107 protein-coding genes, 2 tRNA genes, 1 other RNA gene and 1 pseudogene (2 of these 111 cut by a window edge) are annotated in these 112,823 nt (G+C 70.3%); 75 read left to right on the top strand and 36 right to left on the bottom strand.

Going from position 1 to position 112,823, the window contains the following annotated elements; translation table 11 throughout:
- Both OG709_RS13130 and OG709_RS13125 read left to right on the top strand, forming a co-directional pair.
- Positions 1–92, top strand: partial view of a TetR/AcrR family transcriptional regulator gene (locus OG709_RS13130; RefSeq protein WP_266642870.1) — the 3' end only. 517 nt of this gene lie to the left of the window's left edge; the window shows 92 of its 609 coding nt (coding positions 518–609); its start codon lies off the left edge, out of view; its stop codon occupies positions 90–92.
- 205 nt (positions 93–297) lie between these two features.
- The gene (locus tag OG709_RS13125) at positions 298–2,298 is read left to right on the top strand and encodes a glycosyltransferase family 2 protein (protein WP_329166176.1); all 2,001 of its coding nucleotides are present in this window, start codon (positions 298–300) and stop codon (positions 2,296–2,298) included.
- 120 nt (positions 2,299–2,418) lie between these two features.
- On the opposite strand, the gene OG709_RS13120 is transcribed toward OG709_RS13125, so the two are convergent.
- The 5 genes from OG709_RS13120 to OG709_RS13100 form a co-directional block, all read right to left on the bottom strand.
- The gene (locus tag OG709_RS13120) at positions 2,419–3,216 is read right to left on the bottom strand and encodes a class I SAM-dependent methyltransferase (RefSeq protein ID WP_250298798.1); all 798 of its coding nucleotides are present in this window, start codon (positions 3,214–3,216) and stop codon (positions 2,419–2,421) included.
- A gap of 311 nt (positions 3,217–3,527) precedes the next feature.
- On the bottom strand, positions 3,528–4,454 hold the full coding sequence (locus tag OG709_RS13115; protein ID WP_250298797.1) for a carbohydrate ABC transporter permease: 927 nt from the start codon (positions 4,452–4,454) through the stop codon (positions 3,528–3,530).
- On the bottom strand, positions 4,451–5,800 hold the full coding sequence (locus OG709_RS13110) for a carbohydrate ABC transporter permease (RefSeq protein ID WP_329166174.1): 1,350 nt from the start codon (positions 5,798–5,800) through the stop codon (positions 4,451–4,453). The genes OG709_RS13115 and OG709_RS13110 overlap by 4 nt, the downstream gene beginning before the upstream one ends.
- A 7-nt stretch (positions 5,801–5,807) precedes the next feature.
- The gene (locus tag OG709_RS13105) at positions 5,808–7,184 is read right to left on the bottom strand and encodes an ABC transporter substrate-binding protein (RefSeq protein WP_266642874.1); all 1,377 of its coding nucleotides are present in this window, start codon (positions 7,182–7,184) and stop codon (positions 5,808–5,810) included.
- A gap of 155 nt (positions 7,185–7,339) precedes the next feature.
- Positions 7,340–10,687, bottom strand: a complete 3,348-nt coding sequence (locus OG709_RS13100) for an FtsK/SpoIIIE domain-containing protein (protein WP_266642875.1) — start codon at positions 10,685–10,687, stop codon at positions 7,340–7,342.
- A 469-nt stretch (positions 10,688–11,156) separates the two neighbouring features.
- On the opposite strand from OG709_RS13100, the gene OG709_RS13095 reads away from it, so the two are divergent.
- The 4 genes from OG709_RS13095 to OG709_RS13080 all read left to right on the top strand — a co-directional run bounded on the left by OG709_RS13095 (position 11,157) and on the right by OG709_RS13080 (position 16,723).
- Positions 11,157–12,800 carry a serine/threonine-protein kinase gene (locus OG709_RS13095; RefSeq protein ID WP_266642876.1) on the top strand — a complete coding sequence of 548 codons (1,644 nt, stop codon included), beginning with the start codon at positions 11,157–11,159 and terminating at the stop codon, positions 12,798–12,800.
- Between the two features lie 211 nt (positions 12,801–13,011).
- Positions 13,012–14,298, top strand: a complete 1,287-nt coding sequence (locus OG709_RS13090; RefSeq protein ID WP_250298780.1) for a serine/threonine-protein kinase — start codon at positions 13,012–13,014, stop codon at positions 14,296–14,298.
- A 161-nt stretch (positions 14,299–14,459) separates the two neighbouring features.
- Positions 14,460–15,566 (top strand): peptide chain release factor 2, encoded by a 1,107-nt coding sequence (prfB, locus tag OG709_RS13085; RefSeq protein ID WP_250298779.1) that lies wholly within the window; start codon positions 14,460–14,462, stop codon positions 15,564–15,566.
- A 323-nt stretch (positions 15,567–15,889) separates the two neighbouring features.
- Positions 15,890–16,723: a hypothetical protein gene (locus tag OG709_RS13080; RefSeq protein ID WP_329166168.1), complete on the top strand. Its 834-nt coding sequence runs from the start codon at positions 15,890–15,892 to the stop codon at positions 16,721–16,723.
- A 122-nt stretch (positions 16,724–16,845) separates the two neighbouring features.
- Here the strand turns inward: OG709_RS13080 and OG709_RS13075 are convergent, their stop codons facing one another.
- Positions 16,846–17,040 carry a hypothetical protein gene (locus OG709_RS13075; protein ID WP_250298771.1) on the bottom strand — a complete coding sequence of 65 codons (195 nt, stop codon included), beginning with the start codon at positions 17,038–17,040 and terminating at the stop codon, positions 16,846–16,848.
- Between the two features lie 249 nt (positions 17,041–17,289).
- On the opposite strand from OG709_RS13075, the gene ftsE reads away from it, so the two are divergent.
- From ftsE to OG709_RS13040, 7 genes are all read left to right on the top strand, one after another.
- Complete coding sequence (gene ftsE / locus OG709_RS13070) at positions 17,290–17,979, top strand: cell division ATP-binding protein FtsE (RefSeq protein WP_250298770.1); 690 nt, start codon at positions 17,290–17,292, stop codon at positions 17,977–17,979.
- A 9-nt stretch (positions 17,980–17,988) separates the two neighbouring features.
- A complete protein-coding gene (gene ftsX / locus OG709_RS13065) occupies positions 17,989–18,909 on the top strand; it encodes a permease-like cell division protein FtsX (protein ID WP_250298769.1) in 921 nt (306 codons plus the stop codon).
- Between the two features lie 68 nt (positions 18,910–18,977).
- The gene (locus tag OG709_RS13060; RefSeq protein WP_266642877.1) at positions 18,978–20,147 is read left to right on the top strand and encodes a S41 family peptidase; all 1,170 of its coding nucleotides are present in this window, start codon (positions 18,978–18,980) and stop codon (positions 20,145–20,147) included.
- A gap of 18 nt (positions 20,148–20,165) precedes the next feature.
- Positions 20,166–20,645: an SsrA-binding protein SmpB gene (gene smpB / locus OG709_RS13055; RefSeq protein ID WP_250298767.1), complete on the top strand. Its 480-nt coding sequence runs from the start codon at positions 20,166–20,168 to the stop codon at positions 20,643–20,645.
- Positions 20,646–20,736: 91 nt separating this feature from the next.
- Positions 20,737–21,124: a transfer-messenger RNA gene (ssrA, locus tag OG709_RS13050) on the top strand.
- Positions 21,125–21,287: 163 nt separating this feature from the next.
- Positions 21,288–21,941: a hypothetical protein gene (locus OG709_RS13045; RefSeq protein WP_329166162.1), complete on the top strand. Its 654-nt coding sequence runs from the start codon at positions 21,288–21,290 to the stop codon at positions 21,939–21,941.
- Positions 21,941–23,023, top strand: a complete 1,083-nt coding sequence (locus OG709_RS13040; protein WP_329169110.1) for a hypothetical protein — start codon at positions 21,941–21,943, stop codon at positions 23,021–23,023. The genes OG709_RS13045 and OG709_RS13040 overlap by 1 nt, the downstream gene beginning before the upstream one ends.
- Before the next feature lie 30 nt (positions 23,024–23,053).
- Here the strand turns inward: OG709_RS13040 and OG709_RS13035 are convergent, their stop codons facing one another.
- Entirely contained in the window at positions 23,054–23,485 is a 432-nt protein-coding gene (locus tag OG709_RS13035) for a hypothetical protein (protein WP_250298765.1), read from the bottom strand.
- 113 nt (positions 23,486–23,598) lie between these two features.
- Positions 23,599–24,900 (bottom strand): MFS transporter, encoded by a 1,302-nt coding sequence (locus OG709_RS13030; protein WP_443068574.1) that lies wholly within the window; start codon positions 24,898–24,900, stop codon positions 23,599–23,601.
- 287 nt (positions 24,901–25,187) lie between these two features.
- Between OG709_RS13030 and OG709_RS13025 the strand changes: the two genes are divergently transcribed.
- From OG709_RS13025 to OG709_RS12980, 10 genes are all read left to right on the top strand, one after another.
- Positions 25,188–26,276, top strand: a complete 1,089-nt coding sequence (locus OG709_RS13025; RefSeq protein ID WP_443068535.1) for a LysR family transcriptional regulator — start codon at positions 25,188–25,190, stop codon at positions 26,274–26,276.
- Positions 26,277–26,501: 225 nt separating this feature from the next.
- On the top strand, positions 26,502–27,248 hold the full coding sequence (locus tag OG709_RS13020; RefSeq protein WP_329166160.1) for a hypothetical protein: 747 nt from the start codon (positions 26,502–26,504) through the stop codon (positions 27,246–27,248).
- Positions 27,249–27,278: 30 nt separating this feature from the next.
- Positions 27,279–29,480: a glycosyltransferase gene (locus OG709_RS13015; protein ID WP_326695624.1), complete on the top strand. Its 2,202-nt coding sequence runs from the start codon at positions 27,279–27,281 to the stop codon at positions 29,478–29,480.
- A complete protein-coding gene (locus tag OG709_RS13010) occupies positions 29,477–30,775 on the top strand; it encodes an acyltransferase family protein (protein WP_329166158.1) in 1,299 nt (432 codons plus the stop codon). The genes OG709_RS13015 and OG709_RS13010 overlap by 4 nt, the downstream gene beginning before the upstream one ends.
- Positions 30,776–30,944: 169 nt before the next feature.
- Positions 30,945–32,081 carry a uroporphyrinogen-III synthase gene (locus OG709_RS13005; protein WP_329166156.1) on the top strand — a complete coding sequence of 379 codons (1,137 nt, stop codon included), beginning with the start codon at positions 30,945–30,947 and terminating at the stop codon, positions 32,079–32,081.
- A gap of 107 nt (positions 32,082–32,188) precedes the next feature.
- A complete protein-coding gene (locus tag OG709_RS13000; protein WP_329166154.1) occupies positions 32,189–32,728 on the top strand; it encodes a GNAT family N-acetyltransferase in 540 nt (179 codons plus the stop codon).
- 53 nt (positions 32,729–32,781) lie between these two features.
- Positions 32,782–33,363 carry a CGNR zinc finger domain-containing protein gene (locus OG709_RS12995; RefSeq protein WP_326694787.1) on the top strand — a complete coding sequence of 194 codons (582 nt, stop codon included), beginning with the start codon at positions 32,782–32,784 and terminating at the stop codon, positions 33,361–33,363.
- Between the two features lie 233 nt (positions 33,364–33,596).
- A complete protein-coding gene (locus tag OG709_RS12990; protein ID WP_329166152.1) occupies positions 33,597–36,023 on the top strand; it encodes a HelD family protein in 2,427 nt (808 codons plus the stop codon).
- Positions 36,024–36,437: 414 nt separating this feature from the next.
- Positions 36,438–37,871: an NAD-dependent malic enzyme gene (locus OG709_RS12985; RefSeq protein WP_250298758.1), complete on the top strand. Its 1,434-nt coding sequence runs from the start codon at positions 36,438–36,440 to the stop codon at positions 37,869–37,871.
- A 296-nt stretch (positions 37,872–38,167) separates the two neighbouring features.
- Positions 38,168–38,449, top strand: a complete 282-nt coding sequence (locus OG709_RS12980) for an HU family DNA-binding protein (RefSeq protein ID WP_003968811.1) — start codon at positions 38,168–38,170, stop codon at positions 38,447–38,449.
- A 204-nt stretch (positions 38,450–38,653) separates the two neighbouring features.
- On the opposite strand, the gene OG709_RS12975 is transcribed toward OG709_RS12980, so the two are convergent.
- Positions 38,654–39,292, bottom strand: a complete 639-nt coding sequence (locus OG709_RS12975; protein ID WP_250298757.1) for an HAD family hydrolase — start codon at positions 39,290–39,292, stop codon at positions 38,654–38,656.
- Complete coding sequence (locus OG709_RS12970) at positions 39,289–40,107, bottom strand: GntR family transcriptional regulator (protein WP_329166149.1); 819 nt, start codon at positions 40,105–40,107, stop codon at positions 39,289–39,291. Before OG709_RS12970 ends, OG709_RS12975 begins: the two co-directional genes overlap by 4 nt.
- Positions 40,108–40,370: 263 nt before the next feature.
- On the opposite strand from OG709_RS12970, the gene OG709_RS12965 reads away from it, so the two are divergent.
- Genes OG709_RS12965 through OG709_RS12950 form a run of 4 tightly spaced genes read left to right on the top strand, consistent with a single transcriptional unit; the run spans position 40,371 to position 44,273 of the window.
- The gene (locus tag OG709_RS12965; RefSeq protein WP_374211215.1) at positions 40,371–41,516 is read left to right on the top strand and encodes an ABC transporter substrate-binding protein; all 1,146 of its coding nucleotides are present in this window, start codon (positions 40,371–40,373) and stop codon (positions 41,514–41,516) included.
- 2 nt (positions 41,517–41,518) lie between these two features.
- The gene (locus OG709_RS12960; RefSeq protein WP_266642892.1) at positions 41,519–42,415 is read left to right on the top strand and encodes an ABC transporter permease; all 897 of its coding nucleotides are present in this window, start codon (positions 41,519–41,521) and stop codon (positions 42,413–42,415) included.
- Positions 42,403–43,230, top strand: a complete 828-nt coding sequence (locus tag OG709_RS12955) for an ABC transporter permease (RefSeq protein ID WP_250298754.1) — start codon at positions 42,403–42,405, stop codon at positions 43,228–43,230. Before OG709_RS12960 ends, OG709_RS12955 begins: the two co-directional genes overlap by 13 nt.
- Positions 43,227–44,273, top strand: coding sequence for an ABC transporter ATP-binding protein (locus OG709_RS12950; protein ID WP_266642894.1), 1,047 nt, complete (start codon positions 43,227–43,229; stop codon positions 44,271–44,273). Before OG709_RS12955 ends, OG709_RS12950 begins: the two co-directional genes overlap by 4 nt.
- 161 nt (positions 44,274–44,434) lie before the next feature.
- On the opposite strand, the gene murA is transcribed toward OG709_RS12950, so the two are convergent.
- Positions 44,435–45,781, bottom strand: coding sequence for a UDP-N-acetylglucosamine 1-carboxyvinyltransferase (gene murA / locus OG709_RS12945; RefSeq protein WP_250298752.1), 1,347 nt, complete (start codon positions 45,779–45,781; stop codon positions 44,435–44,437).
- 269 nt (positions 45,782–46,050) lie between these two features.
- On the opposite strand from murA, the gene OG709_RS12940 reads away from it, so the two are divergent.
- The 8 genes from OG709_RS12940 to OG709_RS12905 all read left to right on the top strand — a co-directional run bounded on the left by OG709_RS12940 (position 46,051) and on the right by OG709_RS12905 (position 57,591).
- A complete protein-coding gene (locus OG709_RS12940; RefSeq protein WP_250298751.1) occupies positions 46,051–46,713 on the top strand; it encodes a YqgE/AlgH family protein in 663 nt (220 codons plus the stop codon).
- Positions 46,714–46,775: 62 nt separating this feature from the next.
- Positions 46,776–47,069 carry a DUF3039 domain-containing protein gene (locus OG709_RS12935; RefSeq protein WP_164266014.1) on the top strand — a complete coding sequence of 98 codons (294 nt, stop codon included), beginning with the start codon at positions 46,776–46,778 and terminating at the stop codon, positions 47,067–47,069.
- A 187-nt stretch (positions 47,070–47,256) separates the two neighbouring features.
- Positions 47,257–48,918 carry a beta-N-acetylhexosaminidase gene (locus OG709_RS12930; RefSeq protein WP_329166143.1) on the top strand — a complete coding sequence of 554 codons (1,662 nt, stop codon included), beginning with the start codon at positions 47,257–47,259 and terminating at the stop codon, positions 48,916–48,918.
- Between the two features lie 287 nt (positions 48,919–49,205).
- Positions 49,206–50,126 (top strand): FAD binding domain-containing protein, encoded by a 921-nt coding sequence (locus tag OG709_RS12925; protein WP_250298749.1) that lies wholly within the window; start codon positions 49,206–49,208, stop codon positions 50,124–50,126.
- On the top strand, positions 50,123–52,099 hold the full coding sequence (locus tag OG709_RS12920) for a 2Fe-2S iron-sulfur cluster-binding protein (RefSeq protein ID WP_329166141.1): 1,977 nt from the start codon (positions 50,123–50,125) through the stop codon (positions 52,097–52,099). The genes OG709_RS12925 and OG709_RS12920 overlap by 4 nt, the downstream gene beginning before the upstream one ends.
- Complete coding sequence (locus OG709_RS12915) at positions 52,096–54,417, top strand: xanthine dehydrogenase family protein molybdopterin-binding subunit (RefSeq protein ID WP_250298747.1); 2,322 nt, start codon at positions 52,096–52,098, stop codon at positions 54,415–54,417. Before OG709_RS12920 ends, OG709_RS12915 begins: the two co-directional genes overlap by 4 nt.
- A gap of 243 nt (positions 54,418–54,660) precedes the next feature.
- A complete protein-coding gene (locus tag OG709_RS12910) occupies positions 54,661–56,865 on the top strand; it encodes a terpene synthase family protein (protein WP_329166139.1) in 2,205 nt (734 codons plus the stop codon).
- A 195-nt stretch (positions 56,866–57,060) separates the two neighbouring features.
- Complete coding sequence (locus tag OG709_RS12905; protein ID WP_250298745.1) at positions 57,061–57,591, top strand: DUF1269 domain-containing protein; 531 nt, start codon at positions 57,061–57,063, stop codon at positions 57,589–57,591.
- Positions 57,592–57,733: 142 nt separating this feature from the next.
- Here OG709_RS12905 and OG709_RS12900 read toward each other — a convergent pair.
- A tRNA-Cys gene (locus OG709_RS12900) sits at positions 57,734–57,805 on the bottom strand.
- Positions 57,806–57,975: 170 nt separating this feature from the next.
- Here OG709_RS12900 and OG709_RS12895 point away from each other — a divergent pair.
- From OG709_RS12895 to OG709_RS12870, 6 genes are all read left to right on the top strand, one after another.
- On the top strand, positions 57,976–59,445 hold the full coding sequence (locus OG709_RS12895) for an MFS transporter (protein ID WP_266642905.1): 1,470 nt from the start codon (positions 57,976–57,978) through the stop codon (positions 59,443–59,445).
- Positions 59,446–59,487: 42 nt separating this feature from the next.
- A complete protein-coding gene (locus OG709_RS12890) occupies positions 59,488–59,727 on the top strand; it encodes a hypothetical protein (protein WP_329166137.1) in 240 nt (79 codons plus the stop codon).
- Positions 59,724–60,158, top strand: coding sequence for a type II toxin-antitoxin system VapC family toxin (locus tag OG709_RS12885; protein WP_250298742.1), 435 nt, complete (start codon positions 59,724–59,726; stop codon positions 60,156–60,158). The genes OG709_RS12890 and OG709_RS12885 overlap by 4 nt, the downstream gene beginning before the upstream one ends.
- A gap of 417 nt (positions 60,159–60,575) precedes the next feature.
- A complete protein-coding gene (locus tag OG709_RS12880) occupies positions 60,576–62,357 on the top strand; it encodes a DEAD/DEAH box helicase (protein WP_250298741.1) in 1,782 nt (593 codons plus the stop codon).
- Between the two features lie 436 nt (positions 62,358–62,793).
- Positions 62,794–63,435: an IclR family transcriptional regulator gene (locus OG709_RS12875; RefSeq protein ID WP_250298740.1), complete on the top strand. Its 642-nt coding sequence runs from the start codon at positions 62,794–62,796 to the stop codon at positions 63,433–63,435.
- Between the two features lie 185 nt (positions 63,436–63,620).
- On the top strand, positions 63,621–64,409 hold the full coding sequence (locus tag OG709_RS12870) for a S16 family serine protease (protein WP_250298739.1): 789 nt from the start codon (positions 63,621–63,623) through the stop codon (positions 64,407–64,409).
- Between the two features lie 93 nt (positions 64,410–64,502).
- Here the strand turns inward: OG709_RS12870 and OG709_RS12865 are convergent, their stop codons facing one another.
- The 5 genes from OG709_RS12865 to OG709_RS12845 form a co-directional block, all read right to left on the bottom strand.
- Positions 64,503–65,486 carry a glycine betaine ABC transporter substrate-binding protein gene (locus OG709_RS12865; protein ID WP_250298738.1) on the bottom strand — a complete coding sequence of 328 codons (984 nt, stop codon included), beginning with the start codon at positions 65,484–65,486 and terminating at the stop codon, positions 64,503–64,505.
- Positions 65,486–66,358 (bottom strand): ABC transporter permease, encoded by an 873-nt coding sequence (locus OG709_RS12860; protein ID WP_250298737.1) that lies wholly within the window; start codon positions 66,356–66,358, stop codon positions 65,486–65,488. Before OG709_RS12860 ends, OG709_RS12865 begins: the two co-directional genes overlap by 1 nt.
- Positions 66,355–67,614: a betaine/proline/choline family ABC transporter ATP-binding protein gene (locus OG709_RS12855; RefSeq protein WP_326695625.1), complete on the bottom strand. Its 1,260-nt coding sequence runs from the start codon at positions 67,612–67,614 to the stop codon at positions 66,355–66,357. The genes OG709_RS12860 and OG709_RS12855 overlap by 4 nt, the downstream gene beginning before the upstream one ends.
- Positions 67,615–67,754: 140 nt before the next feature.
- Positions 67,755–68,402, bottom strand: a complete 648-nt coding sequence (locus OG709_RS12850) for an ABC transporter permease (protein ID WP_250298736.1) — start codon at positions 68,400–68,402, stop codon at positions 67,755–67,757.
- A complete protein-coding gene (locus tag OG709_RS12845; RefSeq protein WP_250298735.1) occupies positions 68,399–68,881 on the bottom strand; it encodes an Lrp/AsnC family transcriptional regulator in 483 nt (160 codons plus the stop codon). Before OG709_RS12845 ends, OG709_RS12850 begins: the two co-directional genes overlap by 4 nt.
- 167 nt (positions 68,882–69,048) lie before the next feature.
- On the opposite strand from OG709_RS12845, the gene hppD reads away from it, so the two are divergent.
- Complete coding sequence (gene hppD, locus OG709_RS12840; protein ID WP_250298734.1) at positions 69,049–70,194, top strand: 4-hydroxyphenylpyruvate dioxygenase; 1,146 nt, start codon at positions 69,049–69,051, stop codon at positions 70,192–70,194.
- A gap of 66 nt (positions 70,195–70,260) precedes the next feature.
- On the opposite strand, the gene OG709_RS12835 is transcribed toward hppD, so the two are convergent.
- Together OG709_RS12835 and OG709_RS12830 are read right to left on the bottom strand one after the other, a co-directional pair.
- On the bottom strand, positions 70,261–70,536 hold the full coding sequence (locus tag OG709_RS12835; protein ID WP_329166131.1) for a hypothetical protein: 276 nt from the start codon (positions 70,534–70,536) through the stop codon (positions 70,261–70,263).
- A gap of 48 nt (positions 70,537–70,584) precedes the next feature.
- The gene (locus tag OG709_RS12830; protein ID WP_329166130.1) at positions 70,585–73,272 is read right to left on the bottom strand and encodes an ATP-binding protein; all 2,688 of its coding nucleotides are present in this window, start codon (positions 73,270–73,272) and stop codon (positions 70,585–70,587) included.
- Positions 73,273–73,966: 694 nt separating this feature from the next.
- Here OG709_RS12830 and OG709_RS12825 point away from each other — a divergent pair.
- Entirely contained in the window at positions 73,967–75,118 is a 1,152-nt protein-coding gene (locus tag OG709_RS12825) for an MFS transporter (protein WP_250298731.1), read from the top strand.
- A gap of 220 nt (positions 75,119–75,338) precedes the next feature.
- The gene (locus OG709_RS12820) at positions 75,339–76,262 is read left to right on the top strand and encodes a CDP-diacylglycerol diphosphatase (protein ID WP_326694796.1); all 924 of its coding nucleotides are present in this window, start codon (positions 75,339–75,341) and stop codon (positions 76,260–76,262) included.
- Positions 76,263–76,376: 114 nt separating this feature from the next.
- Here the strand turns inward: OG709_RS12820 and OG709_RS12815 are convergent, their stop codons facing one another.
- Positions 76,377–77,162: a Crp/Fnr family transcriptional regulator gene (locus OG709_RS12815; protein ID WP_329166128.1), complete on the bottom strand. Its 786-nt coding sequence runs from the start codon at positions 77,160–77,162 to the stop codon at positions 76,377–76,379.
- Positions 77,163–77,446: 284 nt separating this feature from the next.
- Between OG709_RS12815 and OG709_RS12810 the strand changes: the two genes are divergently transcribed.
- A complete protein-coding gene (locus tag OG709_RS12810) occupies positions 77,447–77,764 on the top strand; it encodes a hypothetical protein (protein WP_329166126.1) in 318 nt (105 codons plus the stop codon).
- Positions 77,765–77,770: 6 nt separating this feature from the next.
- Here OG709_RS12810 and OG709_RS12805 read toward each other — a convergent pair.
- A protein-coding gene (locus OG709_RS12805) for an IS3 family transposase (protein ID WP_266624355.1) occupies positions 77,771–78,981 on the bottom strand; the annotation gives its coding sequence in 2 pieces (ribosomal slippage) (positions 77,771–78,690 and positions 78,690–78,981; 1,212 coding nt in all).
- A gap of 43 nt (positions 78,982–79,024) precedes the next feature.
- Between OG709_RS12805 and OG709_RS12800 the strand changes: the two genes are divergently transcribed.
- Both OG709_RS12800 and OG709_RS12795 read left to right on the top strand, forming a co-directional pair.
- Entirely contained in the window at positions 79,025–79,567 is a 543-nt protein-coding gene (locus tag OG709_RS12800; RefSeq protein WP_329166125.1) for a hypothetical protein, read from the top strand.
- 16 nt (positions 79,568–79,583) lie between these two features.
- A complete protein-coding gene (locus tag OG709_RS12795; RefSeq protein ID WP_329166124.1) occupies positions 79,584–80,060 on the top strand; it encodes a hypothetical protein in 477 nt (158 codons plus the stop codon).
- Positions 80,061–80,112: 52 nt separating this feature from the next.
- Here OG709_RS12795 and OG709_RS12790 read toward each other — a convergent pair whose 3' ends face one another.
- Positions 80,113–80,574 carry an Asp23/Gls24 family envelope stress response protein gene (locus OG709_RS12790; RefSeq protein WP_250298726.1) on the bottom strand — a complete coding sequence of 154 codons (462 nt, stop codon included), beginning with the start codon at positions 80,572–80,574 and terminating at the stop codon, positions 80,113–80,115.
- A gap of 243 nt (positions 80,575–80,817) precedes the next feature.
- Between OG709_RS12790 and OG709_RS12785 the strand changes: the two genes are divergently transcribed.
- Positions 80,818–82,035, top strand: coding sequence for a UDP-N-acetylglucosamine--N-acetylmuramyl-(pentapeptide) pyrophosphoryl-undecaprenol N-acetylglucosamine transferase (locus OG709_RS12785; RefSeq protein WP_443068534.1), 1,218 nt, complete (start codon positions 80,818–80,820; stop codon positions 82,033–82,035).
- A 384-nt stretch (positions 82,036–82,419) separates the two neighbouring features.
- Here OG709_RS12785 and OG709_RS12780 read toward each other — a convergent pair whose 3' ends face one another.
- The 3 genes from OG709_RS12780 to OG709_RS12770 all read right to left on the bottom strand — a co-directional run bounded on the left by OG709_RS12780 (position 82,420) and on the right by OG709_RS12770 (position 84,910).
- Positions 82,420–83,391 (bottom strand): SRPBCC family protein, encoded by a 972-nt coding sequence (locus OG709_RS12780; RefSeq protein WP_329166121.1) that lies wholly within the window; start codon positions 83,389–83,391, stop codon positions 82,420–82,422.
- A gap of 5 nt (positions 83,392–83,396) precedes the next feature.
- Entirely contained in the window at positions 83,397–84,056 is a 660-nt protein-coding gene (locus tag OG709_RS12775) for a histone protein (RefSeq protein ID WP_329166119.1), read from the bottom strand.
- A gap of 395 nt (positions 84,057–84,451) precedes the next feature.
- Positions 84,452–84,910: an Asp23/Gls24 family envelope stress response protein gene (locus OG709_RS12770; protein ID WP_329166117.1), complete on the bottom strand. Its 459-nt coding sequence runs from the start codon at positions 84,908–84,910 to the stop codon at positions 84,452–84,454.
- 221 nt (positions 84,911–85,131) lie between these two features.
- Here OG709_RS12770 and OG709_RS12765 point away from each other — a divergent pair, with 221 nt between their 5' ends.
- From OG709_RS12765 to OG709_RS12730, 8 genes are read left to right on the top strand one after another with little or no spacing between them, the layout of a single operon-like run.
- Positions 85,132–85,446, top strand: coding sequence for a gas vesicle protein GvpO (locus OG709_RS12765; RefSeq protein ID WP_250298721.1), 315 nt, complete (start codon positions 85,132–85,134; stop codon positions 85,444–85,446).
- Entirely contained in the window at positions 85,443–85,940 is a 498-nt protein-coding gene (gene gvpJ, locus OG709_RS12760; RefSeq protein ID WP_250298720.1) for a gas vesicle protein GvpJ, read from the top strand. Before OG709_RS12765 ends, gvpJ begins: the two co-directional genes overlap by 4 nt.
- A 3-nt stretch (positions 85,941–85,943) precedes the next feature.
- Complete coding sequence (locus OG709_RS12755; RefSeq protein ID WP_250298719.1) at positions 85,944–86,684, top strand: GvpL/GvpF family gas vesicle protein; 741 nt, start codon at positions 85,944–85,946, stop codon at positions 86,682–86,684.
- A 1-nt stretch (position 86,685) separates the two neighbouring features.
- Positions 86,686–86,958, top strand: coding sequence for a gas vesicle protein GvpG (locus OG709_RS12750; RefSeq protein WP_250298718.1), 273 nt, complete (start codon positions 86,686–86,688; stop codon positions 86,956–86,958).
- Between the two features lie 58 nt (positions 86,959–87,016).
- Positions 87,017–87,358, top strand: a complete 342-nt coding sequence (locus tag OG709_RS12745; protein ID WP_266645026.1) for a gas vesicle protein — start codon at positions 87,017–87,019, stop codon at positions 87,356–87,358.
- Positions 87,355–88,209 carry a GvpL/GvpF family gas vesicle protein gene (locus OG709_RS12740; RefSeq protein ID WP_329166113.1) on the top strand — a complete coding sequence of 285 codons (855 nt, stop codon included), beginning with the start codon at positions 87,355–87,357 and terminating at the stop codon, positions 88,207–88,209. The genes OG709_RS12745 and OG709_RS12740 overlap by 4 nt, the downstream gene beginning before the upstream one ends.
- Positions 88,210–88,237: 28 nt before the next feature.
- Complete coding sequence (locus OG709_RS12735) at positions 88,238–88,423, top strand: gas vesicle protein (RefSeq protein WP_250298845.1); 186 nt, start codon at positions 88,238–88,240, stop codon at positions 88,421–88,423.
- On the top strand, positions 88,420–88,704 hold the full coding sequence (locus tag OG709_RS12730) for a gas vesicle protein K (protein ID WP_250298716.1): 285 nt from the start codon (positions 88,420–88,422) through the stop codon (positions 88,702–88,704). Before OG709_RS12735 ends, OG709_RS12730 begins: the two co-directional genes overlap by 4 nt.
- Positions 88,705–88,755: 51 nt before the next feature.
- Here the strand turns inward: OG709_RS12730 and OG709_RS12725 are convergent, their stop codons facing one another.
- Entirely contained in the window at positions 88,756–88,923 is a 168-nt protein-coding gene (locus OG709_RS12725) for a DUF397 domain-containing protein (protein ID WP_250298843.1), read from the bottom strand.
- Positions 88,924–88,984: 61 nt separating this feature from the next.
- Positions 88,985–89,098 (bottom strand): annotated as a pseudogene (locus tag OG709_RS36060) (Scr1 family TA system antitoxin-like transcriptional regulator); the annotation flags it as partial.
- A 336-nt stretch (positions 89,099–89,434) separates the two neighbouring features.
- On the opposite strand from OG709_RS36060, the gene OG709_RS12720 reads away from it, so the two are divergent.
- From OG709_RS12720 to OG709_RS12705, 4 genes are all read left to right on the top strand, one after another.
- Positions 89,435–89,641: an ATP-binding protein gene (locus OG709_RS12720; RefSeq protein WP_323136631.1), complete on the top strand. Its 207-nt coding sequence runs from the start codon at positions 89,435–89,437 to the stop codon at positions 89,639–89,641.
- Positions 89,638–89,793: a hypothetical protein gene (locus OG709_RS12715; RefSeq protein ID WP_308409471.1), complete on the top strand. Its 156-nt coding sequence runs from the start codon at positions 89,638–89,640 to the stop codon at positions 89,791–89,793. Before OG709_RS12720 ends, OG709_RS12715 begins: the two co-directional genes overlap by 4 nt.
- Complete coding sequence (locus OG709_RS12710; RefSeq protein WP_266642930.1) at positions 89,780–89,980, top strand: hypothetical protein; 201 nt, start codon at positions 89,780–89,782, stop codon at positions 89,978–89,980. The genes OG709_RS12715 and OG709_RS12710 overlap by 14 nt, the downstream gene beginning before the upstream one ends.
- A 118-nt stretch (positions 89,981–90,098) precedes the next feature.
- Positions 90,099–91,466 carry an FAD-binding oxidoreductase gene (locus OG709_RS12705; RefSeq protein WP_250298713.1) on the top strand — a complete coding sequence of 456 codons (1,368 nt, stop codon included), beginning with the start codon at positions 90,099–90,101 and terminating at the stop codon, positions 91,464–91,466.
- A gap of 34 nt (positions 91,467–91,500) precedes the next feature.
- Here the strand turns inward: OG709_RS12705 and OG709_RS12700 are convergent, their stop codons facing one another.
- The gene (locus OG709_RS12700; protein WP_250298712.1) at positions 91,501–91,977 is read right to left on the bottom strand and encodes an SsgA family sporulation/cell division regulator; all 477 of its coding nucleotides are present in this window, start codon (positions 91,975–91,977) and stop codon (positions 91,501–91,503) included.
- A 242-nt stretch (positions 91,978–92,219) separates the two neighbouring features.
- On the opposite strand from OG709_RS12700, the gene OG709_RS12695 reads away from it, so the two are divergent.
- On the top strand, positions 92,220–93,686 hold the full coding sequence (locus OG709_RS12695) for an RDD family protein (protein WP_329166110.1): 1,467 nt from the start codon (positions 92,220–92,222) through the stop codon (positions 93,684–93,686).
- Positions 93,687–93,821: 135 nt separating this feature from the next.
- Complete coding sequence (locus tag OG709_RS12690; protein ID WP_250298710.1) at positions 93,822–94,592, top strand: RDD family protein; 771 nt, start codon at positions 93,822–93,824, stop codon at positions 94,590–94,592.
- Here the strand turns inward: OG709_RS12690 and OG709_RS12685 are convergent.
- Positions 94,578–94,958, bottom strand: a complete 381-nt coding sequence (locus OG709_RS12685; protein ID WP_250298709.1) for a hypothetical protein — start codon at positions 94,956–94,958, stop codon at positions 94,578–94,580. The two genes, OG709_RS12690 and OG709_RS12685, sit on opposite strands and share 15 nt — an antisense overlap.
- Before the next feature lie 390 nt (positions 94,959–95,348).
- Between OG709_RS12685 and OG709_RS12680 the strand changes: the two genes are divergently transcribed.
- Complete coding sequence (locus OG709_RS12680) at positions 95,349–97,763, top strand: immune inhibitor A domain-containing protein (RefSeq protein ID WP_250298708.1); 2,415 nt, start codon at positions 95,349–95,351, stop codon at positions 97,761–97,763.
- Positions 97,764–97,886: 123 nt separating this feature from the next.
- Positions 97,887–98,186 (top strand): hypothetical protein, encoded by a 300-nt coding sequence (locus tag OG709_RS12675; RefSeq protein ID WP_250298707.1) that lies wholly within the window; start codon positions 97,887–97,889, stop codon positions 98,184–98,186.
- Between the two features lie 114 nt (positions 98,187–98,300).
- Here OG709_RS12675 and OG709_RS12670 read toward each other — a convergent pair whose 3' ends face one another.
- Positions 98,301–98,900: an isochorismatase family protein gene (locus tag OG709_RS12670; protein ID WP_266642935.1), complete on the bottom strand. Its 600-nt coding sequence runs from the start codon at positions 98,898–98,900 to the stop codon at positions 98,301–98,303.
- Between the two features lie 247 nt (positions 98,901–99,147).
- Positions 99,148–100,476, bottom strand: coding sequence for a nicotinate phosphoribosyltransferase (locus tag OG709_RS12665; RefSeq protein ID WP_250298705.1), 1,329 nt, complete (start codon positions 100,474–100,476; stop codon positions 99,148–99,150).
- Between the two features lie 165 nt (positions 100,477–100,641).
- On the opposite strand from OG709_RS12665, the gene clpS reads away from it, so the two are divergent.
- The 7 genes from clpS to OG709_RS12630 all read left to right on the top strand — a co-directional run bounded on the left by clpS (position 100,642) and on the right by OG709_RS12630 (position 105,425).
- Complete coding sequence (gene clpS / locus OG709_RS12660) at positions 100,642–100,956, top strand: ATP-dependent Clp protease adapter ClpS (protein ID WP_266642938.1); 315 nt, start codon at positions 100,642–100,644, stop codon at positions 100,954–100,956.
- Positions 100,956–101,549: a DUF2017 domain-containing protein gene (locus tag OG709_RS12655; RefSeq protein ID WP_250298703.1), complete on the top strand. Its 594-nt coding sequence runs from the start codon at positions 100,956–100,958 to the stop codon at positions 101,547–101,549. The genes clpS and OG709_RS12655 overlap by 1 nt, the downstream gene beginning before the upstream one ends.
- Positions 101,550–101,899: 350 nt before the next feature.
- On the top strand, positions 101,900–103,327 hold the full coding sequence (locus OG709_RS12650) for an amino acid permease (RefSeq protein WP_266642940.1): 1,428 nt from the start codon (positions 101,900–101,902) through the stop codon (positions 103,325–103,327).
- Positions 103,328–103,461: 134 nt separating this feature from the next.
- On the top strand, positions 103,462–103,878 hold the full coding sequence (locus tag OG709_RS12645) for a Mov34/MPN/PAD-1 family protein (RefSeq protein ID WP_250298701.1): 417 nt from the start codon (positions 103,462–103,464) through the stop codon (positions 103,876–103,878).
- A gap of 103 nt (positions 103,879–103,981) precedes the next feature.
- Positions 103,982–104,098 (top strand): putative leader peptide, encoded by a 117-nt coding sequence (locus tag OG709_RS12640; protein ID WP_323136632.1) that lies wholly within the window; start codon positions 103,982–103,984, stop codon positions 104,096–104,098.
- A 92-nt stretch (positions 104,099–104,190) separates the two neighbouring features.
- A complete protein-coding gene (locus OG709_RS12635) occupies positions 104,191–104,469 on the top strand; it encodes a MoaD/ThiS family protein (protein ID WP_250298700.1) in 279 nt (92 codons plus the stop codon).
- A 5-nt stretch (positions 104,470–104,474) separates the two neighbouring features.
- Positions 104,475–105,425 carry a PLP-dependent cysteine synthase family protein gene (locus tag OG709_RS12630; protein ID WP_250298699.1) on the top strand — a complete coding sequence of 317 codons (951 nt, stop codon included), beginning with the start codon at positions 104,475–104,477 and terminating at the stop codon, positions 105,423–105,425.
- A 137-nt stretch (positions 105,426–105,562) separates the two neighbouring features.
- Here OG709_RS12630 and OG709_RS12625 read toward each other — a convergent pair whose 3' ends face one another.
- Entirely contained in the window at positions 105,563–106,063 is a 501-nt protein-coding gene (locus OG709_RS12625) for a type II toxin-antitoxin system PemK/MazF family toxin (RefSeq protein ID WP_329166104.1), read from the bottom strand.
- 187 nt (positions 106,064–106,250) lie between these two features.
- Here OG709_RS12625 and OG709_RS12620 point away from each other — a divergent pair, with 187 nt between their 5' ends.
- The gene (locus tag OG709_RS12620) at positions 106,251–107,003 is read left to right on the top strand and encodes an MBL fold metallo-hydrolase (RefSeq protein ID WP_250298697.1); all 753 of its coding nucleotides are present in this window, start codon (positions 106,251–106,253) and stop codon (positions 107,001–107,003) included.
- Between the two features lie 23 nt (positions 107,004–107,026).
- Here the strand turns inward: OG709_RS12620 and OG709_RS12615 are convergent, their stop codons facing one another.
- A complete protein-coding gene (locus tag OG709_RS12615) occupies positions 107,027–108,289 on the bottom strand; it encodes a PTS transporter subunit EIIC (protein WP_250298696.1) in 1,263 nt (420 codons plus the stop codon).
- Positions 108,290–108,590: 301 nt separating this feature from the next.
- Between OG709_RS12615 and OG709_RS12610 the strand changes: the two genes are divergently transcribed.
- The 3 genes from OG709_RS12610 to rdgB all read left to right on the top strand — a co-directional run bounded on the left by OG709_RS12610 (position 108,591) and on the right by rdgB (position 110,583).
- Positions 108,591–108,839 (top strand): PTS glucose/sucrose transporter subunit IIB, encoded by a 249-nt coding sequence (locus tag OG709_RS12610; RefSeq protein WP_266645029.1) that lies wholly within the window; start codon positions 108,591–108,593, stop codon positions 108,837–108,839.
- A 162-nt stretch (positions 108,840–109,001) separates the two neighbouring features.
- On the top strand, positions 109,002–109,727 hold the full coding sequence (gene rph / locus OG709_RS12605; RefSeq protein WP_250298694.1) for a ribonuclease PH: 726 nt from the start codon (positions 109,002–109,004) through the stop codon (positions 109,725–109,727).
- 253 nt (positions 109,728–109,980) lie between these two features.
- Positions 109,981–110,583 carry an RdgB/HAM1 family non-canonical purine NTP pyrophosphatase gene (gene rdgB / locus OG709_RS12600; protein ID WP_250298693.1) on the top strand — a complete coding sequence of 201 codons (603 nt, stop codon included), beginning with the start codon at positions 109,981–109,983 and terminating at the stop codon, positions 110,581–110,583.
- Between the two features lie 51 nt (positions 110,584–110,634).
- On the opposite strand, the gene OG709_RS12595 is transcribed toward rdgB, so the two are convergent.
- The 3 genes from OG709_RS12595 to proP form a co-directional block, all read right to left on the bottom strand.
- Positions 110,635–110,720: transfer RNA gene (locus OG709_RS12595), tRNA-Leu, on the bottom strand.
- Positions 110,721–110,792: 72 nt separating this feature from the next.
- A complete protein-coding gene (locus tag OG709_RS12590; protein WP_326694807.1) occupies positions 110,793–111,797 on the bottom strand; it encodes an HNH endonuclease signature motif containing protein in 1,005 nt (334 codons plus the stop codon).
- 166 nt (positions 111,798–111,963) lie between these two features.
- Positions 111,964–112,823: the 3' portion of a glycine betaine/L-proline transporter ProP gene (gene proP, locus OG709_RS12585; protein WP_266642950.1), read on the bottom strand. Its footprint extends 637 nt past the window's final position; 860 of the gene's 1,497 nt are visible here — the last part of the coding sequence; its start codon lies beyond the right edge, outside the window; the stop codon is at positions 111,964–111,966.

Below are 112,823 nucleotides of genomic sequence, written 5' to 3'. Positions count from 1 at the left end.
TGTACTGGCGGCTCGCGGTGGTCAGGGACGGGCTGCCGAAGGGCTATCTGGACGGGCTCGCGACGGCTGCGGTGGCGGCGCTCAAGGCCTGATTCGCGGGGCCGGATGGCCGGATTTCGTATGTTCCGTGAGGACCCTGTGTCCGTCCGGAGAAGCTCTCAGCTGCGCGGGGTCCGACCGGAACCAATTCCGTACATGGCTGGTTAGGCGGATGAGCTAAATGTCCGTATCGCTAGTAGTGTGCCTGCGGCAGCGAGAGATCGGTCGCGCAGGACAGCGGGAAACGAGTGCATCAGCATGTCGATCAAAGTCAGCGTGATCATCCCGGTCTACAACCCGGGCCCCTACATCGAGGACTGCATCGAGTCGCTGCTCCGTCAGAGCCTGCCCGATGACGCGTACGAAGCGATCTTCGTCAACGACGGTTCCACCGACGGCACTCCGGCGAGGCTGGACTCGCTCGCCGCCGAGCACCCGAACATGCACGTGATCCACCAGGAGAACTCCGGCTGGTCGGGCAAGCCCCGCAACGTGGGGATCGCCGCCGCCCAGGGCGAGTTCGTGATGTTCGTCGACAACGACGACTGGCTGGGTGACGAGGCGCTGGAGCGGATGTACACCTACGGTGTCGAGAACGACGCCGATGTCGTCGTGGGCAAGATGGCGGGTCGCGGGCGGCCGGTCCCGAGAGAGCTGTTCCGGGTCAACAGGCCGCGCGCCACCCTGCGTAACTCCCCGCTGATCGACAGCCTCACCCCGCACAAGATGTTCCGCAGGTCCTTCATGGACGAGACGGGCCTGCGCTTCCTCGAAGGGCGCCGCCGTCTGGAGGACCATGTCTTCGTCGCCGAGGCGTTCCTGGCCGCCAAGAGCGTCGCGGTGCTCAGCGACTACGTCTGCTACTACCACGTCAAGCGGGACGACGCCTCCAACGCGGGCTTCCGGCGCATCGAGCCGGTGGGCTACTTCGGCAATCTGCGCGAGGCCCTGGACGTCGTCGAGAAGTACACCGAGCCGGGGCCGTTCCGGGACCAGTTGTACCGCCGCTGGTTCCGCAACGAGATGATCGACCGGATGCGTGGCGCCCGGCTGCTGGCCACGCCGGACGACGGCTACCGGCAGGACATGTTCCGCGAGATGCACAAGGTCGCCGTCGAGCGGTTCGGCCCCGGGGTGACGAAGGGCATGCTGCCCACCCAGCAGATCGTCGGCGCGCTCATCAAGGCGGACCGCTACGCGGACGTCGAGAAGTTCGCCCGCTGGGAAAAGGGCATCCGCGCGCACGCCGAACTCACCGAACTCGGCTGGGACAACGACGAGTTGAAGCTCGCCTTCACCGCCGGGACGCGGTCGGGGGAGGAGCCGGTCCACTTCGTGAAGAAGGGCGGCGAGGAGTTGCTCGCCCTGCCCGAGGGCCTGGACACCCCGGAGGCCCAGGCGCAGCTCGGCGTGGTGGCGCTGGCGGACATCGGCCGGGCGAAGGCGGAGCTGGTGGTGCGGGAGCGCGTCAGCGCGGCCGAGTTCTACCAGCCCGTCGAGTTCACCGCGGAACGCGTGGACGGCCCGGGGCCCGACGAGTTCCGGCTGGTCCTGCGGGGGACGGCGACGATCGCCCCCGGGACGGCCGCGGGCGGCGCACCGCTCGCCGACGGCATCTGGGACGTCTGGGTACGGGTGCAGCAGAGCGGGTGGAAGAACGAGGTCAGGCTCGGATCCGTCCGGTCCGAGCGGGCCACGGCCGGACGCAGGGCGGGCCTGGTGGGCGAGTCCGCCCGGCTGGTGGTGCCGTACTGGACCGTGCCGCACGGCAACCTCGCGCTCGACGCGGGGGGCCGGAAGTCCGACCGGCTCACCAAGGACTTCCGGCGGCTCGACGTGCACGACGTCGTGGTCATGCCGGAACCGCTGCTGATCGAGACGCTGCTGCCGGTGCACTCCGAAGGTGTGAACGGCGCGCCCGCCGTGCTCCACCTCACCGGCAGGACGGGCTCCCGGGAGACCGTACGGACAGCGGCCACGCTCACCACGTCCAAGGGGCGTGCGGGTACGGTCCTGTGCGCGGAGCGGCCCGAGCGCCAACTCCCCGCGGATGCCTGGGACATGGCCGTGACCCTCGGTGCGGAGGACGGCCCGCGTACGCCCCTGCCGCTGATGCTCGTCACGACGGCGGCCGGCGCGATGACGGTGCGCCGCTCGGGCGAGGGGCTGATGCCGAAGCGGGTACGGCTGGTGCGCAGGCTTCGGGCGAGCGTGGTGGGGCGGGCGGTTCGGAAGGTTCGGCGGATGGCCGCGCGTTAGGGACGGGAGCGCTGCGTCTGCCGGGGGTACGGAGGGTTCGCCGCGCCCCCGGCGGACGCGCTCCGGGGCGGCATCCGGGACTCCTGGTATCCGCGCCGGGCGGCATCCGGGCGGGTCCGGTCAGAAGCCGCGCAGCCTCGCGAGTTCCCTGCGTACCGTCCGGAGAGTGGCCGCGCGGTTGCGGTGGCGGGCCAGCGCGGGCCAGATGCCCGAGCCGAGCAGCGCCGCCGGGTCGACCGCCTCGACCCGTTCGAGCAGCGCCTCCGGGACCTTCTGCGGGTCGGGGGTGACCCACTCCTGCACGATCGCGTCGTAGTGGTCCTTCAGTACCGTGCTGCCGGGATCGGCGCCGATGACCACGAAGACGCCGGTCGGCTGGGTGTCGACCTGGACGGTGATGAGATCCGGCCGGTGCCGGGCAATCACCGGGATGAACTTGTAGACGTCCCCGGTCCACGGGCCGGAGGGGGCGACCCGGTCCCGTACGGCCTCCGCGGGGTTGCGCGGCAGCATGTCGTCGAGGACGATCACGCTCGACCAGCCGCTGAACCGCTCGGTGTTGGTGAAGTCGCGCAGCACGTACTCGAAGAGGTGCATGCCGTCGATGAACGCCAGGTCGACCTGGTTGGTGCCGGTGTACGCCCCCAGCAGCGGACGGCCGCGGCGGGCGTTGCGCAGCGGGTTGCGACCGCTCATCAGATGGCCCATGGGCTGTCGGGTGGCGAAGAACGCGTCGCTGGTCGCCTTCACCAGCTGGAGGTCGCAGTGCAGGCGGGTCCGCACCTTGGGGGCGGGGTCGACCGCGATGCTCGGGACGCGGGACAGGGCGAGACTCCGGCCGTCGTTGGTCCCGATCTCCAGGTAGGTGCGCGGCTTCAGGACCGCGTGCAGCTGCTGGAGAAACTCGTGCCTGTGCATGGGGGGCTCTCTCGGGTGGGGGGATGGCGGACCGTGCTCAGAAGGCCATGCCCGGGATAACGAAAGCGGGTATACGCGGTTGCGCCGGAGCGCGCCCGAGTCCCCTGAACCACATTTTCGAGGCAGGAGGTTGACGGCCCGGCCAGCCGGTCCTCCCGGCCGCCCGGTCCTCCCGGCCGCCCGGCCCCACGCCGCCCGGCCCACCCGCCCGGCCCACCCGCCCGGACCGTGCGTACATACAGAAGCGGGACCCGGCCACCGAATCCGGCAGCCGGGCCCCGCTCGACACGAGTCCGTACGGTTCGTACGGGTTACTTGACCGCGCCCGCCATCACACCGCTCACGAACTGCCGCTGGAACGCGAAGAACACGGCCAGCGGGATCACCATCGACACGAAGGCGCCGGGCGCCAGTACGTCGATGTTGTTGCCGAACTGCCTGACCTGCTGCTGGAGCGCCACGGTGATCGGCGGGTGCTTGGAGTCCGCGAAGATCAGCGCGACCAGCATGTCGTTCCACACCCAGAGGAACTGGAAGATCCCCAGCGAGGCGATGGCCGGGCCGCCGAGCGGCATGACGACCCGGGTGAAGAGCCTGATCTCTCCGGCCCCGTCGAGCCGGGCCGCTTCGAGGAGTTCCCTCGGGATCTCCGCGAAGAAGTTCCGCAGCAGGAAGATCGCGAAGGGCAGCCCGAAGGCCACATGGAAGAGCACCACACCGGCCGTGGTCTCGAAGAGGCCGATCTCGCCGAAGAGTTTCGAGACCGGGATCAGCGCCACCTGGACCGGCACGACCAGCAGGCCGACCACGATCAGGAACCACCAGTCGCGGCCGGGGAAGTCCATCCAGGCGAAGGCGTACGCGGCCAGCGAGCCGATCACCACCACCAGGACGGTCGCCGGGACCGTGATCATGACCGTGCTCAGCAGCGAGTCGGTGATGACCTTGTTGTCGAGGATCTTGGCGTAGTTGTCGAAGGTGAGCTGGGAGGGGGCAGTGAAGATCTTCCACCAGCCGGACGCGGCGATGTCGGACGAGCCGCGCAGCGAGGAGAGCAGCAGGCCGATCGTCGGCATCAGCCAGAACAGGCCGACCAGGACGAGGAAGACCCGCATCACACTGCCGCCCGCGCGTGCCGCGATCCGGGCGGCCAGCGGCTCCTTCGGCTTCGCCGCCGCGCGCGGCAGCGCCTCGGGGGCGGGCCTCTCGGGCGCGGGCACCTGGGCTTCGGCGGTCATCGGCGCCCCTCCTTCCGCATCCTGCGGATGTTGACGAGCATGATCGGGACGACCAGCAGCAGCAGAAGTACGGAGATCGCGCTGCCGGTGCCCAGATCCGCGTCCGTGCCGAACGAGGAGCGGTAGAGCTGGAGGGCCAGCACATTCGCATCGGCCTGGGAGGAGCCCGGCGCGATGATGAAGACCAGGTCGAAGATCTTCAGCACATTGATCATCAGGGTGACCATCACCACCGCGAGGACCGGGCCGAGCAGCGGGATGGTGATCCGGCGGAAGACCTGCCACTCGTTGGCGCCGTCCACCCGCGCCTGTTCGAGGAGTTCGCGCGGCAGCCCGGCGAGTCCGGCCGCGATCAGGACCATCGCGAACCCGGCCCACATCCAGACGTAACTGCCGATGATGGACGGGGTGACCAGGGCCGGGCCGAGCCAGTTGACGCCGTTGTACGGCTCACGGAAGTTGGAGTCCGGCAGCCGCAGCAGCGCTCCGTCCGCCTTCGGGGGCAGGGTGAAGGTGCCGTCGGCCGCGGCCTTGGCGCTCGCCACCACCTTGCCGTCCTTCACGGCCTCGATCGTGACGCCCTTGAGCCCCAGCTCCTCGGGGTCGATGACGTCGGGCTTGCCGCCGCCACCCAGGGTGAAGTCCAGCCAGGCGGTGCCGGTCACCGAACCGGCCGCGGCCTTCGGCTGCCGGGCGGGCTTCGCCGACGACGGCATCTTCGTCGGCAGGATGCCGACCAGGGGCAGGTGGACGGGGGTGCCCGCGTGCACCGGCTGCTTGGTGACGTACGAACCGCCGCCGCCCGCCTTCAGCGGCGCCACCGGCAGGGGGTGCGCCCCCGGGTAGCCCGCCGACTCGGCGAAGGTGTCGTGCACCCCGACCCAGACGGCGTTGGCCACGCCGCGCGCCGGGTCCTGCTCGTACACCAGCCGGAAGATGATGCCCGCCGCGAGCATCGAGATGGCCATCGGCATGAAGACGATCAGCTTGAACGCCGTTCCCCAACGCACCCGTTCGGTGAGGACGGCGAAGATCAGGCCCAGCACGGTGGCCACGGTCGGTGCCACCACGACCCAGATCGCGGTGTTCTTGATCGCGGTGCGGATCGAGTCGTCGCTGAAGAGGGTCTTGTAGTTGTCGATGCCGATGAAACTGGAGCCTGCCTGGTCGAAGAAGGACCGGTAGACCGAGTACCCGATCGGGTAGACCACGAGCGCGCCGAGCAGGACCAGCGCGGGCAGCAGGAAGCCGACCGCCAGGACTTTACGTGTGCCTGTCACGCTCTTGCGCGGCTTTCCGGCGGGGGGCGCCCCGTCGAGGGCGCCCCCCGCGACAGCGGAGGTCATCGCGTCGTCAGTTCTTGTAGGCCTTGGCCGCGTCGGACTCCAGCTTCTGCTGCGTCCCCGCGATGTCCTTCGGGTTCTTCAGGAAGTCCTGGAGGTCCTTCCACTCACCCTTGCCCGGCGTGCCGCCGAACGACTGCGGCGCCTGGTCGGACATGTCGAACCGGATGTCGTCGCCCGCGGCGATCAGCGCCTTGGCGATCGTGCGCTGCACGTCGTTCGGGTACGCCGCCGGGTCCAGGCCCTTGTTCGGCGAGACGAAGCCGCCCGCCTGTGCCCAGATCTTCGCCGCGTCGGTGGACGCCAGCCAGGTCATCAGCGCCTGCGCGCCCTTGGAGTCCTTCAGGATGACGGCCGCGTCGCCGCCGGTCACCACCGGGGACTTGGCGCCCACCGCGGGGAACGGGAACACCTTCGCGTCGGTGCCCACCTTCGCCTTGGTCTGCGCGATGTTGGTCTGCGCGAAGTCGCCCTCGAAGACCATCGCCCCCTTGGGCTGGTCACCGCCGGTGAAGGTCTGGGTGACGGACGCCGGGAACTCGGTCTGGAGCGCGCCGGTCGCACCGCCCGCGATGAGCGACGGCTTGCCGAAGAGCTGCGCGAGCGTGGTCAGCGCGGTCTTGACGGACGGGTCCGTCCACTTGATCTTGTGCTGGGCGAGCTGGTCGTACTTCTCCGGGCCCGCCTGCGAGAGGTAGACGTTCTCGAACCAGTCGGTGAGCGTCCAGCCGTCCGCGCCGCCGACCGACACCGGGGTGACTCCCGAGGCCGACACCGTCTCGGCGGTCTTCAGGAAGTCCGCCCAGGTCTTGGGCTCGCTCGCGCCCGCGTTCTGCAGGGCCTTGGCGTTGTACCAGACCAGGGACTTGTTGGCGGCCTTGAAGTACACGCCGTACTGCTTGCCGTCGACCGCGCCGAGGTCCTTCCAGACCTTCGAGTAGTTCTTGTCCAGCTGGGCCTGGGCTTCGGGGCCGACCGGCTTGGCCCACTTCTTCGCCACGGCCTGCGTGATCGCCCCGACCTGCGGCATCATCGCGACGTCCGGCGGCGCGCCACCGGCGATCTTCGTGCCGAGGAAGTTGACGATCGGGTCCTGGGCGGGCACGAAGGTGACCGACGCCCCGGTGCGCTTCTCGAACTCCTTCAGGACCTTGATGAAGTTCGCCTGCTCGGGGCCGGTCCAGACCGCTGCCACTTCGAGCTTCGTACCGTTGAGCTCGGGCAGCGTCACGCTCGACGCCGACGCACTGCTCTTCCCTGAAGCCTTGTCTCCCCCGTCGCTCTTCTTGCTGTCGCTGCCGCATCCCGCGGCAAGGACCAGTGAGCCGGCTGCGACGACCGCCAGAACGGTCCTGCGTGAACGTAGAGCTGTGCCTGTTGTGCGCATCTGTGCCCCGACCTCTCCCATGCGCGTGCATTCGGCGCGCCCATGACATCGGCGACGCCGTTGTCCCGTGCGCACAGTCCTACGCCGGGCACTCCGGCGCCGCAATACCACTCCTGAAGTCAACAGTCCGATCGTGATGGGCCTGTGACGTTACGTCAGACATTCAGGGAGGGTACGGACACCGCGTCCACCGACCTCGCGGCCCGGTCCAGGGCGCTGGCCAGCAACGCCAAGTCCGTTGGCCCGTTTCCGAGTTCACGCACCGGGCGGCGGGCCGGAGGGTCGCCCATCCGCTCCCATTCGAGCGGCACGACGGTGGGCCGGAGCGTCGCCGTACGGGGAATGCGGCCGGTCACCCGGCCGCCCTGGAACGGGGTCACCCCGGAGTCGGGGCGCCCGAGGCGGCCCCTCCCCGGCGACGGCGCGTCCGGGGCGGGGGAGAGCGGCGGGGGATCGAGGACCACCCGCAGCCGGCTGATCCGCGCCAGGTCCGTGTCGGCCGTACGGTCCGGGCGGGCCGACGCGGCGATCAGGTGGACGCCGAGGCGCTCACCGTCCCTGGCCACCGCCTCCAGGGCCCGGACCACCGAGCCCGCGGCGGGGCGCCCCGGGCTGCCCAGCGCCGGTGCCACCAGCGCGTCGAAGTCGTCGACGACCACGACCAGCCGGGGCAGCGGGGTGGGTCCGGGGACCGCGGCGGCGGTACGGGCCCCGGCCGGGCGCAGCCGCAGGGTGCCGCTGGCGGGCGATTCGAGGTCGCCGCGCTGCTCGGCGGGGCTGGGGGGCCGTTGCCCGACCACCCGGGCCGCGCCCTCGTGGCTGCGCTGCCACTCGGTGAAGTCGCCCTGTCCCAACAGCCCGGCGCGGCGCTTCAGTTCGGCGCCGAGGGCCTGGGCGAAGTCCCGCATCCTGACCGGGTCCGACGCCACCAGATAGGTCGAGGTGTGCGGCAGCTCCGTACAGGCCCGGAGGCCGTCACCGCGGTCACCGCCCGCGCCGTCGACCAGGATCAGCCCGAGCCGGTCGGGGCGGGCCGCGGCGGCCAGCGAGGCGGCGGCGGCCCGCAGCAGCTCCGTCCGGCCGCTGCCGGTCGGCCCTTCTATCAGCAGGTGCGGGCCCTCGGTGGCCAGATCGACGGTGACCGGGCCGCGCGGTCCCGCGCCGAGCACCGCGGTCGCCTCCGCGTCCGACGCCCACCGGGCCATCAGCGAAGCCGGGGTGGCGCGGGCCAGGCCCAGCTCGTCCAACAACCGTGCCGTCGGGGGCAGTTCGGCGGCCAGGCGGGCCGGGCTGGCGGAGGCGCTGGCGTCCGCGCGCAGCGGAGCAAGTGCCCGGCCGAACCGCTCGGCCCAGGCCGCCGAGACCGCGTCGACCACGGCGAACGTGCCGTGGTCCGCGGGGCGGCCCTCCCTGCCGTACGCCGGGTGGACGCCGCGCGCCGTACGCAGCAGCCGCAGCGCGGTCGCCACATCGCCGCTCAGCAGGGCCGCCGCCCCGCACTCACGGAACGCGAGCGAGGCCGCGCAGGCCATCTCGTAGGTCGTTTCGAGCGGGGAGGCGGGGGAGGCCGGCGGGGTCTCGGCCAGGCAGAGCACATGGACCCCGCAGGCGGCGCCCGCCGAGGCCAGCCGTGCGGTGGTCTCCCGCAGGGCGGCGGAGCCGGGGTCGCCGTCGACGATCACCACGGTGTGCGGTCCTTCGTACCGGTCGGCGGCGGCCGACACGGCCCCCGCCTCGGCGGACGCCCAGCCGGTGCCCAGCGGGCCGTCGTCCAGCCTGCGCACCAGTTCGGCGGTGCGGGCCGTGGCCTGGTCCCGGTCGTACGCCAGCAGCAGCCGGCAGTCCTGGCCGTGCGTGGGCCGCACGTGCGGCAGCCAGCCGAGCCAGCCCCAGTCGGCCCGGCGCGCTTCGAGCGGGCGCGCCCGGTCCGTGCTGATCAGCACGATCTCCAGGTCGGCGGGGGAGTGCAGCGCGGCGAGCTGGGCCACGGCCGAGCGGGCCAGTCCGGCCAGCCGGGCGCGGGGACCCGCGAGCCCCAGCGAACCCGCCTCGCGCAGCGAGACGGTCACCGGCACGGCGGGCACCACACCCGTGCCGTCGGGCGTGGCCCGGTCGGCGGTGCCGAGCCGGACGACGAGCTCTTCGCGGTGGCCGGGGGCGCGCTCCCAGAGACGGGGCCCGGGGCCGAGCGCGGTCAGCAGCAGCGAGGCCGGGTCGGGCCAGGTGTCCGCACCGGGCACCCCGGCCGAGGAGTCCGCGGCGGCGCGGGACGGCCCGGCCGCCGGGGCCGCCATGCCCTCGTGCGCCGCGTCGGGCCGTCCGCCCGCCAGACGTCTCGCCCAGGCCCCTATCCCGCCGCGCCTGCGCGCGGCCTCGGCGTCGCCGCCTCCCTCACCGGCGGCCTCGTCGGAGGGACGGCCGGTCCGGTCCTGCTCGGGCAGCCGCGTGCCGCGCGGCGGGGTGCCCTGGCGGCCACGGGCGGCGAAGCCCGCGTCCTGGGCGTAGGCCGCCGCCGCTTCGTCGTAGAGATTGCTGTACGGGTCGCGGACCGGTACGGAACCGGCCGCGCTGACCCGCCGGGAGCTGGGCCGTGCGCCGGAGGCGCCGCCCTGCACCGGTATGTACCCCTCGCCGGGTCCGTCGTGCCCGGGGTGACCGCCGGGGCTTCCGAGCCCGTACGCGGTGCCGGTGCCGTGACCGGTGGCCTGGGCGGGTACGGAGCCGTGGGAACCCCGGGCCGCGCTGTCGTGGGCCGGTGCCGGTCCGGGCCGGGCGCCGCCCGGCCCGCTTCCGGTACGCCCGCCGCCCGGACCGCTTCCGGTACTGCGCCCGCCGTCCGCGCCGTCACGGGCCACCCGCAGGTGACCTTCGCCGTCCGGCACCGCCGACAGCGGGCCGCTGCCCGTGCCGCTGCTGTTCCCAGGAGTGATCCGCAGCGCCGATTCGCCGACCCGGAGCAGGGACCCGGGTGTCATACGGACCGGGCGGTCACCCACGCCCGAGCCGTCCAGGGTCGTGCCGTTCGTCGAGCCCAGATCGGCGACCGTCACCCGGCCGTCCTCCGCGACCGTCACCGCGCAGTGCAGCCGCGAGACGTCCGGGTCGTCCAGCGGGACGTCCGCCTCGCCGGAGCGGCCGATCCTGATCTGCCCGCCGTGCAGCAGATGGACACCGCCCGCGTCGGGCCCCGCGACCACATGGAGCTGGGTGGCGGACGGGTCGCCCGCGTCGTCGGCGCCGGGGACCTGGAGCGAGAGCACCGCCCCGTCCACCAGCGGCGGCTCGCCCAGCGGGCAGCGCTGCAGGTCCAGGCGCTGCCCGCCCGCGTACAGCACCACGGCGTTGGAGCCGGGCCCTTCCGGGCCTGCCACGGCCGTGGCCAGGCCGGAGGCGACAGTGGCCAGCGCCGCCCCGGCGGGGGCGGTGACGAGCACGTCGCAGGAGCGCGTCCCGGACGCGGATCGGCCGCTGCGCGGCGCGAGGACGGTCAGCCGGATCTGCATAGCCGTCAGCGGTCCCTTCTGCGGAGGGTGCCTGGCAGGAGCCGCCCTGTGATCTCCCCCACCCGGCAGGTCTGCACGGATCACGGGGCTCCCGCCCCCACAAAGCCGTGCTGGAGGCATCCTCGCACCTGCCACTGACAACACGCCCGGCGGTCGCCGCTAAGTGATCTTGAATGGTCGGCTCTGGACCTAAAAATGCCTGCTTGGGATCGCGCCTGACCTATGAGGCAGCGTCTTGCGGCAACCAACGTCGTTCTCTTCGCGTCTTCCTTTCGAACACCACCGGAACCTGACCGGAGGACCGTCGGCCGGCGCCCCGCCGGGCGGCACCGCGGCCTGCCGGTTCGGTCCCGCCGGATCGGTCCCGGCCCGGCGAAGATCGGCCGGACAGGCTCTAGAGTGGGGCGGACATCCGGGCCGGGGGGCCGGTGGACCAGGCAAGGGACGACGATCACAGGGAGCGCATGACGTGCGGCCCGTAGGCAGCAAGTACCTGCTCGAAGAGCCGCTCGGCCGTGGCGCCACGGGCACCGTCTGGCGGGCCAGCCAGCGGGAGACCGCAGGCGCCGAGGCGGCCGTGCAGGGTCAGCCGGGCGAGACCGTCGCGATCAAGGTCCTCAAGGAGGAGCTGGCGAGCGACCCGGACGTGGTGATGCGCTTCCTGCGCGAGCGTTCGGTCCTGCTGCGCCTCACGCACCCGAACATCGTGCGGACCCGTGACCTGGTCGTCGAGGGTGATCTGCTCGCCCTCGTCATGGACCTGATCGACGGCCCGGACCTGCACCGGTACCTCAGGGACAACGGCCCGTTCAGCCCGGTGGCCGCCGCGCTGCTCACCGCGCAGATCGCCGACGCGCTCGCCGCCAGCCACGCCGACGGCGTCGTGCACCGCGACCTGAAGCCCGCGAACGTCCTGGTGAAGCAGGACGCCGACGGCCAGATGCACCCCATGCTCACCGACTTCGGCATCGCGCGCCTCGCGGACTCCCCGGGCCTCACCCGGACCCACGAGTTCGTCGGCACGCCCGCCTACGTCGCCCCCGAGTCCGCCGAGGGCCGCCCGCAGACCTCCGCGGTCGACATCTACGGTGCGGGCATCCTGCTGTACGAACTGGTCACCGGGCAGCCCCCGTTCGCGGGCGGCACCGCCCTCGAAGTGCTCCAGCAGCACCTCAACGCGGAGCCCCGCAGGCCCACCACCGTGCCCGAGGCGCTCTGGACGGTCATAGAGCGCTGCCTGAGCAAGGACCCGGACCGCCGCCCGAGCGCCGAGAACCTGGCCCGCGGGCTGCGTACGGTCGCCGAGGGCGTCGGCGTCCACGCCACCCCCGCGCAGGTCGCCGCCGCGCTCGGGGTGGGCGCGCTGCTCGCGCCCGACCCGGCACCCGCCGAGGTGCCCGAGACGCCCGGGGCCGCCGACCCGACCCAGGTCCTGCCGAGCAACGCGGGCTCGTACGACCCCGCCGCGCGCACCAGCGTGCTGCCCAGCACCGGCGCGGCCGACCCGACCGCGGTCCTGCCGCCGGTGCCGCCGGGGCAGGCCCCCGGCGATCGGTCGCCGGACCGGCCCGAGCAGCCGCACCCCTGGCAGAGCCAGCTGAGCGCGGCCCGCGACCGCAACGAGCAGACCCAGGTGCAGTACCTGGGTCCGGACCAGGACCCGCTGCGCCACCGCCCGCAGCGCCAGCCGCAGCAGCCGCCCCAGCGCCGCCAGCCGCCGCCGCAGCAGCAGTACGCGCCGCAGCAGCCCCAGGGGTACGCGCAGCCGCCGCAGCAGCAGTACGCGCCCCAGCAGCAGTACGCCCCGCAGCCGCAGCAGCGTCCCCAACAGCGCCCGCAGCAACAGCAGTACGCGCCCCCGCAGCAGCCCCAGGCGCCCGCCCCGCGCGAGCCCCGTGAGCCGCGGCGGCGCAGCGCGAACCCGGTGCGGATCCCTGGCCTCGGCTGCCTCAAGGGCTGCTTCGTGATCGTGCTCGTCCTTTTCGTGGGCTCCTGGCTGGTCTGGGAACTGACGCCGCTGCAGGGCTGGATCGGCTCCTCCAAGAGCTTCTTCTCGGAGATCTCCTCCGGCTTCAACTCGGTCAAGGACTTCGTCAACAAGGTCACCGGCTGAGAAGTCACTGCTGACCCCGCGGTAAGTTCCGTCGGGAGCACCCACTCTGTAAACATGTCGACTTCTGCAGGGCGAAATACCCCCGTAGAAGTGAGGGTTGGTGCCATCCGGGGCACTGAACACCCCGATGCCCGCGTATTTTGAGAGCGGGTAGCCGGGGGGCCGGGGGCTGCCCCGGACAGGCACAGCGCCAGCCGCTGAGGGAGCAGTCTTGGCACGGAAGATCGGCAGCCGGTACACCGCCCACCAGATCCTGGGGCGGGGGAGCGCCGGCACGGTGTGGCTGGGCGAGGGACCCTCGGGGCCCGTCGCCGTCAAGCTGTTGCGCGAGGACCTCGCCGCCGACCAGGAACTCGTCGGCCGCTTCGTCCAGGAGCGCACGGCCCTGCTCGGCCTCGACCACCCGCACGTCGTCGCCGTGCGCGACCTCGTGGTGGACGGCAACGACCTCGCCCTGGTCATGGACCTGGTCCGCGGCACGGACCTGCGCACCCGGCTGGACCGTGAGCGCCGCCTCAGCCCCGAGGCCGCCGTGGCGATCGTCGCGGACATCGCGGACGGCCTCGCCGCCGCGCACTCCGCGGGCGTCGTGCACCGGGACGTCAAACCCGAGAACATCCTGCTGGACATGCAGGGCCCGCTCGGCCCCGGCGGCTCCCACCCGGCGCTGCTCACGGACTTCGGTGTCGCCAAGCTGATCGACGCCCCGCGCCGTGCGCTCCCCGCGGGTCCTTCGGGGCCCGGCCGCCCCCAGGCGTCGAAGATCATCGGCACCCCCGACTACCTCGCCCCGGAGATCATCGAGGGCCTGCCGCCGCGCGCGTCCGTGGACATCTACGCCCTGGCGACCGTGCTGTACGAACTCCTCGCGGGCTTCACCCCCTTCGGCGGCGGCCACCCCGGCGCGATCCTGCGCCGCCATGTCACGGAGACGGTCGTCCCGCTCCCCGGCATCCCGGACGACCTCTGGCAGCTGTTGGTCCAGTGTCTGGCCAAGGCCCCCGCGTCCCGGCTGCGGGCGTCGGAGCTGGGCGAGCGGCTGCGCGAGCAGCTTCCGCACCTCGCGGGGATCCCCCCGCTGGACGTCGACGAGCCGGGCGAACCGGAGCCCGAGGAGCAGCCGTACGAGGAGACGTCGTACGAACCGGCCGCGCCCGCCGAGACCCGCCGCCGCGGCGCCGTCCCGCTGGTCCCCGGCTCCACCCCGGACTCGAACCGCGACACCCACACGAGCATGCGCGTCCCCGCCCCGGACGAGCTGGCGGGCGGCCCCCTGGGCACTGCCCGCGCCCCTCGCTCGGCCGGCGAGCGCAAGCCGGGCTCGGCCCGCCACCGTTCCACCGCGGAGGCGGTCCGCAGGCGCCGTATCAAGCTGGGCGTGACCGCGCTCGTCGTGGCGGCGGCCGTCGGCATAGGCGGCTGGCTGGCGACGTCCTCGGGCGACGACGGCGGAGGCACCCCGCAGGACAACGGGCGGTCGGCGCCCGCGCAGCCTTAGAGCCGGAGCCGGAGCCGGAGCCGGAGCCGGAGCCGGAGCCGGAGCCGGAGCCGGAGCCGGAGCCGGAGCCGGAGCCGGAGCCGGAGCCCCGGGGCCCGCACGAGGGGCCCCGGGGCCGAGGGCAGGGGACTGCTGATGCTCCAAGCCGTTACGCTGGTGAGGTGGCAGTCGTCGATGTATCCGAAGAGCTGAAGTCCCTCTCCTCGACCATGGGGTCGATCGAGGCCGTCCTGGACCTCGACAAGCTGAGGGCCGATATCGCCGTGCTTGAGGAGCAGGCCGCGGCGCCGTCCCTGTGGGACGACCCGGAAGAGGCCCAGAAGATCACCAGCAAGCTCTCCCACTTGCAGGCCGAGGTCCGCAAGGCGGGGACGCTGCGGGGGCGCATCGACGACCTGAGCGTGCTCTTCGAGCTCGCCGAGGCCGAGGACGACGCCGACACCCTCGCCGAGGCCGAGTCGGAGCTCGCGGCGGTCCGCAAGGCGCTGGACGAGATGGAGGTCCGCACCCTCCTCTCCGGTGAGTACGACGCCCGTGAGGCGCTCGTCAACATCCGCGCCGAGGCCGGCGGGGTCGACGCCGCGGACTTCGCCGAGCAGCTCCAGCGCATGTACCTGCGCTGGGCCGAGCGCCACAACTACGGCACCGAGGTCTACGAGACGTCGTACGCGGAAGAGGCCGGCATCAAGTCGACCACCTTCGTCGTCAAGGTGCCGTACGCGTACGGCACGCTCTCCGTCGAGCAGGGCACCCACCGGCTGGTCCGCATCTCACCGTTCGACAACCAGGGCCGCCGCCAGACGTCCTTCGCGGGTGTCGAGGTGCTCCCGGTCGTCGAGAAGACGGACCACATCGAGATCGACGAGACCGAGCTGCGCGTGGACGTCTACCGCGCCTCGGGCCCCGGTGGCCAGGGCGTCAACACGACCGACTCGGCGGTGCGGCTGACGCACATCCCGACCGGCATCGTCGTCTCCTGCCAGAACGAGCGCTCGCAGATCCAGAACAAGGCCAGTGCCATGAACGTCCTCCAGGCGAAGCTCCTCGAACGCCGCCGCCAGGAGGAGAAGGAGCTGATGGACTCCCTCAAGGGCGACGGCGGCAACTCCTGGGGCAACCAGATGCGTTCGTACGTCCTGCACCCGTACCAGATGGTCAAGGACCTCCGTACGGAGTACGAGGTCGGCAACCCGCAGGCGGTGCTCGACGGTGAGATCGACGGTTTCCTGGAGGCCGGAATTCGCTGGCGCAAGCAGCAGGAGAAGTAGCAACGCTTTCCTTTGCTGTTCCCGCACCGTTCAACAGTGATTTATCGACACGGTCAGCAGTGACGCAACCGGAGAACTCCCGTCCCAGAGGCGGTAGTTCCCCGGTTGCGTCACAGTCGTATTCCCGTACGCCGGGCAAGTCATCGCATTTCCGGCATCGCGCCCGCAACGACCTTGACGCGGTTCTTAAAACTGGGAAAAGTGACACGCGGCATGCGTATTTCCCGGGGCGCGTGCGATCGGGGGGACGGACATACACCCCTACGGCCTGCCTGCCCCGTGCGCTGCACCATTGACGATGAGCTACTGGGGGTAGCAGCCAGATGACCAAGAAGACGCGGATTCGCGTAGCGCGCATAGCTGCAGGCGCAGTGATCGCCGCAGGCGCCTCGCTGACCGCCGCGGGCGCCGCACAGGCCGCCGGTATCGACGTGAACATCGCGGGCATCAGCGCCAAGGCCGAGGTCAACGACGACCCGTGCTCGCCGCTCGACCCCACCTGCACGCCGGAGACTTCGGGTGGTGAGTCGACCTCGGGTGGCGACACCACGTCGGGCGGTGACACGACGACCGGTGGCGACACGACGACCGGTGGCGACACCACGTCGGGTGGCGACACCACGACCGGCGGCGACACCACGTCGGGTGGCGACACGACCTCGGGCGGTGACACGACCTCGGGCGGTGACACGACCTCCGGTGGCGACACCACGTCGGGCGGCGACACCACGACCGGTGGCGACACGACCAACGGCGGTACGTCCGGCACGTCGGGCGGCGACACCACGACCGGCGGCGGTACGTCCGGCACAACGGGCGGCAACGCGACGGGTGGTGACACCACGGGTGGCGGCCACGGGAGCAACTCCGGCGGCAGCACGACCGGCGGCGACCACAGCGGCACCTCCGGCTCGACGTCGGGCAACGGCGGTTCCACGAACGGTGGTTCGACGACCGGCGGTTCCCCCGTCACCGGCACCGAGCCCGACGCTGTCGGCTCCCAGCCGGTCGAGCAGGGCAAGCCCAAGCAGGAGCTCGCCGAGACGGGTGCGGGCGAGACCACGTTCCTGATCCTCGGTGCCGCGACGATGATCGCCGGTGGCATCGGCTTCCGCATGCTCCCGCGTCTCGCGGGCCGCGGCGGCAACCTCGCCTGAGGTTCAGCACGTACGCGGTGAGGGCCCCGGGTTCCGATCGGAACCCGGGGCCCTCACTCATGTCCCGGCAGAGCCCACGGGCGGCCTTGGGGCGGCCTTCGTGGGGTCCGCGGACGGTCCGGTCAGACGGTCTGCTGCGCCAGCAGTGCCAGCGCCGCCACCAGCAGTATCAGCAAGGTGATCAACGCCACCGGGCTGAGGCCGCCGAAGGAGCCCGACTCCTGCTGGAGCCGCTCGCGGCTGGCACGGCAGACCCGGCAGCGGCCCTCGCTGACGGGAGACGCGCAGTTCGCGCACACCAGTCGGTCGTAGGTCATGCGCATTCCTCCTCCCGCGCGGCGGAACCGCTTCACGCGCTGTCACCCGGGACAACGCCCGGGGAAACTCAACTGTTCCCTCTTCTACTGTGCCAGTTCACACGCGATTCGGCGCGCCCCGCCGGATTCCGCCCGGTCCGTACCCCTGCATATCGCGGACATACCACGCATCGACGGACGCTGCCTGCGGGCGCACATCCGCTTCGCGTAAGGTCACGCTCACCTATTCCCGGCCGACGTGGTGCACTCGTGATCCGATTCGACAACGTCTCCAAGACCTATCCCAAGCAGAACCGCCCCGCGCTGCGGGATGTCTCCCTTGAGATCGAGAAGGGGGAGTTCGTCTTCCTGGTGGGCTCTTCCGGTTCCGGTAAGTCGACCTTCCTGCGGCTCGTTCTCCGTGAGGAGCGCACCAGCCACGGCATGGTGCACGTCCTGGGCAAGGACCTCGCGCGCCTGTCGAACTGGAAGGTGCCGCAGATGCGCCGCCAGCTCGGCACCGTCTTCCAGGACTTCCGCCTGCTGCCCAACAAGACCGTCGCGCAGAACGTGGCGTTCGCGCAGGAGGTCATCGGCAAGCCCCGCGGTGAGATCCGCAAGGCCGTTCCCCAGGTGCTCGACCTGGTCGGCCTCGGGGGCAAGGAGGACCGGATGCCCGGTGAGCTCTCCGGTGGTGAGCAGCAGCGCGTGGCCATCGCGCGGGCCTTCGTCAACCGCCCCATGCTGCTGATCGCGGACGAGCCGACCGGCAACCTCGACCCGCAGACCTCCGTCGGCATCATGAAGCTGCTGGACCGGATCAACCGCACCGGTACCACCGTGGTGATGGCCACCCACGACCAGCAGATCGTCGACCAGATGCGCAAGCGCGTCATTGAACTAGAGAAGGGCCGTCTCGTGCGCGACCAGTCGCGCGGCGTCTACGGCTACCAGCACTGAAAGGACGCCATGCGCGCCCAGTTCGTCCTGTCGGAGATCGGCGTGGGTCTCCGCCGCAATCTCACGATGACCTTCGCGGTCATCGTCTCCGTCGCCCTGTCCCTGGCCCTGTTCGGCGGTTCGCTGCTCATGCGCGACCAGGTGAACACGATGAAGGGCTACTGGTACGACAAGGTCAACGTCTCGATCTTCCTCTGCTCCAAGGGTGACGCGGAATCCACTCCCAAGTGCGCCAAGGGAGCCGTCACCGAGGAGCAGAAGAATTCGATCGAGGCCGATCTGAAGAAGATGGACAACCTCGTCGAGACCGTGACCTACGAGTCGGCGGACGAGGCGTACAAGCACTACCAGCAGGAGTTCAAGGGCGCCCCGATGACGGGGTCCATCACGCCCGACCAGCTCCAGTCGTCGCTCCGCGTCAAGCTCAAGGACCCGACGAAGTACAAGGTGATCGCGACGGCGTTCGCCGGCCGGGACGGCGTCATGACCGTCCAGGACCAGCGCGGCATCCTGGAGAACCTCTTCGCGCTGCTCAACGGCATGAACGTGGCTGCCCTCTTCGTGATGGCGCTGATGCTGATCATCGCGCTGATGCTGATCGTGAACACCGTCCGCGTCTCGGCGTTCAGCCGCAGACGGGAGACCGGGATCATGCGCCTGGTGGGCGCGTCCAGCTTCTACATCCAGATGCCGTTCATCATGGAGGCCGCGTTCGCGGGGCTGCTGGGCGGACTTGTCGCCTGCGGCATGCTGCTCGTCGGCCGCTACTTCCTGATCGACCACGGTCTCGCGCTGCACGAGAAGCTGAACCTGATCGACTTCATCGGCTGGGACGCCGTCCTGTCCAAGTTGCCGCTGGTGCTCGCAATCGGGCTGCTGATGCCCGCCCTTGCTGCTCTCTTCGCTCTGCGCAAGTACCTGAAGGTGTGAAACTCGCCCTGTGCGCCGTCAGGTGAACGAGCCCTGCGGCGCACGGGGGTTGCCCTACAGTGGGCGCCATGTCAGGCCCGGATTACTGTTCCTCGCCCCGCAGCGTTCGCCGCGGGGCGGTTCTGACTTTGGTCTTCGTGAGCGTGCTCGCCACGGCCTCGGCCACCAACTCCCTGCCGGGCGAGGCGAGGACGCCGAGACCCACCCGTACGCGTGACGCCGCCGACACCGTCGACCGCGGCGAACTCGTCAGGGCCGCGTCGGAGGCCGAGGCCGCCGGCGAGTCCGGCACGAAGGCGGCCGAGGAGGTCGTCAGCCACAGCGGGGACCGCTGGGGCGCGGTGTACGACCGTTCCGAGTACCAGGAGTTCGAGGACTCCCTGGACGGCGAGTACACCGGCGTCGGCCTGTGGGCCCGGCGCAGCCGCGACGGACACATCGAGATCGAACGGGTCCGCCCCGGCGGCCCGGCGGCCCGTGCAGGCCTCAGGGCGGGCGACGTGTTCCGTACGATCGACGGCCGCCAGGTCGGCACCAACCCGGTCACCGACGTCGTCACCCGGCTGCGTGGCGGCGACGGTGCGTCCACGCCGGGTACGCCGGTGGTCGTCGGGGTGCGGCGCGGTCCCACGACCGTGACGCGGACCCTGCGCCGGGCCCGGCTGACCACCGAGGCCGTCACCGTCGGACAGCTGGCCGACCGGGCGACGATGATCAAGGTCACCGCCTTCACCAGGGGCTCGGGCGAGCGGGTGCAGAAGGCCGTCAGCGCCGCGCCCGCCCACGGCGGCATACTCCTGGACCTCCGCGGCAACAGCGGCGGCCTGGTCACCGAGGCCACCGCCGCGGCCTCGGCCCTGCTGGACGGCGGGCTGGTCGCCACGTACGACGTGCACGGCGCCCAGCGGGCGGTGTACGCGCACCGGGGCGGGGACACCGACAGGCCCCTGGTCGTCCTGATCGACGGCGGCACGATGAGCGCGGCCGAGCTGCTCACCGGCGCGCTCCAGGACCGTGGCCGGGCCGTCACCGTCGGCTCACGGACCTTCGGCAAGGGCTCGGTGCAGATGCCGAGCGCGCTGCCGGGCGGCGCCGTGGCGGAGCTGACCGTCGGCCACTACCGCACGCCGGCGGGGCGCAGCGTCGACGGCCGGGGGATCACCCCCGACGTGACAGCGGGCAAACGGGCCGAAGCGACGGCCGAGACAGTATTGAGTGGCCTCGGGGGAGGGGCTTAGTGCGAAAATGGTCGCACTATGGCTAAGGAAACAGGGCGAAAGATGATCGCCCAGCACAAAAAGGCACGGCACGACTACCTCATCCTCGACACCTACGAGTGCGGAATGGTGCTGACGGGGACCGAGGTGAAGTCGCTGCGGATGGGGCGGGCGTCCCTGGTGGACGGCTTCGTGCAGATCGAGGGCCACGAGGCATGGCTGTACAACGTGCACGTGCCCGAGTACACGCAGGGGACGTGGACCAACCACAGCGCCCGCAGGAAGCGGAAGCTGCTCATGCACCGCGCGGAGATCACCAAGCTGGAGTCCAAGACCCAGGAGTCCGGCCTGACGATCGTGCCGCTGGCGCTGTACTTCAAGGACGGCCGGGCGAAGGTCGAGATCGCGCTGGCGAAGGGCAAGAAGGAGTACGACAAGCGGCAGACCCTGCGCGAGAAGCAGGACCGGCGGGAGACGGACCGCGCGGTGTCGGCGGTCCGGCGCAAGCAGCGGGGCTGACCCGCGGGAATACAGTGGCACCGTCGCGGGTTGGTCACGTACGATGGCACTGCACCCTTCGGGGCGCGGTATCACCTTGAAAAATCAACATGGGGATGATCGGTTTCGACAGCGGCTGTCGAAGCAGGTGAAGCGAGCCGAGGAAGCGGCAATGATCTCGTAAACCATATGTCGCAAACAATAATCGCCAACTCTAAGAGCGATTCCCAGTCCTTCGCCCTCGCTGCCTAATAACAGTGACTGAAGGACCCTGAATGGGTGTCAGCCCGGGGAAGTTCCCGACCCGGATCCTGGCATAATCTAGGGAACTAAACCGCCGGTCCCGGTCACGGGGTCCGGTGGGAAATCAAACAGTGACTGAGCCCGTCGGAGACTTGTTCGCGAGATCTCCGGGGCCGAGAAAATCGTAGCGAACTGCGCTCGGAGAAGCCCTGGTTCTGCACCGTTGGACGCGGGTTCGATTCCCGCCATCTCCACCACCCCATGTAACCGTCGGCCCGTCGTTCATACGACGGGCCGACGGTTTTTGTGCGCCTGGACCCGGTCGGGGCTTTCAGGCTGCCCTGGTGTCACCCCGTGATCACGGATAGCGTTGGCCGGTCTGTGCCACCACCCCCACGATCAACATCGGGAGTATCCAGAGTGAACCGCTCCACCTGGCTCGTGACGGCCGCGATCACGGCGTCCACCGCCGTCCTTCTGACCGCCTGCGGCTCCTCCGGCGGAGGCGACAGCTCGGCCTCGGACAAGATCAAGGGGGCGGACGGCAGCAGCGGGAAGGCTTCGGCGAGTGCGTCTGCTTCGGCCGCGCCCGGTGGGGTAAAGCGGCCGCAGGTCGCGTTCCCGAAGGATTTCCAGACCAACTTCGAGGGCTGGACCAACAGTGACCCGAAGCTTCAGGCGATCATGAATGACGGGGCGGAGCAGCTGAAGTCGGAGTACGCGGCGATCATCGACGCACAGCCTGATTCCGGCGGGGTGGCGTTCTACAACTCGGGCGGGTCGCTGGCGTCTGCCAAGAAGTGGATCAAGAGCTATGTCGCGACTGACGACAGCCTGGTCGGCAAGGTCAGGGTCTACGCTCCTCAAGTCCATATCAACAGCACTGGTTCAGGTGTGCTCTTCTACTGTGTGGACGAAGGCAAGGCGTACACGAAGAACCGCAAGACCAATAAGGTCACGGGCACTCCTGACGGTGTCAGCCCGACGCTCCAGTACCGCACCCTGCTGGACAGAACCGCGCAGGGTGTGTGGAAGACGATCTCCTTGGAGACCGTCCGTGGGGCGTGCGGCTGATGCGCCCGGTGATGAAGGCATGCATCTCGCTCGTCGCTTCCGTCCTCTCTCTGCCCGTCGCTTCTTCCACGGCGTATGCAGTCGGCGGCGGGCATGATCAGCAGCCTCAGAAGCCTCCTTCTGCCAACGGCCCTCACGGAGGCACCTCGGGGAACACCCTGATGGCCTCAGCCGGTGCTACCAGCATCAAGGTCACGCAGGTCTCCGGCGGCGCCCCCGGTAAGTCGCCCAAGCCCCTCACCGCGGTGGATCCCAACTGGAAGCCGCCAGCTTGTTGGTACGAACCGGTCGCGACCCCCGAGGAGTTGAAGGCCGGCGTGGACCGGCTCAAGAAGGGCGGGCCTCTGGTGCCCGTTACTCCCACCCTCAGTTGGGGGGAGGAGCTGATGGTCAACAACTATGAGAAGGGCAAGTCCTCAGGCTCCGGCGAGACGAGCTACAAGAACTACAACATAGGCAAGGACGGGAAGTTCTGGCGTGGGGTCATCAATCAGGATGTGGCGCAGGACGCCTGGTCCTACGACTGCGAGCGGACCTTGTTCTGGCAGGACGCCAACACGCTCCCCGACGACCCGCACGCCCCGACCCCTGATGTCCTCGCGGCCTACGCCTACGACAGGATCAACGTCCCTGAAACCAAGGTTCAGTTGAAGCCCCAGGGCAAGTCCACCGTCAATCTGCCCACCTGGGTGTGGCTGGACCGGGCGAAGTTCCAGGACGTCAAGGTGCGCGCCGAGCTGCCGGGTACCGGAGTGTGGGCGGAGACCACAGCGAAGCCGGTCGCTCTGCATCTGGAGCCGGGTACCACGGACGCGGAGACGTACCCCGCGTCGGGCGACTGCGGGATCAACGGTGACGGCAGCATCGGCGCCCCGTACAAGAAGGGTGATTCGGCCAGGACTCCGCCGTGTGGTGTCACCTACCTGCGGGCGACCGACGGCGCGCCGTACCGGCTGAAGGCGTCGGTGACGTGGCGGATCTCCTGGGAGGGGTCCGGCGGCACCAAGGGGGATCTCCCGGACGGGACCTTCGAGGCCACTCAGGACCTGAACGTCCAGGAGATCCAGTCGGTCAACCGCTGACCCGCAAGCCCCTGGGGGCCGCCCTGTGGCCTATGCCAAGGTCGAGGAGGGCTGGTAGCCGGTCAGCATGCCGAGGAGCTGGTCCATTTCCTTGCGCCAGATGCGGTGCACGTTCATCTTGACCGGCTTGGCGCTGTTCGGGAGCTGGAGGCGGAACGAGCTCCACAGGCTGCCGCGCCTGATGTCGCTGACCGCGCGCATGGCCTCGGCCGGCGGCAGGGCGTGCACGATCTCCTGCGGGCGGTTGCTCATGCGGCTGGCCTTGTGGATCAGTACGGCCTGGTCGGTCACCGTCACGAAGTAATACGTGAGGAACGACTGGCCTATGATCCCCAGCATGCTCATCAGCATCGGGTTCGGGCCCGCGATGGCCTGGATGGACACATGTGTGCGGTCGCCCGGATTGGCTTGAGCGATAGCCGCGTTGATCTGCTCTTGGATGGTCGCCTTGCGTACGGCCATGAGGCCCTCCCCTGTAGTGATGAACGATGCAGGGTACCGGGCCCGGCCGTAGCCCTTCCAGGCAGGGGGCTCAAGGCCTTTTCCGGACTTTCGGGCCGGTGGCGTTTCCGGGTTCATCCCCGCCGGGAACGGTGAGTTGCCGCGCACAGCAGCAGGGCGAGGGCGGCGGCCGAGGTGGGCACGGCGTAACCGGAGACGGCGCCCGTATGTTCCACGACCCAGCCCGCGGTGGCCGAGCCCGCGGCGATGCCGCCGAGGATCGCGGTCACGGCGAGTGTCATGCCTTCGTTCAACTGCCCTGCCGGGGTGAGGCGTTGGACCAGCGTCATGCCGGTGACCATGGTCGGTGCGGTGGCCGCGCCCGCGAACAGGAGTGAGCCCGCGAGGACGAGCAGTGAGCCGGTGGCCCAGGCCGCGACGAGGGGGCCCGTCATCAGTACGGTCATGGCGGCCAGGCAGCAGAGCAGGCGCCGTTGCACGTTCCGCGCCGGAGGCACCGCCCCGTACAGCAGTCCCGCAGCACCGGAACCCGCCGCCTGGAGTGCGAGTACGACGCCCGAGGCCGAGCGGTGTCCGTGGGCGTCGGCGAAGGCGATCGTGGTGACCTCCATGGCGCCGAACACCGCACCGGTGGCGAGGAAGACCGCGAGCAGTGCGGGGAAGCCGGGGTGGCGGACCGGTGAGCGGGTCCTGGTGGTCCGGGGCGTGGCGGGCGGTTCGGTGGCGCGCTGGGCGGCGAAGACCAGGACGCCGGTGACGAGCAGGAACGCCCCGACCAGCGTCCCGGCCTCGGGGAAGAGCGCCGAGCAGAGGAAGGCCGCCACCACCGGGCCGAGCATGAAGCAGAGCTCGTCGGCGGCCTGTTCGAAGGAGTTGGCCGTGTGCAGGGCGGCCGGGTCGTCGCGGTGCAGATGAGCCCAGCGGGCCCGGGACATCCCGCCGGTGTTGGGGGTGGTCGCGGTGGCCGCGTAGGCGGCGAAGAGCGTCCAGTCCGGTGCGTCGAAGTGCACGCACAGCAGCAGCGCGAGAGAGCCGAGAGCCGCGGTGAGCGCCGCGGGTACGGCGATCCTGCTCTGGCCGTACCGGTCGATGAGCCGGGCCGTCCAGGGGCCGACGAGCGCCGTGGCGGCCAGCCCGGTGGCGGTGACGGCGCCGGCGAGGGCGTACGAGCCGCGCGCCCCGGCGATCATGATCACGGCGCTGACGCCGAACATCCCGCTGGGCAGCCGGGCGACGAGGTTGCCCGCGGTGAAGGCGCGGGCGCCGGGGGTGGTGAGAAGGCGGCGGTAGGGGGTGAGGACCTGTCCGGTCGGTCTTGTCGGATCAGTCCGGGGCGTCTGGTGCGGTGCATCGCAAGGCGCCGAAGGGTCCGCAGGGTGGTTTCCTGTGGGCGTTTCGGCAACGCGGCGAGGAATGGGGTCTCCCCTGTTCGAGCGGAGCCGAGAACTTGGGGAAGTGCCAGGCGTTCCGGACCCGGCAAGGATCGGCCGGACAGGTCCTGGGGGGTTGGCGGTGGTGCCGGTGCCGGACGTGGTGCCGGTGCTGGGCGGGTCGGTGGTGGGCGGCGGGACGGTGGTGGTGGCGGGCGTGGGTATCCCCGAGCGGGACTCGTGCGGCATGGCCCCAGCCTGGCTGCGCCGCCGTCACGGGGTCCAACACTTGTTCCGGGGCGATTGACGCGGCTGCGTTGTAAGTTCACCGGATGCCCCCGCCCCACGATCCCCCGCCCCACGATCCCCCGCCTCGTGGTCCCCGGCCTCATGACTCCTGGTCCCGTGATTCCCGGTCCCGTGATTCCCGGGCGCACGACCCTCGGCACCTGGACCCCCGTCTGCTGCGGGCCTTCGTGGCTGTCGCCGAGGATCTGCACTTCACCCGTGCCGCCGCCCGTCTCTACGTCGCGCAGCAGTCGTTGAGCCGGGACATCCGACGGGTGGAGCGGGAACTGGGGGCCGAGTTGTTCGTACGGACCACCCGCCAGGTCTCGCTCACGGCCGACGGCGTGCGGCTGCTGCCGTACGCCCGGCGCGTGCTCGCGGCGTACGACGAGCTGGCGGTGGCCTGGGCGCGCGACGACCGCCCGCTCCTCTTCGACGTCGGCGCCCCGGTCAGCACCGCCCACCGCCTGCTTCAGCGGGCCCGGGAGAGCGCGCCCGACGTCGAGTTCGTGGCCCGGTTCCACAGCGGACTCACGGGCGCGGCGGCGGAGATCGCGGCAGGCCGACTCGACGTCTCGGCCGGGCGGGTCGCCGGGCTGCCGCCCGAACTGCTCGACGTACTCGACCACCGGCCGGTCCGGTTCGAGCGCATAGCGGTCCTGCTGCCCGGCGATCACCGGCTCGCGGCCCTGGAGGAGGTACCGCTGGCCGCGCTGGCGGGGGAGAGCCTCTACGCGGCGGCGGGAAACCCGGCCACGGCCGAGTGGACCGATCTGGCGGTACGGCTGTTCGCGGGCCGGGGCATCGAACTGGCCGAACCCTTCCCGGAGATCGACGGACCGGAGGAGTTCGCGCGAGTGATCCGCAAACGGCGCTGGTCGGTCCTGGCGAGCACCGAGTTCATCGGCGTTCCGGGCATGGTGCTGCGGCCGGTGGTGGATCCCGTACCGCTGTCGCCGGTTTCCCTCGTCTGGCGAAAGTCCTTGCGACACCCGGGGCTCAGTGCCCTTCATGCGGCGATCGACGAGGCAGTGGCAGGTCACGGATGGCTGGAGATGCCCCCTGGCTCTTGGCTCCCTGCTGTGGACATGGCGATGTGCGGGCAGATCAGGGGTCGATATGAGCAACTGTGAACATCTGTCCTGAGGTGGCTTGAAATTGCGCTAGATTCGCCCACCGGACGCAGAGGGTAGAGCGCCCTCGGGCCCGCGTGGAGATTTCTCGAACACGCCCTGGGCCCGGCGGAATCCGTCCGGTCAATGACGCGTAGGTGAATCGGCCTCGGGCGGGATGTGTGTGCAACGGTGGATAAATGGCGAGATGGTGCCCGTTTCGGGCAGCTGGATGAGCTGCGTGAGTTGCATGAGCTGCGTGAGCTGCCCGACGTGACGGTTCAACGGGACGGCGCGGGGCGGGAATTGCCCGGTCCGCCGGAACGTGCCTGCGAAGACCGTGCCTGCGAAGGCCGTGCCCGCGAAGACCGTGCCCGCGAAGACCGTGCCCGTGAAGACCGTGCCCGCGAGGGGAGCACGCTCGCCGACGCTGCCGACGGCCCCGTCTTCGTCGACGTGAGCGGGCGCAGAAGCCGGAAGTACCGCCGTATCGGCTGGCTCGTCGCCCTCGGCTGCGCCTGTTACGCGGTGCTGCTGCTCAGCACGGTCGTCGGCGGCAGTTCCACCGCACCCTGGCTGTCGATCCCGGGCCCGGCCGCCGGGAAGAAGGCCGACAGGGTGCGGATCCCGGCCGGGCCCGAGGTGCCCCGGGCGCCGGTCGCCCCGGCACCGGTCGTGGGAGGCGGGCACGTTCCCGTACCCGCGGAGGGCGCGTACGCGGGAGTGCCGAAGGCGAGGGCCGCCGTGTCGCGCGGTGTGGCGGTCGGCGTCGGCGCCGCCAGGTCGAAGCAGCTGCGCGTGGCGGCGGCTCCCGGAAGGCCCGTCCAGCCCCCCTCCCGTGTCCCCGGTGACGGGACCGAGGTCCCGGCCGGGACCCCGGGACCGCCGACCGGTGGCACCGCGGTGCCACCCCCCTCGGCCGGTCCCACCCCCTCCGACAGCGCGACCGCGCCCGCTCCGGCGCAGTCCGACTCCGCAGAAGGCGCCCCGTAGAAGATGAGAACCGTCCGGCGCAGGGTGCCCATGCGCTATCTCCTGCCGCTGCTGCTGCTCGTCGCGCTCTTCGGCATGCTGGTCGTACGCGGCTACGTGCACAGCGAGATCGTCGCCGACCACCGGGTCCGCCCCCCGGCCGCGACCGACCAGGTCCCCGGGCGCATCCTCGGCGGCGGGCCGGTCATCGACGCCCGCGCCCCGGGCGGGCCCACCAGCCTGCGGATCCCGGACCACAAGATCGTCCTGACCTTCGACGACGGACCCGACCCCGAGTGGACCCCGAAGGTCCTCGACGAGCTGAAGAAGTACCACGCCCACGCGGTCTTCTTCGTCACCGGCACCATGGCCTCCCGCTATCCCGGCCTGGTCAGACGCATGGTCGACGAGGGGCACGAGGTGGGCGTGCACACCTTCAACCACCCCGACCTCTCGTACCAGTCCAGGACCCGGATCGACTGGGAGCTCTCCCAGACACAGCTTGCCCTCGCGGGCGCGGCCGGTATCCGCTCCTCGCTCTTCCGGCCGCCCTACTCGTCGTTCGCGGACGCGCTCGACGACAAGAACTGGCCGGTCGTGAAGTACATCGGCAGCCGTGGCTACATCACCGTGCTCGACTCCGTCGACAGCGAGGACTGGCAGCGGCCCGGCGTCCCCACGATCCTGCGCAACGCCACGCCCGTGGGCGGCAGGGGCGCGATCGTGCTCATGCACGACTCGGGCGGGAACCGGGCGCAGACCGTCGCCGCGCTCGGCCGCTACCTGCCCGAACTCCAGCACCGGGGCTACGAGTTCGCCAGCCTCACCGACGCGCTGGGCGCACCGTCCGCGCAGACCCCGGTCAGCGGGCCCGAGCTGTGGCGCGGCAAGGCGTTCGTCTTCGCCGTCGGTCTCTCCGACGACGCCACCGGGGTGCTGATCGTCTGCCTCGCCGTGGTCGGCGTCCTGGTCTTCGCCCGCTTCGGACTGATGCTGGTGCTGTCCTTCGTACACGCCCGCCGGGTGCGCGCCCCGGACTTCCGCTGGGGGCCACCGGTCACCGAACCGGTCTCCGTCCTCGTACCGGCGTACAACGAGCGGGAATGCATCGCCAACACCGTCCGTTCGCTGATGGCGAGCGAGCACCCGGTGGAGGTCATCGTCATCGACGACGGCTCGACGGACGGCACCGCTGACCTGGTCGAGGCGATGCGGCTGCCCGGTGTGCGGGTGGTGCGCCAGCGCAATTCCGGCAAGCCGGCCGCCCTCGACACCGGTATCGCGCACGCCCGGTACGAACTCGTCGTGATGATGGACGGCGACACCGTCTTCGAACCGTCCACCGTCGGCGAACTGGTGCAGCCCTTCGGGGACCCACGGGTCGGCGCGGTCGCGGGCAACGCCAAGGTCGGCAACAAGGACAGCCTCATCGGCGCCTGGCAGCACATCGAGTACGTGATGGGCTTCAACCTCGACCGCCGCATGTACGACGTACTGCGCTGCATGCCCACGATCCCCGGCGCCGTCGGTGCCTTCCGCCGCGAGGCGCTGGCCGCCGTCGGCGGGATGAGCGACGACACCCTCGCCGAGGACACCGACGTCACGATGGCCCTGCACCGCGGTGGCTGGCGCGTGGTCTACGCGGAGAACGCCCGCGCCTGGACCGAGGCGCCCGCGACCGTGCAGCAGCTCTGGTCACAGCGCTACCGCTGGTCGTACGGGACGATGCAGGCGATCTGGAAGCACCGCCGCGCCTTCGTCGAGCGCGGCCCGTCGGGACGGTTCGGCCGGGTCGGGCTGCCGCTGGTGGCCCTCTTCATGGTCCTGGCGCCGCTGCTGGCCCCGCTCATCGATGTCTTCCTGCTGTACGGGCTGATCTTCGGGCCGACCCAGAAGACCGTCCTCGCCTGGTTCGCGGTGCTCGCCCTCCAGGGCGGGTGCGCCGCGTACGCCTTCCGGCTGGACCGGGAACGGCTGCGCCACCTGGTGTCGCTCCCGCTCCAGCAGATCCTCTACCGGCAGCTGATGTACACCGTGCTGCTGCAGTCCTGGATCACGGCGCTCACCGGGGGACGGCTGCGCTGGCAGAAACTTCGCCGTACGGGGGTGGTCGAGGCGCCGGGAGCCGTGCCCGCCCCGCGCCGCCGCGGTGGGCAGCGGGTCGGGGAGGCCTGTGACAGCGGCGACGATGGTGACGGCGGCGACCGAAGTGGCCGCAGCGACAGCAACGACGACCGGAGGCCCGTCCGATGACCGCCACCACCACGCCGGGCATCACGCCGGGCACGACGCCGGGCGCTTCTCCGGACGGCGCCGGGGCCACTACCGCAGCCACCACCCCAGCAGCCACCCCGGCCCCGCCGGGTCCGCCCGCTCCGAACCGCCCTCCGACCCGTCCGCCGGGCCGCGACCGTTATCTCGACCTGCTGCGCACCACGGCCCTGGTCCGGGTGGTCTTCTACCACCTCTTCGGCTGGGCCTGGCTGTCCGTCGTCTTCCCGTCCATGGGCGTGATGTTCGCGCTCGCCGGCTCGCTCATGGCCCGCTCACTGGCCCGCCCCGCGTGGGGCGTCATCCGTGGCCGGGTCCGCCGGCTGCTGCCGCCGATGTGGGCGTTCGGCGCGCTGATGGTCGGGATGATGGTGTACGCCGGGTGGCGGCCCTCCGTCACGAAGGTGCTCCTCTACGTCGTACCGGTCGGCGCCCCGCCGTACCCGGACTCGCTCGGCTCCGCGTCCGGCTGGCTGGAACAGAGCTGGCCGGACCAGGCGGTGGGGCCGCTCTGGTACCTGCGCGCCTACCTCTGGTTCGTACTGCTCTCGCCGCTGCTGCTCAAGGCGTTCCGCAGGCTCCCGTGGCCGACGCTGTTCGCGCCTCTCGCGCTGACCGCGGTGGTGGGTACCGGACTGGTGACGGTCCCCGGCGAATTCGGCCTGGCGCTCACGGACTTCGCGGTCTACGGCTCCTGCTGGATCCTGGGCTTCGCCCACCAGGACGGACTGCTCCGGAAGGTCCCGCGGTACTTCCTGGTGTCCTGTGCGGTCCCGGTGATGGGCTTCGGCCTCTGGTGGGCGTCCGGCCACCTCGGCCCGGACGGCTGGGACCTCAACGACATCCCGCTCGCGCAGGCCACCTGGTCGCTGGGCGCCTGCGCGCTGCTCCTCGCGTACTCGCCCTCCTGGCATCAACTGCCCGCCGGACTGGCGAAGTTCGACCGGGTGATCACGCTGACCAACAACCGCGCGGTGACCGTCTACCTCTGGCACAACGCGCTGATCATGGCCACCGTGCCGCTGATCGACCAGCTGTACAACATCCCGTTCGTCGAGGACCGGTTCGACACCCTGCTGACCACGACGTACAACGTCTGGATGTTCGTGGCGGTCTGGCCGCTGATCGGCCTGACGGTGCTGGCGGTGGGCTGGATCGAGGACCTGGCGGCCGGGCGCCGACCCCGGCTCTGGCCCGACGGCGCGGGGCGCGCGGACCGGCGCACCGGACGGTGGCCGGGCGGGCGGCGGGCGGCGCCGGGGGAGACACGGGCGTAGATCCCGTCGGCACGCAGGGGGTTCCGGGGCGCGGCTCCCGCCACGCAGGGGGTTCGCGGGCGCGGCTCCCCCTGCGGAACCGGGTGACACGCGGGCGTAACACCCAGGAATTACTCAGGAATTACTGTCGGGCCGCACCCGTCACGCGTTCCTGGGAGACTCGCCGACCATGCAGGACACCGCACCACCCCGGCCCGGCCCCCTTGCCGGATTCACCGTCGGCGTGACCGCCGCCCGGCGGGCCGAAGAGCTCGTCGCGCTGCTCCAGCGGCGTGGCGCTACGGTCCGGCACGCGCCCGCGCTGCGCACCGTACCGCTGGCCGACGACAGCGAACTCCGGTCGGCCACCGCCGAGTTGACCGCCGATCCGCCCGATGTCGTCGTCGCGACCACCGCCATCGGGTTCCGCGGGTGGATCGAGGCCGCGGACGGCTGGGGCCCCGCCGGGGCGCTCGTCGACCTGCTGCGCGGGACGGAGATCCTCGCCCGCGGCCCCAAGGTCAAGGGCGCGATCCGGGCCGCCGGACTGACCGAGACCTGGTCGCCCGCGTCCGAGTCGATGGCGGAGGTGCTGGACCGGCTGCTCGCCGAGGGCGTCGACGGCCGGCGGATCGCGATCCAGCTGCACGGCGAACCGGTGCCGGGGTTCGTGGACGCGCTGCGGGCGGCGGGCGCCGAGGTCGTCGGCGTACCGGTGTACCGGTGGGTGGCGCCCGAGGACATCGGCCCGCTCGACCGTCTGCTGGACGACACGCTCGCCCGTTCCGTCGACGCCCTGACCTTCACCAGCGCGCCCGCGGCCGTCTCGCTGCTGGCCCGTGCGGAGGTGCGGGGACTGCGTACGGAACTGCTGGCCGCGCTCGGCCGGGACGTCCTGGCCCTCTGCGTGGGCCCGGTCACCGCGCGGCCCCTTCAGGCCGAGGGGGTCGGCACGCTCCAGCCGGAACGCTTCAGGCTGGCCCCGATGGTCCAGCTCCTCTGCGAGCAACTCCCCGCCGGAGCACCGGTGTTGCCCGTGGCGGGCCATCGGGTCCAGATCCGTGGCCAGGCGGTCCTGGTGGACGACACCCTGCGCCCGGTGTCCCCGGCGGGCATGGCCCTGCTGCGTACGCTCGCCCGCCGGCCGGGCCGGGTGGTGTCCCGCGCGGAGCTGCTGACGGCGCTGCCCGGGGCGGGCCGCGACGAACACGCCGTGGAGACGGCGATGACCCGGCTGCGTACGGCCCTCGGCTCGCCGGAGCTGATCCGGACGGTCGTCAAACGGGGCTACCGGCTGGAGCTGGAGCCGGGGGCGCACGTGGGGTAGGGCGGTCCGCGCATCGTGGGGCCGGGGGCTCCGGGGCGGCCGACAGCACGGTCCGTTTCAGCGGCCGTCGGATCACGGTACGTCCGGCCCCGGGTTACCGTGCAGAAATGATGATCGACGGCATACTCCTGCGCTCGGCCGCGCTGTCCGACGCCGAGCCGCTCGCCGCCGCCTACCGCCGCAACCGCGAACATCTGCGGCCCTGGGAGCCGGACAGGCCAGAGTCCTTCTTCACGGGTGCGGGCCAGCTGGACCGGCTGCGGAGCACGCTGGCCGACCGGGACGCCGGGCGGGTGCTGCCGTGGGTGATGGAGGAGACCACGAGCGGGCGCCTCGTGGGCACCATCACGCTCAACAGCATCGCCCTCGGACCGTTCCGCAGTGCCACCCTCGGCTACTGGGTGGACGCCGGCTGCACGGGCCGCGGTGTCGCGTCCGGCGCCGTGGAGGAGATGTGCCGGGTCGCGCGGGACGAGCTCGGGCTGCACCGCGTCGAGGCCGGAACGCTGCTCGACAACGTGGCCTCGCAGCGGGTCCTCACCAGGTGCGGCTTCGAGCCGTACGGTGTCGCCCCTCGCTATCTGCACATCAACGGCGAGTGGCGCGACCACCGGCTCTTCCAGCGGATCCTGCACGACGGGAACTGAGCGCGGCCGACAGGGGGTTACGGGGCGGCGTGCGGCCGGGCACTGTAAGGGGTATGGGTACGCACGCGTACGAGTTGCGGTTCGATTCAGGGCGCATCTGCCTGGACCTGTTGGCGACGGAGTCGGAAGCCGTCGAACAACTCGACTGCGGGCGGCGACTGGCCGCCTGGCTCACCGGTTCCGGGCTGGTCCCGGCCGGTACGCCGCTGCCGGTGCCGGACGCCGACTGGGTGGCCGCTTTCATCGAACTCCGCTGCCACATCGCGGAGTTGATACGGGCCGAGGTTGGCGGACGCGTGGCGGAGAGAGCCCTGGCCGAGGTCAACGCCCGCGCGGCGGTCGCGCCTCCGGTCCTGCGGGCCGTGCGCGGCGCGGGTGGCAGGCTCGTCGGGGAGCTGGCCGCGGTTCCCGGTCCGGCCGCCCTGCTGGCCGTCGTCGCCCGCGACGCCGTCGACCTGCTCACCGACCCCGCGGCCCGCGCCCTGCTGCGCCAGTGCGAGGGCGACAACTGCCGTCGGCTCTATCTGGACACCTCACGGGGGCACCGCCGCCGCTGGTGCTCCAGCGAGGTCTGCGGCAACCGGGAGCGGGTCGCCAGACACCGGCGCAGGGCGGCCGTCGCGGCCCGCACCTGAGGTTCGCCGGTGGCCCGCCGCGGAGGGGGGCCCGCTGCCGAGGGGGCCCGGGGCCCGCTCGCCGCGGCCACCCCTCCGCGGCGGACTTCCGGGGTGCTCCGGCGGCTCCCTGCCCCGCGGACTTCAGGGGGCTCTCCCCAACCCCCCTGAACACCCGCTGAACGCCGCCTGACATAAGCTCCGCCTTCGCATAGGGTTGACGGTCGCCCAATGCATGCAAGAAGGGGGCCTCAGTGGCCGCGCAGGATGCCGCTGTCGACTCGGTCAGAGACCGCGAGATCGCGATCGAGCAGGAGCACCTGGACCAGGTGTACCGCCGCCTTGAGGAGAAGATCCACGAGGCTGAATTCCTCATGAACGACGCCGCCCAGCGCGGCCAGGTCGGTACGCCCGGTGCGCTCGCCGAGCGGGACGCCCAGGTCTTCCGGGCGGGCATCCACCTCAACCGCCTCAACAACGAGTTCGAGGACTTCCTCTTCGGCCGCGTCGACCTGCTCCTGGGCAAGGACGGCAAGAAGGGCCCGGACGGCGCGTACACCGCCGTGGAGCCCGCCGAGGACGCCGTACGGCCCGACAACACCGCCGACATCGCGGAGACCCTGCACATCGGCCGGATCGGCGTGCTGGACTCCGACTACTCCCCGCTGGTCATCGACTGGCGGGCCCCCGCGGCGGCGCCCTTCTACCGCTCGACGCCCGTCGACCCGGGCCGGGTGGTGCGCCGCAGGGTGATCCGGTCCAAGGGCCGCAAGGTCCTCGGCGTCGAGGACGACCTGATGCGCCCCGAGCTGACCGCGGCCCTGGGCGGCACGGAACTGGCCGTCGTCGGGGACGGCGCGCTGATGGCCGCCCTCGGGCAGGCCCGCAGCCACACCATGCGGGACATCGTCTCGTCCATCCAGGCCGAACAGGACCTGGTGATCCGGGCGCCCGCCGCGTCGGTCACCGAGGTGTCGGGCGGGCCCGGCACCGGCAAGACGGCCGTCGCGCTGCACCGGGCCGCGTACCTGCTCTACCAGGACCGCCGCCGGTACGCGGGCGGCATCCTGATCGTCTCGCCGACGCCGCTGCTCGTGGCGTACACCGAGGGCGTGCTGCCCTCGCTCGGCGAGGAGGGACAGGTCGCGATCCGGGCGGTCGGCTCGCTGGTGGACGGCGCGGAGGCGACGGCGTACGACGAGCCGGCCGTCGCCCGCATCAAGGGCTCCTCCCGGATGCTCCAGGTGCTGCGCAGAGCGGCCCGTGGGGCCCTGGAGGGCAGCTCGGGCCGCCCGGCCCGGGGCAGGAGCCGTGGCGGCGCCCAGGAGGGCGAGCAGCTGGCCTTCGGCGAGTCCCCGTCGGATCAGAAGTCGGATCAGAAGTCGGATCAGGGTTCGGATCAGGAGTCGTCCCAGGACGGGACACGCGGTGGTACTCCGGACCGGCTGCGCGTCGTCGCCTTCGGCGGGCGCCTCGAACTGGACGGCGACGAGCTCCGGCGCATCCGCCACAACGTCCTCGGCGGCACTGCCCCCGTCAACCTGCTGCGCCCGCGCGCCCGGCGGCTGGTGCTCGACGCGCTGTGGGCGAAGTCCAACGGCCGCGGGCGCTACACGGACCCCGAACTGGCCGCCGAGCTGCGCTCCACCTTCGACGACGACGTGTCGAACGAGGACAGCTTCCTGGAGTTCCTGGACGCCTGGTGGCCCGAGCTGACCCCGCGCGGGGTGCTCGCCGCGATGGCCGACGAGCGCAGGCTGGGCCGCTGGGCCCGCCGGGTGCTCAACCAGGGCGAGGTGCGCAAGCTGGCCCGCGCCCTCAAGCGGGAGGCGCTCTCCGTGCACGACGTGGCGCTCCTGGACGAGCTGCAGACCCTGCTCGGCACCCCGCACCGGCCCCGGAAGAAGCGCGAGTACGACCCGCTCGACCAGCTCACCGGCCTGGAGGAGCTGATGCCGCACCGCGAGGAGACCCAGTGGGAGCGGGCCGAGCGGCTGGCGCAGGAGCGCACCGAGTACGCCCATGTCATCGTCGACGAGGCGCAGGACCTCACGCCCATGCAGTGGCGGATGGTCGGCCGCCGCGGCAGGCAGGCGACCTGGACGATCGTCGGGGACGCGGCCCAGTCGTCCTGGTCGACCCCGGACGAGGCGGCCGATGCCCGCGACGAGGCGCTCGGCGCCCGCCCGCGCCGCCACTTCACGCTGACCGTCAACTACCGCAACCCGGCGGAGATCGCCGAGCTCGCGGCGAAGGTGCTGGCGCTGGCCATGCCGGGGATGGAGTCGCCGTCGGCGGTCCGTTCCACGGGGGTCGAGCCGCGGTTCGCCGTCGTACGCGACGGGGACCTGGCCCGGACCGTACGGGAGGAGGCCGGGCGGCTGCTGGAGCGGGTCGACGGCACGGTGGGTGTGGTCGTCGCCATGAACCGGCGCGAGCAGGCCAGGAAGTGGCTGGCCGAACTCGGCGACCGGGTGGTGGCGCTCGGCAGCCTGGAGGCCAAGGGCCTGGAGTACGACGCGACGGTGGTCGTCTCGCCCGCCGAGATCGCGGACGAGTCACCGGCCGGGCTCCGGGTGCTGTACGTGGCGCTGACCCGGGCCACACAGCAGCTCACGGTGGTCTCGGCGGCGGGTGACGCGCCGGACGGGGCGGGCGTACCGGATCTGCTGCGGGACTGATCCCCGTCGGTCACCGCGAGGCCGGACGGTGCGTCAGCAGGCCGTCGGCGAGTCAATAGGCGCGGGGGAATCACTTTCCAGGGTGGTTTGTTAGCCTGGTTGGTGACACCGGCTCGATCCAAGCCCCCGGGCCCAACCTTCGTCGCTACGAGCGACCACTTGCCGCGAGGCGAGCATGGCGGGCCGGTGTCGCTCAGCTTGTGAAGAAGGTCCGTATCACCCCAAGGGCGGTACGGACCTTTTTCGTGTCTTCTGTCACCCGCAGGTCTCCCGCAGGGCTTCCCCCGACCAGGGGCCTTCTCGTATGGTGGAAAAGATTTTCCGAATAGGCCTCTCCATTACCGGCTACCGGCCGGTAGGTGCGACCATCGGATGCGTTTCAGGAACAGCTAGGGAAAGCAAAGGAAGTCGGCCATGGCAACGGCGCCAAGCGTCTCGTACTCGATCACGGCGCGTCTGGAGGTCCCCGCGAGCGGGACCGCGGTCAGTCAGCTCACCACGGCCGTCGAGTCCTCCGGCGGCTCGGTCACCGGTCTCGACGTCACCGCGTCCGGCCACGAGAAGCTGCGGATCGACGTCACCATCGCCGCGACCTCCACCGACCACGCCGAACAGATCGTCCAGCAGCTCAAGGGCATCGAGGGGGTCGAGCTCGGCAAGGTCTCCGACCGTACGTTCCTGATGCACCTCGGTGGCAAGATCGAGATGGCGTCCAAGCACCCCATCCGCAACCGTGACGATCTCTCGATGATCTACACGCCCGGTGTGGCCCGTGTCTGCATGGCGATCGCGGAGAACCCCGAGGACGCCCGCCGGCTGACCATCAAGCGCAACTCCGTTGCAGTGGTGACGGACGGCTCCGCGGTGCTCGGCCTCGGCAACATCGGCCCGATGGCCGCACTGCCGGTCATGGAGGGCAAGGCGGCCCTCTTCAAGCGCTTCGCGGGCATCGACGCCTGGCCGATCTGCCTCGACACCCAGGACTCCGACGCGATCGTCGAGATCGTCAAGGCGATCGCCCCCGGCTTCGCGGGCATCAACCTGGAGGACATCTCCGCCCCCCGCTGCTTCGAGATCGAGGCCCGCCTGCGCGAGGCCCTCGATATCCCCGTCTTCCACGACGACCAGCACGGCACCGCGATCGTGGTGCTCGCCGCGCTGACGAACGCGCTGCGGGTCGTGGAGAAGGAGTTCGGCGAGGTACGGGTCGTCATGTCCGGCGCGGGAGCGGCCGGTACGGCCATTCTGAAGCTGCTGCTCGCCGCGGGCGTCAAGCACGCGGTCGTCGCCGACATCCACGGCGTGGTGCACGCCGGCCGCGCGGACCTGGTCGACGCCACCCCCGAGTCGCCGCTGCGCTGGATCGCCGACAACACCAACCCCGAAGGTGTGACGGGCACGTTGAAGGAGGCCGTCGTCGGCGCCGACGTCTTCATCGGTGTCTCCGCTCCGAACGTCCTGAACGGCGACGACGTCGCGGCCATGGCGGACGGTGCGATCGTGTTCGCGCTCGCGAACCCGGACCCCGAGGTCGAGCCGGCAATCGCCCGGCAGACGGCGGCAGTTGTGGCCACCGGCCGCTCGGACTTCCCGAACCAGATCAACAACGTGCTGGTCTTCCCCGGTGTGTTCCGCGGTCTGCTGGACGCGCAGTCCCGCACCGTCAACACGGAGATGATGCTGGCCGCCGCGGGCGCGCTCGCCGATGTCGTCGGCGCTGACGAACTCAACGCGAACTACATCATTCCCTCGGTCTTCAACGACCGGGTCGCGGGGGCCGTCGCGGGAGCCGTCAGCACGGCGGCCAAGGCGGCCGGTCCGGCTGTGACGGCGCCCACGTCTGCCTGACGCCCGGCGCGTCGCGGGACACACGGCCCCAAACGCCCCTTTAGGGTGGCGGGGATCCCAGGGCGCCCACAGCCGGGTTTCACGGAGCCGACAGAGCGTCACCACCCCGGGGCAGTGACGCGTTCGTGTGACTCCGGTGGGTACCGGATTGGCTTTCCCGCCGCTGGTGGGGGCAGGATGCATATTCGGGCGCGAGGGTCTGACGTCAGACCCGGGTCCGGGGACTGTCCTAGGGCCCTGGCAGCATCGGCTTCGATCTCACGCCTTACAGGCAAGAAGAACACGGGAGTAACAACATGAACCGCAGTGAGCTGGTGGCCGCCCTGGCCGATCGTGCCGAGGTGACTCGTAAGGACGCCGACGCCGTTCTGGCCGCTCTCGCCGAGACGGTCGGCGAGATCGTCGCCAAGGGCGACGAGAAGGTCACCATCCCCGGCTTCCTGACCTTCGAGCGCACCCACCGTGCCGCTCGCACCGCGCGTAACCCGCAGACCGGCGACCCGATCAACATCCCCGCCGGCTACAGCGTGAAGGTCTCCGCGGGCTCGAAGCTCAAGGAAGCCGCCAAGGGCAAGTAGGACCTACCGGTCCAAGGCCTGGCACAGACCAAAGGGCGGCCGTCCCATCGGGGACGGCCGCCTTTGGCGTACCGGGGTGTTCTGTGTGCCGGGCTGTTCGGTGTACCGGGGTGTTCTGCGTACCGGGTGTTCCGTGCGGCCCGCAGGCTCCGGCGCCGTCCGTCCGGAAGGACGTCCGGAAGAGCGGGGCCTTCGGGACACGGCCTACCGCAGCGCCCGCAGGTCCACGTCCGCCAGTGAGGGCACCAGGGTGGTGCGGGGGCCGGGAACGATGCCCGGGACCGTCGGGACGGCCAGCAGCCGGCAGCCCGCGGCCAGCGCCGCCGCAGCCCCGGTCGGGGTGTCCTCCACGGCCAGGCACTCCGCCGGGTCCACGCCCAGCGCCGCGGCGGCCGTCAGGTACGGGTCGGGGTGGGGCTTGCCCCGTGATGCCTCGCCCGAGGCCACGGAAGCGGCGAACCGGTGCGCCCCGAGCGTCCGCAGCACCATGTCGGCCACATGCCGCTCGGAGGCTGTCACCAGGGCCACCGCGATCCCCAGCGAGGCCGCCTGGTCCAGCAGGCGCAGGGCACCGGGCTGGACGGTGACACCGGCCGCCACCCGGGCGGTGAAGTCCTTGTCGAGGCGGGTCGCCGTGGCCGCGGCGGTCAGGGTGATGCCGTGCTCGCGGACCAGGCGGTCGGCCGCGTCGGCCACCGCCGCCCCCGCGAACCCGACCACAGCTTCGGGGCCGGCCGGGGCGCCCTGCGTCCGCAGCAGCGTGGCCACCGCCTGGAGCCACTCGTGCTCGGTGTCGACGAGGGTGCCGTCCATGTCGCACAGCAGGGCGGCGGGGAGGGTCATGAGGGCTCGCATTTCTGTTCCGGTGAGGTGGGGGTCGGCGAGGTGGAGGCCGCTGAGGTGGGGCCCGCTGAGGTGCGGACCGGTGCGGTACGGGCCAGGGAGTTGGCCTGGGTGGAGTTGCGTACGGTGAAGACCACCGACCCCGGGCGGTAGCGGTCGTCCGAGGTCTCGACGGGGCGCCCGTCGGCGGTGAGCGTGGTGCGGCGCACCCGCAGCAGCGGGCTCCCGCGGCGGACGGCCAGCTCACGCGCGTCGACCGTCCCGGCGGCGACGGCGTCCAGGTGGTGTTCACCGTGTGCGAAGACCAGCCCGGTGTCGTCGAGGAGCCGCTGGGTGACGGACTCGCAGTCGTCGGGCAGCGCCTCGACCGCGTCGGCCGTCCAGCCGGCGTAGACGGTGCGCTCCAGCAGGACAGGAGCCCCGTCCAGGGTGCGCAGCCGCAGCACCCGCAGGACTCCGTCGTCCGGGGCGAGCTGCAGCAGGGCCGCCTCCTGGACGCTCGCCCCGCCGCGTACCGAATCCAGCACGAGCCCGCCGGGAACGTGCCCGCCCGCCCGCGCCCACTGCGCGAAACTGCGCAGTTCGGCGAAGCTCTGGCTCGGTGTGGTACTCAGCACAGTGTGGCGCGCGCCCTGCCGGGAACCGAGCAGTCCCTCGGCGAGCAGGGTGGCCAGGGCCTGGCGGACGGTGCCCCGGGAGACGGCGTACGCGGCGGCCAGATCGGCCTCCGCCGGCAGGGCCGAACCCACCGGGTAGACGCCTTCGGCCAGGTCACGGCGGAGATTGTCGGCGATCTCCTGATGCCGTCGGGTCACGTCACTCCTCGTCGTCGGCCGGTCCGCCGGGCGGCGGACCGGTCCTTTCATCTGTGCACACCAACAAGTATCTGACGGGGGGTCGAGGTATGCGTCTCACCGATCTTCGACAGCTTAAACCATTTCTTTCGTAACGCTTCTGACCTGCTGTTTTAGCGACTTCTTCTGCTTGTCTGACGTCCACCTTGCTGTTAACTTGCCCAGGCTTACTGACTGATGGCTTGTCCAGACAAGTGGCTGGCCGTAGACCGCAGGAGTAAAACGTGAACCCATCCCGTCCGGCCCGCTGTGCCGGCATAGCGGCAGCCGCGCTCGTCACCGCAGTGCTCGCCGGTGGCTGCGGCGCCGCGCCCACCGCCGACGCCGCGGACAGCAAGGCCGCGAAGGCGTCATCGGCGGCGGACCTCGGAGGGATGGCGGGTCTCGTCAAGGAGGCGAAGAAGGAGGGCTCGCTGAACGTGTACGCCCTGGCCCCCGACTGGGCGCACTACGGCGAGATGATTTCCGCCTTCGAGAAGAAGTACGGAATCAAGGTCAACAACGAGAACCCCGGCGGCAGCAGCCAGCAGGCCCTCAACGCGGCGGCCAAGCGCAAGGGCCAGGACCGGGCGGTCGACGCGCTCGACCTCGGCACCGCGTACATGCAGCAGGCCAAGGCGCAGAAGCTGCTCGCCCCGTACAAGGTCAGCGGCTGGGACGGCATCCCCGACGCCCAGAAGCAGGCCGACGGTTCGTACCTGAACAACTACGGCGGCTACATGTCGATCGGCTGCGACGCCAAGGCCGTGAAGCACTGCCCGCAGACGTTCAAGGACCTGCTGAAGCCCGAGTACAAGAACAAGGTCGCGCTCAACGGGAACCCGGCCGAGTCCAGCTCCGCGCTGGCCGCCGTCTTCGCGGCCTCGCTGGCGAACGGCGGGACGCTCGACGACGTGCAGCCCGGCCTCGACTTCTTCAAGGAGCTCAAGAAGAAGGGCAATTACGTCCCGGCCGAGTCGACCCTCGCCACCATCCAGAAGGGCGAGACACCCCTCTCGATCGACTGGGACTACCTCAACCTCGGGTACGCCGAGAAGCTCAAGGCCAAGGGCGTCGACTGGAAGGTCACCGTCCCGTCGGACGGCGAGTACTCCCACTACTACAACCAGGGCGTCAACAAGTACGCCCCGCACCCGGCCGCCGCCCGGCTGTGGTTGGAGTTCATCTACAGCCCCGCGGGCCAGAACATCTGGCTCCAGGGCTTCTCCCGGCCCGCCCTGCTCGACGTGATGGAGAAGAACGGCACGGTCGACAAGGCCGCCGACGCCAAGCTCCCCCCGGTCGAGGGCGCTCCGAAGACCGCCGACTCCCAGCAGGAGGCGAAGGCCAAGGCGGCCATCGTGCAGGGCTGGGCCAAGGCGGTCAGCTGACCATGGCCGACCAAGCCGTCCGTACGGCCGCCGTCGCGGGTGCGAGGCGGGCCGTACGCCGCAGGGGCCGCCACCGCTGGCCCGCCGTCGTCCCGTACTTCGCCTTCCTCGCCCTCTGCTTCGGCCTGCCCGCCGGGACCATGGCCTACAACGCCTTCGTGGTCACCGGGGAGTCGGGCGCCGCCGGGTACGGCCTCGGCAACGTCCGCAGTTCGCTCTCCGGGGCGTACGCGACCGGGCTGACCGGAAGTGTCGAACTCTCCGTCGTCAGCGCCCTGCTGGCCACCGTGGCCGGAGCGCTCATCGCGCAGGCCGTCGTCACATCGAGGCGCCCCGCCCTGCGCAGGGCCGTCGTCGCGGCCTCCGGGGTCTTCGCCAACTTCAGCGGTGCGCCGCTCGCCTTCGCCTTCATCGCCACCCTCGGTACGACCGGCACCCTCACCAAGCTGCTGTCGTTGCAGTCCACCGGCTTCAGCCTCTACAGCTTCACCGGCCTGGTGCTCGCCTATCTGTACTTCATGATTCCGCTGATGGTGGTGACCGTCCTCCCGGCGCTGGACGGGCTGCGCACCCAGTGGCAGGAGGCCGCCGCGTCCTGCGGGGCGACCCGCCGCCAGTTCTGGCTGCACATCGGCGTCCCGGTGCTGACCCCCTCGCTGCTCGGCGGCGCCGTCCTGATGTTCGGCACCGCCTTCGCCTCCCAGGCCACCGCCGCGGTGATGACCGGCAGTTCGGTACCGCTGATCACCCTCCAGATCTCCAACGCCCTGAACGGCAACGTGCTGGTCGGACAGGAGAACCTGGCGCTCGCGATGAGCCTCGACATGGTGGTGATCGCGCTGCTGGTGATGGCCGTGCAGATCCCGCTGCAACGACGGAGTGCCCGATGGCTCGGATGACGGCCGCACGTACGGCTTCGCGCTCCCGCGGCCCGGTCCTCGGGCTGGCCGCGCTCTACTTCCTGGTCCCGGTCGTGGCCTCGCTCTGGTTCACGATCGACAACACGGACGGCATCAGCTTCGATCCGTACACCAAGGGCCTCGGCTCCGACGGGATGACCAGCAGCCTGCTGCTGTCCCTCGGGCTCGGGCTGGCGACCGTCGTCCTCGGACTCGCGCTGATGGTGCCGGCGACGGTCGCCGTCGCGCTGTACTTCCCCCGGCTGCGGCGCCTGGTGGAGATCCTCTCCATGATGCCGCTGGTGGTGCCGCCGATCGCACTGGTCGCAGGGGTGAGCACGGTGCTCTCCTGGCAGCAGGACCTCGCGACCACGCCGCTGTACGGGACGTTCCAGGCGCTGCAGAACAAGGACTTCCCGCTGGTCCTGGTCCTCGTCTACACGGTGATGTCGCTGCCGTTCCTGTTCCGCTCGCTGGACGCGGGGCTGCGCGCCGTCGATCTCCGCACGCTCGTCGAGGCGTCCCGGAGCCTGGGCGCCTCCCGCACTCAGACGCTGCTGCGGGTCGTCGTACCCAACCTGCGCGGCGCGGTGATCGGCGGGGCCGTGCTCAGCCTGGCCATGGTGCTCGGCGAGTACACCGTCGCCTCCGTGCTCGGCTTCGCGCCGTTCGCCGTGTGGATGGTGCAGATCGGTGACAGCGAGGCCCAGCTCTCCGTCGCCGCAGCCATGCTGAGCCTGCTGATCAGCTGGGGTCTGCTGCTCGTGCTCACCACCCTGGCCGGTGGCCGCAACCGAAGGAAGACCACGTCATGAGCGTTCCCGTGCACCTCAGGAATCTCCGTCGGGAGTTCGGCTCCACGGTGGCACTCGACGGCCTCGACCTGGACATCGCACCCGGCGAACTGGTCGCGCTGCTCGGGCCGTCCGGGTGCGGGAAGACCACCGCGCTGCGCATCATCGCGGGCTTCGAGTCCGCCGACAGCGGCGAGCTGCTGATGGACGGGAAGGACGTCATGTCCGTCCCCGCCCACCGCCGCGACATCGGGATGGTCTTCCAGTCGTACAGCCTCTTCCCGAACATGACGGCCGCCGAGAACGTCGCGTACGGCCTCCGGGTCCGGGGGAAGGGCACAGCCGAGCGCCGGACGCGGGCCCTGGAACTCCTTGATCTGGTCGGCCTCCCCGGCCGCGACGGCCACTACCCGCACCAGCTCTCCGGCGGCCAGCAGCAGCGGGTGGCGCTGGCCCGCGCGCTCGCCGTGCAGCCGCGGGTGCTGCTGCTCGACGAACCGCTGTCGGCGCTGGACGCCAAGGTACGGCTCACCCTGCGCGAGGAGATCCGCCGCATCCAGCTGGAGTTGGGCATCACCACGGTCTTCGTGACCCACGACCAGGAGGAGGCGCTGTCCATGGCGGACCGCGTCGCGGTGATGAAGGACGGGCGCCTCGAACAGTGTGCGGCCCCCTCCGAGCTGTACGAACGCCCGTCGACGCCCTTCGTCGCGGAGTTCGTCGGCACGATGAACCGGCTGCCGGGCACCGTCCGGGACGGCGGGGTCGTCGAGTTCTTCGGCCGCAGGCTCCCCATCCACGGCGCCGCACCGGAGGCCGGCCGTGAGGTCGACGTCCTGCTGCGTCCGGAGGGTCTCGCGGTGGGCAGGGCGGGAGCGGACGGCGAAGAGGCGACGGTACGGGTGGCGACGTTCCTCGGGCCCACGACCCGGCTGCACCTCACCACCGACTCCGGCCTCACGCTCAAGGCCGACCTGCCCAGCTGGGAGGCCGGGCAGCTCACGGTGGGGACCCGTTGCACGCTCTCGCCGCACGAGAATCCGGTGCTTGTCGCCGAGCGGTGAACGGAGGACGGCGTCGAGGGGCGCGGGCGGATCACGCAGCCTTCGGCGCGCTCGTCCTCGATCGCCGGACGGGCTCGAAGCGCCGCACCGGCTCGATGGTCACCGGACGGGCTCGACAAATCCGAGCCCGTCCGGACGGGGATCGGGGCAGAGCCTGCCCGTCAGACCAGCGCCGCCCCCGGCAGCTCCACCTTCGCGCCCAGCTCGATCAGCTTGTCGAGGAAGTTCTCGTAGCCACGGTTGATCAGGTCGATCCCGTGCACCCGGGACGTGCCCTCCGCCGCGAGCGCGGCGATCAGGTACGAGAAGCCGCCGCGCAGGTCCGGGATGACCAGGTCCGCGCCCTGGAGCTTCGTGGGGCCGCTGACGACCGCCGAGTGCAGGAAGTTGCGCTGGCCGAAGCGGCAGTCCGAGCCGCCCAGGCACTCGCGGTAGAGCTGGATGTGCGCGCCCATCTGGTTCAGCGCGGACGTGAAGCCCAGCCGGGACTCGTACACCGTCTCGTGGACGATGGAGAGGCCGCTGGCCTGGGTCAGCGCCACGACCAGCGGCTGCTGCCAGTCGGTCTGGAAGCCGGGGTGCACGTCCGTCTCCAGCGCGATGGCGTTCAGCGGGCCGCCCGGGTGCCAGAAGCGGATGCCCTCGTCGTCGATCTCGAAGGCGCCGCCGACCTTCCGGTACGTGTTGAGGAACGTCATCATCGAGCGCTGCTGGGCGCCGCGCACATAGATGTTGCCCCCGGTCGCCAGCGCCGCCGAGGCCCAGGACGCGGCCTCCAGACGGTCCGGCAGCGCACGGTGGTTGTAGCCGCCGAGCTGGTCGACACCGGTGATCCGGATCGTCCGGTCGGTGTCCATGGAGATGATCGCGCCCATCTTCTGCAGTACGCAGATGAGGTCCTCGATCTCCGGCTCCACGGCGGCGTTCGACAGCTCGGTGACGCCCTCGGCCAGCACGGCCGTCAGCAGCACCTGCTCGGTCGAGCCGACCGACGGGTACGGCAGCCGGATCTTGCAGCCGCGCAGCCGCTGCGGGGCCTCCAGGTACTGGCCGTCCGCCCGCTTCTCGATGGTCGCGCCGAACTTGCGCAGCACCTCGAAGTGGAAGTCGATCGGCCGGCCGCCGATGTCGCAACCGCCGAGGCCCGGGATGAACGCGTGACCGAGCCGGTGCAGCAGCGGGCCGCAGAAGAGGATCGGGATGCGCGAGGAGCCCGCGTGGGCGTCGATGTCGGCGACGTTGGCGCTCTCCACGTGCGACGGGTCGAGGATCAGCTCGCCCGGCTCCTCACCGGGGCGGACGGTCACACCGTGCAGCTGGAGCAGCCCGCGCACGACGCGTACGTCGCGGATGTCGGGCACATTGCGCAGTCTGCTCGGCCCGCTGCCGAGGAGCGCGGCGACCATCGCCTTCGGCACGAGGTTCTTCGCCCCGCGAACGCGGATCTCGCCTTCGAGCGGGTTGCCGCCGTGGACGAGCAGTACATCGTCGGTGCCAGTGCCGGTCATGAATCTCGCGTTCCGGAGAAGGGGTGGACAGGGGTCGATACAGCGGATGCGTCTCAAAGGGTAAGGGGCGAATACCCCCGTTCCATAAGGCTGAGGGGGTGCGCGGCCCGTCATGACTCTGCTACAACACGCTACGCACCCGTGCCGTCACGGGGCGGCGTGGCGCCGTACGGGCCCCGGCCCCGCGCCACCGCGCCCCCCTCGTGCGCTGAGCTGCGCCGGTGCGTGCTCGCGCACCCGCCCCCCACGGAGAGCGAATGTGCGGGATCATGTCTGCCATGACGGAGGTGTCCTCGCTCACAGGGCGGCTGCTCGTTGCCACCCCCGCCCTGGCGGACCCGAATTTCGACCGCGCGGTGGTGCTCGTCCTCGATCACGACGGGGAGGGGTCGCTCGGTGTTGTCCTCAACCGCCCGACCCCGGTGGACGTCGGCGACATCCTGGCGGGCTGGGACCAGCTCACCGGGGAGCCCGGCGTGATCTTCCAGGGCGGCCCGGTCTCGCTGGACTCGGCGCTGGGGGTCGCCGTCATCCCCGGCGGCTCGGGGCCCGCCGTTCCCGGCATCGACGAGCCGACCCCGCGGCGCAGGCCGTGGGGGGACGCCTCCGAGGGTCTCCGGCGCCGCTCCGACCGGGACGATCCCATCGGCTGGCGGCGGGTGTACGGCGCGATCGGCCTGGTGGACCTGGAGACGCCGCCGGAACTGCTCGCCGCGGCGCTGGGCTCCCTGCGGATCTTCGCCGGTTACGCGGGCTGGGGTCCCGGACAGCTCGCCGCCGAGGTGGAAGCGGGTGCCTGGTACGTGGTGGATTCGGAGCCCGGAGACGTCTCGTCGCCCGACCCGGACGGCCTGTGGCGGTCGGTGCTGCGACGCCAGCGGAGCATGCTGGCGATGATCGCCACCTATCCGGACGACCCCTCACTCAACTGAAGGCGGAATCAGCCGGACCGGCCGCCCCACATGCCCGCCGGTCTTCAGTATCCTTGGCCCCCATGAGCACTCTTGAGCCCGAGCGCGGGGCAGGTACGGGGACCCTCGTAGAGCCGACACCACAGGTGTCGAACGGCGACGGAGACCACGAACGCTTCGCCCACTATGTCCAGAAGGACAAGATCATGGCGAGCGCGCTGGAAGGCACGCCCGTCGTCGCCCTGTGCGGCAAGGTCTGGGTGCCGGGCCGCGACCCGAAGAAGTACCCGGTCTGTCCCATGTGCAAGGAGATCTACGAGTCCATGGGCGCCGGTGGCGACAAGGACAAGGGCGGCAAGGACGGCGGCAAGAAGTAGCACCTGCTGCGCTCTGCCGACGGCCGCATCTCCCTGACGGTTCTCCCTGACGGTCTTCCCTGACGTCCGCTTTCCGCGCACGACTGTTTCCCGCGTACGGCCGCGGCGCCTCCCCCCTGAGGTGCCGCGGCCGAGTCGTGCCCGCCCGCCCGAAGTGGTCTATGCCAATCGCGGTGGGTCGGGCAGGATGGCATCCATGGATCTGATTCCCGCGCCCGTGGGCGCCAAGGACTTGCGGGCCGGTGACGGCTTCGCCGTGGACGAGCGGACCGTCATCGACGCGGGCCCCGGAACCGAAGGCGCGGCCCGCTGGCTGCGGCAGGTGATCGGTGCGGCCACCGGACTGCCCCTCGGCCCCGGGGCGGACGGGAGCGACCGGACCGTCCGGCTGCGGATCGACGCCGGCGTCGCGGACACCCTCGGGCCCGAGGGCTACCGGCTGGACGTCGACAGCGCGGGAATCGGCCTGCACGGCGGCAGCGCGGCCGGGGTGTTCTGGGGTGCGCAGACCCTCCGTCAGCTGCTCGGCCCCGAGGCGTTCCGGCGCGCCCCGCTGCGGCAGGACCGGCAGTGGACCGTCCCCGGCTGCGCGATCGAGGACGGCCCGCGGTTCGCCTGGCGCGGCATGATGCTCGACGTGGGCCGGCACTTCATGCCCAAGGCCGGTGTCCTGCGCTACCTCGACCTCCTCGCCGCCCACAAGCTCAACGTCTTCCACTTCCACCTCACCGACGACCAGGGCTGGCGCATCGAGATCAAGCGCCACCCCCGGCTCACCGAGGTCGGCGCCTGGCGCTCCCGTACGAAGTGGGGCCACCGGGCGTCCCCGCTCTGGGACGAGAAGCCGCACGGCGGTTTCTACACCCAGGACGACATCCGCGAGATCGTCGCGTACGCCGCCGAGCGGCACATCACCGTCGTCCCGGAGATCGACATCCCCGGGCACTCGCAGGCCGCGATCTCCGCGTACCCGGAGCTGGGCAACACCGACGTCGTCGACACGGCCGCCCTCACGGTGTGGGACACCTGGGGCGTCAGCCCCCACGTGCTCGCCCCGACGGAGAAGGTGCTGCGCTTCTACGAGGGTGTCCTCGACGAAGTCCTCGCGCTCTTCCCCTCGACCTTCATCCACCTGGGCGGCGACGAGTGCCCCAAGGACCAGTGGCAGAAGTCCCCGGCCGCCCAGGCCCGGATGGCCGAGCTGGGTCTGGCCGACGAGGACGAGCTCCAGTCCTGGTTCATCCGGCACTTCGACCGCTGGCTCGCCGAGCGCGGCCGGCGGCTCATCGGCTGGGACGAGATCCTGGAAGGCGGCCTCGCGCCGGGCGCCGCCGTCTCCTCCTGGCGGGGTTACGCGGGCGGGATCGCCGCCGCGGAGTCCGGGCACGACGTCGTCATGTGCCCGGAGCAGCAGGTGTATCTGGACCACCGTCAGCACGGCGGCGAGGACGAGCCGATGCCCATCGGGTACGTCCGCACGCTGGAGGACGTCTACCGCTTCGAGCCCGTTCCGCCGCAGCTCGCCCCCGAGGCCGCCGCGCATGTCATCGGCACCCAGGCCAATGTCTGGACCGAGGTGATGGAGGACCAGAACCGGGTCGACTACCAGGCCTTCCCGAGGCTGGTCGCCTTCTCCGAGGTCGCCTGGTCGGCGCTGCCCGCCCCGGCCGAGCGCGACTACCCGGACTTCGACCGGCGGATGGCCGTGCACTACGCGCGGCTCGACGCGCTCGGTGTGCACTACCGGCCGCCGGGCGGCCCGTTGCCCGCGCAGCGGCGCCCCGCCCCCCAGGGACTGACGGCCGCCGACCTCGGACGCCCGATCGAGGGGACGCCCCCAAACGTGTGAGCGTGGCGGGAAGGCATGTGCCGGAACCCGGTCGGCTGGGAGCATGACTGGCCGTGCCGAACAAGTCGTACAAGGAACGCAGAAGAGCAGTAATCAGCACTTCGCGGCAATGGTGCATGAATCAGGACGATCAGCCTGGGAGAGGATGGAACCACCCTTCGCGGACCCTCCCGTCGTGCGGCTCGGAAGATGTGCCAGAGTTGCCACGTCCGGGCTCCGAGCACGTACCGTACGGCGCAACAGGCGGGACAGCCGGGACACCGGGACACCGGGAAGGGGCAGCTGGGTTGACCACGCACGCACCGCAGGCGGCGCAGTCCGTGACGCTGCCGACATCGCTCGACGAGGCCGTGGCGGCGCTGACCGCCATGCCCGCCGCCGTGCCCGTCGCGGGCGGTACGGATCTGATGGCGGCGGTGAATTCGGGGCTGCTGCGTCCCGCGGGACTTGTCGGGCTCGGCAGGATCAGCGAGATCCGGGGCTGGCACTACCAGGACGGGCACGCGCTGCTCGGCGCGGGTCTCACCCACGCCCGGATGGGGCGGCCGGACTTCGCGGCGCTGATCCCCGCGCTGGCTGCTGCCGCCCGCGCGGCGGGCCCGCCCCAGATCCGTAACGCGGGCACGCTCGGCGGCAACATCGTCACCGCCGCACCGACCGGCGACGCGCTGCCGGTACTGGCCGCGCTGGAGGCGACCCTGGTCGTGGCCGGTCCGGACGGCGCCCGCCGGGAGACCCCGGTCTCGCACCTGCTCGCAGGCCGGGACATGCTGCAGCCCGCCGAACTCGTGGGCTTCGTACGGGTACCGCTGCTGCACGCCCCCCAGGTCTTCCTCAAAGCCACCGGCCGTACCGGCCCCGGCCGGGCGACCGCCTCGGTCGCCGTGGTCCTCGACCCGGCCCGGCGCGGGGTGCGCTGCGCGGTCGGCGCCATCGCGCCGATGCCGCTGCGCCCGCTCGAAGCCGAGCGCTGGATCGCCTCGTTGATCGACTGGGACGGCGAACGCGGGCTCGCCCAGGAGGCGCTCACCGCCTTCGGCGAGTACGTCGCAGCCGCCTGCATCCCCGACGTGGTGCCGTCCCCCGGGGCGGGTGACACCGCGCACGCCGCCGGGGGCGAGGCGCAGCCGTTGCCCCCGGCCGTACTGCACTTGCGGCGGACCGTCGCCGCACTGGCCCGGCGAGCACTGGGGAGGGCACTGTCGTGACCACCAACAACGACCACGGCGGCTGGCAGCCGGTCCCGCACGGCGGGGACTACGACGCCGAAGCCACCGCGTTCGTACAGCTTCCCGAGGACATGGACCTGGACGGCGCGCCGCTGGCCGCGCCCGGTCACGGGTACGTGCCACCGATGATCCTGCCGCTGACGCCCGCGGCCGGTACGGACCCGGCCGCCACCGGTCACTGGTCGGTGCCGCAGGCGGCGCACTGGCCGGAGCCCGGTTCCGCCCAGGACATGGCGCCCGAGCAGATGGCGGAGCAGGCGTACCCGTACGACCCCAGGGCCACCGGCCAGTGGGCGTTCACCGAGACGCAGGGCGAGCCGGCTCCCGGGCAGCCGTACCAGCAGCCGCACGAGCCGTACCAGTTCCCCCAGCAGCACCAGCACCCGCAGCACCCGCAGCAGACCCACGAGCAACTGCACCAGCCCCACGAGCAACTGCACCAGCAGCCGCACGAGCAGCCGCACCAGCACAGCGCGGGGGACCTGACCGGGCAGTGGACCATCCCGGTCGCGGAGGGCGAAGTCCCGGAGGAATCCGGCGAGTTCACTACGTCGTCGCTGCTGGGACCGGCGACACTGCCGGGCGGGGCACCTGCTCCCTGGGCGGTACCTGCGCAGCAGCCGGAACAGGCCGGGACGGAAGCGGCGGGGGCGGCCGACGGCGGCGCTCCGGCTTACGACGGCGTTCCGGTCCACGACCCCCGGACGCCGGAGAGCGTTCCGGTCCACGACCCCAGGACACCGGAGAGCGTTCCGGTCCACGACAGTGCCCCGGTGCACGACAGCGTTCAGGGCCCCGACGGTGCCCAGGGCCACGACGATGCGCCGGTGTATGACGGCGTTCCTGCCCATGGCAGTAACCAGACCCATGGCAGTAACCAGACCCACGGCAGTACCCAGACCCACGGCAGTACCCAGGCCTACGGCAGCACCCAGGCTCATGACAGCGCTCTGGATCATGTCAACGCCCCGGCCGATGTCAACTCCCAGGTGCATGACAGCACTCCGGCCGAGGGCACGCCCGTGCCCGCCGTCGAATCCGTACCCGTGGCAGTCCACGAGCCCGAGCCCGCAGCCGTTGCCGATCTCGACGGCGGTACCGGACCCGGCGCGCAGTCCGGACCCGATGCCGGCCCCGGTGCCGGGCTGGATCCGCGGCAGGGGCTCCGCCAGGACCCCCGCACGGAACCGGGGCAGGACCCCCGTCAGGAACCCGGCCAGGAACCCGCACCCGTACCCGAGACCGGCGCGGAACTCGTCGCCGAGCCCGAGCCCGAGACCCAGCCCGACCCCGGCACCGGGCCCGCGACCGAGCCCGACCCCGTAGCCGCATCCGCGCCCGTGTCCGACCCCGGGCCCGCCCGGAGCGAGCACACCCCCGCGTCGTACGTGCTGCGCGTGAACGGCTCCGACCGGCCCGTCACCGACGCCTGGATCGGCGAGTCGCTGCTCTACGTGCTGCGCGAGCGGCTCGGTCTGGCCGGCGCCAAGGACGGCTGCTCGCAGGGCGAGTGCGGTGCGTGCAACGTCCAGGTCGACGGCCGTCTCGTCGCCTCCTGCCTGGTCCCCGCGGCCACCGCGGCGGGCTCCGAGGTCCGTACGGTCGAGGGCCTCGCCGTCAACGGTGAGCCCTCCGACGTCCAGCGCGCCCTCGCCGACTGCGGGGCCGTCCAGTGCGGCTTCTGCATCCCCGGCATGGCCATGACGGTCCACGACCTCCTGGAGGGCAACCACGCCCCCACCGAGCTCGAAACCAGACAGGCACTCTGCGGCAACCTCTGCCGGTGCTCCGGTTACCGGGGCGTTCTGGACGCGGTCGGTGAGGTGGTCGCCGCGCGCGCAGCCGCGGCCACCGCGACCGAAGAGGCACGCATCCCGCACCAGGCACCCCCCGGGGCGGGCGGCGCACAGCCCTCGCACCCGCAGCAGCAGCACGACGGAGGCATGGCGTGAGCAGCGACGCGGCCACCGAGGCCACCGCGACGACCCCGGAGGCGGACGGCCCCGAACAGGAGCCGCCCGCACACGGTCTCGGGGTTTCCCTCCCACCGGCCGACACCCGCGCGAAGACCGAGGGCACCTTCCCGTACGCGTCCGACCTGTGGGCCGAGGGGCTGCTCTGGGCGGCGGTCCTGCGCGCCCCGCACCCGCACGCCCGGATCGTCTCGATCGACACCGCCGAGGCGTCCGCGATGCCCGGCGTGCGCGCGGTGGTCACCCACGCCGACATCCCCGGCGACAGCGCGCACGGCCGCGGGATCGCCGACCGCCCCGTCTTCGCCTCCGAACTCGTCCGCCACCACGGCGAGGCCATCGCCGCGGTCGCCGCCGACCACCCGGACACCGCCCGGCTCGCCGCCGCCGCCATCGCGGTCGAGTACGAGGTACTGGAGCCGGTCACCGACCCGGAGAAGGCGTTCACCGCCGAGCCGTTGCACCCCGACGGCAATCTGATCCGGCACATCCCGCTGCGCTTCGGCGACCCGGACATCACCGGTGAGGTGATCGTCGAAGGGCTCTACCGGATCGGCCGCCAGGACCCGGCGCCGATCGGCGCCGAGGCCGGGCTCGCCGTGCCCAGGCCGGACGGCGGCGTGGAGATCTACACCGCGTCCACCGACCCGCACGCCGACCGCGATCTGGCCGCCGCCTGCTTCGGTCTGGAGCCCGACCGCGTCAAGGTCGTGGTGACCGGGGTGCCCGGCGCGACCGGCGACCGGGAGGACACCAGCTTCCAACTCCCGCTCGGCCTGCTGGCGTTGAAGACCGGCTGCCCGGTCAAGCTGGCGGCCACCCGGGAGGAGTCCTTCCTCGGCCACGCGCACCGCCACCCGACCCTGCTGCGCTACCGCCACCACGCGGACGCCGAGGGCCGCCTGGTGAAGGTCGAGGCGCAGATCCTGCTCGACGCGGGCGCGTACGCCGACGCCTCGTCCGAATCGCTGGCCGCTGCCGTCGCGTTCGCCTGCGGTCCGTACGTCGTCCCGCACGCCTTCATCGAGGGCTGGGCGGTCCGTACGAACAACCCGCCGTCCGGGCACGTCCGGGGCGAGGGCGCCCTCCAGGTCTGCGCCGCGTACGAGGGCCAGATGGACAAGCTGGCGGCCAAGCTCTCCCTCGACCCGGCCGAACTGCGGCTGCGCAACGTCCTGGCCACCGGCGATCTGCTCCCCACCGGGCAGACCGTCACCTGCCCGGCCCCCGTCGCCGAACTCCTGAACTCCGTAAGAGACTTCCCGCTTCCCGTGCTGCCCAAGGACAGCCCCGAGGGGGACTGGCTGCTGCCCGGCGGCCCCGAGGGAGCAGGGGAACCCGGCGCGGTGCGCCGTGGTGTGGGCTACGCGCTCGGCATGGTCCACATGCTCGGCGCCGAGGGCGCCGACGAGGTCTCCACCGCGACCGTCAAAGTCCACGACGGCGTCGCCACCGTGATCTGCGCCGCCGTCGAGACCGGCCAGGGATTCTCCACGCTGGCCCGGCAGATCGTCCAGGACACCCTCGGTATCGAGGAGGTCCATGTCGCGTCCGTCGACACCGACCAGCCCCCGGCGGGCCCGGCCACGCACGGCAGGCACACCTGGGTCTCCGGCGGGGCGGTGGAGCGGGCGGCGAAGATGGTCCGGACCCAGCTTCTCCAGCCGCTGGCCCACAAGTTCGGCATGTCCACGGAGCTGCTGCAGATCGCCGACGGCAAGATCACCTCGTACGACGGGGTGCTCTCCACCACCGTCACCGAGGCGATGGACGGCAAGGAGCTCTGGGCGACGGCCCAGTGCCGCCCCCATCCGACCGAGCCGCTGGACGAGTCGGGCCAGGGCGACGCGTTCGTGGGCCTCGCCTTCTGCGCGATCCGCGCGGTCGTGGACGTGGACATCGAGGTCGGCTCGGTGCGGGTGGTGGAGATGGCGGTCGCCCAGGACGTCGGCCGGGTCCTCAACCCCCGGCTGCTGGCCTCCCGTATCGAGGCGGGCGTCACCCAGGGCGTCGGCGCGGCGCTCACCGAGAACCTGCGCACCACCCGAGGTGTGATCCGCCACCCCGACCTGACCGGATACGCGCTGCCCACGGCCCTGGACGCCCCGGACATCCGCATCGTGAAGCTGGTCGAGGAGCGTGACGTGGTGGCCCCGTTCGGCGCGAAGGCGGCGAGCGCGGTGCCCGTGGTCACCTCTCCGGCGGCGGTGGCGGCGGCGGTGCGGGCGGCGACCGGCCGCCCGGTCAGCCGACTGCCGATCCGGCCGCAGGCCGCGGTGGTCACGACCGCGCCGTGACGCCCGGTCCGCCCGCGACGACCTGATCACCGCGACGACCTGATCGCGGCGTGACGACCTGACCGCCCGTGCGGAGCCGGTGCGTCCGAACTGGCGCGTGACCCAAGCACGAAGGGCCGCTCCTGTCAGGGGTTTACCGCCCTTGTCATACGTATGGGCGGTCCGTCGCGCCGGACGGATGACCGGTCGGGACCCGGGGTAGTGCTCGGCCGATCAGTGACCTCGCGGAAAGGCCGAACGTCAGTGTCAAAGCCTTTTGAATTGCCGGATTTCTACTTGCCGCATCCGGCCAGGCTGAATTCCCGTCTCGAAGAGGCCCGGGTCCATACGAAGCAGTGGGCCCGGGACATGGGAATGCTGGAAGGCTCGGGAATCTGGGAGGAGCACGACCTCGATTCCCATGACTACGCGCTGCTCTGCGCCTATACCCACCCCGACTGCGGCGGCCCCGAACTGTCCCTCGTGACCGACTGGTACGTGTGGGTGTTCTTCTTCGACGACCATTTCCTGGAGGAGTTCAAGCGGTCCCAGGACCGGCAGGGCGGCAAGGCGTATCTGGACCGGCTGCCCGCCTTCATGCCGATGGACCTGTCCGACGGATTCCCGGAAGCGCGGAACCCGGTCGAGGCCGGGCTCGCCGACCTCTGGGCCAGGACGGTCCCGAGCATGTCGATGGAGTGGCGGGAACGTTTCGCCTTGAGCACCGAGAACCTGCTCAACGAGTCGCTCTGGGAGCTCTCCAACATCAACGCGGGGCGGATCTCCAACCCCGTGGAGTACATCGAGATGCGGCGCAAGGTCGGCGGGGCGCCGTGGTCGGCCGGGCTCATCGAGTACGCGACGGGTGCGGAGGTCCCGGCCGCCGTCGCGGGATCACGTCCGCTGCGCGTGCTCAAGGACACGTTCTCCGACGCGGTCCACCTGCGTAACGACCTCTTCTCGTACGAGCGGGAGATCCTGGACGAGGGCGAACTCAGCAACGGCGTCCTGGTCCTGGAGAACTTCCTGAAATGCACGACGCAGGAGGCGGCCGAGGCGGTCAACGATCTGCTCACCGCGCGGCTGCACCAGTTCGAGAACACCTTCTTCACCGAACTGGGGCCTCTCTTCGTCGAGTTCGGCGTGGACCCGAAGGGCGTCGCCGACACGCTCACGTACGCGAAGGGGCTCCAGGACTGGCAGTCAGGCGGACACGAGTGGCACATGCGGTCCAGCCGCTACATGAACGACGGCGGCAAGGCCGCGGAGTCCCGGCTGCCGGTCGGGCCGGTGGGGCTCGGGGCATCCGCCGCCGACATCAAACAGTTCCTCGGCAGGACGGGGCTCACCCGGCTCCGTAACCACACGCACCTACCGCACCGGCGGGTCGGGCCGTCCCAACTGCTGGACTTCGAGATGCCGTTCGCGCTGTCGCTGTCGCCGCATCTCGACGCGGCCCGGAGCCATCTCCTGGACTGGGCGCACCGGATGGGGATGCTCGACGACATCTGGGAGGAGCGGCAGCTCGTCGGATTCGACTTCCCGCTCTGCTCGGCCGGTATCGATCCGGACGCCACCCCGGACGAGCTCGCGCTGTCGTCGGGCTGGCTCGCCTGGGGGACGTACGCGGACGACTACTTCCCGCTGGTGTACGGGCGGACCCGCGACCTGACGAGCGCCCACGCGCAGAACGAGCGGTTCTCGCTGTTCATGCCGCTGGACGGGGAGGTGGCGCCGCAGCCGTCGAACGTCATGGAGCGTGCGCTGGCCGATCTGTGGGCGCGGACCGCGGCGCCGATGGACCTGGCCGCGCGGCGCACCTTCCGTACGGCCGTCGAGTCCATGACGGCCAGCTGGCTGTGGGAGCTGGCCAACCAGGCACAGCACCGGATCCCCGAACCGGTCGACTACATCGAGATGCGCCGGAAGACCTTCGGTTCCGACCTCACCATGGCCCTGGCCCGGCTGGGTCACGGCCACGAGATCCCGGAGGAGGTCTTCGCCAGCGGCACGGTGAAGGCCCTGGAGAGCTCGGCCGCCGACTACGCCTGCCTGATGAACGACGTCTTCTCGTACCAGAAGGAGATCGAGTTCGAGGGGGAGGTGCACAACGCGGTCCTGGTCGTCGAGGCGTTCTTCGGGGTGGACTACCCGACGGCGCTGGCCATGGTCGACGAGCTGATGGTCTCGCGCATGCGGCAGTTCCAGCATGTCGCGGAGCACGAACTGCCCGTCCTCTTCGACGACTTCGCACTGGACGGGAAGGCGCGGGACGCCCTGCGGGGCTATGTGCGGGAGCTGGAGGACTGGATGGCGGCCATCCTGAACTGGCACCGGAAGACCCGCAGGTACGCGGAGGCCGACCTGCTGTCGGGCGGGCCCGGCTCCCGCTTCCTGCCCCCGGCCCCGACCGGGCTCGGTACGTCGGCGGTGCGGCTGGCGGACCTCGTGAGCCGTGGGGTGAGGTAGCCGGCGCGGGGTGACCCGTGGGGGAACCCACGGGGTGATCCGGGAGGGATCCAGGCGAGGAGTGCTGCGGATGGCGCTCCCCGCCTGTCCCATTTGCGGCATATTTCCTATAGTGGGCTGGGTTCCGTCCCTCGACGCCCCGTTTCCCGGTGTCCCGCACTTCGATGTCCCGCACCCCGATGAGGAGTCAGCCGCATGAGCAATCTGTTCGTCGTCGCCTACGACGATCTCGCCACTGCCAATCAGGTCCGCGACAAGCTCTTCAGCCTGAGCCGCGAGCGCCTCGTCGACCTGGAGGACGCGGTCGTCGTCGAGCGCCGCGAGTCCGACGGCAAGATCAAACTGCATCAGGCCGTCAACCGCACGGCGACCGGCGCGACGGGCGGCGCGCTCTGGGGAGGTGTCATCGGGATGCTGTTCCTGGTGCCGTTCCTCGGCGCGGCCGTGGGTGCCGCGGCGGGCGCCGCGGGCGGCGCCGCCACCGACACGGGGGTGAACGACAACTTCATGAGGGATGTCAGCGCGAACCTGCGCCCCGGCACGGCGGCGCTCTTCGTCCTCGCGAAGTCGGAGGCCGCCGACAAGGTCATCCCGCAGCTCGCGCAGTTCGGCGGTCAGCTGGTGCAGACCTCGCTCTCCACCGAGCAGGAGGAGCACCTGAAGGAAATGGTCCAGGAGGCGCGGAAGGTGCAGGGCGGGCAGGGGCAGGAGCAGGCGCCGCAGTAGGTCCCGTGCGGACTTCTTCCGGGCGCCCCTGCTGCCTGTCCGGCGGCGGGGGGCGCCTGTTTGCGGCGCACTACGGCGTACTGCGCTGAATCGGAGGCCCGCTTATTACGGCGTAATAAGCGGGCGGACTGCGCTGCGTCGGAGGCCGTGGCGGGAATCGAACCCACGTAACTCGATTTGCAGTCGAGCCCCTGAACCACTCGGGCACACGGCCGGGCGAACCGGAACACCCCGAACGTAGGCGCCCGGCCGGACCGCCTCAAGGGCACGGGCGGGCCCGCAACGCGACTGCCATACGGCGTTCATGGTCGTACGACCAATGGCCGAGCCCCCCTCCCGCCTCAGACAGGGTTCATCCAGCGATTTGCCCCTTACTCTGGTCGGATGACCGCCCTGGAATCGCGCGACGCCGAGGTCGCACCCCCCGCCCCGCCCGAGGGCATCTCCACCTCCGCGACCGACGGGATCCTCGGCAGCGCGCACCGGGCTCTCAGCATCGGCATCGTCACCGTGGTGCTGCTCATCGCCTTCGAGGCGACCGCCGTCGGCACCGCGATGCCCGTCGCGGCGCGGGAGTTGCACGGCATCTCGCTGTACGCCTTCGCGTTCTCCGCGTACTTCACCACGTCGCTCTTCGCCATGGTCCTCTCCGGCCAGTGGGCCGACCGGAGCGGGCCGCTGGGGCCGCTCGCCACCGGGATCGCCGCGTTCGCGACCGGGCTGCTGCTCTCCGGCACGGCGTCCACGATGTGGCTGTTCGTCGCCGGCCGGGCCGTACAGGGGCTGGGCGGCGGGCTGGTCATCGTCGCGCTGTACGTCGTCGTCAGCCGCGCCTACCCGGAACATCTGCGTCCCTCGATCATGGCCGCCTTTGCCGCGAGCTGGGTGGTGCCCTCGGTGGTCGGACCGCTGGCCGCCGGTACGGTCACCCAGCACCTGGGCTGGCGCTGGGTGTTCATCGGCATCCCGGTCCTGGTGGTTCCGCCGCTGGCGCTCGCCCTGCCCGCGATCCGCCGGATGGCGTCGGGCCCGGCCGACCCGTCCGTCCCCGCACCCACCATCGACCGGCGCCGGATCCGGCTCGCGCTGGGCATCTCGGTCGGGGCCGGGCTGCTCCAGTACGCGGGACAGGACCTGCGGTGGCTGTCCCTGGTGCCCGCCGCGGCCGGGATCGCGCTGCTGGTTCCCGCGGTGCTCGGGCTGCTGCCGCGCGGCACCTGCCGGGCGGCGCGCGGGCTGCCCTCGGTGGTGCTGCTGCGCGGGATCTCGGCGGGGTCGTTCATCGCGGCCGAGAGCTTCGTACCGCTGATGCTCGTCACCCAGCGGGGCCTGTCGCCGACCCTGGCGGGCCTGTCGCTGGCGGCCGGCGGCGGGACCTGGGCGCTCGGCTCGTACGTCCAGTCCAGGCCGCGCATGGAGCCGTACCGGCAGCGGCTGATGGTGGTGGGCATGTTCATGGTCGCCGCGGCCATCGCGGCTGCCCCGAGCGTGCTGATCCACTCCGTACCGGTGTGGACGGTCGCGGTCGCCTGGGGCGTCGGCTGCTACGGGATGGGCACGGTCATCGCCTCGACCAGCGTGATGATGCTGAAGCTGTCGGCACCGGAGGAGGCGGGCGCGAACTCGGCGGCCCTGCAGATCTCCGACGGCCTCTCCAACGTCCTGCTGCTCGCGGTGGGCGGCGCGGCGTTCGCGGCGCTCGGCGGGGGAGCGGTGGGAGCCCTGACCGACGGGGTCTCGGCCCCGCACCCGGGGGCGTTCGCCGTGGTGTTCCTGCCGATGGCGGGGGTGGCGCTGGTGGGGGTGTGGGTGGCTACGCGGCTGGGCCTCAAGAGCGGGGGCATCGCGCGGTAGTCCACTTGTGCATCATGATGCGCCCGCCTTACGCTTTGATGCATGAGGACCACGGTTGATCTCCCCGAGAGCCTGCTTCAGCAGGCCAAGATCCGTGCCGCACGCAGACAGGTGTCTGTCAGCAGGGTGATAGAGGATGCGATGCGGGTGTCCTTCGCCCGGGATGTCGCAGCGGCCGAGAACCTGGTCACGCTGCCCACCGCCGATCTCGGCGGGCTCCGTCCCGGGGTCAGCCTTGACGACAACGCCGCTCTGCTGGACATCATGGACGGTGTTGAGTGATCTTCTGCGACGTCAATGTCCTGGTGTACGCCTTCCGTGAGGAAGCAGATGAGCACCAGGCCTACCGCACCTGGCTGACGGACCGGCTGAACGGCGATGAACCGGTGGCCTTCAACGCCACGGTGGCCAGCCGATTCGTGCGCCTCGTCACGCACCCCCGGATCTTTCCCAAGCCCGTCGCGGCGTCCGAAGCGCTGGATTTCCTGGCGGCCGTCCGGGATGCCCCGGTGTCCACTCCGCTGTTCGAGGGCCCACGTCACTGGGAGATCTTCGACCGTCTGTGCCGGAAGATCGGTGCCCGCGCGAACCTGGTGCCTGACGCCTATCTCGCGGCTCTGGCCATCGAGTCGGGCTCGACCTTCTACAGCGCCGACCGCGGCTTCGCGCGCTTTCCGGATCTGCGCTGGGAACACCCCATGGATGAGAGCTGAGGGCGGCGGCCGTGCCCGATTTCAGGCTTGAGTTGCCGCCCGGGACAGAAGCAGCGGTGCGCACTCGGGCAGCGGCGGAGGGGATCACCCCGGAGGAGCTTGCCCACCGGGCGATCAGCTGGGCACTGGCGAGGCCCCTGCCGCAGCGGGAACCGTCCGGCGAAGAAAGCCATGGTCCGATCGCGGGTCATCACGCGGGACCATGACGCGGGGTGTGACGCCCGGAGTCATGAGGAGAGTCACATGATGGCCGTCCCGGCGGCGTAACCGCGGCGGCACCATGACCTCACCGGTAGGGTGGCCCGGTTGTCGTACCGACACCCGTGCCCGACATCCGTGCCCGACACCCGGCTCCGAAGCCCCGTACGGATCCGAGGGCCCGGACGCCCCGTGCACCTGAGAACCGATTCGGAGACCGTGACTACTACCGCCTCCCACACGCTCTCACCCGCCTTCCCCGGCCGGGCCCCCTGGGGCACGGCCAGCAAGCTGCGTGCCTGGCAGGAAGGCGCCCTGGAGCGCTATCTCCATGAGCAGCCGCGGGACTTCCTCGCGGTCGCGACCCCCGGCGCGGGGAAGACCACCTTCGCGCTGACCCTCGCGTCCTGGCTGCTGCACCACCACGTCGTGCAGCAGATCACCGTGGTCGCGCCGACCGAGCACCTGAAGAAGCAGTGGGCGGAGGCCGCCGCCCGGATAGGGATCAAGCTCGACCCGGACTACAGCGCGGGACCGCTGAGCAAGGAGTACGACGGCGTCGCGGTCACCTACGCCGGTGTCGGCGTGCGCCCGATGCTGCACCGCAACCGCTGCGAGCAGCGCAAGACGCTCGTCATCCTCGACGAGATCCACCACGCCGGAGACAGCAAGTCCTGGGGCGAGGCGTGCCAGGAGGCGTTCGACCCGGCGACCCGGCGGCTCGCGCTGACCGGTACGCCGTTCCGCTCGGACACCAACCCGATCCCGTTCGTCGCGTACGAGGAGGGCAACGACGGCATCCGGCGTTCCTCCGCCGACTACACGTACGGCTACGGCAACGCCCTGGCCGACGGCGTCGTCCGCCCCGTGATCTTCCTCAGCTACAGCGGCAACATGCGCTGGCGCACCAAGGCGGGCGACGAGATCGCCGCCCGCCTCGGCGAGCCGATGACCAAGGACGCGATCGGCCAGGCCTGGCGGACCGCGCTCGCGCCGACCGGCGAGTGGATCCCGAACGTGCTGCGCGCCGCCGACCAGCGGCTCACCGAGGTCCGCAAGGGCATCCCGGACGCGGGCGGACTGGTCATCGCGTCCGACCAGGACACCGCCCGCGAGTACGCCAAGATCCTCAAGAAGATCACCGGTGACCGGCCGGCCGTCGTGCTCTCCGACGAGAAGGCCGCGTCGAAGAAGATCGACCAGTTCGCCGCGGACGAGTCCCGGTGGATGGTCGCGGTCCGGATGGTGTCGGAGGGCGTGGACGTCCCACGTCTCGCGGTCGGCGTGTACGCGACGACCATCTCGACCCCGCTCTTCTTCGCCCAGGCGGTGGGCCGGTTCGTCCGCTCCCGCAGGCGCGGTGAGACCGCGTCCGTCTTCGTGCCGACGATCCCGATGCTCCTCGACTTCGCGAACGAGATGGAGGTCGAGCGGGACCACGTCCTCGACAAGCCGAAGAAGGGCAGCGACGAGGAGAACCCGTTCTCCGAGGAGGACAAGCTCCTCGCCGACGCGGAGAAGCTGGAGGACGAGGAGACCGAGGAGCAACTGCCCTTCGAGGCACTGGAGTCGGACGCGGTCTTCGACCGGGTGCTGTACGACGGCGCCGAGTTCGGGATGCAGGCGCACCCGGGCAGCGAGGAGGAGCAGGACTACCTCGGCATCCCCGGCCTCCTCGAACCGGACCAGGTCCAGCTGCTGCTCCAGAAGCGGCAGACCCGGCAGATCGCGCACAGCAGGCAGAAACCGGCCGCGGAGGCCGACCTGCTGGAGAAGGCCGCGGAGGCACGGCCCGTCGTCACCCACAAGCAGCTGCTCGAACTCCGTAAGCAGCTCAACACCATGGTGTCGGCGTACACCCACCAGAGCGGCAAACCGCACGGCGTGATCCACACCGAGCTGCGGCGGACGTGCGGGGGGCCGCCGAGCGCGGAGGCGACCGCGGGTCAGCTCAAGGAGCGGATCAAGAAGGTCCAGGAGTGGGCCACCCGGATGCGGTGAGGGGCCCACCGGTTCCGCGCCCGTCCGGTTCCGCGCCCGTCCGGTCCCGGCTCGGCCGTTCTGGCTCAACTGCTGTTCCGGTCGCCAGCGGTTGGGATGTTCATCGCGATGTGGAAGCCCGGCGATGGTCATCGGGACGTAAAAGCTCGGCATAGAAAAACGACGTCAAAGAGCGGTGTTCCGATCACGGTGCACCGCTCTTTCGTCATGTTCGGGGCAAACAGTGCACCGACTGCCCGGATTGTGGACTAACCCTTCCGCTGAGCGGACCGGCTTCGCTACTGTCCCCGGCAACGCATACGCCCCGTGGCAACGCCGCCGCGGAGCGCAGCCGGTGACCTGGCCTGCCGGCGGCCGCCGCGCGCGTCGCCGATGGGACCGGCGTCGTGATCCCCGTGGCTGAGCCGCCGCGACTACCACTTAAGGAGTGGGCGTCGTGACCGCCGAGACTTCTCAGACGCTGGACCGTGGACTGCGCGTCCTCAAGCTGCTTGCCGACACCGACCACGGGCTGACCGTCACCGAACTGTCCACCAGACTCGGGGTCAACCGCACCGTGGTCTACAGACTTCTCGCCACCCTGGAACAACACGCCCTCGTCCGCCGCGACCTGGGTGGCCGCGCCCGCGTCGGGCTCGGCGTGCTGCGGCTGGGCCGCCAGGTGCATCCGCTCGTACGGGAAGCGGCGCTGCCCGCGCTGCGTTCGCTCGCCGAGGACATAGGAGCCACCGCACACCTCACCCTGGTCGACGGTTCGGACGCGCTCGCCGTGGCGGTGGTGGAGCCGACCTGGACCGACTACCACGTGGCGTACCGGGCGGGGTTCCGCCACCCGCTGGACCGGGGGGCCGCCGGGCGCGCGATCCTCGCCTCCCGGCAGGGCCGCACCGACGATCCCGGCTACACACTCACCCACGGCGAACTGGAGGCGGGCGCGAGCGGCGCCGCCGCGCCGCTCGTCGGGGTGACGGGGGTCGAGGGCAGCGTGGGAGTGGTGATGCTCGCGGACTCCGTCCCGGAGCGGGTCGGGCCGCGGGTGATGGACGCGGCCCGGGAGGTCGCGGAGGCGCTGCGCTGACGCCGGGGCCGCGCAGCCCGGAGCGGACGAGCCACGTCGACGCCCGCGGGCCCGGCTCGCTCGGCCCGGCCCGGATCCGCGCGGCCCGGAGCGGACGAGCCGCGTCGGCGCCCGGGGGCCGCCCCTTCCCGGGCGGTCCGAACCGGCCCGTCCACCCACCCCGCCGCGCCCGCTAGATTGGATCCGTGCTCCTCCGCAACCCGCGCTTCCGCGTCCTCTCCGTCTGCACCGTGATCGTGCTCGCCCTGCTCGGCTCGGCTGCCTTCGCACCGCTGCCGTTCTCGGTGGCCCAGCCCGGTCTGACCGCCGACGTGCTGGGCAACGACAAGGGCCAACCGGTGATCACCATCACCGGAGAGCCCGTCCGGAAGACCTCGGGCCAGCTGCGGATGGTCACGATCGAGGCGACCGGGCCCTCCACCGATGTCGATCTGGGACAGGTGGTCGACGCCTGGTTCCGCACCGACCGGGCGGTCATGCCGCGGGACGCGGTGTACCCGAGCGGCGGCAGCGACAAGCAGATCGAGCAGCACAACCTCGACGAGATGACCGCCTCGCAGAACAGCGCCACCCAGGCCGCCCTCTCCTACCTCGGCGGCCGTGCGGACAAGGCGAAGGTGACCCTGCACCTGGCCGACGTCGGCGGCCCCAGCGCCGGGCTGCTCTTCTCGCTCGGCATCGTCGACAAGCTGGACGGCAACGGCGCGGGCGGCGACCTCACCGGCGGCCGGACCATCGCCGGTACGGGAACGATCAGCGCGGACGGGACGGTCGGCGCGGTCGGCGGGGTGGCGCTGAAGACGCAGTCCGCCGCCCGTGACGGGGCGACCGTCTTCCTCGTACCGAAGGCCGAGTGCTCGGACGCCAGGTCCGGGCTCCCGCACGGGCTGCGGCTGATCCCCGTCACGACGCTGAAGGGCGCGGTCTCGTCCCTTGACGCGCTGCGGAAGGGTGCGTCGGTACCGAGCTGCTGAGCGGGCACCTCAAACGGGTGGGTCCTCAAGCGGGTGGGTCCTCAACCGGCTCGCCCCCCGGGGACCTGTCCGGCCGATCAGCACCCCACCGGCTCAGCCCTTCTTGATGAACCCTTCCTCGACCAGCCAGTCCTTCGCGACGTCGTGCGGGTCCTGCCCCTCCACGTCCACCTTCGCGTTGAGCGTCTGCGCGACCTTCGTGGTCAGCTTCCTGGTGATCGGGTTCAGCACGTCCGCGATCGCCGGGTACTTCTTCATCGCCTTGGAGTACATCTCCGGCGCGGCGTTGTAGTTGGGGAAGAACTTCCTGTCGTCCGTGAGGACCACCAGCCCCAGGTGGGGGATCCGCCCGTCCGTGGTGAAGACCTCGCCGAGCGTGCAGGTGTGGCCCCCCGAGACCTGGGTGTAGACCACTCCGCTGTCCATCTTCTTGATCCGCGACGGCGGGATCGAGAAGCCGTACCGCTTCTCCAGCCCCGGCAGCCCGTCGTTGCGCACCGCGAACTCCGCCTCGACACAGATGGTCGCCGCCGACGGGTCGGTCTTCGCCAGTCTCGCCACGTCCGAGACGGTCTTGAGGTGGTACTTCGCCGCGTTCTTCTTGTTCGTGGCCAGTGCGTACGTGTTGTCGAGCCGTGCGGGCGGCAGCCAGGTGAGGCCGTTCTTCAGGTCCGCGTCGTGCACCGCCTGCCACTGCTTCATCGGGTCGGCGATCGGCTTCGTATGGCCGAGGTAGGTGATCCAGGCGGTGCCCGTGTACTCGTACATCCCGTCCGCAGAACCGGACTTGACCGCTTCCCGGGCGCCGATCGAACCCTGGATGTCCGTCCGGTCGAGCACCGAGGCGCCCGCCGCCTTGAAGGCCAGGCCCATCATCTCGCCCAGGATGATCTGCTCGGTGAACTGCTTCGACGTGACCGTCAGACTGGCCCCCTTCAACGGCAGCCCCTGGCCGACCGACCCCGGCTTCACGTCGTCGACCATCGGGCTGCCGCTGGTCAGCCCGCACCCCGACAGGGCGGCGGATCCCAGCAGCACTCCGGTCCCGGCGGCGGCGAGCGTCGTCCGTACCCGCATCACGTCTCCAGTCCGCGCGGTCGCAGCAGTACTTCGGCGATCGACGCCAGCCAGTCCACCAGCAGGGCCAGCGCCACGGTCAGGACGGAACCCAGGATCAGCACCGGCATCCGCTGGTTGGTGATCCCGGCGTTGATCAGGTCCCCGAGCCCGCCGCCACCGCCGAAGGTGGCCAGCGTCGCGGTACCCACATTGAGTACCAGCGCGGTCCGCACCCCCGCGAGGATCAGCGGTACGGCCAGGGGCAGTTCGACCCGCAGCAGGACGCCGGGAGCCGACATCCCGATGCCGCGCGCCGCGTCGATCAGCGTCGGGTCGGTGGCGCGCAGCCCCGCGATGGTGTTGCTGAGCACCGGCAGTACGGCATAGATCGTGATGCCGATGAGGGCGGGCTCCCGGCCGGTGCCGAGCCAGACCACCAGCAGGGCGAGCAGGCCGATCGCGGGCGTCGCCTGGCCGATGTTGGCGAGCGCCATGACGAACGGCGACGCCCTCCGCGCCGCCTTGCGGGTCAGCGCGATGCCCAGCGGGATCGCGATGATCAGTACGAAGAAGGTGGAGATCGCGGTGAGCTGGATGTGCTGCCACAGGGCGGTCTGCGTCGCGTCGTTCGCCAGGGAGTTGCGCGAGATCGAGTCCAGGGACGTGGTGTTGATGTAGATCAGCGTGGCGCCGACCCCGGCGGCCAGCAGTACCGGCATGAACGTCAGCTTCAGCCACGTCAGCCGCCGGGCGGGCGGGGCCGGCGGCCTGCCCGCCGACTGCTGTTCCCCCTCTTCCTCCGCCTCTTCCCGGTCGTCCCGGAAGGCCAGCCCCCGGACCTCGTGCTCGCCCTTGGGCCGCTGCTCGGGGCGGCGCTGCGGGGTGCTCACGACGGGTCCTCCTGTACGCCGGTCACACCCTCCTGGACGGCGTGCGTGTGCTGGGCGCGCAGCTCGGCCAGATCGTGCTGGTGCTCCAGTGCGGCGAGCCGGTCCGCTTCGAGCATCTCGTGCACGGAGTTCATCAGCGTCTCCATGGTGACCACGCCGATGAACTCGCCCCTGCGCCCGGTCACCGCGGTGCGCCCGCCGCTGTCGGTCAGTACCGCCTCCAGCGCGTCGCGCAGCGTCGCATCACGCGTCACATGGTCGTGGACGAGCGTCCCGGCCCGCGCCAGGGAGCCGCGCGCCCGCATCAGGTCGCCGCGCCGCAGCCACTTGTACGGCCGGTGCTGCTTGTCGAGCAGCAGCACCTCGTTGGTGCTGCCGGTGCGCAGCATGTTGAAGATGGACTGCAACGGGTCGTCGATGGTCGCCGTCGGGAAGTCGGCGATCTCGACCTCCCGTACGCGGGTGAGGTTCAGCCGCTTCAACGCGGCGCCCGCGCCCACGAATCCGGAGACGAAGTCGTCGGCCGGGTTGGTGAGGATGGCCTCGGGGGTGTCGAACTGCGCGATGTGCGACTGCCCGCGCAGCACCGCGATCCGGTCGCCGAGTTTGATCGCCTCGTCGAAGTCGTGGGTGACGAACACGATCGTCTTGTGCAGTTCGTGCTGGAGCCGGATCAGCTCGTCCTGGAGGTGGTCGCGGGTGATGGGGTCCACCGCGCCGAACGGCTCGTCCATCAGTAGTACCGGCGGGTCGGCGGCCAACGCCCGTGCCACGCCCACGCGTTGCTGCTGTCCGCCGGAGAGCTGGCGCGGATAGCGGCCGTGGAACTCGCGCGGGTCGAGCCCCACCAGGTCGAGCATCTCCTCGACCCGGTCCTTCACCCGCTGCTTCTTCCAGCCGACCATCTTCGGTACGAGCGAGATGTTGTCGGCCACGGTCATGTGCGGGAAGAGGCCCGAGGACTGGATCGCGTAGCCGATCTTGCGGCGCAGCCCCACCGGATCGATGTCGGTCACATCCTCGCCGTCGATCCTGATCACCCCGGACGACGGCTCGATCAGCCGGTTGATCATCTTCAGGGTGGTCGACTTCCCGCACCCCGAGGGACCCACCAGGATCACCATCTCCCCGGCGGCGATCTCCATGTTGACGCTGTCCACGGCGGGCAGCGGTGTGCCCGGGTAGTGCTTGGTGAGGTTCTCCAGCTGGATGGTGGCGCCGGTGACCGAGGAGGCCGCGGTGCCGGAGCCCGGCACGGGGACGGCGAGCGGTGCGGGGGTGGCGCCCTGCCCGGGAGTGGGGCCCTGCCCGGAGGAGGCGCCCTGTGCGGAGTCAGACACGGACACCCCTCGCATCGGACACGGATACCCTCGAATCGGACATGGATACCCTCGAATCAGGCACGGATCCCCCTCGAAATGGTCAGGCGCCCGATCAGCACGTACGCGGCGTCGAACAGCAGGGCCAGGATGACGATCCCGAGGGTCCCCGACAGCACCTCGTTGAGCGCGTTCGCGCTGCCGAGGCTGGAGATCCCGCGGAAGATCTGGTTACCGAGGCCGGGGCCGGAGGCGAACGCGGCGATGGCCGCGATGCCCATCAGCATCTGCGTGGACACCCGGATCCCGGTGAGGATCGGCGGCCAGGCCAGCGGCAGTTCCACCCTGGCCAGCCGGGCGATCCGGGACATCCCGATGCCGGTGGCCGCGTCCACCAGGTCACCGTCCACCCCGCGCAGCCCGACGATGGTGTTGCGGACGATGGGCAGCAGCCCGTACAGCACCAGCGCGACCATCGTCGGTGCGACCCCCAGCCCGACGATGGGGATCAGCAGACCGATCATGGCCAGCGAGGGAACCGTCAGGATCGAGGAGGTCGTCGCGATGGCGACGTTGGCCGCCCACCCCGAGCGGTACGACACCACCCCGATCAGCACCCCCATTACGGTCGCGATGACCATCGCCTGGAACACCGCGCTCGCGTGCTGACCCGCGTCGACGAGCAACTGCTGGTACCGGTTGCCGAGGTACTCCCAGAAATTCATCCCTCAGGGCTCCTTCCCCGGCCGGCCTGCTCCACCAGCGGGATGATCCGCAGAGGCACAGGGTTCTCCATGACGATCGCCGTGGAGGCGCGCACGATGCCATCGAAACCCACGACGAGATCGATCACCCGTTGAAGATCGGCGTTCGACCTGGCCACCAGACGGCACAGCATGTCGCCCTGCCCGGTCGTGGTGTGCAGTTCGAGCACCTCCGGCACCCCGCTCAAGTGCGTCCGCACATCGGCCCCTTGGCCCTGTTTGATCTCCAGCGTCGCGAACGCGGTCACCGGATAGCCGAGGGCGGCCGGATCGACGTCCGGACCGAATCCGCGGATTACGCCATGCGACTGGAGCCGGTCGAGCCTGGCCTGTACGGTGCCGCGCGCCACGCCGAGCCGCCGGGACGCCTCCAGCACGCCGATCCGGGGTTCGCGGGCCAGCAGCACGATCAGCTGCCCGTCGAGTTCGTCGATCGCCATGGCTTCACTCCTGGCTCGGGGGCGCCTCCCGTTCATGGTCACTCCGACGCCCGTCCTGATGGTCACCCTGTACAGATGTGCTGCCCATCCTGGTCAGGCACTGCACAGATTGCCCAGTGAAAACGCGAACTGTTGCGCACCTTGCGATACGGCGGGACGCTTCCACCATGACTGAGACCAGCCAGCACACCCCTGACACCGCGCGTGAGGCCGACCCCTTCCCGGTGAAGGGAATGGACGCGGTCGTCTTCGCCGTGGGCAACGCCAAGCAGGCGGCCCACTACTACGCGACCGCCTTCGGCATGAAGCTCGTCGCCTACTCCGGACCGGAGAACGGCAGCCGCGAGACCGCCAGTTACGTCCTGACGAACGGCTCGGCCCGCTTCGTGTTCACCTCCGTCATCAAGGCCGCGACCGAGCACGGCCGCTTCCTGGCCGGTCATGTCGCGGAGCACGGCGACGGTGTCGTCGACCTGGCCATCGAGGTGCCGGACGCCCGCGCCGCGTACGCCTACGCCACCGCGCACGGCGCCACCGGTCTGGAGGAGCCGCACGAGCTGAAGGACGAGCACGGCACCGTGGTGCTGGCCGCCATCGCCACGTACGGCACCACCCGCCACACGCTCGTCGAGCGCACCGGCTACGACGGCCCGTACCTGCCGGGCTTCGACGCCGCCGACCCGATCGTCGATCCGCCGGCCCGCCGGACCTTCCAGGCCATCGACCACTGCGTGGGCAACGTCGAGCTCGGCAGGATGAACGAGTGGGTCGCCTTCTACAACAAGGTCATGGGCTTCACCAACATGAAGGAGTTCGTGGGCGACGACATCGCCACCGAGTACTCCGCCCTGATGTCGAAGGTCGTCGCCGACGGCACGCTGAAGGTGAAGTTCCCGATCAACGAGCCCGCGATCGCGAAGAAGAAGTCGCAGATCGACGAGTACCTGGAGTTCTACGGCAGCGCGGGCGTCCAGCACATCGCGCTCGCCACGAACGACATCGTCGCCTCCGTGCAGGCGATGCGGGCGGCGGGCGTCCAGTTCCTGGACACCCCCGACTCGTACTACGACACGCTGGGCGAGTGGGCGGGCGAGACCCGCGTCCCCGTCGAGATCCTGCGCCAGGAGAAGATCCTCGTCGACCGGGACGAGGACGGCTATCTGCTGCAGATCTTCACCAAGCCGGTGCAGGACCGGCCGACGGTCTTCTTCGAGATGATCGAGCGGCACGGCTCGATGGGCTTCGGCAAGGGGAACTTCAAGGCCCTCTTCGAGGCGATCGAGCGGGAGCAGGAGCGACGCGGCAACCTGTAGGGACGCGGCCGACCGGGCATTTGCAGCCCGGCCACTGCCGCCCGCCCCGGCCCCCTGCCGCCCCGGTCACTGTTCCGGGGGCGGCGGGGGGCTGTTCTCGTGGTGGACGTGCAGTTCGCCGTTCATGACGGTGAAGAGGCTGCTGTGGCCGTGGGCGGTGTTGGTCTGCGTCGGGCCGGCCGGCTGGGCGTCCGGGGCCGGTACGTCGTCGGGGGCCACGGCGTCGGGGGCTGCGGCCGGGTCCGGGTGGGTCTCGACGCGGTTGTGGTGACCGGCGACGACGGGGCCGGACGCGGCGCCGCCGATCCGGACCGTGTATTGGTCGCCTGAGCTGGATGCCATGAGGGGAACTCCGTTCGACGGGGGCTGAGGGTGGGAGGGGCGTGCAGGCTACGACGCCTGCTGGCGGGTCCAGGTCTCCGTTCCGCAGGTGTAGCAGGTCGTGTCGCCGTCCGACGGTCCTGTCGTCTGCACCTCGGCGGTGGACCCGTCATCGGCAACGGTGATCGTGAGCGCGGCGTATCCGAGCGGCGATGCGCAGGAGGCCGTGGGGTCGGCGTACAGCGGCTCCTGACCGGTGTACGTCCCGTTGCTGCCGGTGAGTTCGACGGTGGGCGGATTGCAGCCCGGGTTCGCCGCGGTGTACGTGCCGGGGCCCGACGCGACGATCCCGTGGGACACGCCGTGGCCGTCCTGCCACAGCCCGGCGAGGTCGTTGCCCACCGGAGTGGCGGTGGAGCCGCTGCCACTGCCGGTGCCCGCTGACGTCGCTCCCTGGGAGGACGACGACCCGGTGCCCGACGGGGAGGACGCCAGGTGGTCCCGGACGACCGGGACCACCCCGATGGCGACGGCGGTGACGCTGGCGATCGAGACGAGCACCACGACGGCGAGGGACGTGCCCTTGGCGGTGACGGCTGCGGCCACTCCGGCACCGGCGTGGACACCGGCGGCCGTGCCGGTGGCGGCGGTCCCGGTGGCGGTGGAACCGGCGATGCTTCCGGTGGCGGCGTGCGCGGCTCCGTGTCCGGCGGCGTGGGCTGCTCCGTGCCCTGCGGCGTGCGCGGCTCCGTGTCCGGCGGCGTGGGCTGCTCCGTGCCCTGCGGCGTGCGCTGCTCCGTGGACTGCTCCGTGACCGGCAGCGTGCCCCGCGCCGTGCACGAGGTGCGGGACGGCTCCGTGTCCGGCGGCGCTGTGCCCGAGCGACGCCATGTGCGAAGCCGCGGTGTGGGTGGTCGCGCTGTGCGCGGCGGTGGCGTGCGCAGTAGCGGTGGTCGCGCTGTGCGCCGCGGTGCCGTGGGCCGCGCCGGTGGTCCCGGCGGAGTGGGCCGCGCTGCTGGTCCCTGCGGTGCTGGTACCTGCCGTGCTGGTACCTGCGGTGTGGGCCGCGGTGCTGGTTCCTGCCGTGTGGGCCGCGCTGCCGGCTCCGGCGGATCCGCTGTGCGCGGCGGCCCCGTGGGCCGCACCGGTGGTCCCCCCGTGGGCGGCGGCCGACGTGGCCGCGTGCGGCACCGCCGGTGCGTACTGCTGCGCGTGCAGCGCGGCACTGGCGCCGTGCAGGTCACCCAACTCCCGCCACAACAGGACCGCTTCGGCCAGCAGCACTGCCGAGATGACGCGCCGGCCGGTCAGCAGGGTGCGGATGCCCTCCTCGTGGGTGAAGTACGCCATGGCCCTCGCGTCGCCCGCACGCTCGGCGGCGACCCAGCCACGGCCGAGCAGCCGACCCCAGTCGCCGAACCGCAGCGAGCGGGCCAGCGAGGGCGAAGCGGCGCGCGCCATCTTCACGGCGAGGTCCGGCCGCCCGGCCAGTTCGGCCAGTTCGATCGCCATCTCCAACGCCCTGGTGTGCAGAGCTACTTGGGCCGGGTCGGTCGCCGAGCGCGCCGCCCAGCCGGCGAAGTGGGTGCACAGCCGGTCGGCGGGGAACGGCTCGGGGTTCCGCAGACGCACCGCCGGAACGGCGTCCGGCACACAGCGGTACCCGTGCTCCGAGGGCAGGACGAGACCGAGGGCGGCCAGCCGCTCGCACAGCGCCGCCGGGTCCGGTACGGAGGTCAGCACGCCGATGTGCTCGGGCGCCAACTCGGCGTCCCCCAGGGTCGCGAGGAGGTGCAGGACACTCATCGCCGCCTTGTCCAGCTGGTCGAGCAGCAGCGGGATGAGATCCGCGATCGCACCGGGCCGGGGCAGCGTCCCGTCCCCGGACGGAGCGAACCGGGCCAGCCCGGCCGCGCGCAGCAGCAGCAACGGCCGCCCGGCCGCGGCCTTCCACAGGGCGGCGGCATCGGGCACCTCGCTCGGCCGCAGCGTGCGGTCCAGTTCCCGGGCGAACAACTTCAGCCCGGCGGTGCGGTCCAGGCCCTTCAGCTCCAGTACGGAGCCCTCGCCCAGCAGCGACCGCTCGTGGCCCGCGAAGACGAAGGTCGCGTCCGGGGCCGCGTCCATGAGCTTCTGCAGCTGTTCGGGGGTCAGGTCGGCGTTGTCGACGTACACCGTCACCCGCACGCCGGTCATCAGCCGCCGCAGCTCGGTCTCCGACGGCGCGTACCCGGCGGCCTCGTAACAGGCCTCGAAGACCTCCTGGGCCAGGTCCTCGACCTCGCGATGGGCCGCCGTCAGGAGCAACACCCCGTCCGGGCCCGGCTCCAGGCGCCGTGCCGCATACCTCAGCAGCGCGCTGGTGCCGACCCCGGGCGGCCCCCACAACTGCACCGGCCCCCCGGCCTGGACAGCCGCAGTCAGCGCCGTGATCTCGGCCTCCCGGCCCACCGGTTCGCGCTGGCGGCGCGGCAGCAGCTCGACACCGCTGCGACGTACGGGCCGGGGGCGTTCCCGCTCCATCAGCAGGGTCACGGTCGACCCGTGCTGCGCGTCGACCACGACGTTGTGGTTGCCCGCGACCACCGGCCCGGCGGCGTTCCCCTCGATGCCGATCCGGTACTCGGCCCGCCCGCCGCCCTCCGGCACGTCCTGCCCGGGGCCCACGGCCGTTCCCTCCTTCTGATCCGGCTGATTCGCTTGCTCCTGCTGCTCCTGCTCCTGCTCCTGCTGGTCCGCCTGGTGTGCTTCTTCCATCGCTCCACCACCGCTTTCCCGGTCACGGAAGACGCGACCGCCCCCTGGCGGCCGTCGGACGGCGGTCGCCCCTATCGAAGTTCCCGAGCCCGACGGGTCAGACGGGCGGCCTCCGCGTTTCACGCTAGCGACGACCCCGCTAGGGAATCCCGTCACACGACTGTTTCTGCTTGCCCACTTCACCGGCCGAACCCTGTGGACGGTCAGCCGCGCACCAGCCCCAACGACTGGTGGACGTCGCTGTGTTGCACCTCGGTTGCAGGAGCAGCTCCCCGAACTCGCCGCCAAAGGTCAAGTCCGGCCGCGTACCGATATTCCTAATGGTCCGTCACGGATTCACTGAATTGCTCCCCACTAAGCTCCCATATACCGCAAGAAAGCGGCATCGAATGCGATGTCGGCGCGGGGCGTGGTCCAGTAACTTCCGCTCGCCTCAAGAACCCAAGGAAGATTCAAGAACAGGTCAAGAGTCTTGATCGATCCACTGGTCTATACCTATAAAGGCCTTGGTGGTGGTCACTTCGCGTTCGGCCCTCCCTTTGCGGTTCGTCAACTCGCAGAAACGGGAGACGCAGGCTGCCGGTGAATCGATGGAGGGGTCATCAGCAGTAGATCGCTGACCGTTGAACTGAAGCGACCAGCGCGATTCGGTGTATCGCTGACCGATAGCACCCAAAGACCTCTCTTTGCAGCCGTGTTCATAGACATGGCGGGCGCCGGTCTGTTTCTTCCGCTCTCCTTGCTCTTCTTCGTCGCGTACAAGGAAGTCCCCGCAGCCGTCGCGGGATCGGCTGTGACGTTCGGCTCTCTCGCCTCCTTCCTCTTCATCCCTGCGTGTGGCCGCATGGTCCAGTGGCTCGGCCCCAAAGCCTGCATGATCGCGAGCAACGCACTGTCGGCTGCCGGGTACGGGGTCTTCTTTCTGGGGGACGGGTTCGCCCCTATTTCTACGGCTGCTGTCCTCGTGATGGTGGCGGATCGACTGTACGGAGCTGCATGGCCCACCACCATTGCCCGAATCGCCAGGCCCGGGGAAATGACGCAGTGGTTCTCCTTCGTCAATTTCCTCAGGACCACATGCCTGGGTCTGGGTTCGGTGGTCTCGACGGGACTCCTTGCCTTCGTCGGTACGCAAGGGCTGGCGGTCGCTCTCGTTCTGAATGTGGTCAGCAGTCTGGTAGCCGGGGGGCTTGTCTTCCTCGTGCGGATTCCTCCCGCGCGCACCTCCTCGGAATCCAGGAGGCGTTCGACGGTTGTTCAGGTGATGCGTGACCGGGAATTCATGTCACTCGTCACCTCGCAGACCCTGCTCTCCGCCGCCTGGCTGATCCCTGCGGTGGCTTTCCCGATATATCTGGTGGAGGTGCTCGATCAGAGCCCGTTCTGGCCGACGGTCGTGATTGCCGTGCGATACGGCGTGATCGCCCTTCTGCAAGTCCCCCTCGCTGCACGGGTGGCGTCGTGGTCCAGATCTCGCGTTCTGCTCTATGCCATCGGTGCAGTCGGTGCGGCCATAGTGATGACTCTTGCCATCCCGTCAACTCCCCATGCGGCGCAGGGCGTTGTCGCAACCCTGGTCGCGGCCGTCCTGGCCACCGCCGAGCTGGCCTCCAAACCGACGGCCGCGGCGGCAGCCGTGTCGCTCGCGCCGACGGGCGACGAAGGGCCGTACATGGCGGTGTTCCAGCTCACGTGGACTCTTGCGTACGCCGTCGGCCCGGCGGCGATCGGTTTCGGAATGGAGAACCCTCAGCTGCTGTGGCTGGGCGTGGGCGCCTGCGTGGCCGCGAGCGCGGTGGCACACGCCTACGGGACGAATCGCCACCGCCCCGCTTCCGCCGGTTGACGTCGTGATCGGCTACTCGGTCGAGCACCACTCGGAGGAGGAGAAACGGGATGGCCGCTGAATGGCGGAACACGTGGCACCGACCGGGGCAGTCGATAGGTAACCCGCTCGTCGCTCCCTACCCTGTGACCGAATCGGCGAGGCCAGAACTGGGCGGGCCGTCCTTTCTGACTCGCGGCCGGGAAGTCCATGCAGTGGACATCACCATCGGAGAGCACGCATGAATGACGACAAGACTTCGAACGAGCTGCCTCGGCGTCGGTTCGTGGCGCTCTCCGGCGTCATCGGTGCGGCGACGCTCCTGACCGGCGTGGAAGCGACGACCGGACGCACCGCCTCGGCAGCCGCCCCGACGTACGCAGACCCCACCCCCGACACGTGTCCCACTCCACCTCCCGGGGGAACCCCGACCTGCCCCCCTGCCCAGCTCCAGCCCCTCTGCGGTAAACCTTCCGACAACGATTCGCTGTGGCGGGACGTCGAGTACTGCACGCATGGAAAACCCCTGCCCCCCGGGCAGAACCCTCCCGCCTGCCTGAAGGTGACCTCGGACTACGTCGTACTGCACGGCAGGCCGTCGAGCCAGCACAACTTTCTCCTGACCCCCAGTTGCCGGATCACTGGTATCGAATGCCCGTTCATCGAGACCTCCGGCGCGCCGAATTACTGGAACGACGCATGGGACAACGCCCGGAGCGGAGGGAGCGTCCCCGTGCAGTATCCGAATATCGGTCTGGGGATCAACTCGCAGAGCGCCCGGGTCCTCAACCAGTTGCACATTCACATGGCCGGGGTCCGGGCGAGCACGCAACGGCGGCTGCAGGACCTGGAGATGATGGGACGCATGGCCACCAACCCCGCGCAATGGGACGCCGTGAAGTACCGGGTACCGGTCACGGGCTCGGACGGGTCGGGGGACCGTACGTACCGAGCCCTCAGGCTGCCCAGTCTCGGGATGAATCTCTTCGCGCAGTTGCAACAGCACGTGGTGAAGCCGAACGGGCTGAACATGGCGAACCAGACACTGATCGTGGTGCCGAAGATGACGGCTACGGGATTCGCCGGGGCTTTCTACGTCCTCAACAGCGACTCTTCGCTCCACGACGGCACGAATACGTGTGACCACCTTCTCGTGTACAGCTGAGCCCTCTGCATGAGGGCAGGCCGGGGGCGCTGCCGGCTGACGGGAGCGAGCCGAAGGGGGTGATCTTCGACGCCCAGGCCCCGGCCTACCGGCATGGCCGAATGAGATGACTTCCTACAGCCCCGCGCCCGCATCGCCCGCATCCTCCGCGTCATCCGCATCGTCCGCATCTCCCGCATCGAAGGCGATGCTGCTCAACAGAGCCAGGTCCTCCACCCTGATGGTGCGGTAGCCCGTGGAGACCACCCCCGTCTCGCGCAGTCTGCGCAGCGCCTTGTGGACGGTGGGTTCGGCCGCGCCGGACAGCGTGGCGAGTTCCGGCTGGGTGATGGGCCAGCGGATCACCGCTCCCTCGCCGGCCCGTTCCCCGTACGTCAGCGCGATCTGGTGCAGCACCCGCGCCAGCCGGGTCGCGGCGTCGCACCCGGTGAAGTCGATGCGCCGGCTGTTGGCGACGCGCAGCTTCGTCACGATGGACGCGTTGACCGCGTGGGCGATCCGGGGGTCCCGCTGCATGCAGTCGAGGAAGTCGCCGCGCGTGACGCTCCGCGCGGCGACCGGCCCGCAGGTGGTGACGGTCGCCGACCGGGGCCGTCCGTCGACCCCGGCGAACTCACCGACCAGATCCCCGCCCATCCGTACGGCGAGCAGGGCGTCCCGGCCGTCGTGGGTACGGCCGGTCGCCTTGACCACGCCGTCGAGCAGGATCAGTACGAAGGTGGTCCGCTCCGATTCGCGCATGAGTACGCGGTCGGCCGGATACCGCACCTGAGCACCCAGGGCGAGCAGCCGCTCGCGCGCGGCCGGTGCGAGGCCGCCGAGCAGGCTCGATGTCGGCCAGGCCCACTTCTCACGCGGCCGACGACCCCCTGCACCCCGGCCCGGATCTCCGTCCGCCATGGTCCTGTTGTCTCCTCACACCTACGGGCTTCGCTTCGCCGCGGCAACCAGTCTGCGCCCCGGGCGCACGCCCGGCGCCGTGTTCGCCGACACCCGTTCCCGGAACTCCCGTGCGGACGGTGCGGATCCAGTATTGCGACGAGATGTGGACGGCTTCCTCGGAGCAGAGTGGACTTCCAGCACCACAGGGGTACTTGGGGTACTGCTACGACGAGCCGCGACGCACAGACGGCTGCGCGGCAGGCCGCGAGCCCCAGGAGGAGTGAGTGAAACAAGTGAGCGGAATGCGACCCAGGGAAGACGTGTGGGAGTACCGGGCCGTGCTGGCCGTCGACATCGTCGGCTCGGGCGGGCGTGGCAATGTCGCGTTGCAGCAGATCCGATCCGTACTGGCGACGGCGCTGCGTGAGTCGTTCGAGGTGAGCGGCATCGACTGGGAGGCTTGCCTGCGGGACGATCTGGGCGACGGCTTCCGGGTGACGGCCCCGGCCGGAGTGCGGAAGCCCAGGCTGATCCACCCGCTGATCCCTGAACTCGCGGCCCGCCTCCGTGCCCACAACCGAACTGCGGGGGAGAAGACGGGCCTTGACCCCGGATGTTGAACACGTCTATGCGGCTTGGGTCAGGGTAGTTGCTGCTGCTTGGACGGCGTTCTCGTAGGCAATCGGAGACCGCTGACCGAGGCGGGAATGCCGGCGCCGGGTGTTGTAGCGGGTCAGCCAGCGGAAGGCGTCGAGCCTGGCCTCACGCTCGCTCGACCAGGCTTTGCGGCCTTTGAGCGTCTCCCTCTTGAAGGCGGCGTTGAAGCTTTCCGCGGCAGCGTTGTCGGCGCTGGACCCGATCGCGCCCATGCTCTGCCGGACCCCAGCTGACCTGCAGAGTTCCGCGAAGGCCCTGCTCGAATATTGAGATCCGTGGTCGGTGTGCATGATCACTCCGGTCAAGTTTCCGCGGGTCCGCTCGGCGGCCGTGAGGGCGTCGATGACGAGTTCTGTCCGCATGTGGTCAGCGATCGCCCACCCGGCGAGCCGACGTGAGGCGAGGTCGATGACGGTCGCGAGGTAGAGCGGCTTCGCGCCGCTGACCGGCAGGTATGTGATGTCGCCGACGTACTTTCTGTTGACTGCGGCCGCGGTGAAGTCACGGCCGATCAGGTCTGGCGCCTTCGCTGCGGTCTGGTCCGCGACGGTGGTGCGGTGCCGGCGGCGCAGACGGACTCCCTCGAGCCCGATGGACCGCATGATCCTCGCGACGCGCTTGTGGTTGACCACCGGGCCGCCCTCGTCGCGGAGTTCTGCGGTGATCCTGGGGGCTCCGTAGGTGCCGTCGGAGTCTTGGTGGACCTTGCGTATCCGGGCCGCGATCCCGGCTTCGACGGTCTGGCGGGCCGCTCTCGCGGATGCGGTGCGGCGCCAATAGTAGAAGCTCGAGCGGGCCAGGCCGAGGATGTCGCAGAGCCGCTTCACGCCGTGTCGGCGCTGGTGATCGTCAACGAACTGGTAGCGGTTCACCAGCGCGTCTCCGTCGCGAAATACCGGGCCGCCTTGCGGAGAATGTCCCGTTCTTCCTCGAGCTCACGGATCCTCTTGCGAGCGGCGGCCAGCTCCGCCTGAACAGCGTCGCCGCCGGTCTGCGAAGCGGCCGGCGGTGCGGAGTGGGCGCCGGGCCGGCGCCCGTCGGCGGCCCGGATCCAGTTCCGCAGCGTCTCGGTGTTCACCCCGAGATCACCGGCGACGGACTTGATCGTCGCTCCCGGCCTCGATCGGTACAACGCGACCGCATCCGCTTTGAACTCGGCGGGGTAATGCTTCATCCCCACGGGGACTCCGTTCTCCTGGACCATCAAGATCCAAGTGTCTCCGGTGTCCAAAACCCAGGGTCAAGGCCCGACCTCGATCCGCGTCCGGACCGCCCTGCACGCCGGTGACGTGTGCATCGGCTGGGACGGCGGAGTGACCGGGCGACCGCTCGAAGTCCTCGCCCGGCTCCTCGACGCGGCCCCGGCCCGCGCCGCCCTGGCGGAGGCGCCGGACTCGGTGGCCGCCTCGCTCCTGGTCTCGCAGCACTACTACGAGGAGACGGTGCCGCACGGCTACCCCGGTCTCGACCCGGAGACCTTCCGCGAAGTAGCCGTCGCCGAGAAGGAGTTCACCGCACCGGCCTGGCTCCACCTGTCCGGGTACGGGTCACCCGCGCACGAATCCGCGCGCGCATCCGCGCAGCTACCTGAGCCGCGAGAATCCGGGCCGCGAGAACCCGGGCAGCCGGGCCGCCACGCGGCACCCGCGCCCACGGCCGAAGTGCCCGGCAGCCTCTCGGAGATGATCAACAAGGCGTCCGGGCACGGCACCGTCTACGCGACCCAGAACGGCATCCAGCACATCCACATCACCGGAAAGCCCTGACCGAGAAGGAGGCGTCGTGAACGAGGAACTGACGGCACTCGCGGAAGCGGGAGCCGCAGCGGTGGTCGCCGCGATGGCCACGGACGTATGGCAGGGGACGCGAAGCGCCGTACTCGCCCTCTTCCAGCGGACCGACCGTACCGGCCGCGCCGACCGCGCCCGCCGGGCCGCGATCGAGGCCCAACTGGACGGCAACGCGGCTCTCGTACAGCGGGCCGTACTCCCGGACGCCGACGAGATCCGGCGCTCGCTCTTCGGCTTCTGGGCCCTGGAACTCGCGGCGCTGCTGCGCCGCGACCCGTCCTGCCGTGAGGCGCTGGCGCGGCTGGCGGCCGAGGTCGCCGCCGCGCTGCCGGACGACCGCCGGACCTTCACCTTCGAACAGACCAACATCGTCCACGGCTCGGGGTCGGTCTTCGCCGTGCAGCACGGCGACCAGCACGCGTACGGGACGGCCCCGGCCGAACCTTCGCGCGACGCGGAACAGCGGTAGGGCCCTCGTCCCGCCCGAGCTCAACGGCCCGACCGGTCAACGGCCCGACCGCTCAACGCACCCGGTCGCTCTTACCGCCGCTGTCCTCGTCCTCGTCTTCGTCGGCGTCCTCTCCCGGCACATGGACGTCGAGCACCTTGATGTTGATCTCGACGACCTTCAGGCCGGTCATCGTCTCCACCGCGTCCGTCACCCCGCTGCGGATCTCCTTCGCGATGTCCGAGATCGACTCGCCGTACTCCACGACGATGTCCACGTCGATGGCGGCCTCTGTCTCGCCGACCTCGACCTTGACGCCCCTGCCGTGGGCAGGCGTCCTGGCCACCTTGTCCCGTACCGATCCCAGGGCCCGGGTCGTGCCGCCGCCGACCGCGTAGATCCCCTCGGTCTCCCGGACCGCGATGCCCGCGATGGTCGCGACGACCGTATCGGCGATGGTGGTGGTGCCTCGTGTCCCGCCACCATCACTGCCCGTACCGAGAGTGGTGCTGCCGGTGTTGTCGTTGCTGGCCATCGGAGATCCTCCAGAGGAAGAAGAGCTGGTCTGCGCAACGCGACACGTCCTTCAGCGAACGCCACACGCCCTTCAGCGAGGGCTCGCCCGCATGGCGGTGCGCATCTCACTCCTCCCAATCTCCTCCCGTCTCCGGCATGCCGCCATTCGCGTGGTTCCCGGAACGGTTACGGCCTGGTGGGACGGGCCGTCCCACCAGGCGGATCGGCCCCGCAGGAACGGCAGCAGAGCTTGTGCATTGTCATGGGCTGGAGCGCAGCCAGTAGGGTGCGCCGGGTGAACAGTCCTTCTTCTCTTCCTCGCCCCTTCCGTCTGATCGTCACGGGGGGAGGTACAGGGGGCCACACCTACCCCGCAGTGACCGCGATCCGCGCGCTACGGGCTCGGCTGGCGGCAGAGGGCAGGTCGCTCGACGTGCTGTGGATCGGTACGCCGGACGGCCTGGAGGCCCGGGTCGCACCGGCCGAGGGCATCCCGTTCACCACGGTCGCCACGGGCAAGATCCGCCGTTCCAGCAACCCGCTCAAAATGGTGTCCCCGGCCAACGTCAAGGACATGGCCCGGGTGCCGCTGGGTGTGGCACAGGCCCGGAAGATCGTCGCCGACTTCCAGCCGGACGTCGTACTCGCCACCGGCGGCTACGTGGCCGTCCCCGCAGGCCTGGCCGCCCGTATGTGCCGCCGCCCGCTGGTCCTGCACGAACAGACCGTGCGCCTGGGCCTGGCCAACCGGAAGCTCGCGAGCTCGGCGACCAGGATCGCACTGTCGTCGGAATCGTCGCTGCCGCTCCTCCCGGAGTCGGTGCGCGCCGCCGGCGTCGTGACCGGCAATCCGGTCCGCCCCGAGGTGCTGACCGGCCACCCGGACAAGGCAGTTGAGGCACTGGGGCTGCACGGCTTCGAGCGGCGCCTGCCGACCGTGTACGTCACCGGCGGCGCGCAGGGCGCGCAGCAGATCAACGGCGTGGTGCGAGACTCGCTGACGTGGCTGCTGGAACGCGCGAACGTGATCCACCAGTGCGGACCGGCCAACGTCGCGGAGCTGCACCACCATGTGTCGGCACTCCCTCCGGGCCTGCAAGGGCGCTACTACCTTGCCGGGTTCGTCGGCCCCGAACTCCCCGACGTCCTGGCGCTGGCCGACGTGGTGATCTCCCGCAGCGGCGCGGGCACGCTTGCCGAGCTGACCGCCCTCGGTAAGCCCGGCGTGTTCATCCCGCTCGCCTCATCAGCCGGGAACGAACAGGCGCACAACGCCCGCCACCTCGAAGAGGCCGGTGCGGCCGTGGCCCTGATCGGTGACGTCACCGGAGCGCGTCTCCGCGACGCGGTGGGCCCGCTGCTCATCGACCCGGCACGACGGGCGGCGATGGCGGAACGGGCGCGTGCCCACGGGCGTCCGGACGCGGCGGACAGGCTGGTGGACGTGATCCTGCGCGCGGGAATCAACGCAGGTACCTGAGCCGCGAGCACCCGGGCCCGGCCGCCCCCGGACGCCGACGAGATCCGGCGTTCGCTCTTCGGCTTCTGGGCCTTGGAATTCGCGGCACTGCTACGTCGCGACCCCTCCTGCCGCGAGGCGCTGGCGCGGCTGGCGGCGGAGGCCGCCGCCGCTGCCGGACGACCGTCGGACCATCACCTTCGAACAGACCGACATCGTCCACGGGTCCGGGTCGGTCTTCGCCGTACAGCACGGCGATCAGCATGCGTACGGGACGGGCGGTCGGCCGGACGGTGCGACAGTGCCCGAGTAGTGCCCGAAGTGAGCAGTCGGTCGAAGTGCCTCGGGCTCAAACAGAGTGGCGAGGTGGTCAGGGGAAATTCCGGGACGTCGGCGATTCGGCTCTCACTCCTCTTCTTCGTCCTCCGGCTCCTCTTCTTCGTCCTCCTCTTCGTCCTCGTACTCCTCGCCGTCGTACTCCTCGCCGTCGTCGTCCTCATCGTCTTCTGGCTCTTCGTCTTCTTCCTCTTCGCCGCCAGATTCGTCCTCGTCGTCTTCGAGGCCCTCTTCGTGGCTCCGCACGACTTCCCCGTCGCGGATCTCGCCACGCCAGCCTTCGACTTCGTCGTCGTCGGTAAGCGTCACGTACCGCTGGAAGTGCTTGAGATCCAACCGCAGTCGGCGCCCCTGGGCCCGCCAGATGTTGCCGGTCTTCTCGAAGAATCCGGAGGGGGTGTACTCGACGACAGCGACGATGCGCGTCAGTCGCGGGGCCAGTTCGTGGAAGCTGATGGCGCCGTGGGTCGTCCCTTGCGCGCCCTCGGATGTCCATACGATGCGGTCGTCGGGTACTTGCTCTTGAACTGTGGCCTTCCAACTGCGGTTGGAGAAGGCGACTTTGAGTTTCCAGTCGCTCTCGATCTCGTCCGATTGAGACACGCCGGTGACGCCCTTGGTGAACGAGCTGAACTCCTCGATCTCGGTCCACCGGTCATACACCGTGCGCAAGGGCATGCCGATGTCGATGACCTCGACGATATTGGTCACCTTGACGCTTCCGGACTTCCCGCCATCGCTGCCCCCGCCGAAGGCGCCTTTGACCGAATCCACGGCCTTGTCCTTCACTGCACCGGCCTTCTCGCCCACGAAGGCCTTGACCGGATTCTCACCGCCGAGTACTCGCTTTCCGACGTCAAGAAGACCACCCCCGTCGTCTCCGTCCGTGTCTCCAATGCCCTGCGCGAGGTCGGTGAGTTTTCCGGTGGCCGAATCGACAAGCCGCTGTCCCTGCGCCCCTAGGTAGGCCGACAACTGCTCCTTGACCTGGTCCAGGCCGGACTGGCCCTTGTCTGTGGGATTGTCCTCCTGCTTGGCCATGAGAGTTACCTCCTACGGCTGTTGCGGTTCGAAGACTCCTTCGCAGCAGCCCCCTTCGTGGACGGCTTCTTTTCCGCTGTCTTCTTGGCGGGCTTCTTTGCCGCTGTCCTCTTGGGCGCGGTCTTTTTGGCGGCGGTCTTCTTCGCGGGGGCCTTCTTCGCGGGGGCCTTCTTCGCCGGTGCCTTCTTCGAGGGAGTCTTCTTCGCCGCTCCAGCGGATCGCTTCGTCGGACGACGGCGAGGAGGTTCTTCCTCCTCTTCTTCCTCCTCTTCCTCTTCGGGCTCCTCGTCCTCAGGCTCGTCCTCGTCCTCTTCCTCGTCGTGGTCCTCGTCCTCGTCCTCGTCCGGAGGAGGCTCCAGCAACGCGTTGGTGCGTTCCTGGAGCGCATCGGCGACGGCTTCGAGGCGACGGTTGGCTGTAGCCGACAGTGCAGTGCGCCCAGCGTCCAGCACGTCACCCCGTGCTTGCTCGATGAGGGGCGCCACCTGCGGATTCGCGGCCAGCTTGCGGGCGCCCATGCTGACGAGTTCCCGTGGATTCAGTGGGAGTTGCTGGCCCGCCACCAGGGATGCGAGACCGATGGCCAGCTTCCCTTTCTTGGTTCGGCCAAGGACGTAGCCAGCCGCTACAGCGGCGGCGAGAGAAACCTTCGTACTGTTTTCCATGAGTGCCTCTAAGGGCTGGAGAGAAGCGGTCCAAACACGCCCCGGCAGAGCGGGCGCGTGCCTCCTTCACCGTTCTGAACCTCGATGTGCCCCCGCTCGGGAGGGCGCGGAACGAGGCCCCGGTACCCCCGCCACTCCACTTTCCCCCGAATTCCGCCCCCGTGCATCCTTGGATCGGTCCGGTACCGGTCCGCCCCACTCCCGGTCGACCCGCCGCATGGCGAGATATCCGAACTCCCGTCGAATTGAGGCTACTTGGAGCCCCATCGAACGAAGCCATGCCCGCTCCGCCGTGGACACGAGCAGTGTTCTCGCCGTCGCACGTGAGCGCGCATGGCACATGGGGGAGGAACGGGCCTTTCGGGCGCTGCGAGAGCTACCGCAGGTGCAGGTATCTACCGCGCCCGTACGCTCCGGCCGCCGCTGTCCTCGTCGTCGCTGTCGTCGTCCGCTCCGGGTACGTGGACGTCGAGCACCTTGATGTTGATCTCGACGACCTTCAGGCCGGTCATCGTCTCCACCGCGTCCGTCACCCCGCTGCGGATCTCCTTCGCGATGTCCGAGATCGACTCGCCGTACTCCACGACGACATCCAGGTCGATGGCGGCCTCTGTCTCACCGACCTCGACCTTGATTCCCCTGCTGTGAGCGGGCGACTTCGACACCCGGTCCCGGACAGATCCCAAAGCCCGGGAGGCGCTGCCGCCCACTGCGTATATTCCATCGGTCTCGCGTACCGCGATGCCCGCGATGGTCGCGACGACCGTATCGGCGATGGTGGTCGTGCCTCGTGTCCCGCCACCACCGCTGCTCGTACCGGGACCGGCGCTGTCGGCGTTGTCGTTGCTGGCCATCGAAAGATCCTCCGTCGTGAAGAAGAGCCTGTCGGCGAGTGGCACCGGGATGCTTCGGTGGGCGCTGACCGCATGGCGGTGCGCATCTCTCCTTCCAATGTCCTCCGGCCTTCGGTAAGCCGCCATTCGGGTGGATTCTGCGGACGTGCCGCGGTAGCTGTCACCAGTCGTTCGGTCCACACCGCGTGCGTGGCGGCTGGACGGCCAAGAGAATGACGAACATGTCAGAACAGCGTGCCCGGACCTCCCGTTCCCCCCGCCCCGCTGCGGGAAAACAGCACGTAAAAGGAGCGGAGGAGGCGGCCGAAAGGGCATGTCAGAGCCTGAAGAGGCTGATCACCCACAGGACCGAGGGTGTTTCAGCTGTTTCACGGAACGACGAAGGCTGGCATGTCGACGTGGAAGTGCTGGAACTCCCGCGCATTCCCGACACCACCAGCCTTCTGGCTACGTACGAGGTGGACATCGACGAGGGCGGCTCACTGCTGCAATACCGCAGGGTCCGTCGCTACCGCCGCGGTCAGGCTGACACATGAGCGCCCCTGCATCAGCCCCAATCCGGAGAGACGGTCATCCCGTGAGCACATACAGCGAGGAGGTCGTCCGCGTTCCGCGCGCAGGCAGCCTCTATGACGTCCTGGAACTCATCCTGGACCGAGGCATGGTCATCGACATCTTTGTGCGTGTGTCGCTGGTCGGCATCGAAATTCTGAAGATTGATGCACGGATCGTCGTCGCCAGTGTCGACACCTATCTGCGGTTCGCCGAAGCCTGTAATCGGCTCGATCTGGAAAACGACACGAGCAGCCGGACGGTACCCGAGCTCTTCGGCGGCGGTATGGCCAAGGGCGTGGGTAAAGCCGGGGCGAAGAAGGCTGCGCATTCCGTGGGCGACAAGGTCAAGAAGGCCGTCGGTATGGGCGATGACGACGACGAAACCAAGGAAGAGGAACGGCCGCGCAAAACCAAGTCGTCACGCTCGCGAAGCACCGACAGCGGTCGTGCTCGGCGTCACAAAGAGGAGCACTGACCGATGGCCGAAGCAGGCATCTATGTGTACGGCATCGTGGGCAGCTCGCACGTGCTCCCTCCGACAGCCAGAGGAGTCGGCGAACCGCCGGCCGAGATCCGGCTGCTGCCGGCCGGGGAACTGGCGGTCGTGGTCAGCCAGACCCACCCCGGTCTCCGGGCACGGCGTCGCGACCTCCTGGCGCACCAGGGGCTGCTCCTCGCACTGGCCGAAGCCGGGCCTGTGCTGCCCATGCGCTTCGGAGTGGTCGCACCCGACGAAGCTACGGTGCTGCGCGATGTCGAGGTACGCGAGAACGAGCACTCCGGGGTTCTGGAGCGACTCGACTCCCGCATCGAGATGAACGTGAAGGTCATGCCGGTGCAGGACAACCTGGAGGCACTGGTCCGCGAGGACCCGGTGGTCCGCAGGATCCGCGAGGAAACGCGCCGTCACCCCGGCTACGAAGCCAATGTCCGGCTCGGTGAAGCCGTGGCGTCCGGTCTGCGGCGGCGGGCCGCAGTGGCCGCGGCCCGGCTGCCGGTCGAATTCGCCGAGATCGCCGACGACATGCGACCGGGACCGGAAGTGGAAGGCTGCGTGCTCAATACGTCGTTCCTTGTTCCCCGCCGCCTCGAAGAGCGATTCCGTACCGTCGCCGAGCAATTCGCCGCGGACCACCTTGACCGGCTGGAACTGCGGCTGACTGGGCCGTTGCCCTGTTACAGCTTCGTAGGCTCGGAATCTGCCCCGGCCAGGGTCTGACATGGGGCTGCTTTCCGGTGTGCTGCTCCTGCCGCTGGCTCCGGTGCGCGGTGTGATCTGGGTGTCCGACCGGCTCATCGACGCGGCGGAGGCCGAACTGTACGACCCCGGTGTGATTCGCGCGCGGCTTGCAGCGCTGAACCGTTCACTGGACGAAGGAGAAATCGACCTGCCGCAGTTCGAACGCGAGGAAGAGCGGCTGTTGGACCTTCTCGACAGGAAGCCGCTGAGACCTCTCGGCGACATCCACGGATCCCCGGGAACTCACGTATGAAGTGCACTGGCGTGGCCATGCGGACGAAGCCGATGACTGGAGGCACAGCGTGACGGAGATGCAAACGCGGGGCGCGCCGCCTCCCACGCACGCCTCCACCACCAACCTGGCCGAAATTCTGGAACGCGTACTGGACAAAGGGATCGTGATCGCGGGCGACATCAAGATCGACCTGTTGGACATCGAACTGCTGACGATTCGCCTACGACTCTTCATCTCGTCCGTCGAAACAGCGAAGAAGGCGGGAATCGACTGGTGGGAGACCGATCCAGCTCTTTCGTCGCGTGCCGCTCACAATGCGCTGTCCGACGAGAACAAGCGGCTGCGCGAGCGGATCGAGGCCCTGGAAGGCGATGACACCGAGGAAGCTCACAGCGGAAGGGAACTGCGCCACCGATGAGTGTGACCGCGCACCACCCGCCCGGTACCGCTGCCGATGTCAGCTCCGCCGCCACGTACGTCTTCGCTGTCTGTGGTCCGGCCCGCCCCGCGACACCCACCGCCACCTGCGGACACGTGGGGGGCGGCCCGCTGCGTCTCCTGCCGGTCGGCGAGCTGTGGGCCGTGGTCCAGGACGTACCTGCGGCTGCCTTCTCGGAGACCGCGCTGCGGGAGCGGCTCGCAGACGTTGCCGAACTCGAACGCTGCGCGCGAGCCCACCACGCCGTCGTCACGGCTGCTGCCGCGGTCAGCCCCACGGTGCCGCTCCCGCTGGCCACGCTCTATCTCACCGACGAGCGGGCCGCAGCTGCCCTCGGTGTGAACCACGAACGGTTTCGAGTGGCGCTGGACCGCATCGCCGGAAGGGTCGAATGGGGGGTCAAGGTCTACGTGACGCAGTCCGAGACGACGGCCCGGTCCGCCGCGCCCGTACCACCGGTGACGACCATGCCGGGATCCCCGCGAGGTTCTGGCCGTGACTACCTGAGCCGCCTGCGCAGTCGTCAGCAGTCACGCGAGGTGAACCGGGAGAGCGCACTGGCCGCAGCCGAGCAGGTCGACAGCGCAGTAGGGGAGTTGGCCGTCGCCTCGGTCCGGCGGCGTCCGCACGGCTCCGAGGCGACCGGCAGAGACCGCACCCAGGTCCTGAACGCTGCCTACCTGCTCGCGGAGGAGCGGGAAGCTGAGTTGGCGACCACGATCGGGCGGCTCCGTAACTCTCCTGGCTTCGACGGCATCGAGATCGAGGTGTCCGGGCCCTGGGCCCCCTACTCGTTCACGGATGGAGAAGATCTTGCAGGGCACCCGTAAGCCCGTCGCCTGGCAGGGCCCGGAGGCCATGGCACCCATTGGCGTCCCGTTGGTCGACCTGCTCGACCGGGTACTCGGTACGGGCGTCGTCATCAGCGGCGACCTGGTGATCGCCATTGCGGAGGTCCCGCTGATCCGCCTCTCCCTGCACGCCCTGCTGGCATCCGTCAGCGAGCGAGTGCCTGCGCCGTGGGCCGACGGAGGGCCCCTGTGAGCGACGCACGGGTGGACATCGACCCGCACAGCGCCGGCCGTGATCTGGCTTCGCTGGTTCTCACCGTCGTGGAACTGCTCCGGCAGCTGATGGAGCGCCAGGCGATCCGCCGGTTCGACAGCGGGGAGCTGACCGAGGACCAGGAAGAGCGCGTGGGCACCACGCTGATGCTCCTCGACGAACGGATGACGGAACTCTGCGAGCAGCACGGACTGCGCCGCGAGGACCTCAACCTGGACCTGGGCCCGCTCGGTACGTTGCTGTCCCACGAGTCGCGCTGACGGAACTCCGTCCCGGGCGTAGGTGTACGGGCGTGCAGCCTCGGTTTCGGCCTACTGCGCCCGTTTGGTCACGGCGAGGAAGGCGGCCCAGGTTCCGTCGTCGAAGCGGAGGGCGGGTCCCATGGGGTTCTTGCTGTCGCGGACGGCGGTGCCGGTGGTGAGGGCGGCGACCTCTACACAGTCGCCGCCCTGGCCGCTGTAACTGCTCTTGCGCCATATCGCGGACTCGAAGAGCCGTAGGGGTCTGCAACATCTCCTGGCGCTTCATGCGAGCTATGACCAGCGCGTCAACCGCCTTGCTGTCCAGAGTCGACGGTGGCGCGGAGAGGATGGCCCGCGCGTAGTCGGGGGTCTGAAGAAGGCCCGCGATGAGGTTGTTCTGGAACGACCGCACATAGTCGGCGGTCTTCTCGTAGTCGATGAAGTCCGTGTACGACGGACGCGCCAGGCCTGCCCGCTGTACTCAGCCCGGCTCCCGACTGCGCTGGGCCAGCGACAGCATGTCGACGCTCCTTACACGCCACCGACGGGCCCGCCGCACCGTGCTCTGGCTCGCCGCGCACGGCATCGACGCCGGGCCGCGCATCATCCACGGCGTGGTGGTCCGCTGATGACCGAGGCGACCCGGAAAAGGGAGGAAGTGGTTCTGCGGTGGAGCCGTCACCCGGGACAGGTCGGGTAGGCGCGCGCGGAGCTGCGTACGGCCCTGGCGGGTTGGGAGTTGGCGACGGTGACGGATACCGCCTCGCTCCTGCTCTCCGAGCTGTTGACCAACGCAGGGCAGCACGCCCGTGTATCGCCCGGACGGGAGATCGAGACGCGCTTCGTCCGGCTGCCGCACGGGGTGCGGATCGAGGTGCACGACGCCTCGCCCGTACTGCCGGTCGTGCGGCAGCCCGAGCCCACTGACTCTGCCGGGCGGGGCTGGCCCTCGTGACCGCGCTGGCGGACCGGTGGGGGTACGGGAAACGGAACGGCCCCGGGAAGATCGTCTGGGCGGAGTACGCGACGGAGCGCGCGGCGGACCAGGCACCCGAGGCCACCGACGGGGCCGCCCAGGACGGAGCCGGGCGCCATGACGGCCGATGAGCAGCAGCTCTGTGCCGTACGGGTACGGACGCGTGACCTGGTACTCGTACGCGGGCTCTGGTGCGAGGTGACCTCGCTCCGGCTCGACCGCTACCCGACCGGCGGCGCGGCGGTGGTCCTCGCCTTCACCGCCAGGAGCCCGCTGCGCGTGCCCGCCCACCGCCTGGTCAGGGTGGTGCGCCGCTGAACCGTGGGGGAGGTCTACGAAGGGGCGGGGCGTCCGCGCAGTGCGACGCACCGCCCCCGGCGTCCGCGCTCGCGGCGCGCCCCTTCCCACCACCGCGCCCCGGTGTCACGCTGGGATCATGGACGATCTGCTCGAACGGCTGCGCGCCGGACTTCCGCCCGAAGCTCTGATCTCCGACCCCGACATCATGGCCTCGTACGCCAGAGACATGGCCGGATTCTGCGAGGCCGGGGCCCCCGCCGCCGTGGTGCTGCCGCGCACCACCGAGCAGGTCCAGCACATCATGCGGACCGCGACCGCCCTCCGTACGCCCGTCGTCCCGCAGGGCGCGCGTACCGGGCTCTCCGGCGCGGCCAACGCCAGTGACGGCTGCGTCGTGCTGTCCCTCGTGAAGATGGACCGGATCCTGGAGATCAGCCCCGTCGACCGGATCGCGGTCGTCGAACCGGGCGTCGTCAACGCCGTGCTGTCCCGGGCCGTCGCCGAAAAGGGGCTCTACTACCCGCCGGACCCCTCCAGCTGGGAGACCTGCACCATCGGCGGGAACATCGGCACCGCGTCGGGCGGCCTGTGCTGCGTGAAGTACGGAGTGACCGCCGAGTACGTACTCGGCCTGGAGGTCGTGCTCGCCGACGGGCGGCTGCTCAGTACCGGCCGCCGTACCGCCAAGGGCGTCGCGGGGTACGACCTGACCCGGCTCTTCGTCGGCTCCGAGGGCAGCCTCGGCATCGTCGTCAAGGCGGTCCTCGCGCTGAAGCCCACCCCGCCCCAGCAGCTCGCCCTGGCAGCCGAGTTCGCCTCGGCGGCCGAGGCCTGTGACGCGGTCTGCCGGATCATGGAGCTCGGCCACACCCCCTCACTCCTCGAACTCATGGACCGCACCACGATCCAGGCCGTCAACCGGATGTCCCGGATGGGCCTCCCCGAGACCACCGAGGCCCTGCTGCTCGCCGCCTTCGACACCCCGGACCCGGCGGCCGACCTGGCCGCCGTCGGCGCGCTGTGCACGGCGGCCGGTGCCACCGACGTGGTGCCCGCCGGGGACGCCGCCGAGTCCGAACTGCTGCTCCAGGCAAGACGGTTGTCGCTCGTCGCGCTGGAGACCGTCAAGTCCGCCACGATGATCGACGACGTGTGCGTGCCGCGCTCGCAGCTGGGCGCGATGCTCGAAGGCACCGCAGCCATCGCCGCCAAGCACGACCTCACCATCGGCGTCTGCGCGCACGCGGGCGACGGCAACACGCACCCCGTCGTCTGCTTCGACCAGGACGACGCCGAGGAGTCCCGCCGGGCGCGGGAGTCCTTCGACGAGATCATGGCCCTCGGCCTGGAGCTGGGCGGCACGATCACCGGCGAACACGGCGTCGGCGTACTCAAGAAGGAGTGGCTGGCGCGTGAACTGGGCCCGGTGGGACTGGAGATGCAGCGCGGAGTCAAGCAGGCCTTCGACCCGCTGGGCCTGCTCAACCCCGGCAAACTCTTCTGATCCTCCTCACTCCGACCCCGTCGACCGGCCGCTCTCACTGGCCGTCGTCGTCGGACTCGTCCGACGGCCACGGGTCGCGCAGCCACAGATCGTCCGCCGGCAGCGGACTGAGCAGCGCGGCCAGACCGTCGTCGAGACCGAGATGCGCACTCTCCGAACCGGGCGGCACCGCCCGCAGGGTCCGCTCCAGCCAGGCGGAGACCTGGGCGGTCGGCGCCTCCAGCAGGGCGTTGCCGTCGGGCGAGGTCAGCGCGAGACAGATGACGCTCTTCGTGTCCACCTTGGTCGGCCAGATCCGTACGTCACCGTGACCGCACGGCCTGAACACCCCCTCTACGATCAGCTCGCGGGCGAAGGTCCAGTTGACGGGGGTGTCGGAACAGATGTGGAAGCTGATGTGCACGGCGTAGGGGTCCTGGGTGCGGTAGCTCAGCCGGGCGGGGACGGGGATGCTGCGCTCCGGCGACAGCACCAGCTTGAGCTCCAGTTCACGTTCGACCACGGTATGCATGGCGTGCGTTCCTCTCCTTGTACGTACGCCCGACGGCGGGCCGTACAGGGTGAGAGCGCCCTGCCCGGCTTTCATTACGCGGGTTTCGAGGATGATTTGCCGATGACCGGAAAGTGGTCGAAGCAGCAGGACCGGTCCGACGCCATGCGGCGGTCTGATAGATGTGGAGCCTTTAAACCGACCGCCGTCCGACGGCCGGTCGGGCTCAATTGCGGATCTCAAGGAGATACGGGACCACGGTGATGAGCGCCCCAACCTCGGCAACCGGCGACGGCAGCCCCACGCCCGGCTACTACCCGGACCCATCCATTCCTGGATACGTGCGGTACTGGAACGGCGCTTCCTGGGTGCCCGGCACGAGCCGTCCCGCACCCGAGGACAGCGGCCAGGCCATGCCGGTGCCGCCCGGCGGCACGGCGCCCGCGCCCGTCTCGCCCTCCGCGCCGCTCCCTGCCGTACGCAGGGCCCCCGGCGTACCCGCCGTCCCGCAGGTCGAGGAGACCGGTCCGGTCTTCTTCGACGAGGAGCCCGGGTACGACAGCCGTCAGGAACCCTCGTCCGCCTGGCAGGCCGACGCCTCGCGGCAGGGCGGCTTCGGCGGCGAACGCGACCGCCGGGTCTCCTGGGGCGGCCCGGACCCGCGTACCCCGGCGGAGGCCCCGGCCCCGCCCGGCGCCCAGCAGCCCGGTCCCGCCGAACCGGTGCCGGACCCGCGCCGTGCCGAACTGCCCGCCGGGCAGCAGGCCTCCCGGCCCGCACTTCCCACGGGCCGTCAGGAGCCGCCCGACGGCACGGTCGCGCTCCGTGCGCTGCGCCCCGGTGGCGATGCGGGCCGTACGAGCAGGACCGACGGAACCCTGTCGATCCGGGCCATAAGCCCCAAGCAGCAGCAACCGCAGCAGCATGCTCAACAGCAGGCGCCGCAGCAGCAACTGCCGTCGCAACAGCAGGCGCCGCAGCCTGTCCAGCCGCAGGCCGTTCAGCCGCAGCCTGTCCAGCGGCAGGCTCAGCCCCAACCCGCGTTCCCCGCGCAGCAACAGCAACAGTTCCCCCCGCAGCAGGCTCAGCAACCTCAGCAGCAGCCTCAGCAGCAGGCACCGCCCCCCTGGCCTCAGCAGGTGCACGAGCTCGCCAGGCCCGCCGCCGAGCCCGAGCAGCAGGGGCTGCCCGCCTGGAAGCCGGTCGTGGAGGACCCCTTCCTCCAGGCCGCCCGCGCCCAGGCCGCCGCCCGACCCGCGGGCCTCGGCAAGCGGTTCGCCGCGCGGCTGATCGACGCCGTGGTGCTGGGCGCGGTCGTCGGCGTGATCGCCGTGCCGTTGCTGACCAAGGCCGCCGACCACATCAACGGCAAGATCGACGAGGCCAAGCTCTCGGGTACGACCGTCACGGTCTGGCTGATCGACGGCACCACGGCCGGCTGCCTCGGCGCCGTCATCGGCGCGTTCCTCGTCCTGGGGCTGCTGTACGAGGCCGTCCCGACCGCCCGCTGGGGCCGGACCCTCGGCAAGAAGCTCTGCGGGGTCCAGGTCCGCGGCATGGAGTCGTACGAGGCGCCGGGCTTCCGCCCCGCGCTGATCCGCTGGCTGCTGTACGGCGTACTCGGTGTGCTGGTGGTCGGCGTCGTCGACGTGCTCTGGTGCCTGTTCGACCGGCCCTGGCGGCAGTGCCTGCACGACAAGGCGGCGGGCACGTTCGTGGCAGCCGACTGAGACCGACCACGGAAGTCCGACGACAGAAGTCCGACCACCGGAGACCGACCACGGAAGTCCGTCCGCCCCGGTGCCCGGTCACTCGTACGGCCTCGACCGGATGCGGTACCGGGCCGGGCGCGGTCGACTCGGGCCATGAGCACCGACCAGCCCTGGCCCGGCCGACGGCCCGAGGACGACCCCTTCGCGGGGAGGCCGTACGACGGTGTCCCGCCGCCGTCGCCGGGGCAGCCGTACAACAGCTCTCCGCCGCCCCCGCCGGGCGGCGGCAATCCGTACGGCCCGGGTGGCGGTGGCGGCAATCCGTACGGTCCCGGTAGCAGCGGCGGTAGCGGCGGCCCGTACGGCCCCCCGCCGGGCGGTGGTGACCCGTACGGCGGGAGTACGCCTCCGCCCTACGACCCGAACGCGTACGGCGGCGGTGGCCCCCACGGCGGCAACGACCCGCTCTCCGGGATGGCGCCGCTCGCGCCGAGCGGCAAGCGGGTGCTGGCCCGCATCATCGACATCGTGCTCATCGCCGTGATCGTCTGGCTGATCTCATTGATCTGGGGCGGGCTGCGGTACAACACGGACCACACGGACTACGGCCGGTCGGTCTGGCAGAGCGTGCTCGCGGCGGTGCTCTTCATCGGCTACGACGTGCTCATGACGGTCAGGTGCAACGGCCGGACCCTGGGCAAGAGCCTGCTGGGCCTGCGCACCGCGAATCTCAACGACGGCACCACGCCCACCACTCAGGCCGCGTTCGTCCGGGCCTGTGTGCTGTGGCTGCCCGCGGTGTTCTGCTGCGCCTGTGTCTGGACCGCGATCTGCGGCGGTTGGAGCTTCTTCGACAAGCCGTACAAGCAGGGGCTGCACGACAAGGCCGCGAAGACCGTGGTGGTGGTCTCACCCCCGCAGTGAGTGCTCCCCGACCCGGCCGGCACCGATCTGCGGCGAGCTCACCCGCAGCGCGGCCGGCGGGGTGGTGCCGCCGGCGGGCGCGGTGGCCCGGCCCGTACCGGATCCGCCGCTCGCGGCACTCTCGGCGTTCGCAGCGTTCTCGGCCTCGGCGCTCTCGGCCCGCGCCAGACGCGCCGCTTTCGGCATGGGCACGGTGACCGCGACGAGCAGACCGAGGATCAGAGCCGCCAGTGCGATGACCGCGACTCCGACGCCCGACGTGGTGCGCGAGAGCAGCAGCATCGCGAAGGAGGAGGAGACGACAGTGGCCGAACCGTACGAGAGCTGTGCGGCGGTCGGAAGCTGTGCGGCAGTCGGACGCGTCATGGCGATATCCGTCCTAGGGACAGCGGTTGAGGTGGTCGGGTCGACAAAGCGTGACATCACGCAGTCGAGTGCGACTCTAATCCGACGGATGCCCGAGCGGAACAGCTGGTAAGCGTGGCCTAACCCACGGTGCCGGTGCATGGGGGGCGCACGGAGTCACGGCCCCATCCAACTGGCGAGACCGACGCGCCTGTTGACGCTCCGTGACGGTGTTGCGGAGCCGCTCCGGAGAGACTTTGGAGGGACTGTGGGGACGCTGTGAGCCGTCCGGATACCGGAAACAGCGCCCTGCATAGTGCAGTTGGTATGCGCAAGTCAAGATCTGTCTTTTCTTTCGTACCTCCGATCGAATGTCGTCACTTGAGACGCGTTCCGGGAGGACAGCACCAGGTGAATATCAAGAGACGGGCGACAACCCGGGTGGCAGCCGTGCTCGTGGCCATCGCCGCGACCACAGCCACCGCTTCGACGTACGCCACCGCCCAGGCCGACACCAAGGCGCCCACGGGCACGGCGACTTCGAAGAAGATCGACCGCCGTGACCCGGCGACCCTGCTGAAGGGCCAGAAGCACAACCTCGACAGCCCGTTCAGCAAGCAGCAGAACAAGGAGCGCCAGGCCGCGCTCCAGCAGGTCATATCAGGCCACAAGAAGACGCAGTCGCACGACGGTTCCAAGGTGGTGCGCCTCGACGACAAGAAGTACGTCGAGCTGGGCCGCGAGAAGACCGACAAGATCTTCACGATCCTGGTGCAGTTCGGCGACACGGTCGACGACACGACCATGTACGACCCGGACGGCCCCGACGGGCCGAAGCCCCCGGTCAAGAAGTACGGCGGCACGCCCGGCCCCGCGCACAACGAGATAGCCCAGCCCGACCGCAAGAAGGACAACAGCACGGCGTGGCAGGCGGACTACAACCGCGACCACTTCCAGAACCTGTACTTCGGCACGGGCAAGGGCCAGGACTCGCTCAAGTCGTACTACGAGAAGACCTCGTCCGGCCGGTACTCCGTCGACGGCGAGGTCGCCGACTGGGTCAGCGTCCCGAACAACGAGGCCCGCTACGGCTCCAACTACTGCGGCTCCAGCATCTGCGCCAACGCCGGTGACCTGGTCCGCGACGGCGTCAACGCCTGGGTGGCCGCGCAGAAGGCCGCGGGCAAGACCGACGCCGAGATCAAGACGACCCTGGCCAGCTACGACCAGTGGGACCGCTACGACTACGACGGCGACGGCAACTTCAACGAGCCCGACGGCTACATCGACCACTTCCAGATCGTGCACGCGGGCGAGGACGAGTCCGCGGGCGGCGGCGCGCAGGGCCCGGACGCCCTCTGGGCACACCGCTCCTACGTGTACGGCACGGACACCGGCAAGACCGGCCCGGCCGACAACAAGTCGGGTGGCACGCCGGTCGGTGACACCGGCATCTGGGTCGGCGACTACACCATGCAGCCCGAGAACGGCGGCCTCGGTGTCTTCGCCCACGAGTACGCCCACGACCTGGGCCTGCCCGACGAGTACGACACCACCAACACCGCCGAGAACGGCGTCGGTTTCTGGTCGCTGATGTCGGCGGGCTCCTGGCTGAGCACCGGCGACAACGCCATCGGCAACAAGCCGGGCGACATGTCCGCCTGGGACAAGCTCCAGCTGGGCTGGCTCGACTACGACACGGCGAAGGCCGCGACGAAGTCGACCCACAAGCTGGGCGTCTCGGAGTACAACACCAAGAACAAGCAGGCGCTGGTCGTCTCGCTGCCGGACAAGGCCGTCACCACCACGGTCGTGAAGCCGGCCGAGGGCACCAAGCAGTGGTGGAGCGGGATGGGCGACGACCTGTCCAACACGCTGACCCGCTCGGTCGACCTGACCGGTAAGTCCGCTGCCTCGCTGGACCTTTCGGGCTGGTGGGACATCGAGAAGGACTACGACTTCCTCTACACCGAGGTGTCGACGGACGGTGGCGCCAACTGGACCGCGATCGACGGCAAGGCCGACGGCGCGCAGATCCCGCGCGACGGTGGCGACAAGCCGGCGCTGACCGGTTCGTCCGCCGCGTACAAGAGCCTGTCGTTCCCGCTGGACGCCTACGCGGGCAAGAAGATCGACCTCCGCTTCCGCTACACGTCCGACGGCGGTGTGTCCGGCAAGGGCTTCACGGCCGACAAGATCTCGGTGAACGCCGACGGCGCCCCGCTCTTCACGGACAACGCCGAGACGGACGACGCGGGTTGGACCTCGAAGGGCTTCTCGCGCATCGGTGAGTCGTTCTCCAAGGACTACCCGCAGTACTACATCGCCGAGAACCGTCAGTACGTGTCGTACGACCAGACGCTGAAGACCGGTCCGTACAACTTCGGCTTCTCGAAGACCCGTCCGGACTGGGTCGAGTACTACCCGTACCAGAAGGGCCTGATGGTCTGGCAGTGGGACACCTCCCAGCCGGACAACAACGTCAGCGCCCACCCGGGCAAGGGCCTGATCCTGCCGGTCGACTCGCACGCCAAGCCGCTGAAGTGGGCGGACGGCACGGTCATCCGGAACAAGATCCAGCCCTTCGACGCACCGTTCAGCTGGTACCCGACCAACGGGTTCACGCTGCACAACGCGGACGTCGCGAAGCGGATCGCCCCGCAGCTGGGCGTACCGGCCTTCGACGACCACACGGGTACGTACTGGTACAAGGAGAATGGGACCGGCAGTGTGCAGGTAACTGACACCAACACCCGGATCTCGATCCTCCAGCAGCCGCTGAGTGGCTCGACGATCACGCTCCAGGTTGGTCCCTCGCACCGCTGATCAACGTTTCCGCAGGTCAAAGCATGATCGGCCGTCGCCCTCTAGCGGGCGGCGGCCGATCGTGTTTAGGTGCGTCTTGCACAGCTCTTATTGACACGACGTCTCACGGGGGAGATGAACGGTATGCCAGGTGGCGGATTCAGCAGACTGCCGAACGGCAGCGTGGTGGTGGCGCTCACGCTGCCCAGCCCGGACAGGCTGACGCAGGTCCGGATACTCGTCCACGCCGGAAACCGGGCGCGGGCGCTGACCCGGCTACGGAATCTGGGGTTGCGCGCGGTGTATCTGCGCGGTAACACACAGCCGCCGACGCCCGACGAGATCACGGCGGTGCTGCACCATCCGGACGGTCTGCTGTGGCGCGCGGTGCCACAGGAGACGGCGGAGCTGTGGCACCCGATCAGGGCGCTGCTGCGGTCGTGACGCGGGGCGTGCGGGGTACGCGGGGTCGTCAGCGGGGCGTACGGGACGAGCGGGGCCCGCTGGGCGCACAGGGCGTACGGGGTGCGCGGGGTGCGCGGGGCGTACGCGGTGGGCTCACGTGCCGGACGGGCTGGTGACCGGGCTGCCGGTCAGCTCCACCCCCGCGGCCCGCATCTCCTCCAGCGCACGGCCGGTGGTCGCCTCGGCGACCCCGGCCGTGAGGTCGAGCAGGACATGCGTCCCGAACCCCTCCCGCACCGCGTCGAGCGCCGTGGCCCGGACACAGTGGTCCGTCGCGATACCGACCACGTCGACCGCCGTGATCTCGCGGGCCCGTAGCCAGTCGGCCAGCGACACGCCGTTCTCGTCCAAGCCCTCGAAGCCGCTGTACGCCGCCGCGTAGGCGCCCTTGTCGAAGACGGCGTCGATCGCGCCGGACGCCACCGCCGGTGCGAAGTTCGGGTGGAAGCCCACCCCCTCCGTACCGGCCACGCAGTGCGCGGGCCAGGAGTGGACGAAGTCCGGGTTCCGGGAGAAGTGGTTGCCCGGGTTCACGTGGTGGTCGCGGGTGGCCACCACGTGGCGGTAACAGGCGGAGGACTGCCCGATCAGGTCCGTGATCGCGGCAGCGGTGTCCGCACCTCCGGTGACTGCGAGGCTGCCGCCTTCGCAGAAGTCGTTCTGCACGTCGACGACGATCAGGGCGCGGTGCATGGCGGGCTTCCTTCGCAGGTTCGGACGCAGGGGTTCGGGTGAGAGGTGCGGGTGCCGGGCTGCTGGCACGGAGTGCCGTCCGGCCTGGCCTTGCATTCCCGCTCACCAGTCGTTCATGCGTACTCGGCTGGTTCGTGCGTGCCCGGTTGATTCCCGGGCGCTCGGCCGGTTTCACACGTACGCGGTCGGTTCACCTGTGCTCGGTCGGTTCACACGTACGCGCTCGGTTCACACCTGCCGAGTCGGCTCACACGTACTCGGTCGGGATGACCGGCTCGCCGCGGGAGAGCTGGATCGCCGACATCGGCAGCGTGCCCCGGACCGTGAGGTGCCGCTCGCGCACCGTGTCCAGCGGCTCGCGTTCGATGATCTCGCCGTCCTCGACCAGCCGCACCAGGAGCTGCCGGTCCGCCAGTTCCACGGGCACCGGTCCGGTGCCGATCACCTCGGCCTCGGCGACCCCGTCGGCGTCGGTCCGGCGCGCGGCCCACTTGCGCCCGCCCCGCGACGTCTTGGCGCCCATCGACTTCTTCGCCACCGGCTCCAGCGGTGCGGCGGGGTCGGCGGAGGTGGCGCGGGCGACCAGTTTGTAGACCATGGAGCAGGTGGGGTGCCCGCTGCCGGTGACGAGCTGGGTGCCGACCCCGTACGCGTCGACGGGCGCCGCGGCCAGCGAGGCGATGGCGTACTCGTCGAGGTCGGAGGTGACCACGATCTTCGTGTCGGTCGCGCCCAGCGAGTCGAGCTGCTGGCGGACCTTGTGCGCGACGAGCAGCAGGTCCCCGGAGTCGATCCGTACCGCGCCCAGTCCGGGCCCCGCCGCCTCGACCGCCGTACGGACCGCTTCGGTCACGTCGTACGTGTCGACCAGCAGGGTGGTGTCCCGGCCGAGGGCGCCGACCTGGGCGGTGAAGGCCTGCCGCTCGTCGTCGTGGAGCAGGGTGAAGGCGTGCGCGCTGGTGCCGACGGTGGGGATCCCGTAGCGGAAACCGGCCGCCAGGTCGGACGTGGTGGAGAAGCCGCCGATGTACGCCGCGCGGGCCGAGGCGACGGCCGCCAGCTCGTGGGTGCGCCGGGCGCCCATCTCGATCAGCGGGCGCCCGCCGGCCGCCGCGTTCATCCGCGAGGCCGCGGCGGCGATGGCCGAGTCGTGGTTGAGGATCGAGAGGATCACGGTCTCCAGGAGGACGCACTCCGCGAAGGAGCCCTCGACCCGCAGGACCGGGGAGCCGGGGAAGTACACCTCGCCCTCCGGGTAGCCCCAGATGTCGCCGCTGAAGCGGTAGGAGGCGAGCCATTCGGCGGTGGGGGCGTCGACGACTTCCTGCTCGCGCAGGAAGCGCAGCTGGCTCTCGTCGAAGCGGAAGTTCTCGACGGCGTCCAGGACCCGTCCGGTGCCCGCCACGACGCCGTAGCGCCGCCCCTCGGGCAGCCGCCGGGTGAAGACCTCGAAGACCGACCTGCGGTCCGCGCTGCCGGCCTTGAGGGCGGCCTGGAGCATCGTGAGCTCGTACTGGTCCGTGAAGAGCGCTGTCGACGGCACATGCACCGGCAGGCCAAGGTCCGCAACGTTCACAACGGTCAACCTCGCACGTTCGTCCGGACCGGCCGGGCTGGTTCGGCCGGGAATCCGGGGGAGTCTCCCCAGGGGATGGGGCGTGCGAAGGATGCTACCCCCTATTTCGTCAGAGTGACGAGATGTGGCTACCGGTGTGTGCGCCGCCACTCCCGGGGTGGCAGCATGGGGGGCGTGAGTGTTGCTCCCGTAGAGATCGAACGTCCCGAATCGGCCGAGGAGACCTTCGCCGTTCCCGAACCGGACGTGCCGTGGGTGACTCTCGTCCACAACGATCCGGTCAACCTGATGAGCTATGTCGCCTATGTCTTCCAGGCCTACTTCGGCTACTCGAAGGACAAGGCGCACAAGCTGATGCTCGATGTGCACCAGAAGGGCCGTGCCGTTGTCTCCAGCGGCAGCCGCGAGGAGATGGAACGCGACGTGCAGGCGATGCATGGGTACGGCCTGTGGGCCACTCTCACCCAGGACCGCAACTGATGGCCGGTCCGTTCGAGGCGATCAGCGGTGGCGGGGCGGCCATCGGGCTCGACGAGGTCGAGATGTCCATCCTGCGCTCGCTCGTCGTGCAGCTCCTGGAGCTGGTCGGCCCCGGCCAGGCTCCGGTCGAGGGGGAGGACCCGCTGGCCGAGCTGTTCGCCGAGGGGCCGAGCGAGCCGCCCGCCGACCCGGCGCTGGCCCGCCTCTTCCCGGACGCGTACGGCGAGAAGGAGCCGGACTTCTCCTCGGAGTTCCGCCGCTTCACCGAGAACGACCTGCGCGCGCGCAAGCGCGAGGACGCCCTGGCGGTCGTCCGGGCACTGGACGAGGCCGGCGCCCCGGCGGACGATGCGGCCGTGGGGCGGGGCGGGAGCGTCGTGGTGCTCAAGCTCTCCGCCGAGGACTCGCGCCACTGGCTCGGCGCGCTCAACGACCTGCGGCTGACCATCGGCACCCGTCTCGAAGTCACCGACGAGGACGAGGACGGGCAGTTGTACCGGCTGCCGGACGACGATCCGCGCAAGCCGATGGTGATGGCGTATCTCTGGCTCGGCGCACTCCAGGAATCGCTCGTGGAAACCCTTATGCCGTAATGCCTGCCCGCTTCCTCGGTAACGCCCCCGCTCTTCTCCCCGCTCAGGGGACGCTCAAATCCGGATAACGATGACGTCACCGCGGCGGAATGCTTTGGTCCGCCCGGTGCTCTTCGTCCGGTTCTTCCAGTGGCGTGGGTCACATTTCCGCTGGAAGATCGCTGTTGTCGCCGTGATAAATCTTCACGACCACTCGGGACGCCACCCCTTCGTTCCCGAGGGCGTCAGGGCCTGAAAGCCGACCGACCGTCGGCAGCACTCCAGCCGGATTCCCGGGCTCTGCTCTCCAGGATCGTCACAGCCGCTCCGAGCCTCGTACGGCCGGGCCGGCATGGAGAAAGGCGCAACACATGACCTCAGTGCAGGTCGACAAGGAATTCGACGACAGCGAGACCGGGGACGTCACGTCGGGCGAGGGCTACCAGCGGGGTCTGGGGGCGCGCCAGATCCAGATGATCGCGATCGGCGGGGCCATCGGAACCGGCCTCTTCCTCGGTGCGGGCAAGGCGATATCGAAGGCCGGTCCCAGCCTCATCCTCGCCTACGCCATAGCCGGCCTGGTCATCTTCTTCATCATGCGGGCGCTGGGCGAACTGCTCATGTACCGCCCGGTCTCCGGCTCCTTCTCCGAATACGCCCGAGAATTCGTGGGCCCCTTCGCCGGATACGTCACCGGCTGGACCTACTGGCTCTTCTGGGTCGTCACCGGCATTACCGAAGTCACCGCGGCAGCCACCTACATGACCTTCTGGTGGAACATCCCCCAGTGGCTCTCGGCCCTGGTCTTCACACTGATCCTCTACGGCGTGAACCTGATCTCCGTAAAACTCTTCGGAGAGCTCGAATTCTGGTTCTCGATGGTCAAGGTCACCGCGATCATCGGCATGATCCTCATCTGCGCCGGCGTCCTCACCGTCGGTTTCTCCGACGCCGGTGACACCGCGAGCGTCACCCACCTGTGGGACCTCGGCGGCTTCTTCCCCAAGGGCATCACGGGCACCCTGATGACCCTCCAGATCGTGATGTTCGCCTTCCTCGCCGTCGAACTGGTCGGTGTCACCGCGGGGGAGTCCAAGAACCCGAAGACGGTCCTGCCCAAGGCGATCAACACCGTGCCGTGGCGCATCGCCGTCTTCTACATCGGCGCACTCGTCATGATCCTGTCGGTCGTCCCCTGGACCTCGTTCCAGCCCGGCGTCAGCCCCTTCGTCGCGGCCTTCCAGAAGATGGGCCTGAGCCTCGGCGCCGCCATCGTCAACTTCGTCGTCCTGACCGCGGCGCTCTCCTCCTGCAACTCCGGCATGTACTCCACCGGCCGGATGCTGCGTGACCTGGCACTCAACGGCCAGGGCCCGAAGGCCTTCACCACCCTGACGAAGAGCGGCACCCCGCTGGTCGGCACCACGGTCTCCGCCGCACTGATGCTCGTCGGCGTCTGGATCAACTACCAGTGGCCCGGCGACGCGTTCACCTACGTGGTGTCCTTCGCGACCATCTCCGGCATGTGGGCCTGGATCATGATCCTGGTCTGCCAGATCCGCTACCGCGCGAAGTCGGACCGCGGTGAACTCCCGAAATCCAGCTTCCGGGCCCCCGGCGCCCCCTGGACCAGCTGGTTCGCGCTCGGCTTCATCGGCCTGGTCATCGTGATGATGGGCATCGACAAGGACGCCAGGATCTCGCTGTACTGCGCCCCGCTCTGGGCCGCGATCCTCGGCCTCTCCTACCTGGTGCTGAAGTCCCGCAACCCGGCAGGCGCGGCCTTCAACAAGCGCTGATCACCGGCAACTTCTCAGCATGTGGGCTCCGGCGTACCGAACTCCGGTACGCCGGAGCCCACCCGTCGCCCACCGCCACCCTGCCTGACGCGCTCCACGCGGCCCCCTTGGTCCTGCTGCTTATCCTGAACAGCATGCTGACCCTTACCCAGGCCCTGTACGACCAGATCGTGGCGCACGCCCGCGCCGACCACCCCGACGAGGCGTGCGGCATGGTCGCGGGCCCGGCGGGCACCGACCGCCCCGAGCGGTTCATCCCGATGCTGAACGCCGCCCGCTCGCCCACGTTCTACGAGTTCGACTCGGCGGATCTGCTGAAGCTCTACCGCGACCTGGACGACCGCGACGAGGAACCCGTCATCGTCTACCACTCGCACACCGCGACCGAGGCCTACCCGTCGCGCACCGACGTCAGCTACGCGAACGAGCCCGGCGCCCACTACGTCCTGGTCTCCACCGCCGACACCGACGGCTCGGGACCCTTCCAGTTCCGCTCCTACCGGATCCTCGAAGGCGTCATCACCGAGGAAGAAGTGAAGATCGTCCAGTGACCGCCCGACGGCTTCCCGGTGATTGTCCAGTAGGCGGACCGATCGATCCCGCATACCGAGATCACACTCGGGTTCACGGGACGGGAATCGATACGATGAGCCCATGGTTCCCCCTGACGTGAGCGAAAAGACGCCGAGCGCCCTGCTGCTCGTTTCGCGGCTGCACGTCGACCTGTGCCGTCTCGCGAGCGCCATCTGTCCGCGCCGCGCTGCCGTCTGAGCCGCGGCCCCGCGTACGCACGACGCACCATCCTTCGGCACCACACGCGCTCTGCCGCGCCCTCCGCCTCACCACCCGACAGGAGCCCAGCCATGGCCATCGAGGTCCGCATCCCCACCATCCTCCGCACCTACACCGACGGCGCCAAGGCCGTCGAAGGCAGCGGTGACACCCTCGCCGACCTGTTCGCCGACCTCGAATCCCGGCACAACGGCATCCGCGAGCGCATCGTCGACGGCGACCAGCTCCGCCGCTTCGTGAACGTCTACCTCAACGACGAGGACGTCCGCTTCCTCGACGGCATCTCCACCAAGCTGGCCGACGGCGACAGCGTCACGATCCTCCCGGCCGTGGCCGGCGGCATGGTCTGAGCCCGATGCGATACGACTCCCCGCTTGCGGCGGTGGGCAACACCCCGCTCGTACGGCTCCCGCGCCTCTCCCCGTCGGACGACGTCCGGATCTGGGCGAAGCTGGAGGACCGCAACCCGACCGGTTCGATCAAGGACCGCCCCGCGCTCCACATGGTCGAACAGGCCGAGAAGGACGGCCGGTTGACACCCGGCTGCACCATCCTGGAGCCCACCTCGGGCAACACCGGCATCTCGCTCGCGATGGCGGCCAAGCTCAAGGGCTACCGCATCGTCTGCGTCATGCCGGAGAACACCTCGCAGGAACGGCGCGACCTGCTCACCATGTGGGGAGCGGAGATCATCTCCTCACCGGCCGCGGGCGGTTCCAACACCGCCGTGCGCGTCGCCAAGGAAATTGCCGCCGAGCACCCGGACTGGGTGATGCTCTACCAGTACGGAAACCCGGACAACGCGGGCGCGCACTACGCGACCACCGGCCCGGAGATCCTCGCCGACCTGCCCTCCGTCACCCACTTCGTCGCGGGCCTGGGCACCACCGGCACCCTGATGGGCGTCGGCCGCTTCCTGCGCGAACAGGTGCCCGGCATCCGCATCGTCGCCGCCGAACCGCGCTACGACGACCTGGTGTACGGCCTGCGCAACCTCGACGAGGGGTTCGTCCCCGAGCTGTACGACGCCTCGGTGCTCACCACCCGCTTCTCGGTGGGCAGCGCGGACGCGGTGACCCGCACCCGTGAACTCCTCCAGCAGGAAGGCATCTTCGCGGGTGTCTCGACGGGCGCGGCACTGCACGCCGCGATCGGGGTCGGGAAGAAGGCCGTACAGGCGGGGGAGACGGCGGACATCGTCTTCGTCGTGGCCGACGGCGGCTGGAAGTACCTGTCGACCGGGGTCTACACGGCGCCGACGACGGAGGCCGCCATCGAGACCCTCCAGGGCCAGCTCTGGGCGTGAGTCGTTCCCGGCCGCCGGAGGGAGTGGAACCGGACTTCCCCGGCGGCCGAGGAGTGCGACAGCGGAACTCCCTCAGCCGGTTACCGCGCCCAGCCGGTTGCCCCGCCTCTCAGCCGGTTGCCGCGCTTCTCAGCCGGTTACCGCGCCAAGTGCCGCACCCGGTCCCACAGCGCCGCGTCCGCGGCCCCCGCCCGCCGCCGGAATTCCGCCACCGGCACATCCCGCAGCTCGTCCGTCTCCAGGAAACTCGCCCGGCCCTGCACGTCCCCCACCGTTCCGGGCGGCAGCGCGATCACACCGGGCCGCTCCTCGTGGTGCTTGCTGGTGATCTTCGCGACCAGGGCCGCCTTCCCCCGTACCGACAGCACCAGACAGGGCCGGTCCTTGCCGCCCGGCCCGTCCTCGTACGGCACGAACGCCCACCAGATCTCGCCCGCCACCGGCAGCCGCCCCGGCGCACGCCCCCGGTCCGAGGGCCGCTCCGTCCGGCGCCCGGGACCGCGGCCACTTCCCGGCCGGCCGGGAGGCCGCGTCCGGCCGTTCGACCGGCGCCCGCCCCGGGCCCGCCCGTCGACGACCGAGGCGACCAGGGCGATCAGTACGACGACGATCAGGGCGAGCAGCCAGCGCGTATCCATGCACCCGACCGTACCGGCGCGCCCCGCAGCGCCGTGCACGGCCGTGCGGCCCACCCGAACCGGTGACAGCGCGGGTGAGTTCCCCCACAACGGCCCTCCGTGGAGGAGCGACCGCCGCTCCCGCGCCTTAGGCTCGACAAACCGCTCGACCCCCGTCGCCCGGCCCGTCCACGGAGGTTCCGACTCCATGAAGCTCACCGTCGTCGGCTGCTCGGGGTCGTTCCCCTCCGCGGAATCGGCCTGTTCGAGCTACCTAGTAGAGGCCGACGGCTTCCGGCTGCTCCTCGACATGGGCAACGGCGCCCTGGGTGAACTGCAGCACTACTGCGGTCTCTACGACCTCGACGCCGTCTTCCTCAGCCATCTCCACTCGGACCACTGCATCGACATGTGCGCGTATTTCGTCGCGCGCTACTACCGGCACGACGGCGGACGCTGCCCCGCGATCCCGGTGTACGCGCCCGAGGGCGCGGCCGAGCGGCTGACCACGGCGTACGCGGACACGCCGTCGTCCTCCTCGATGGGCGAGGTCTTCGACTTCCACGACCTGAAACCGGCGTCGTTCGACATCGGACCGTTCTCCGTACGCACGGAGGAGGTCTGCCACCCGGTCGAGTCGTACGCCATCCGCATCGAGCACGGCGGCTCCTCGCTCACGTACTCCGGGGACACCGGCGTCTGCGACTCCCTGCACGACCTGGCGACCGGCACGGACCTGTTCCTCTGCGAGGCGTCCTTCACCCACGGCAAGGAGGACGTCGCCGACCTCCACCTCAACGGCCGCGAGGCCGGCGCCCACGCGGCGCGCGCCGGGGTGGGCCGCATGGTGCTCACCCACATCCCGCCGTGGACGGACGGCAAGCGCAACCTGGCGGACGCGCGGGCGGTGTACGACGGGCCGGTGGAACTGGCCCGGCCCGGCGCGGTGTACGAGATCTGAGCCTCCGCCCCCCCCGCCGGGGGCTACGCCTTGGTCACGTCGTCGACGTCGTCGTCCGGTTCGCGCCCCGGCGTCATCACGTTGAACTTGGTGATGACGAAGCGGAAGACCACGTAGTACACGACCGCGAAACACAGCCCGATCGGAATGATCAGCCAGGGTTTCGTGTCGAGGTGCCAGTTGATGACGTAGTCGATGAGCCCGGCGGAGAAGCTGAAACCCGCATGGACCCCGAGGGCCCAGGTGATCCCCATCGAGGCACCGGTCAGCAGCGCGTGCAGGCCGTACAGCAGCGGCGCCGCGAACATGAACGAGAACTCCAGCGGCTCGGTCACCCCGGTGACGAACGACGTCAGGGCCACCGAGATCATCAGGCCCGTCACCTGCTTGCGGCGCTCCGGCCTGGCGCAGTGCGCGATGGCCAGCGCCGCGGCGGGCAGGCCGAACATCATGATCGGGAAGAACCCCGACATGAACTGGCCGGCACTCGGGTCGCCCGCGAAGAAACGGGTCAGGTCACCCTGCACCCCGGTCCCGTCCGGCTTGGTGTAACTGCCCGCCTGGAACCAGAAGAAGGTGTTCAGGAACTGGTGCATACCGATCGGGATGAGCAGCCGGTTGGCGACACCGAAGATCGCCGAGCCCCAGGCGCCCAGGTCGATCAGATGCTTCGCGAACCAGGTCAGCGCGTCACCGACCGGCTGCCACAGCAGCCCGAACGCCACCCCGAGCACGACACAGATGAAGGCCATCAGGATCGGGACGAGCCGCCGGCCGTTGAAGAAGCCGAGCCAGTCGACCAGCCGGGTGCGGTGGAACCGCTGCCAGACGATCGCGGTCAGCAGCCCGATGAGGATGCCGCCGAGCACCCCGGGGTTCTGCGGGGTGCCGTTGGGGAGCGCCTTGGTGACGCTGCCGCCGATCGGGAAGGCGCCCAGGACCCCGTGGTAGACGAGGAAGCCGACGACCGCGGCGAGGGCCGTCGAGCCGTCCGCCTTCTTGGCGAAGCCGATCGCCACGCCGATGCAGAAGAGCAGGGGCAGCCCGAAGGCCCCGTCGAGGATCGCGTTGCCCCCGGCCAGGAAGACCTTGGAGGTCTTGTCCCAGAAGGCGCCGTGCAGATAGGCGGAGAAGAGGTTGCCGAGACTGACGAGCAGACCTGCGGCGGGCAGTACGGCGACCGGTAGCTGAAGGCTGCGTCCGACCTTCTGGAGCCCCTGGAACAGGCCGTTCCACCACTTCTTCGCCGGCACGTTCTGTGGCACGGCCGCGCTGCTGGTGCTCATTCGGCGTCCTCCTGGCGTCGGCCTGTCGGGCGATCCGCCGCACGGAGGCGGGCCCCCGGCACGGCGTGCGCCGGCGCCGAGCCCCGGGCGCGGCACCCGTGATCGTCAGCTTGCGATCCGGTGCCGTTTCACGCTCGTATAACTGGTCCAAACGTGCGTTACCGTAACCAAACGGACAGAGCGGCGAATCGCCGGATCGCCGGGTTGCCGGTTCACAGGCTCGCCGGATCGCGAAGAGACGTGTCGCGAACGGACACCTCGCGAACGGGCGCCTCGCGAAGAGACATTCACACGAAGAGACATTCAGGAGTCGGACATGGCCACCAAGGCTGAGAAGATCGTCGCCGGGCTCGGCGGACTCGACAACATCGAAGAGATCGAGGGCTGCATCACCCGGCTGCGCACCGAGGTGGCGGACCCCTCCCTGGTCGACGAGGCCGCGCTCAAGGCCGCGGGCGCCCACGGGGTGGTCAAGATGGGGACCTCGGTCCAGGTCGTGGTCGGCACCGACGCCGACCCGATCGCGGCCGACATCGAAGACATGATGTGAGCCGCGTGTGAGCCGCGGAACCACCGGGCCGCCGGGCGACTGACCCGCCCGGCGGATCACCGACACGGGAAGGGCCCGTTCGGGGCACCGAAAGGCGTCCCGGACCGGCCCGTCCGCAGCCGCCCGGCACCCCTCCCCACCGCGGCCGATAGGCTCGGCCCCATGTCTCGTATCGACGGCCGCACCCCCGAAGCGCTCCGCCCGGTCACCATTGAGCGCGCCTGGAGCAAGCACGCAGAGGGCTCTGTCCTCATCTCCTTCGGCGACACCAAAGTCTTCTGCACCGCCTCCTTCACCGAAGGAGTCCCGCGCTGGCGCAAGGGCAGCGGGGAGGGCTGGGTCACCGCCGAGTACTCGATGCTCCCGCGCTCCACCAACACCCGCGGCGACCGTGAGTCCGTACGCGGCAAGATCGGCGGCCGTACGCACGAGATCTCCCGGCTGATCGGCCGTTCGCTGCGCGCGGTCATCGACTACAAGGCGCTCGGCGAGAACACGATCGTGCTGGACTGCGATGTCCTCCAGGCCGACGGCGGCACCCGTACGGCCGCGATCACCGGCGCGTACGTCGCCCTCGCCGACGCGGTCACCTGGGCCCAGTCCAAGAAGCTCATCAAGTCGGGCCGCAAGCCCCTCACCGACACCGTCTCCGCGGTCAGCGTCGGCATCGTCGACGGCGCACCGCTGCTCGACCTCTGCTACGTGGAGGACGTGCGCGCCGAGACCGACATGAACGTCGTCTGCACCGGCGACGGCCGTTTCGTGGAGGTCCAGGGCACCGCCGAGGCCGAGCCCTTCGACCGCAAGGAGCTCAACGCCCTGCTCGACCTGGCCACCGCCGGCTGCGCGGACCTCACGGCGCTCCAGGTCGAAGCGCTCGGCAAGTAGAACCGAGGCCCCGGCGGCCGAACCGGGGCTTCGCGCCGCGGCTCTCGGCAGCCAGGACCGGAACTCCCGGCAGGCGGAGCCGAAGCTCTCGGCGGGCGACGAGGCGAAGCAACCCACCGCGGCGCCCCGTGCGTCCGTACGGCACGGGCGCACGGGTCGAACCGTGCGCCCGTCCGCATCACACGCAACACCGGCGGGCGCCCGGCGCCTGCCGAGGCACCCGGCTGATCCCGGCGGGCCCGATACTGGACCCATGACCCGTCTGATCCTCGCCACCCGCAACGCCGGGAAAATCACCGAGCTCGAAGCGATCCTCACCGACGCGGGCCTGCCCCACGAACTGGTCGGCACCGATGCGTACCCCGAAGTCCCGGACGTCAAGGAAACGGGGATCACCTTCGCCGAGAACGCCCTGCTGAAGGCCCACGCCATGGCGCGGGCCACCGGCCTCCCGGCGGTCGCCGACGACTCGGGCCTCTGCGTCGACGTACTGAACGGCGCCCCCGGCATCTTCTCGGCCCGCTGGGCCGGCACCCACGGCGACGACGCGGCGAACCTCCGTCTGCTGCTGGCTCAGCTGTCGGACATCGAAGCCCCGAACCGCGGCGCCCACTTCGCGTGCGCGGCGGCGCTGGCCCTCCCGGACGGTACGGAACGGGTGGTCGAGGGCCGCCTGCTCGGCACCCTCCGCCACGTCCCGGCCGGATCGGGCGGCTTCGGCTACGACCCGATCCTCCAGCCGGCCGGCGAGACGCGAACCTGCGCGGAACTGACCGCGGGGGAGAAGAACGCGATCAGCCACCGGGGGGAGGCGTTCCGGGCGTTGGTGCCGGTGGTGCGGGAGCTGTTGGGCTGAGCAGGGAACGCTGGAGGGGCACCCCGGTCGCGGGGTGCCCCTCCAGCCATGTGCGGCCTGTGGGATTCGAACCCACCTAGTCCAAACGGACAAACCGGACCTAAACCGATCGCGTCAACCAACTGCGCCAAGGCCGCAGGCTGTCGTTCATGGTACTCGGCCGACAGTCGTACGGGGTAAGTCGCGCCCACACCCGCACTCCCCCACGACTATGCGTCGAGCTGTTGCTTCCTGCGGTTCCGGCACCAGGTGTCGGTCAGCGCATGGCAGTTCGGGCACAGGTACCGGAGATTCTCCCGGCGGTTGTCGAGCCAGTCGCCGTTGATGTGGTCGATCTGGAGCGTGATCGGCCGGCCCAGCCATGAGCCGGGGTTGGCACAGCGCTCGCACCGGTAGGGGACACCCACTTCCTGGAGGGCGCGGTGCAGCTGGGGCCGCTTCGCGCGTGCCGACCCCCGCGGCATGACGACCAGGGTCCGCGGCGCGATCGGCCGCCGTTCCGGCACGCGCGTCGACCCCCAGGGGCGGCGCGTGAAGTGGCCGGTGTCGAGCTGCAGTTGGAGCACGGTGCGGCGAACGCGGCGATGGTTGGTGTCGTTCACCGCGAGGCCGAGCGCGCGCATGACGTCCGCGTAACTGGTGGCACCGGGTACCGCTGCCCGCAGGGCGCCCTCGCTGATCGCCGGACGTGCGTTCCGGAAATGGGAGGTGTCGATCCCGTGCTCCCTGAGCATCGCTCCCAGCGCTGCGCGCGACCGGCTGTCGCCGTCGGCCAGCCCGAGCAGCCGCGCTGCTCCGCGCACACTGTCGGCCGAGGCGGCGGCGTTTCGCAGTTCCTCGACGGTGAACAGGAGCCGGGGCCCTTCCGGACGGTTGAGCCCGGGAAAGTGGCTCACGTCGATGCCGGCCGCCGCGATCCGCCGTCTGATGTGCGACAGCGTGCCGGTCGCGGGCGGGGCGCCGAGCGCGGTCACGACTTCGCGGAGTGTCGAGGACGTGCCGACGGCTGCGGCTATCGCCTCGTCCGTGTACGTGCGGAAGGGGCTGCGCTGCTGGAAGTGGCTGGTGTCGATGCCGAGTGCGGCGACCCGCTTTCTGAGCACACGGTGCCGACCGCCGCTCTTCTTGAGGCCGAGGCGCCGCATGACGTCGGCCCAGTTCCTGGACTCGGCCACCGCCCGGGTGAGTGTCTCCCGCTCGTACGGGTCGGTCATGGTGGGCTCGCTCCGTCCCGGTCGCGCGTTCGCGACCTCGTACGGAGTAACGATCCGCTGACCGGACCGTCACGTCCGGAAAGCGGAGCGGCCCGTACCGGGTGGCGGTGGCGGTACGGGCCGGTGCGGGAGGGGGCCGGGAGGGGAGTCGCGGGTGGGGCCGGGTTCAGAAGCGCGGATCCGGTGTCTGGGACTCCACGATCTCCGCCGCCTCCTCCTTCGTCTCCACCGACGGCGGGGAGCCCTCCAGTGGCTGCTGGGCGGTCTCCTTCATGCACAGCACCGCGACCACCCCCACCAGGGCCGCCACCATCGCGTAGTAGGCGGGCACCAGCTTGGATCCGGTCAGGCTGATCAGGGCGGTGATCACCAGAGGGGTCGTACCGCCGAACAGGGACGCGGAGAGGTTGTAGCCGACCGACAGCGAGCCGTACCGCACCTGGGTCGGGAACAGGGCGGGCAGCGCCGCCGACATCGTCCCCAGCAGGCAGACCAGCGAGAGGCCGAGCATCAGCATGCCCGCCACGATCGCCGGGACGGAGCCCTGGCGGATCAGCAGGAATGCCGGGAGCGACAGGAAGAAGAAGCCGAGCATGCCGGTCATGAGCAGGGGCTTCCGGCCGAAGCGGTCACTGAGCTTGCCGACCTGGTTGATGATCAGCATCAGGCAGACCATGACACCCAGCAGGATCAGCAGGCCGTGCGTCTCGCCGTAGTGCAGTTCGTCCGTGAGGTACGTCGGCATGTACGACAGCAGCATGTAGTCCGTGATGTTGTACGCGCCGACCAGCGCGATGCACAGGATCAGCGACGGCCAGTAGTCGCGGAAGATCTTGCGGAGGTCGCCCTTCGCGGAGGTCTCCACCCCGTCGGCCGCCTCGCCCGCGTGGACGCTCTCGCCCTCCAGTCGCTGGAAGGCCGGGGTCTCGTCCAGCCGCAGCCGCAGATAGAGACCGACCAGGCCCAGCGGGCCCGCGACCAGGAACGGGATGCGCCAGCCCCAGCTGTTCATCCCGTCGTGGCCGA

The sequence above is a fragment of the Streptomyces sp. NBC_01267 genome (genome assembly GCF_036241575.1).
Lineage (GTDB): Bacteria > Actinomycetota > Actinomycetes > Streptomycetales > Streptomycetaceae > Streptomyces.
The sequence above is the reverse complement of the archived record's forward strand: the minus strand, read 5'-3'. Positions and strand labels throughout refer to the sequence as shown.

Coding starts and splice junctions, on each gene's coding strand:
- OG709_RS12940 (WP_250298751.1), top strand. CDS start 46,051: ATGTCTGCCATGACGGAGGTGTCCTCGCTCACAGGGCGGCTGCTCGTT.
- OG709_RS13035 (WP_250298765.1), bottom strand. CDS start 23,485: ATGGCCGTACGCAAGGCGACCATCCAAGAGCAGATCAACGCGGCTATC.
- smpB (WP_250298767.1), top strand. CDS start 20,166: ATGGCTAAGGAAACAGGGCGAAAGATGATCGCCCAGCACAAAAAGGCA.
- OG709_RS12700 (WP_250298712.1), bottom strand. CDS start 91,977: ATGCATACCGTGGTCGAACGTGAACTGGAGCTCAAGCTGGTGCTGTCG.
- OG709_RS12615 (WP_250298696.1), bottom strand. CDS start 108,289: ATGAGCACCAGCAGCGCGGCCGTGCCACAGAACGTGCCGGCGAAGAAG.
- OG709_RS13105 (WP_266642874.1), bottom strand. CDS start 7,184: ATGCGCACAACAGGCACAGCTCTACGTTCACGCAGGACCGTTCTGGCG.
- OG709_RS12820 (WP_326694796.1), top strand. CDS start 75,339: ATGAATGACGACAAGACTTCGAACGAGCTGCCTCGGCGTCGGTTCGTG.
- OG709_RS12895 (WP_266642905.1), top strand. CDS start 57,976: ATGACCGCCCTGGAATCGCGCGACGCCGAGGTCGCACCCCCCGCCCCG.
- OG709_RS13025 (WP_443068535.1), top strand. CDS start 25,188: ATGCCCCCGCCCCACGATCCCCCGCCCCACGATCCCCCGCCTCGTGGT.
- OG709_RS13075 (WP_250298771.1), bottom strand. CDS start 17,040: ATGACCTACGACCGACTGGTGTGCGCGAACTGCGCGTCTCCCGTCAGC.
- clpS (WP_266642938.1), top strand. CDS start 100,642: ATGGGGGGCGTGAGTGTTGCTCCCGTAGAGATCGAACGTCCCGAATCG.
- OG709_RS13110 (WP_329166174.1), bottom strand. CDS start 5,800: ATGACCTCCGCTGTCGCGGGGGGCGCCCTCGACGGGGCGCCCCCCGCC.
- OG709_RS12735 (WP_250298845.1), top strand. CDS start 88,238: ATGGCACCCATTGGCGTCCCGTTGGTCGACCTGCTCGACCGGGTACTC.
- OG709_RS12740 (WP_329166113.1), top strand. CDS start 87,355: ATGAGTGTGACCGCGCACCACCCGCCCGGTACCGCTGCCGATGTCAGC.
- OG709_RS13010 (WP_329166158.1), top strand. CDS start 29,477: ATGACCGCCACCACCACGCCGGGCATCACGCCGGGCACGACGCCGGGC.
- OG709_RS12985 (WP_250298758.1), top strand. CDS start 36,438: ATGGCAACGGCGCCAAGCGTCTCGTACTCGATCACGGCGCGTCTGGAG.
- OG709_RS13100 (WP_266642875.1), bottom strand. CDS start 10,687: ATGCAGATCCGGCTGACCGTCCTCGCGCCGCGCAGCGGCCGATCCGCG.
- OG709_RS13000 (WP_329166154.1), top strand. CDS start 32,189: ATGATGATCGACGGCATACTCCTGCGCTCGGCCGCGCTGTCCGACGCC.
- OG709_RS12865 (WP_250298738.1), bottom strand. CDS start 65,486: ATGCGGGTACGGACGACGCTCGCCGCCGCCGGGACCGGAGTGCTGCTG.
- OG709_RS12655 (WP_250298703.1), top strand. CDS start 100,956: ATGGCCGGTCCGTTCGAGGCGATCAGCGGTGGCGGGGCGGCCATCGGG.
- OG709_RS13125 (WP_329166176.1), top strand. CDS start 298: ATGTCGATCAAAGTCAGCGTGATCATCCCGGTCTACAACCCGGGCCCC.
- OG709_RS13115 (WP_250298797.1), bottom strand. CDS start 4,454: ATGACCGCCGAAGCCCAGGTGCCCGCGCCCGAGAGGCCCGCCCCCGAG.
- OG709_RS12930 (WP_329166143.1), top strand. CDS start 47,257: ATGGCATCCATGGATCTGATTCCCGCGCCCGTGGGCGCCAAGGACTTG.
- OG709_RS12935 (WP_164266014.1), top strand. CDS start 46,776: ATGAGCACTCTTGAGCCCGAGCGCGGGGCAGGTACGGGGACCCTCGTA.
- gvpJ (WP_250298720.1), top strand. CDS start 85,443: ATGAGCGCCCCTGCATCAGCCCCAATCCGGAGAGACGGTCATCCCGTG.
- OG709_RS12995 (WP_326694787.1), top strand. CDS start 32,782: ATGGGTACGCACGCGTACGAGTTGCGGTTCGATTCAGGGCGCATCTGC.
- OG709_RS12765 (WP_250298721.1), top strand. CDS start 85,132: ATGTCAGAACAGCGTGCCCGGACCTCCCGTTCCCCCCGCCCCGCTGCG.
- OG709_RS12780 (WP_329166121.1), bottom strand. CDS start 83,391: ATGGCCAAGCAGGAGGACAATCCCACAGACAAGGGCCAGTCCGGCCTG.
- OG709_RS12645 (WP_250298701.1), top strand. CDS start 103,462: ATGCTGACCCTTACCCAGGCCCTGTACGACCAGATCGTGGCGCACGCC.
- OG709_RS12650 (WP_266642940.1), top strand. CDS start 101,900: ATGACCTCAGTGCAGGTCGACAAGGAATTCGACGACAGCGAGACCGGG.
- OG709_RS12785 (WP_443068534.1), top strand. CDS start 80,818: ATGGGCTGGAGCGCAGCCAGTAGGGTGCGCCGGGTGAACAGTCCTTCT.
- OG709_RS12640 (WP_323136632.1), top strand. CDS start 103,982: ATGGTTCCCCCTGACGTGAGCGAAAAGACGCCGAGCGCCCTGCTGCTC.
- OG709_RS12705 (WP_250298713.1), top strand. CDS start 90,099: ATGGACGATCTGCTCGAACGGCTGCGCGCCGGACTTCCGCCCGAAGCT.
- OG709_RS12710 (WP_266642930.1), top strand. CDS start 89,780: ATGACGGCCGATGAGCAGCAGCTCTGTGCCGTACGGGTACGGACGCGT.
- murA (WP_250298752.1), bottom strand. CDS start 45,781: ATGACCGGCACTGGCACCGACGATGTACTGCTCGTCCACGGCGGCAAC.
- rph (WP_250298694.1), top strand. CDS start 109,002: ATGTCTCGTATCGACGGCCGCACCCCCGAAGCGCTCCGCCCGGTCACC.
- OG709_RS12745 (WP_266645026.1), top strand. CDS start 87,017: ATGCAAACGCGGGGCGCGCCGCCTCCCACGCACGCCTCCACCACCAAC.
- OG709_RS12690 (WP_250298710.1), top strand. CDS start 93,822: ATGAGCACCGACCAGCCCTGGCCCGGCCGACGGCCCGAGGACGACCCC.
- OG709_RS12675 (WP_250298707.1), top strand. CDS start 97,887: ATGCCAGGTGGCGGATTCAGCAGACTGCCGAACGGCAGCGTGGTGGTG.
- OG709_RS12905 (WP_250298745.1), top strand. CDS start 57,061: ATGAGCAATCTGTTCGTCGTCGCCTACGACGATCTCGCCACTGCCAAT.
- OG709_RS12770 (WP_329166117.1), bottom strand. CDS start 84,910: ATGGCCAGCAACGACAACGCCGACAGCGCCGGTCCCGGTACGAGCAGC.
- OG709_RS12685 (WP_250298709.1), bottom strand. CDS start 94,958: ATGACGCGTCCGACTGCCGCACAGCTTCCGACCGCCGCACAGCTCTCG.
- OG709_RS12625 (WP_329166104.1), bottom strand. CDS start 106,063: ATGGATACGCGCTGGCTGCTCGCCCTGATCGTCGTCGTACTGATCGCC.
- OG709_RS12635 (WP_250298700.1), top strand. CDS start 104,191: ATGGCCATCGAGGTCCGCATCCCCACCATCCTCCGCACCTACACCGAC.
- OG709_RS12775 (WP_329166119.1), bottom strand. CDS start 84,056: ATGGAAAACAGTACGAAGGTTTCTCTCGCCGCCGCTGTAGCGGCTGGC.
- OG709_RS12975 (WP_250298757.1), bottom strand. CDS start 39,292: ATGACCCTCCCCGCCGCCCTGCTGTGCGACATGGACGGCACCCTCGTC.
- OG709_RS12630 (WP_250298699.1), top strand. CDS start 104,475: ATGCGATACGACTCCCCGCTTGCGGCGGTGGGCAACACCCCGCTCGTA.
- OG709_RS13080 (WP_329166168.1), top strand. CDS start 15,890: ATGACCAAGAAGACGCGGATTCGCGTAGCGCGCATAGCTGCAGGCGCA.
- hppD (WP_250298734.1), top strand. CDS start 69,049: ATGACTGAGACCAGCCAGCACACCCCTGACACCGCGCGTGAGGCCGAC.
- OG709_RS13120 (WP_250298798.1), bottom strand. CDS start 3,216: ATGCACAGGCACGAGTTTCTCCAGCAGCTGCACGCGGTCCTGAAGCCG.
- OG709_RS12815 (WP_329166128.1), bottom strand. CDS start 77,162: ATGGCGGACGGAGATCCGGGCCGGGGTGCAGGGGGTCGTCGGCCGCGT.
- OG709_RS12845 (WP_250298735.1), bottom strand. CDS start 68,881: ATGGCGATCGACGAACTCGACGGGCAGCTGATCGTGCTGCTGGCCCGC.
- OG709_RS12890 (WP_329166137.1), top strand. CDS start 59,488: ATGAGGACCACGGTTGATCTCCCCGAGAGCCTGCTTCAGCAGGCCAAG.
- OG709_RS13060 (WP_266642877.1), top strand. CDS start 18,978: ATGTCAGGCCCGGATTACTGTTCCTCGCCCCGCAGCGTTCGCCGCGGG.
- OG709_RS12955 (WP_250298754.1), top strand. CDS start 42,403: ATGGCTCGGATGACGGCCGCACGTACGGCTTCGCGCTCCCGCGGCCCG.
- OG709_RS12850 (WP_250298736.1), bottom strand. CDS start 68,402: ATGAATTTCTGGGAGTACCTCGGCAACCGGTACCAGCAGTTGCTCGTC.
- ftsX (WP_250298769.1), top strand. CDS start 17,989: ATGCGCGCCCAGTTCGTCCTGTCGGAGATCGGCGTGGGTCTCCGCCGC.
- OG709_RS12950 (WP_266642894.1), top strand. CDS start 43,227: ATGAGCGTTCCCGTGCACCTCAGGAATCTCCGTCGGGAGTTCGGCTCC.
- OG709_RS13040 (WP_329169110.1), top strand. CDS start 21,941: ATGCGCCCGGTGATGAAGGCATGCATCTCGCTCGTCGCTTCCGTCCTC.
- OG709_RS13015 (WP_326695624.1), top strand. CDS start 27,279: ATGCGCTATCTCCTGCCGCTGCTGCTGCTCGTCGCGCTCTTCGGCATG.
- OG709_RS12980 (WP_003968811.1), top strand. CDS start 38,168: ATGAACCGCAGTGAGCTGGTGGCCGCCCTGGCCGATCGTGCCGAGGTG.
- OG709_RS12810 (WP_329166126.1), top strand. CDS start 77,447: ATGCGACCCAGGGAAGACGTGTGGGAGTACCGGGCCGTGCTGGCCGTC.
- OG709_RS12750 (WP_250298718.1), top strand. CDS start 86,686: ATGGGGCTGCTTTCCGGTGTGCTGCTCCTGCCGCTGGCTCCGGTGCGC.
- OG709_RS12590 (WP_326694807.1), bottom strand. CDS start 111,797: ATGACCGACCCGTACGAGCGGGAGACACTCACCCGGGCGGTGGCCGAG.
- OG709_RS12960 (WP_266642892.1), top strand. CDS start 41,519: ATGGCCGACCAAGCCGTCCGTACGGCCGCCGTCGCGGGTGCGAGGCGG.
- rdgB (WP_250298693.1), top strand. CDS start 109,981: ATGACCCGTCTGATCCTCGCCACCCGCAACGCCGGGAAAATCACCGAG.
- OG709_RS12620 (WP_250298697.1), top strand. CDS start 106,251: ATGAAGCTCACCGTCGTCGGCTGCTCGGGGTCGTTCCCCTCCGCGGAA.
- OG709_RS13005 (WP_329166156.1), top strand. CDS start 30,945: ATGCAGGACACCGCACCACCCCGGCCCGGCCCCCTTGCCGGATTCACC.
- OG709_RS12835 (WP_329166131.1), bottom strand. CDS start 70,536: ATGGCATCCAGCTCAGGCGACCAATACACGGTCCGGATCGGCGGCGCC.
- OG709_RS12670 (WP_266642935.1), bottom strand. CDS start 98,900: ATGCACCGCGCCCTGATCGTCGTCGACGTGCAGAACGACTTCTGCGAA.
- OG709_RS12790 (WP_250298726.1), bottom strand. CDS start 80,574: ATGGCCAGCAACGACAACACCGGCAGCACCACTCTCGGTACGGGCAGT.
- OG709_RS12695 (WP_329166110.1), top strand. CDS start 92,220: ATGAGCGCCCCAACCTCGGCAACCGGCGACGGCAGCCCCACGCCCGGC.
- OG709_RS12830 (WP_329166130.1), bottom strand. CDS start 73,272: ATGGAAGAAGCACACCAGGCGGACCAGCAGGAGCAGGAGCAGGAGCAG.
- OG709_RS12755 (WP_250298719.1), top strand. CDS start 85,944: ATGGCCGAAGCAGGCATCTATGTGTACGGCATCGTGGGCAGCTCGCAC.